Source organism: Vibrio sp. KUL70 (assembly GCF_059725515.1).
Genome location: NZ_AP045835.1, coordinates 576,037 through 691,379, shown reverse-complemented (window position 1 = coordinate 691,379; position 115,343 = coordinate 576,037). Strand labels below are relative to the sequence as shown.

At 44.5% G+C, this 115,343-nt stretch carries 106 protein-coding genes and 1 pseudogene (2 of these 107 only partly in view); 58 read left to right on the top strand and 49 right to left on the bottom strand.

Features of this window, described 5'->3' with window-relative positions; translation table 11 throughout:
• From AC6I7V_RS17165 to rlmJ, 11 genes and pseudogenes are all read left to right on the top strand, one after another.
• On the top strand, positions 1-626 hold the 3' portion of the coding sequence (locus AC6I7V_RS17165) for an ABC transporter ATP-binding protein (protein WP_498011691.1). Its footprint begins 73 nt before the window's first position; 626 of the gene's 699 nt are visible here — the last part of the coding sequence; its start codon lies off the left edge, out of view; it ends in the stop codon at positions 624-626.
• Complete coding sequence (locus AC6I7V_RS17160) at positions 614-1,894, top strand: ABC transporter permease (protein ID WP_498011690.1); 1,281 nt, start codon at positions 614-616, stop codon at positions 1,892-1,894. Before AC6I7V_RS17165 ends, AC6I7V_RS17160 begins: the two co-directional genes overlap by 13 nt.
• Before the next feature lie 58 nt (positions 1,895-1,952).
• Entirely contained in the window at positions 1,953-2,708 is a 756-nt protein-coding gene (locus AC6I7V_RS17155; protein ID WP_498012361.1) for an outer membrane lipoprotein-sorting protein, read from the top strand.
• 79 nt (positions 2,709-2,787) lie between these two features.
• Positions 2,788-4,086: a hypothetical protein gene (locus AC6I7V_RS17150; RefSeq protein ID WP_498011689.1), complete on the top strand. Its 1,299-nt coding sequence runs from the start codon at positions 2,788-2,790 to the stop codon at positions 4,084-4,086.
• Positions 4,086-5,114 (top strand): sensor histidine kinase, encoded by a 1,029-nt coding sequence (locus tag AC6I7V_RS17145; RefSeq protein ID WP_498011688.1) that lies wholly within the window; start codon positions 4,086-4,088, stop codon positions 5,112-5,114. Before AC6I7V_RS17150 ends, AC6I7V_RS17145 begins: the two co-directional genes overlap by 1 nt.
• A gap of 37 nt (positions 5,115-5,151) precedes the next feature.
• On the top strand, positions 5,152-5,961 hold the full coding sequence (locus AC6I7V_RS17140) for a LytR/AlgR family response regulator transcription factor (RefSeq protein WP_261883282.1): 810 nt from the start codon (positions 5,152-5,154) through the stop codon (positions 5,959-5,961).
• 143 nt (positions 5,962-6,104) lie between these two features.
• Positions 6,105-8,894, top strand: a complete 2,790-nt coding sequence (locus tag AC6I7V_RS17135; RefSeq protein ID WP_498011687.1) for a M16 family metallopeptidase — start codon at positions 6,105-6,107, stop codon at positions 8,892-8,894.
• A 403-nt stretch (positions 8,895-9,297) separates the two neighbouring features.
• Positions 9,298-9,594 (top strand): annotated as a pseudogene (locus tag AC6I7V_RS17130) (hypothetical protein); the annotation flags it as partial.
• A gap of 161 nt (positions 9,595-9,755) precedes the next feature.
• Positions 9,756-11,555: a protein translocase subunit SecD gene (gene secD, locus AC6I7V_RS17125; RefSeq protein WP_498011686.1), complete on the top strand. Its 1,800-nt coding sequence runs from the start codon at positions 9,756-9,758 to the stop codon at positions 11,553-11,555.
• Between the two features lie 2 nt (positions 11,556-11,557).
• Positions 11,558-12,496, top strand: coding sequence for a protein translocase subunit SecF (secF, locus tag AC6I7V_RS17120; protein ID WP_261883279.1), 939 nt, complete (start codon positions 11,558-11,560; stop codon positions 12,494-12,496).
• Positions 12,497-12,707: 211 nt separating this feature from the next.
• Complete coding sequence (gene rlmJ / locus AC6I7V_RS17115; protein WP_498011685.1) at positions 12,708-13,577, top strand: 23S rRNA (adenine(2030)-N(6))-methyltransferase RlmJ; 870 nt, start codon at positions 12,708-12,710, stop codon at positions 13,575-13,577.
• Between the two features lie 246 nt (positions 13,578-13,823).
• Here rlmJ and AC6I7V_RS17110 read toward each other — a convergent pair whose 3' ends face one another.
• The gene (locus AC6I7V_RS17110; protein ID WP_498012356.1) at positions 13,824-14,930 is read right to left on the bottom strand and encodes an alkene reductase; all 1,107 of its coding nucleotides are present in this window, start codon (positions 14,928-14,930) and stop codon (positions 13,824-13,826) included.
• 122 nt (positions 14,931-15,052) lie between these two features.
• Between AC6I7V_RS17110 and AC6I7V_RS17105 the strand changes: the two genes are divergently transcribed.
• The 4 genes from AC6I7V_RS17105 (at position 15,053) to AC6I7V_RS17090 (ending at position 17,307) form a co-directional block, all read left to right on the top strand.
• Positions 15,053-15,985 carry a LysR family transcriptional regulator gene (locus AC6I7V_RS17105; RefSeq protein WP_498012355.1) on the top strand — a complete coding sequence of 311 codons (933 nt, stop codon included), beginning with the start codon at positions 15,053-15,055 and terminating at the stop codon, positions 15,983-15,985.
• Between the two features lie 99 nt (positions 15,986-16,084).
• Positions 16,085-16,477: a GFA family protein gene (locus AC6I7V_RS17100; protein WP_255232305.1), complete on the top strand. Its 393-nt coding sequence runs from the start codon at positions 16,085-16,087 to the stop codon at positions 16,475-16,477.
• Positions 16,478-16,486: 9 nt separating this feature from the next.
• Positions 16,487-16,954: an OsmC family protein gene (locus AC6I7V_RS17095; RefSeq protein ID WP_498012354.1), complete on the top strand. Its 468-nt coding sequence runs from the start codon at positions 16,487-16,489 to the stop codon at positions 16,952-16,954.
• Positions 16,955-16,962: 8 nt separating this feature from the next.
• Entirely contained in the window at positions 16,963-17,307 is a 345-nt protein-coding gene (locus AC6I7V_RS17090; RefSeq protein WP_498012353.1) for a ribosome recycling factor family protein, read from the top strand.
• A 65-nt stretch (positions 17,308-17,372) separates the two neighbouring features.
• Here the strand turns inward: AC6I7V_RS17090 and ahpF are convergent, their stop codons facing one another.
• The 16 genes from ahpF to AC6I7V_RS17010 all read right to left on the bottom strand — a co-directional run bounded on the left by ahpF (position 17,373) and on the right by AC6I7V_RS17010 (position 31,680).
• Positions 17,373-18,971 carry an alkyl hydroperoxide reductase subunit F gene (ahpF, locus tag AC6I7V_RS17085; protein WP_498012352.1) on the bottom strand — a complete coding sequence of 533 codons (1,599 nt, stop codon included), beginning with the start codon at positions 18,969-18,971 and terminating at the stop codon, positions 17,373-17,375.
• Between the two features lie 284 nt (positions 18,972-19,255).
• Positions 19,256-19,813, bottom strand: coding sequence for an alkyl hydroperoxide reductase subunit C (ahpC, locus tag AC6I7V_RS17080; RefSeq protein WP_004413034.1), 558 nt, complete (start codon positions 19,811-19,813; stop codon positions 19,256-19,258).
• A gap of 267 nt (positions 19,814-20,080) precedes the next feature.
• Positions 20,081-20,602, bottom strand: coding sequence for a DUF3833 domain-containing protein (locus AC6I7V_RS17075; RefSeq protein WP_498012351.1), 522 nt, complete (start codon positions 20,600-20,602; stop codon positions 20,081-20,083).
• 10 nt (positions 20,603-20,612) lie between these two features.
• Positions 20,613-21,173, bottom strand: a complete 561-nt coding sequence (locus AC6I7V_RS17070) for a chalcone isomerase family protein (protein WP_498012350.1) — start codon at positions 21,171-21,173, stop codon at positions 20,613-20,615.
• A gap of 3 nt (positions 21,174-21,176) precedes the next feature.
• Positions 21,177-21,701 carry a DUF2878 domain-containing protein gene (locus AC6I7V_RS17065; RefSeq protein ID WP_498012349.1) on the bottom strand — a complete coding sequence of 175 codons (525 nt, stop codon included), beginning with the start codon at positions 21,699-21,701 and terminating at the stop codon, positions 21,177-21,179.
• The gene (locus tag AC6I7V_RS17060; protein ID WP_498012348.1) at positions 21,679-22,959 is read right to left on the bottom strand and encodes a class I SAM-dependent methyltransferase; all 1,281 of its coding nucleotides are present in this window, start codon (positions 22,957-22,959) and stop codon (positions 21,679-21,681) included. Before AC6I7V_RS17060 ends, AC6I7V_RS17065 begins: the two co-directional genes overlap by 23 nt.
• A 43-nt stretch (positions 22,960-23,002) precedes the next feature.
• Positions 23,003-23,884 carry a DUF1365 domain-containing protein gene (locus tag AC6I7V_RS17055; RefSeq protein WP_498012347.1) on the bottom strand — a complete coding sequence of 294 codons (882 nt, stop codon included), beginning with the start codon at positions 23,882-23,884 and terminating at the stop codon, positions 23,003-23,005.
• On the bottom strand, positions 23,881-25,134 hold the full coding sequence (locus tag AC6I7V_RS17050; protein ID WP_255232313.1) for an NAD(P)/FAD-dependent oxidoreductase: 1,254 nt from the start codon (positions 25,132-25,134) through the stop codon (positions 23,881-23,883). Before AC6I7V_RS17050 ends, AC6I7V_RS17055 begins: the two co-directional genes overlap by 4 nt.
• Before the next feature lie 2 nt (positions 25,135-25,136).
• Positions 25,137-25,850 (bottom strand): SDR family NAD(P)-dependent oxidoreductase, encoded by a 714-nt coding sequence (locus tag AC6I7V_RS17045; RefSeq protein WP_498012346.1) that lies wholly within the window; start codon positions 25,848-25,850, stop codon positions 25,137-25,139.
• Between the two features lies 1 nt (position 25,851).
• Positions 25,852-26,283, bottom strand: a complete 432-nt coding sequence (locus AC6I7V_RS17040; protein WP_255232315.1) for a nuclear transport factor 2 family protein — start codon at positions 26,281-26,283, stop codon at positions 25,852-25,854.
• A 28-nt stretch (positions 26,284-26,311) separates the two neighbouring features.
• Positions 26,312-27,709 carry a deoxyribodipyrimidine photo-lyase gene (phrB, locus tag AC6I7V_RS17035; protein ID WP_498012345.1) on the bottom strand — a complete coding sequence of 466 codons (1,398 nt, stop codon included), beginning with the start codon at positions 27,707-27,709 and terminating at the stop codon, positions 26,312-26,314.
• A complete protein-coding gene (locus tag AC6I7V_RS17030) occupies positions 27,706-28,653 on the bottom strand; it encodes a YbgA family protein (RefSeq protein ID WP_255232317.1) in 948 nt (315 codons plus the stop codon). Before AC6I7V_RS17030 ends, phrB begins: the two co-directional genes overlap by 4 nt.
• Positions 28,654-28,725: 72 nt before the next feature.
• A complete protein-coding gene (locus tag AC6I7V_RS17025) occupies positions 28,726-29,442 on the bottom strand; it encodes a ChrR family anti-sigma-E factor (RefSeq protein ID WP_255232318.1) in 717 nt (238 codons plus the stop codon).
• Positions 29,435-30,064 (bottom strand): sigma-70 family RNA polymerase sigma factor, encoded by a 630-nt coding sequence (locus AC6I7V_RS17020; protein ID WP_255232319.1) that lies wholly within the window; start codon positions 30,062-30,064, stop codon positions 29,435-29,437. Before AC6I7V_RS17020 ends, AC6I7V_RS17025 begins: the two co-directional genes overlap by 8 nt.
• 83 nt (positions 30,065-30,147) lie before the next feature.
• Positions 30,148-30,717: an LON peptidase substrate-binding domain-containing protein gene (locus tag AC6I7V_RS17015; protein ID WP_498012344.1), complete on the bottom strand. Its 570-nt coding sequence runs from the start codon at positions 30,715-30,717 to the stop codon at positions 30,148-30,150.
• Positions 30,718-30,882: 165 nt separating this feature from the next.
• Complete coding sequence (locus AC6I7V_RS17010; protein WP_498012343.1) at positions 30,883-31,680, bottom strand: DUF4344 domain-containing metallopeptidase; 798 nt, start codon at positions 31,678-31,680, stop codon at positions 30,883-30,885.
• A gap of 183 nt (positions 31,681-31,863) precedes the next feature.
• Between AC6I7V_RS17010 and AC6I7V_RS17005 the strand changes: the two genes are divergently transcribed.
• A complete protein-coding gene (locus tag AC6I7V_RS17005) occupies positions 31,864-32,220 on the top strand; it encodes a YibL family ribosome-associated protein (RefSeq protein WP_032553629.1) in 357 nt (118 codons plus the stop codon).
• A 314-nt stretch (positions 32,221-32,534) separates the two neighbouring features.
• Entirely contained in the window at positions 32,535-33,761 is a 1,227-nt protein-coding gene (gene gltS / locus AC6I7V_RS17000; protein WP_498012342.1) for a sodium/glutamate symporter, read from the top strand.
• Between the two features lie 441 nt (positions 33,762-34,202).
• Here the strand turns inward: gltS and AC6I7V_RS16995 are convergent, their stop codons facing one another.
• Together AC6I7V_RS16995 and AC6I7V_RS16990 are read right to left on the bottom strand one after the other, a co-directional pair.
• Positions 34,203-34,859, bottom strand: a complete 657-nt coding sequence (locus tag AC6I7V_RS16995; protein ID WP_498012341.1) for a nitroreductase family protein — start codon at positions 34,857-34,859, stop codon at positions 34,203-34,205.
• A 257-nt stretch (positions 34,860-35,116) separates the two neighbouring features.
• On the bottom strand, positions 35,117-35,986 hold the full coding sequence (locus AC6I7V_RS16990; protein ID WP_498012340.1) for a glycerol kinase: 870 nt from the start codon (positions 35,984-35,986) through the stop codon (positions 35,117-35,119).
• 541 nt (positions 35,987-36,527) lie between these two features.
• Between AC6I7V_RS16990 and AC6I7V_RS16985 the strand changes: the two genes are divergently transcribed.
• The 3 genes from AC6I7V_RS16985 (at position 36,528) to AC6I7V_RS16975 (ending at position 40,296) form a co-directional block, all read left to right on the top strand.
• Positions 36,528-38,417 (top strand): PTS mannitol transporter subunit IICBA, encoded by a 1,890-nt coding sequence (locus AC6I7V_RS16985; RefSeq protein WP_498012339.1) that lies wholly within the window; start codon positions 36,528-36,530, stop codon positions 38,415-38,417.
• 143 nt (positions 38,418-38,560) lie between these two features.
• Positions 38,561-39,709 (top strand): mannitol-1-phosphate 5-dehydrogenase, encoded by a 1,149-nt coding sequence (locus AC6I7V_RS16980; protein ID WP_261883255.1) that lies wholly within the window; start codon positions 38,561-38,563, stop codon positions 39,707-39,709.
• 50 nt (positions 39,710-39,759) lie between these two features.
• Complete coding sequence (locus tag AC6I7V_RS16975) at positions 39,760-40,296, top strand: MltR family transcriptional regulator (RefSeq protein WP_255232327.1); 537 nt, start codon at positions 39,760-39,762, stop codon at positions 40,294-40,296.
• Between the two features lie 317 nt (positions 40,297-40,613).
• Here the strand turns inward: AC6I7V_RS16975 and nagB are convergent, their stop codons facing one another.
• Positions 40,614-41,414, bottom strand: a complete 801-nt coding sequence (gene nagB / locus AC6I7V_RS16970) for a glucosamine-6-phosphate deaminase (RefSeq protein WP_255232328.1) — start codon at positions 41,412-41,414, stop codon at positions 40,614-40,616.
• A 469-nt stretch (positions 41,415-41,883) separates the two neighbouring features.
• Positions 41,884-42,237 carry a MaoP family protein gene (locus AC6I7V_RS16965; protein ID WP_255232329.1) on the bottom strand — a complete coding sequence of 118 codons (354 nt, stop codon included), beginning with the start codon at positions 42,235-42,237 and terminating at the stop codon, positions 41,884-41,886.
• Positions 42,238-42,392: 155 nt separating this feature from the next.
• Here AC6I7V_RS16965 and AC6I7V_RS16960 point away from each other — a divergent pair, with 155 nt between their 5' ends.
• Positions 42,393-43,283 carry a LysR family transcriptional regulator gene (locus AC6I7V_RS16960; RefSeq protein WP_255232330.1) on the top strand — a complete coding sequence of 297 codons (891 nt, stop codon included), beginning with the start codon at positions 42,393-42,395 and terminating at the stop codon, positions 43,281-43,283.
• A 127-nt stretch (positions 43,284-43,410) separates the two neighbouring features.
• Here the strand turns inward: AC6I7V_RS16960 and AC6I7V_RS16955 are convergent, their stop codons facing one another.
• Entirely contained in the window at positions 43,411-43,614 is a 204-nt protein-coding gene (locus AC6I7V_RS16955; RefSeq protein WP_255232331.1) for a hypothetical protein, read from the bottom strand.
• Between the two features lie 229 nt (positions 43,615-43,843).
• On the opposite strand from AC6I7V_RS16955, the gene AC6I7V_RS16950 reads away from it, so the two are divergent.
• The 3 genes from AC6I7V_RS16950 (at position 43,844) to AC6I7V_RS16940 (ending at position 46,219) form a co-directional block, all read left to right on the top strand.
• Positions 43,844-45,235: a DNA-3-methyladenine glycosylase 2 family protein gene (locus tag AC6I7V_RS16950; protein ID WP_498012338.1), complete on the top strand. Its 1,392-nt coding sequence runs from the start codon at positions 43,844-43,846 to the stop codon at positions 45,233-45,235.
• A gap of 37 nt (positions 45,236-45,272) precedes the next feature.
• Positions 45,273-45,758, top strand: coding sequence for a methylated-DNA--[protein]-cysteine S-methyltransferase (locus AC6I7V_RS16945; RefSeq protein WP_255232333.1), 486 nt, complete (start codon positions 45,273-45,275; stop codon positions 45,756-45,758).
• Between the two features lie 89 nt (positions 45,759-45,847).
• Positions 45,848-46,219: a hypothetical protein gene (locus AC6I7V_RS16940; RefSeq protein ID WP_261883252.1), complete on the top strand. Its 372-nt coding sequence runs from the start codon at positions 45,848-45,850 to the stop codon at positions 46,217-46,219.
• 93 nt (positions 46,220-46,312) lie between these two features.
• Here AC6I7V_RS16940 and nhaD read toward each other — a convergent pair whose 3' ends face one another.
• Positions 46,313-47,749 carry a sodium:proton antiporter NhaD gene (gene nhaD / locus AC6I7V_RS16935; RefSeq protein WP_498012337.1) on the bottom strand — a complete coding sequence of 479 codons (1,437 nt, stop codon included), beginning with the start codon at positions 47,747-47,749 and terminating at the stop codon, positions 46,313-46,315.
• 680 nt (positions 47,750-48,429) lie between these two features.
• Here nhaD and AC6I7V_RS16930 point away from each other — a divergent pair.
• On the top strand, positions 48,430-48,816 hold the full coding sequence (locus AC6I7V_RS16930) for an MAPEG family protein (protein WP_255232336.1): 387 nt from the start codon (positions 48,430-48,432) through the stop codon (positions 48,814-48,816).
• Between the two features lie 136 nt (positions 48,817-48,952).
• Here the strand turns inward: AC6I7V_RS16930 and AC6I7V_RS16925 are convergent, their stop codons facing one another.
• Positions 48,953-49,579, bottom strand: a complete 627-nt coding sequence (locus tag AC6I7V_RS16925; RefSeq protein ID WP_498012336.1) for an START domain-containing protein — start codon at positions 49,577-49,579, stop codon at positions 48,953-48,955.
• A 49-nt stretch (positions 49,580-49,628) separates the two neighbouring features.
• Here AC6I7V_RS16925 and AC6I7V_RS16920 point away from each other — a divergent pair, with 49 nt between their 5' ends.
• A complete protein-coding gene (locus AC6I7V_RS16920) occupies positions 49,629-49,751 on the top strand; it encodes a hypothetical protein (protein ID WP_255232339.1) in 123 nt (40 codons plus the stop codon).
• Here the strand turns inward: AC6I7V_RS16920 and AC6I7V_RS16915 are convergent.
• Positions 49,740-50,780 carry an acyltransferase gene (locus AC6I7V_RS16915; protein ID WP_498012335.1) on the bottom strand — a complete coding sequence of 347 codons (1,041 nt, stop codon included), beginning with the start codon at positions 50,778-50,780 and terminating at the stop codon, positions 49,740-49,742. The genes AC6I7V_RS16920 and AC6I7V_RS16915 overlap by 12 nt on opposite strands.
• Before the next feature lie 124 nt (positions 50,781-50,904).
• Complete coding sequence (locus AC6I7V_RS16910) at positions 50,905-51,861, bottom strand: AEC family transporter (protein WP_255232341.1); 957 nt, start codon at positions 51,859-51,861, stop codon at positions 50,905-50,907.
• A gap of 195 nt (positions 51,862-52,056) precedes the next feature.
• Here AC6I7V_RS16910 and AC6I7V_RS16905 point away from each other — a divergent pair, with 195 nt between their 5' ends.
• Together AC6I7V_RS16905 and AC6I7V_RS16900 are read left to right on the top strand one after the other, a co-directional pair.
• Positions 52,057-52,647 carry a TetR/AcrR family transcriptional regulator gene (locus AC6I7V_RS16905; protein WP_255232817.1) on the top strand — a complete coding sequence of 197 codons (591 nt, stop codon included), beginning with the start codon at positions 52,057-52,059 and terminating at the stop codon, positions 52,645-52,647.
• A gap of 148 nt (positions 52,648-52,795) precedes the next feature.
• Positions 52,796-53,641, top strand: coding sequence for an alpha/beta hydrolase (locus tag AC6I7V_RS16900; RefSeq protein ID WP_498012334.1), 846 nt, complete (start codon positions 52,796-52,798; stop codon positions 53,639-53,641).
• A gap of 121 nt (positions 53,642-53,762) precedes the next feature.
• Here the strand turns inward: AC6I7V_RS16900 and AC6I7V_RS16895 are convergent, their stop codons facing one another.
• Positions 53,763-56,303, bottom strand: coding sequence for a glycosyl hydrolase family 18 protein (locus AC6I7V_RS16895; RefSeq protein WP_498012333.1), 2,541 nt, complete (start codon positions 56,301-56,303; stop codon positions 53,763-53,765).
• Between the two features lie 372 nt (positions 56,304-56,675).
• A complete protein-coding gene (locus tag AC6I7V_RS16890) occupies positions 56,676-57,140 on the bottom strand; it encodes a DUF2850 domain-containing protein (protein ID WP_498012360.1) in 465 nt (154 codons plus the stop codon).
• Positions 57,141-57,445: 305 nt separating this feature from the next.
• Here AC6I7V_RS16890 and ppnP point away from each other — a divergent pair, with 305 nt between their 5' ends.
• On the top strand, positions 57,446-57,727 hold the full coding sequence (gene ppnP / locus AC6I7V_RS16885) for a pyrimidine/purine nucleoside phosphorylase (RefSeq protein WP_255232345.1): 282 nt from the start codon (positions 57,446-57,448) through the stop codon (positions 57,725-57,727).
• Between the two features lie 142 nt (positions 57,728-57,869).
• Here the strand turns inward: ppnP and AC6I7V_RS16880 are convergent, their stop codons facing one another.
• Positions 57,870-58,715 carry a pirin family protein gene (locus AC6I7V_RS16880; RefSeq protein ID WP_498012332.1) on the bottom strand — a complete coding sequence of 282 codons (846 nt, stop codon included), beginning with the start codon at positions 58,713-58,715 and terminating at the stop codon, positions 57,870-57,872.
• Between the two features lie 313 nt (positions 58,716-59,028).
• On the opposite strand from AC6I7V_RS16880, the gene AC6I7V_RS16875 reads away from it, so the two are divergent.
• Complete coding sequence (locus AC6I7V_RS16875; RefSeq protein ID WP_498012331.1) at positions 59,029-59,310, top strand: hypothetical protein; 282 nt, start codon at positions 59,029-59,031, stop codon at positions 59,308-59,310.
• On the opposite strand, the gene AC6I7V_RS16870 is transcribed toward AC6I7V_RS16875, so the two are convergent.
• Positions 59,307-60,464: a GGDEF domain-containing protein gene (locus AC6I7V_RS16870; protein WP_338062736.1), complete on the bottom strand. Its 1,158-nt coding sequence runs from the start codon at positions 60,462-60,464 to the stop codon at positions 59,307-59,309. The two genes, AC6I7V_RS16875 and AC6I7V_RS16870, sit on opposite strands and share 4 nt — an antisense overlap.
• 281 nt (positions 60,465-60,745) lie before the next feature.
• Here AC6I7V_RS16870 and AC6I7V_RS16865 point away from each other — a divergent pair, with 281 nt between their 5' ends.
• Entirely contained in the window at positions 60,746-63,673 is a 2,928-nt protein-coding gene (locus AC6I7V_RS16865; RefSeq protein WP_498012330.1) for an alkaline phosphatase family protein, read from the top strand.
• A 40-nt stretch (positions 63,674-63,713) separates the two neighbouring features.
• Here AC6I7V_RS16865 and AC6I7V_RS16860 read toward each other — a convergent pair whose 3' ends face one another.
• The 4 genes from AC6I7V_RS16860 to AC6I7V_RS16845 all read right to left on the bottom strand — a co-directional run bounded on the left by AC6I7V_RS16860 (position 63,714) and on the right by AC6I7V_RS16845 (position 66,174).
• On the bottom strand, positions 63,714-64,184 hold the full coding sequence (locus tag AC6I7V_RS16860; RefSeq protein WP_498012329.1) for a GNAT family N-acetyltransferase: 471 nt from the start codon (positions 64,182-64,184) through the stop codon (positions 63,714-63,716).
• A 64-nt stretch (positions 64,185-64,248) separates the two neighbouring features.
• On the bottom strand, positions 64,249-64,512 hold the full coding sequence (locus AC6I7V_RS16855) for an HP1242/YdcH family protein (RefSeq protein ID WP_372063496.1): 264 nt from the start codon (positions 64,510-64,512) through the stop codon (positions 64,249-64,251).
• A 133-nt stretch (positions 64,513-64,645) separates the two neighbouring features.
• Positions 64,646-65,629 (bottom strand): oxygen-dependent tRNA uridine(34) hydroxylase TrhO, encoded by a 984-nt coding sequence (gene trhO / locus AC6I7V_RS16850; protein ID WP_498012328.1) that lies wholly within the window; start codon positions 65,627-65,629, stop codon positions 64,646-64,648.
• A gap of 287 nt (positions 65,630-65,916) precedes the next feature.
• Positions 65,917-66,174: a DUF2999 family protein gene (locus AC6I7V_RS16845; RefSeq protein WP_032553574.1), complete on the bottom strand. Its 258-nt coding sequence runs from the start codon at positions 66,172-66,174 to the stop codon at positions 65,917-65,919.
• A 275-nt stretch (positions 66,175-66,449) separates the two neighbouring features.
• Here AC6I7V_RS16845 and AC6I7V_RS16840 point away from each other — a divergent pair, with 275 nt between their 5' ends.
• A complete protein-coding gene (locus tag AC6I7V_RS16840) occupies positions 66,450-67,043 on the top strand; it encodes a peptide deformylase (RefSeq protein ID WP_498012327.1) in 594 nt (197 codons plus the stop codon).
• 66 nt (positions 67,044-67,109) lie between these two features.
• On the opposite strand, the gene AC6I7V_RS16835 is transcribed toward AC6I7V_RS16840, so the two are convergent.
• The 6 genes from AC6I7V_RS16835 to AC6I7V_RS16810 all read right to left on the bottom strand — a co-directional run bounded on the left by AC6I7V_RS16835 (position 67,110) and on the right by AC6I7V_RS16810 (position 71,685).
• Positions 67,110-67,673 carry an outer membrane beta-barrel protein gene (locus tag AC6I7V_RS16835; protein WP_498012326.1) on the bottom strand — a complete coding sequence of 188 codons (564 nt, stop codon included), beginning with the start codon at positions 67,671-67,673 and terminating at the stop codon, positions 67,110-67,112.
• A 16-nt stretch (positions 67,674-67,689) separates the two neighbouring features.
• Positions 67,690-68,223 (bottom strand): cytochrome b, encoded by a 534-nt coding sequence (locus tag AC6I7V_RS16830; protein ID WP_498012325.1) that lies wholly within the window; start codon positions 68,221-68,223, stop codon positions 67,690-67,692.
• A 45-nt stretch (positions 68,224-68,268) separates the two neighbouring features.
• Positions 68,269-68,937, bottom strand: a complete 669-nt coding sequence (locus AC6I7V_RS16825) for a hypothetical protein (protein ID WP_498012324.1) — start codon at positions 68,935-68,937, stop codon at positions 68,269-68,271.
• Between the two features lie 76 nt (positions 68,938-69,013).
• The gene (def, locus tag AC6I7V_RS16820) at positions 69,014-69,463 is read right to left on the bottom strand and encodes a peptide deformylase (RefSeq protein ID WP_498012323.1); all 450 of its coding nucleotides are present in this window, start codon (positions 69,461-69,463) and stop codon (positions 69,014-69,016) included.
• Between the two features lie 12 nt (positions 69,464-69,475).
• Positions 69,476-70,159: an EAL domain-containing protein gene (locus tag AC6I7V_RS16815; RefSeq protein ID WP_498012322.1), complete on the bottom strand. Its 684-nt coding sequence runs from the start codon at positions 70,157-70,159 to the stop codon at positions 69,476-69,478.
• Between the two features lie 929 nt (positions 70,160-71,088).
• Positions 71,089-71,685, bottom strand: coding sequence for a winged helix-turn-helix domain-containing protein (locus AC6I7V_RS16810; protein WP_498012321.1), 597 nt, complete (start codon positions 71,683-71,685; stop codon positions 71,089-71,091).
• 1,018 nt (positions 71,686-72,703) lie between these two features.
• On the opposite strand from AC6I7V_RS16810, the gene AC6I7V_RS16805 reads away from it, so the two are divergent.
• The 13 genes from AC6I7V_RS16805 to AC6I7V_RS16745 all read left to right on the top strand — a co-directional run bounded on the left by AC6I7V_RS16805 (position 72,704) and on the right by AC6I7V_RS16745 (position 89,211).
• On the top strand, positions 72,704-73,237 hold the full coding sequence (locus AC6I7V_RS16805; RefSeq protein ID WP_498012320.1) for a hypothetical protein: 534 nt from the start codon (positions 72,704-72,706) through the stop codon (positions 73,235-73,237).
• 83 nt (positions 73,238-73,320) lie between these two features.
• The gene (locus AC6I7V_RS16800; protein WP_498012319.1) at positions 73,321-73,890 is read left to right on the top strand and encodes a hypothetical protein; all 570 of its coding nucleotides are present in this window, start codon (positions 73,321-73,323) and stop codon (positions 73,888-73,890) included.
• Positions 73,890-76,673 (top strand): CS1-pili formation C-terminal domain-containing protein, encoded by a 2,784-nt coding sequence (locus AC6I7V_RS16795; RefSeq protein ID WP_498012318.1) that lies wholly within the window; start codon positions 73,890-73,892, stop codon positions 76,671-76,673. Before AC6I7V_RS16800 ends, AC6I7V_RS16795 begins: the two co-directional genes overlap by 1 nt.
• The gene (locus AC6I7V_RS16790) at positions 76,670-77,401 is read left to right on the top strand and encodes a hypothetical protein (RefSeq protein WP_498012317.1); all 732 of its coding nucleotides are present in this window, start codon (positions 76,670-76,672) and stop codon (positions 77,399-77,401) included. The genes AC6I7V_RS16795 and AC6I7V_RS16790 overlap by 4 nt, the downstream gene beginning before the upstream one ends.
• Positions 77,388-78,416 (top strand): hypothetical protein, encoded by a 1,029-nt coding sequence (locus AC6I7V_RS16785; protein WP_498012316.1) that lies wholly within the window; start codon positions 77,388-77,390, stop codon positions 78,414-78,416. Before AC6I7V_RS16790 ends, AC6I7V_RS16785 begins: the two co-directional genes overlap by 14 nt.
• 2 nt (positions 78,417-78,418) lie before the next feature.
• Complete coding sequence (locus AC6I7V_RS16780) at positions 78,419-79,234, top strand: outer membrane beta-barrel protein (protein ID WP_498012315.1); 816 nt, start codon at positions 78,419-78,421, stop codon at positions 79,232-79,234.
• A 113-nt stretch (positions 79,235-79,347) separates the two neighbouring features.
• Entirely contained in the window at positions 79,348-82,059 is a 2,712-nt protein-coding gene (locus AC6I7V_RS16775; RefSeq protein WP_498012314.1) for a hypothetical protein, read from the top strand.
• A 103-nt stretch (positions 82,060-82,162) separates the two neighbouring features.
• Entirely contained in the window at positions 82,163-82,846 is a 684-nt protein-coding gene (locus AC6I7V_RS16770) for a hypothetical protein (protein WP_498012313.1), read from the top strand.
• A 273-nt stretch (positions 82,847-83,119) separates the two neighbouring features.
• Complete coding sequence (locus AC6I7V_RS16765) at positions 83,120-84,055, top strand: autoinducer 2 ABC transporter substrate-binding protein (RefSeq protein ID WP_498012359.1); 936 nt, start codon at positions 83,120-83,122, stop codon at positions 84,053-84,055.
• A 62-nt stretch (positions 84,056-84,117) separates the two neighbouring features.
• Positions 84,118-85,611, top strand: coding sequence for a sugar ABC transporter ATP-binding protein (locus tag AC6I7V_RS16760; protein WP_498012312.1), 1,494 nt, complete (start codon positions 84,118-84,120; stop codon positions 85,609-85,611).
• Complete coding sequence (locus tag AC6I7V_RS16755; RefSeq protein WP_498012311.1) at positions 85,604-86,602, top strand: ABC transporter permease; 999 nt, start codon at positions 85,604-85,606, stop codon at positions 86,600-86,602. Before AC6I7V_RS16760 ends, AC6I7V_RS16755 begins: the two co-directional genes overlap by 8 nt.
• A gap of 3 nt (positions 86,603-86,605) precedes the next feature.
• On the top strand, positions 86,606-87,565 hold the full coding sequence (locus tag AC6I7V_RS16750; protein WP_498012310.1) for an ABC transporter permease: 960 nt from the start codon (positions 86,606-86,608) through the stop codon (positions 87,563-87,565).
• Positions 87,566-87,576: 11 nt separating this feature from the next.
• The gene (locus AC6I7V_RS16745) at positions 87,577-89,211 is read left to right on the top strand and encodes an FGGY-family carbohydrate kinase (protein WP_498012309.1); all 1,635 of its coding nucleotides are present in this window, start codon (positions 87,577-87,579) and stop codon (positions 89,209-89,211) included.
• A 93-nt stretch (positions 89,212-89,304) separates the two neighbouring features.
• Here the strand turns inward: AC6I7V_RS16745 and AC6I7V_RS16740 are convergent, their stop codons facing one another.
• The gene (locus AC6I7V_RS16740; protein WP_498012308.1) at positions 89,305-90,456 is read right to left on the bottom strand and encodes an aminotransferase-like domain-containing protein; all 1,152 of its coding nucleotides are present in this window, start codon (positions 90,454-90,456) and stop codon (positions 89,305-89,307) included.
• A gap of 115 nt (positions 90,457-90,571) precedes the next feature.
• Here AC6I7V_RS16740 and AC6I7V_RS16735 point away from each other — a divergent pair, with 115 nt between their 5' ends.
• Together AC6I7V_RS16735 and AC6I7V_RS16730 are read left to right on the top strand one after the other, a co-directional pair.
• Positions 90,572-91,441 (top strand): AraC family transcriptional regulator, encoded by an 870-nt coding sequence (locus AC6I7V_RS16735; RefSeq protein WP_255232353.1) that lies wholly within the window; start codon positions 90,572-90,574, stop codon positions 91,439-91,441.
• Positions 91,442-91,464: 23 nt separating this feature from the next.
• Positions 91,465-91,713 (top strand): hypothetical protein, encoded by a 249-nt coding sequence (locus AC6I7V_RS16730; protein WP_498012307.1) that lies wholly within the window; start codon positions 91,465-91,467, stop codon positions 91,711-91,713.
• Between the two features lie 90 nt (positions 91,714-91,803).
• On the opposite strand, the gene lldD is transcribed toward AC6I7V_RS16730, so the two are convergent.
• On the bottom strand, positions 91,804-92,946 hold the full coding sequence (lldD, locus tag AC6I7V_RS16725; protein ID WP_150868387.1) for an FMN-dependent L-lactate dehydrogenase LldD: 1,143 nt from the start codon (positions 92,944-92,946) through the stop codon (positions 91,804-91,806).
• Between the two features lie 238 nt (positions 92,947-93,184).
• Complete coding sequence (locus AC6I7V_RS16720) at positions 93,185-94,879, bottom strand: L-lactate permease (RefSeq protein ID WP_498012306.1); 1,695 nt, start codon at positions 94,877-94,879, stop codon at positions 93,185-93,187.
• Between the two features lie 183 nt (positions 94,880-95,062).
• Between AC6I7V_RS16720 and AC6I7V_RS16715 the strand changes: the two genes are divergently transcribed.
• Together AC6I7V_RS16715 and AC6I7V_RS16710 are read left to right on the top strand one after the other, a co-directional pair.
• A complete protein-coding gene (locus tag AC6I7V_RS16715) occupies positions 95,063-95,971 on the top strand; it encodes a LysR family transcriptional regulator (RefSeq protein ID WP_255232356.1) in 909 nt (302 codons plus the stop codon).
• A gap of 117 nt (positions 95,972-96,088) precedes the next feature.
• Positions 96,089-98,137, top strand: a complete 2,049-nt coding sequence (locus tag AC6I7V_RS16710) for a prolyl oligopeptidase family serine peptidase (protein ID WP_498012305.1) — start codon at positions 96,089-96,091, stop codon at positions 98,135-98,137.
• A gap of 171 nt (positions 98,138-98,308) precedes the next feature.
• Here the strand turns inward: AC6I7V_RS16710 and AC6I7V_RS16705 are convergent, their stop codons facing one another.
• Together AC6I7V_RS16705 and AC6I7V_RS16700 are read right to left on the bottom strand one after the other, a co-directional pair.
• On the bottom strand, positions 98,309-99,937 hold the full coding sequence (locus tag AC6I7V_RS16705) for an ABC transporter ATP-binding protein (protein ID WP_498012304.1): 1,629 nt from the start codon (positions 99,935-99,937) through the stop codon (positions 98,309-98,311).
• A 13-nt stretch (positions 99,938-99,950) separates the two neighbouring features.
• A complete protein-coding gene (locus AC6I7V_RS16700; protein WP_255232359.1) occupies positions 99,951-100,445 on the bottom strand; it encodes a hypothetical protein in 495 nt (164 codons plus the stop codon).
• A 255-nt stretch (positions 100,446-100,700) separates the two neighbouring features.
• On the opposite strand from AC6I7V_RS16700, the gene AC6I7V_RS16695 reads away from it, so the two are divergent.
• Positions 100,701-103,061 carry a Lon protease family protein gene (locus AC6I7V_RS16695; protein ID WP_255232360.1) on the top strand — a complete coding sequence of 787 codons (2,361 nt, stop codon included), beginning with the start codon at positions 100,701-100,703 and terminating at the stop codon, positions 103,059-103,061.
• Positions 103,062-103,192: 131 nt separating this feature from the next.
• Here the strand turns inward: AC6I7V_RS16695 and AC6I7V_RS16690 are convergent, their stop codons facing one another.
• Positions 103,193-103,939, bottom strand: a complete 747-nt coding sequence (locus AC6I7V_RS16690) for a PilZ domain-containing protein (RefSeq protein ID WP_255232361.1) — start codon at positions 103,937-103,939, stop codon at positions 103,193-103,195.
• Positions 103,940-104,174: 235 nt separating this feature from the next.
• Here AC6I7V_RS16690 and AC6I7V_RS16685 point away from each other — a divergent pair, with 235 nt between their 5' ends.
• From AC6I7V_RS16685 to AC6I7V_RS16675, 3 genes are read left to right on the top strand one after another with little or no spacing between them, the layout of a single operon-like run.
• On the top strand, positions 104,175-104,459 hold the full coding sequence (locus AC6I7V_RS16685; RefSeq protein ID WP_255232362.1) for a GNAT family N-acetyltransferase: 285 nt from the start codon (positions 104,175-104,177) through the stop codon (positions 104,457-104,459).
• Positions 104,449-105,537, top strand: coding sequence for an aminoglycoside phosphotransferase family protein (locus AC6I7V_RS16680; RefSeq protein WP_420856616.1), 1,089 nt, complete (start codon positions 104,449-104,451; stop codon positions 105,535-105,537). Before AC6I7V_RS16685 ends, AC6I7V_RS16680 begins: the two co-directional genes overlap by 11 nt.
• Positions 105,527-106,708 carry an MFS transporter gene (locus AC6I7V_RS16675; RefSeq protein WP_255232364.1) on the top strand — a complete coding sequence of 394 codons (1,182 nt, stop codon included), beginning with the start codon at positions 105,527-105,529 and terminating at the stop codon, positions 106,706-106,708. Before AC6I7V_RS16680 ends, AC6I7V_RS16675 begins: the two co-directional genes overlap by 11 nt.
• A 278-nt stretch (positions 106,709-106,986) precedes the next feature.
• On the opposite strand, the gene AC6I7V_RS16670 is transcribed toward AC6I7V_RS16675, so the two are convergent.
• On the bottom strand, positions 106,987-107,895 hold the full coding sequence (locus AC6I7V_RS16670) for a DMT family transporter (RefSeq protein ID WP_255232365.1): 909 nt from the start codon (positions 107,893-107,895) through the stop codon (positions 106,987-106,989).
• A 125-nt stretch (positions 107,896-108,020) separates the two neighbouring features.
• On the opposite strand from AC6I7V_RS16670, the gene AC6I7V_RS16665 reads away from it, so the two are divergent.
• Positions 108,021-108,503, top strand: a complete 483-nt coding sequence (locus AC6I7V_RS16665; protein WP_255232366.1) for a MarR family winged helix-turn-helix transcriptional regulator — start codon at positions 108,021-108,023, stop codon at positions 108,501-108,503.
• A 168-nt stretch (positions 108,504-108,671) separates the two neighbouring features.
• Here AC6I7V_RS16665 and AC6I7V_RS16660 read toward each other — a convergent pair whose 3' ends face one another.
• Both AC6I7V_RS16660 and aceB read right to left on the bottom strand, forming a co-directional pair.
• The gene (locus tag AC6I7V_RS16660) at positions 108,672-109,112 is read right to left on the bottom strand and encodes a GlcG/HbpS family heme-binding protein (RefSeq protein ID WP_255232367.1); all 441 of its coding nucleotides are present in this window, start codon (positions 109,110-109,112) and stop codon (positions 108,672-108,674) included.
• Between the two features lie 92 nt (positions 109,113-109,204).
• The gene (gene aceB / locus AC6I7V_RS16655; RefSeq protein WP_255232368.1) at positions 109,205-110,827 is read right to left on the bottom strand and encodes a malate synthase A; all 1,623 of its coding nucleotides are present in this window, start codon (positions 110,825-110,827) and stop codon (positions 109,205-109,207) included.
• A 314-nt stretch (positions 110,828-111,141) separates the two neighbouring features.
• On the opposite strand from aceB, the gene gcl reads away from it, so the two are divergent.
• The 4 genes from gcl to AC6I7V_RS16635 form a co-directional block, all read left to right on the top strand.
• Positions 111,142-112,914, top strand: coding sequence for a glyoxylate carboligase (gcl, locus tag AC6I7V_RS16650; RefSeq protein WP_032553539.1), 1,773 nt, complete (start codon positions 111,142-111,144; stop codon positions 112,912-112,914).
• An 89-nt stretch (positions 112,915-113,003) separates the two neighbouring features.
• Positions 113,004-113,780 carry a hydroxypyruvate isomerase gene (gene hyi, locus AC6I7V_RS16645; RefSeq protein WP_255232370.1) on the top strand — a complete coding sequence of 259 codons (777 nt, stop codon included), beginning with the start codon at positions 113,004-113,006 and terminating at the stop codon, positions 113,778-113,780.
• Between the two features lie 37 nt (positions 113,781-113,817).
• Positions 113,818-114,714, top strand: a complete 897-nt coding sequence (locus tag AC6I7V_RS16640; protein WP_498012303.1) for a 2-hydroxy-3-oxopropionate reductase — start codon at positions 113,818-113,820, stop codon at positions 114,712-114,714.
• A 276-nt stretch (positions 114,715-114,990) separates the two neighbouring features.
• Positions 114,991-115,343, top strand: partial view of a glycerate kinase type-2 family protein gene (locus AC6I7V_RS16635; protein ID WP_498012302.1) — the start only. It continues 958 nt past the right edge of the window; the window shows 353 of its 1,311 coding nt (coding positions 1-353); the start codon lies at positions 114,991-114,993; its stop codon lies off the right edge, out of view.

Here is a 115,343-nt window from a genome sequence, read left to right as displayed (position 1 = left end):
CAGGATCGATTGAGCAAGGCGAGATGGTGGCGTTATGCGGCCCGTCAGGTTCAGGTAAAAGTACCTTGCTCAATATCTTAGGAATGTTGGACCGAGATTACCAAGGGATGATTTCGATAGAAGGGCAGCCCTACCCTGAACAAGCTATTCCCGCTGCGCGTTTTCGTCGTCACGCTTTAGGTTTTGTATTTCAAAAATTCAATCTGGTACCTGTCATGACTGCGCTAGAAAACGTCGCTTACCCTCTGATGCTTAAAGGTTTAAGCCTTGAAGAGCAGCATAAGCAAGCAAAGCAGATGCTGATGCGTGTTGGTTTAGAGCAGTACGTTCACCATCGACCAGATAACCTTTCTGGTGGTCAGCAACAGCGTGTGGCGATTGCTCGTGCTTTGGTTCACAAGCCTAAGTTAGTGATTGCCGATGAACCGACAGCAAGCTTGGATAGCCACACTGCCAATAAAGTGATCGACATTATGCGTGAGCTTGGCCACGAGTTTGGCACCACATTTATTGTCGCGACCCATGATCCAAGAATGGCTAGCCGTTGCGATCGAGTGATTGAGCTGGTGGACGGCAAGATCGTGACCTCAACAATGAAGCAGGAGGTCGTCTCATGGGCAAGTTAATGCAGTTTGGGTTTTTACATTCGCTGCGCCTCGCGTGGCTCAATCTCCTGCGTAATGGGCGTCGTAGTTTGTTGTCGGTTTTGATCGTGGCGATTGCCGTGTTTGCACTCACTTCCGCAGGTGGGTATGGACTCTATACCTATGAATCTTTGCGAGAGTCGACCGCGCGCGATACTGGGCACTTAACACTCAGCACACCGGGTTACTTTGAGCAGGACGAAGATACGCCACTGAGCAATGGTTTAGACAACGCAGATGAACTGACAAAGATGATCATTGGCGACAGCGATGTGCGCGGTGTTCAGCCACGTGTTTACTTCAGTGGCCTTGTCTCTAACGGCTCGAAGTCAACCATCTTTATGGGAACGGGCGTTAACGAACGTGAATTCGACATGAAGGGCCCGTTTTTAGATGTTCGACAAGGGCAAACTCTAACCAGTATTGATTCTCCAAGATACGACGATTCCGAGCCGCAAGTGATGCTAGGAAAAGACTTAGCGCGCAACTTGAAGGTGAGCATTGGCGATTGGGTTGCGCTGCTCGCGACCACCAGTGATGGAGCCCTCAACGCCTTCGATTTTAAGGTGCAAGGAATCTACTCGACTGGCGTTCCTGAGCTAGATAAACGCCAGCTGTACGTTCATATCAGCCAAGCACAAGAGCTGCTGGCTACAGATCGAGTGAGCACGCTGTCGGTCTTCTTGTTTGAGACTCAATTGACAAGTCAGGTTGATCAACGCTTGCAACAAAAGCTGGCACAGCGTAACGGCGATATAGACAGCTCGCAGATCGAGATCACTCCGTGGCAAGATCGCGCGTTCTTCTACGTCAAAGTGAAAGATCTCTACGATCGGATCTTCGGCATTATGGGTGCGGTGATGGCGTTGGTAGTTTTCGTTTCTCTGTTTAACACCATGACCATGTCGGTCACAGAGCGCACTCGAGAGATGGGGACGCTGTCAGCATTGGGTAGTTATCCATCTGAAATCATTGCTGGATTCTTGAAAGAGGCGGGTTTGTTGGCACTGCTTGGTGGTTTGCTCGGCGCCTTCGCTAGCGCAGCTGTGACGGTTCTATTACTGGTTGTGGATGTGCAAATGCCACCGCCTCCAGGTCGGACTGATGGTTATCCGTTAAATATCTACTTCTCTTTTGAACTGGTGGCTTACGCCATGGCTGGTGTGACTGCGATCTGTCTTATTGCTGCTTATTTCGCTGCTCGCAAAGGTGTAAACAAACCTATCACGGAGGCGCTGACTTATGTTTAATGACCTAAATGCCATTTCGAATAGACGCGCAAGCCAAACGGTTTGGCATCACACAGTAATGACGTGTTTATTGATGTTGTCGTTTGTGTTTAGCGGTTCGAGTTGGGCGGTTGATTCTGACCAAGTGACAGAGATGATTGCGAAAGCCGATCGCTACCGACTCAACAGTGAGCAAGCGTCGAAGGTGGTGTCTGTGGTGCATCTCTTTGACAATGATAAGTTGGATAAAACCCGCCAGTACAACGTCTACACGCGTCCAAATCGTGAATCACTGGTGATATTCAAATCGGCAGTGGAAGCTGGGCAAAAGATGCTGATGATTGAAGACAACTACTGGCTACTCATGCCGAAATCGCGCCGACCTATTCGTATTACCCCGATGCAGAAACTTTTGGGTGAAGCCTCGGTTGGTGACATCTCAACACTGACTTGGAGTGAAGATTATCAAGGTGAGTGGGTGCAGCAAGAGAGCATTGAGTTAGATAGTGGTGAGCAAGTCACGACACATAAATTAAAACTGACCGCTAAAACCAAAGGCGCGAGTTATCAGTCGATCGACTTGTGGTTAACCACTGATCGCGCGTTCCCAATCAAGGCTGATCTGTACTTGAGATCAGGAAAGTTGGCGAAACAGGCATGGTTTGATGAGGGAGAGCGTAATGGGCTGCCCAGTGTTGTGGCGATGAGTCTGCTTGACAAGATTCAGCCGAACAAGCGCACCTTGATTGAGTATCAAGAGATCAGCGAACAGTCACTGGCGGATAAGTACTACAACCCTGCATATCTGTCTCGTAATAGCGTGTATGGACTGTAGGTTGGTGGCGATGAACACTTTGGCTTGTTTGAAAACGAGAGATGGGAGTGCCAAACGCGGGTGTGCGCGAGCTGTCGCAATGAGCACCGTTGCAACTGCTCTATTGAGCGCGAGCGTATTGGCAGATGATAACCAATGGAGCCTAGCTTGGGACTGGCAGGTCAGCGCTGAAGCGGTGCAATCACGGGACACGCCATGGTTGAATGAGCTTGAATATCATCGTCAGTCTGTGAATGCATTACTCGATCTTGAAGTGAATTACGCTCAATGGCTTGGCCTGTTCTCGATTAAGGGCGATGACCTTTACCACAAACAGAGCCGACAAGAGATCCCCGATGGTCACAGTGATACACAGCTGATTGTGCGGGAACTGTTTTGGCAGCACAGTGTTAGCTTGTCTAATTCGCTGTTCGGAGACCAGTATATTGACTTCACGCTAGGCAAAATGCGTCTCGACTGGGGCGTCGGTTACGGCTACCGCCCATTGGATGTGATAAAGCCCTACCGACAAAATCCGGTAGGTATTGTTGCGGAGGAGGGCGCGGGCGTCGCATCACTCTCTGTGTTTGACGATAGCGGTGAGTGGACTCTGCTCTACAGTGACTCTTCTTGGGGCTCTCAAGAGGTTAATCAACTTGAAAGAGCCAGTGAACAACAAGGTGTGGGGGTTAAGCGCTACAACTTAATTGGTGACCATGAGTATCAATGGCTCGCCTATTATGACGATGTCAGACATGGGTTGCTTGGGGCGAGCTTAGTGTCGGTACTTAACCTAGCGTGGGAGTTTCATGGGTCGATGGTCTACCAACGCCACAGCCTAGGGTACAGTTTGCCTGATGAACAATATCAGCCAGTTCAACTGGAGGAGCAGGGTGATGCCTTTCAAGCTCTTGTCGGGCTGACATGGGCTAACGATACCGGGCACAACATCGTACTCGAATATTGGTATGACAGTCGCGCTTGGAGTGATTCTGAGTGGCAAACCGCAATCCATAGAGCACAAAGCTTATCGCAGTTGCTTTCCACCCAGCCTTTGGCGAGTACTTACGCACAGGGATATCAGCACGCCAATATTGTTGAGCACAATCTGATGGCGCACTGGTCATTAGACTCAAGTGGATGGCGACACTGGTTCGCTGATGATGCTTCTGTATGGGCGTGGCTAGATGATGTTACCCCAACTCTAGACCTGATGTTCGCACCTCAAGATGGCGGCATCATTGCAACACAATGGATTAACTATCAAGCAATAGACAATGGCAATGCATCAGTAGAACTGGAACTTGCCGCACGCTTTTTAGGCGGAAACAAGGATTCTGCTTACGCTAATTTGCCCGATAGCCATATGATTTTGTTAAATATTAAAGGACGATTTTAATGAGTGAATCTGGATGTAAACAGTACTCTTGGTTTAAGAGTTGGTTAGTAACCACCCTGTTTTGTATTGCGATTAGCGTGACAACTCAAAGTATCTGGGGAGGATCGCTGTTCACCAGTACCATGATAAGTTTTGGCTTTGGTTATAGCGCGGTGTTCTCTTCTTTTGTTCTGATTAAGTTGTTTCCTGATACGTCACGCTTATTGGAGATCGCCATCTCAATGGTGTTTGCTCTAACGGTCGGAACACTCAACGCGCACTACTGGTTGAATGGCTTTTTTGGGGAAGACATATCAGAGCTTAAGTCGGTGATCTTCCTCGGTGTCATTTTCTGCTCGGTCAGCTACTACTATTTCTACACCAGAGAACAAAAGCTCCGTGCAGACAATGAATTAGAAGTGGCTAAACGTCGCCAAGCCGACCAAGAGAAAGTGGTTGTACTCAGCCAGTTAAAGCAGCTACAAAGCCAAATTGAACCGCATTTCTTGTTCAACACACTGGCAACGGTCAGTGCTTTGATTGAGACTGATAGTGACAAGGCAAAGCAGATGTTGGATAAGCTCACAGAGCTTTTGCGAGTCACACTGCGTAATAGTCGAAGTGAACAATCAACCATTGCTCAAGAGAGTGACCTGCTGGATGCGTATCTGAATATTCAGAAAATTCGTTTGGGTGAGCGCTTGACCTTCAATATTGACAAGAGCCAAGTCGATTCAACACAAGTGCTCCCGCCATTTTTGATTCAGCCCTTGGTTGAGAATGCCCTCACTCATGGGATAGAGCCCAAGGCTGCGGGCGGTGAGATTTCGATTCGATTCAGTACTGAGCAAGAGTGTCTAATGATCGATGTGGTTGATAATGGCTTAGGGTTTTCGAGCTCCTCCAATAGCGGCGGTCATGGTGTAGGGTTGAGTAATATCCGCCAACGTATCGCGATGTTATTTGATGAACAGGCAAGCTTATCAATCAAAGAGCAAGCTGCTGGTGGTGTGGTGGCTCAGTTAAGACTGCCGCTCTTAGGCCAATAGAAATGGCGATTTACAGTGTGAATTTTAAGGAAGAATAATGGCGAATATGGCAAACAACACCGGCTTTACTGCCATCATTGCAGACGATGAGCCCTTGCTTCGCCATCACCTAGATAAGAGCTTAGCTGATGTTTGGCCAGAGCTCGACATCCTTGGTCGGGCACAAAATGGTACCGAGGCGAAACAGATGATTGAAGCACACCAACCGGATGTGGTGTTTCTGGATATTCGAATGCCAGAGCTTGACGGTATGGCTCTCGCAAAGCAGCTGCAAAAACTGGCGAACCCACCACTGGTAGTCTTCATTACCGCGTATGATGAATATGCGTTGCAAGCGTTTGAGCGTAATGCTGCAGATTACCTACTCAAGCCGATCAACGAGGAAAGACTATTTTCATGCTGTCAAAAACTCAAACAGCGATTGGAAGTGCGCAAATCTAACTCCTCTTCCGTTGATATGGGATCGTTAATGGAGCATATCCAACAGCTTTCTCAAACGGTCGCCACACCGCAATATCTCACCTGGCTCAAAGCCCATTCGGGTGATGATATCCATCTTATCTCAGTGGAAGACGTGCTCTATTTCAAGGCTGAAGATAAATATGTGTCAGTATTTAAGATTGGAAAAGCTGGCGCTGCTGAGGAGTTCATTCTGCGCACGTCGCTCAAAGAGTTGCTTGGTCAGTTAGAGCCGGATGTTTTTTGGCAGATACATCGATCGGTAGTGGTGCGAGTTGCCGCTATTGATAAGGTCAGCAAGAGTTTGTCAGGGCAGATGTCTGCTTATGTATCAGGGATTAAATTACCGGTAAGCCGTTCATCACAAGCGCTTTTTAAAGGGATGTAACTAGGCGACTGGTATAGCAGATAGGACGTCGAGCTTTGTAGAACGACGATCTTGATCACAAAGGTATTCATGTAATTTAGTATTAAACGATAATTATTTATCCGACCTGTATATTGTCACGCAATGGCATGTAAGAGGTTGTTATGAAAAATTATTGTTTATTAGCCGGATTGAGCGTGACCTTGATCGGTTGTAGCTCTATCTCTACAGAGTACCCAATCCAATCCGATCCTGCATGGGCTTCTGGTCAGCTGGAAAATGGACTGACTTATCACGTTTACCGCGATCACGAACAGCCTGTATCGGTTCGACTTGTGGTACACGCGGGTTCGTTCCAAGAAACTGAACAACAGAAGGGTTATGCCCACTTTATTGAACATATGGCGTTTAATGGTAGTGAAAACTTCTCGCAAAACGATGTCATCAGCCTATTCGAAGATGCAGGCGTTAGCTTTGGTGCCGATTTAAACGCTTACACCTCTTACCAAGAGACTGTCTACCAGCTCGATCTGCCAGATAACACTCAATTAACTCAAGCGTTGACTTGGATGCGCGACATAGGCGATGGTCTGGATATTGCTGACGTTGAAGTGGAAAAAGAGAAGGGTGTGATCCTGGGCGAGTTTCGCTACGCACGACTTGAAGACAAGCAACTAGCCGATAAATTCTACGACTACTTCGTTGAAGGTGGTCAATACCAATCTAAGGATGCCCTGGGTACTAAAGCCTCAGTGTTGGCGGCAGATCAGCAAGAGTTAAGAAGCTTCTATCAAACCTGGTATCAGCCTCAGCTCGTTGAAGTTGTGGTTGCTGGTGACATCAACAAAGAAGATGCCATTGCACTGATTAAAGAGAAGTTTTCTAACTGGCAGCGTGGGCGAACACCTCGGCCAGAGAAGCAGAAAATCACCTCGTTTAATGAACATGACTTTGTCGAGTATGTGAAAAGTGGGGAATCGCCAAGCCTCAGTCTAATGTTCAATCGAGGCTCAGAAGTGGTCTACACTCATGAGCAGCAGCATCAACGCTGGTTAGATGATCTCTCGCAGCGTCTTATTCAGCAGCGCTTGGGGGCGGTGTTTAATGATGCAGCTCTGCCTACTCAGTGGCTCTTATCAGAACGCTACTCAATGGAGTATCAACGTTACTCATTGGTCAGTGTTGCTTTCCCTGTCGGATCTCGTGAGGCTTCTCAGCAACAATTTATCTCTGTGCTGGCCTCACTACGAGACCATGGTGTCTCAGAAGATGACATAGTTAGTGAGAAACAGTACTACAAAGATTGGCTAAAAAATGTAGAACGTGAATGGGATGCCATGAATGGGCTGGATTTCGCTAACTACAAAGTGGGTAGTTTAGTGGTTGAAGGGCCACTGCAATCGGCGAAAGATGAAAAGGCCAGCTTAGGATCTTTTGTCGAGAATCTTAATGTAAACACCATCAATGCCAATATTCGCAGTCTACTGTCGAGCGACTACTTCTTAGTTATTGGGGTCGATAGTAGTGAAGATAAGGGTGCTATCACGCAAACGACAGCAAGCCTTAAAGCCGCTTATGCTGCATCTGGAGCTAAAGTGACGCAAGCTACGAATGATCACGGCTTTGCTGTTCCAAGCATCTCCGGAGAAGTGGTGCTTGTCGAGCAGGAATACGCTGATCCCAACATCCAAAAGTGGACCCTCAGTAATGGTGTGGATATGTGGTATCTGCGTGACACTTATGCCAACGACGAGGTCGGGATGTATTACACCAGTCTTGGCGGAAAAATGGCGCTCGATCCGAGCCTATACCCAGCGACAGAGCTTGCAATTGCCACCATTGCTCGAAGTGGTTTAGGTAGCTTTACGGGTTCCGAGCTTGAAGCGCATCTTGATCGAGAAACGATCGATCTGTACTCCTTTATCGATGCAACCCGTCATGGCATTGAATTTAAACTCTACCAAGATGGTTTGGAGCAAGCTTTTGCCGCGCTTTATTCGATCGCCACCTCACCGAATATCTCACCAAAACAGTTGGATGCGGCAAAACAAGAGTTTATACAGGGTCGAACAGCTTATTTAGAGAGCCCAATAGGGCAATTTGAACAGGCGATGAACCACAATACCTACCAACTCAATAGCAGCCACTATTTGATTGATGGCAGCGCGGTAGATAATGTCTCGGTTGAACAAGTTCGCCAACTTCATAGCACCTTGTTTAGCAAAGACCGCCGCAATCAGTTAGTGGTTGTCGGTGATATTGATCCAAGTATCTTGAAGCCACTCGTCAGCCAATATGTCGCTTCTATCCCTTTGCAAGAGGCGTCGATTCCTGATTTTTCAGTGCCTTATAAACTACCGAATAGAGAGCGTATCGACTTATCAGTCAACACCGAAACTAGCTCTGAATACATTCTGAGAGTGATCTCCGATATTCCTGCTGCAGAGACTTCAAACTCTCAGGCGCAGGTTGGGGTAACCGCTAAAGAGGTGTTTATGACGGATTTGATGCAACGTATTTTAACCACACGTCTAGATGCGTATGTCCGTGAAGAGCTGAGTTTGGATTATTCTCCTTATAACTACTCGATCTCACAAGATGGTGAGCGCAGTTACGACTGGTTTATTGGTGCGTTAATTGCTCCGGACAGTGCGGATAAAATTGAGACTGCGATTGATAAAGTCATGGCCGATTTGCTGAAAGGCATTTCTGATGATGAACTAAAGGCGGCGGGCAAACAACTGGTGAATGACTTCGCACCATTAGAAGCGGCTCCTGTGGACCAAGCCTGGTTTGTATCCCGCTATGTAATTTATGACTTCGGTGTTGAGGCGTTGTTTGATATCGAAAGCACGGTAGATTCTATCTCTCGTCAAGATATGGATGCGCTCGCTGAACGATTGTTTGGTGAGAATAGCCGCCACTACAAGAATATTCTGCGTCCTAAAAAATAGCCGAGCACTGACTACGTAGCGTGAAAATTGCAGAGTAAAGGCCAAGCGTATGAACTAACCCCCGATAGTTGAACACCAATTATTGGGGGTTTTTATGGGTTCAAGATTGTCAACTTTGTGTCAAATATGATTAACGCGGCTTTTAAATCAATTGTATCTTTCATTGCTGTTATATATTGTCGTCGTTTCTACCATTTAGGGTTGTTTTGAATTGTTGAAGTTGGGCACGCGTTTACTGTTGATGCTGTTAGTACTGAGTTTTGGCTTAGTGAACAGTCACGGCTATTCGTTTCCAGCAAAACCTTTTCAAATCGCGACTTCAAGCAGTCACTTGTGTCAGCAACCGACACGAACTTCTCAAAAAGACGTCTTTAAAGTACGACACGCCTGTGAGCAGACCAAGTTTACGCCTCCGGTAGAGGACAGCTCGCACTATCATGACTCTGAGTCGAGTCTACAAGCAAGCACGTTTCGTCGAATACTCAGCAATGAACAAGATGGTTCGAGTGATATCGAGCCTGTCTATCACCTGCTGATTGACTTTTCTCCTCCTTCTCTACTGGCTTCGTTGTTAGAGACAACCCCGATGTTGGATCTCAAACAACACTGGACCAGTATGGTCGGCTCTCCGCCTTCCCGTTTGTCGGGGTGGAAAGAGGGCAACATCCAATATTCACATTTCCGAGAACTTCTTAGCTAATCGTTTGCCCCTGATTGGTCGCATCGACGATCCCTTGTATCCGTCGTTCTAGCCAATCCCCAAAACAATTCGCGAATGTGCTCTGCTGCCGCTCAATCAGTTTGGTCTGGTTGCGGTTAGCCATCGTTCGCGTTCGCAAAACTTAGTTAAAATAAGAGATCTTGACTGTGAAAAAACGCATTCCAAGAAAACAAATCAACCACTACTCGAAGTGGAAATATATGGTGCTTATCACCACCATTATCATCATGATTCTGAGCGCTTTACCGTCTTGGTATGGCGAAGATGCTTCGGTACAAATTAACAACCGCTCTGAGCAGACAATTGATGCAACACAGGTGACTCAATACCTGGCGAGCGAAGGCATCCAAGCTAAATCGGCTTATCAGAAAGACAAGCGTTTAGTGGTGATCTTAGAAGATGCCGAGCAGCAAGCGAAAGCCAAAGAAGTGCTGAATGAGCGTCTGCTAGACAACGCAACCGTCGCGCTAGCTATGGAGCCTGCAGCACCACAATGGTTGACTGATATGGGCTTTGCTCCGATTCAGCTAGGCCTTGATTTGCGTGGTGGTGTGCAGTTCTTATTGGAAGTGGATATGGCACCTGTTTATCACGCGCAAGCTCAGGCTATGGTCGATGAGATTACTAGCCAAGTGCGTTATGCCCGTGGCGAAGTGGTCAACAACCAAGTGGAATTCAACTTCCGTACCGAGGCGGACTTCGAAAAGGCGCAAAAGCTGATTCGTGAAGAGTTCCCACAATGGCTACGTGACAGTTCAGACAAAAAGCTGACCCTGACGCAATCTGAAGATGAACAACGCACGCTGCGTAACCTTACGGTGCAACAAAACCTGCAAATCATGCGCAGCCGTATTGAAGAGTTAGGGATCACCGAAGCTTCAATTCAGCGCCAAGGTGAGAGTCGCATCCGTATTGAATTGCCAGGTGTACAAGATCCAGCCGCAGCGAAAGACGTGATTGGCGCGACGGCTTCACTGGCGTTCTACTCGGTTTACGATAACCCGACGCGCAATACTCAGACGCTAACAGATACCGATGGTAACCGTGTCGTTGTCGCTCGCAAAGCGGTATTGAGTGGCGAGCACATCATTGATGCACGTAGCGGCATTGGTGAAATGGGCAGCGCAGAAGTCAACATCACCCTAGATTCTGCGGGTGGTAAGAAAATGTCTGAGTTCTCTCGTCACAACATCGGTAAACCTATGGCGACTGTGTACAGTGAGTACAGCCGCGATAGAGCCGGTAATAGCGAGAAAACCAGTGAAGTGATCAGTGTTGCAAACATCCAATCTCAATTGGGTAGCCGCTTTAGAATCACAGGTGCAGGCACTATGGCAGAAGCGCGAGAGCTGGCTCTACTGCTTCGCGCGGGTTCATTAACTGCGCCAGTTACTATTATTGAAGAGCGCACTATAGGTCCATCTTTAGGGGCGGAAAACGTGACTAATGGCTTCGCTGCTCTGGCTCTTGGTCTTGGTCTTACTCTGACATTTATGGCGCTATGGTATCGCCGCCTTGGTTGGGTCGCGAATGGCGCGCTAATCCTGAACATGGTAACGCTATTTGGTTTGATTGCTCTGCTACCGGGTGCGGTATTAACGTTGCCGGGTATCGCTGGTTTGGTGTTAACCGTTGGTATGGCGGTGGATACTAACGTACTTATCTTCGAACGTATTCGAGACAAAATGCAAGAAGGGCGCAGCTTTGCGAGTTCCATTGATCGCGGTTTCGATAGCGCGTTCTCGTCTATCTTCGATGCTAACTTCACCACCATGATTGTCGCTGTCGCTCTTTACACCATTGGTAACGGACCCATTCAAGGCTTTGCTTTGACACTGGGCTTAGGTCTTCTAACGAGTATGTTTACGGGCATTTTTGCTTCACGAGCGATCATTAATTTGGTTTGGGGTCGTGACCAACGCCACGATGTAAGGATTTAAGTATGAGTACTTCAAAAATGACTATGTCAAACCGCTATTTTTCAGACAGTAATATGACTCTTCTTCGTAAGGTGATGTCGGTAATCTCTATTGTGCTGTTCATGAGCTCAGTAATGTTGGTAGCAGTGAAAGGGTTTAACTGGGGGTTGGACTTCACAGGTGGCGTGGTTGCTGAGGTTCAACTTTCTGATCAAGTGACCAAAGACGCATTGAAAACGCAGCTTGATGCCGCGTTCCAACAAGACGTTCAAGTGGTCGGTATGGCAGAACAAGACCGCTGGACCATTCGCTACAGCCAACTGACAGACGCACCGCAGATCAATCTAGTTGATGCTTTGGCATCGGTGAGTGACCAAGTGAAAGTGCTTAACAGCAGTGTGGTTGGCCCTCAAGTGGGTCAAGACATGGTTGACCAAGGTGGTTTAGCGGTATTGGTGTGTTTCTTAATGATCATGCTTTACCTAAGTGTACGATTTGAATGGCGTTTAGCTCTAGGTGCTCTGGCTGCGATCATTTACGACGTGACGATTATCTTCGGCTTATTCGCCTTGACTCAGTTTGAGTTCAACCTAACGGTGCTGGCGGCGGTATTAGCGATTCTGGGTTACTCACTGAATGACTCAATCATCATTGCTGACCGTGTCCGTGAGATGCTGCGTGGAAACCCTAACGGCGATACCGACAACTTGCTTAACGAGTCAGTCAAAGCAACCTTCTCTCGTACGATGGTGACTTCCGGTACGACACTACTGACGGTGTCAGCCCTTTGGTTGCTTGGTGGCGCGGCGCTACAAGGCTTTGCGATTGCACTGGTTGTGGGTATCGCAAGTGGTACTTGGTCTTCAATCTCAGTGGGTATCACCCTACCTAAATTGCTTGGCTTACAGCCCTGCCATTACCAAGTGCAGCCGGTTGATGAGTTGGAAGATAGCCGCCCTTAATCCAATATAATACGAGCTAAGCTAGCGCATCGCATTGAGAGTTCAACATAATACATGGCCTCAAGACTGGTTTCAGTTTTGGGGCCTTATTTTTAGTGCGGTCAATAGGTTAGATAAAGCGACTCTATTTCAAAAATTCGCAAATTGGCGCAGCACCTCTATCCAATATGACTTATGTTTATAAGATGTTAGTTGGAAATGAGGCGAAGCAATGGAATATCGACATCAATGTCATGTAGGTGATCACGGTGATGCGCTTAAGCACCCAGTATTGAGCGAGTTCGTTAAAATGCTCATGCAGCAGCACTCAAGTTTAACCGTGATTGATACGCACTCAGGGACTGCGCGATACGACCTAACCACAGCGCCGAGTAATCATGCGGGCGAGTTTGCCGAAGGCGTCGGGTATCTATGGCGCAACAAGGGATATCTACCAAATGCCTTCTCATCATTTATCTCGATCTTGGAGTACTACAACCCTAATCAACTGATTACTGATTACCCCGGTTCGGCAGCGATTGCTTATCAACATGGGCGCAGCCAAGACAACTTCTACTTCTCCGATATTCAGCAATCTGAAGCCGATTTGTTGCGTTCAAATATCGAAGAGATTCAGCAGCAACGTGGCGTCTCAAGTGCGTTGCATGTCAGTGCTGGAGATGGGTTGAAAACACTTCCTGATATCGTCGCCAAGAGTGACAGGCATCAGTTGGTAGTGATTGATCCGCCTTATGAGAGTGACGATGAGTACCTTGCGGTTATCGATGCGCTGGCTAAGGCGTATCAGAAGTCAGATAAGGTGTCGGCGTTAATTTGGTACCCGTTGTACACCGAAGATAAGAGTTCGTTGATCCTCAGTCACTGCTTTGATGCCATGCAAGCGGAAGAGTTGCCAAACCCCATTAAGGCTGAACTGAGACTGCGAGACCCGAAAGGGGATGATCGACTCATTGGTAGCGGACTGCTGCTGTTTAATCCACCACAAGGACTTGCAGGTAAGGTTGCCGATATCCTAGAGTTTTTGCATCGTGATCTGGCAACCCATGGTGAAGGGTATTGGCAAATGAGAGGCTTAGCTTAGTTAACTTAATAAGTCATTGTAAAAAATAAGGTTTTTAAATTTACCTAAACCTAACTTATAAAAGTTGATTAATTCTCGTTAATCATTTAAAACTGAGACTTACAAGCGGAGAGTCGCCCAAATTTAGGTTTGAACTGCGACACACTTAAACAAATAATCTCCATTTTAATCTATGCAGTTTACCCCCTAAACAGCATTAGGCTCGCACTAGTCACGCGAGCCTTTCTTTTGCCTGTCATTCAGCGTCTACACAGGTTGAGACTCTTTTAACGCAGGATAATCGATATATCCTTTTTCATTGCCACCGAAAAGAGTGGCTCCGTCGAGTTGTGCCAACTCACTGCCGTTTTGTAGGCGTGATACGAGGTCTGGGTTAGCCACGAATGGGCGACCAAATGCGACGAGATCGGCGTAGCCTTTGCTTAACACTTCTTCGGCGCGCTGTGGTGTGTAGCTGCCTGCGACGATGATGGTGTTGGAGAATAGCTCCCTTAGTTCTACTCGGAAGCTTTCAGGGACAACCGGTGCATCATCCCAGTCGGCTTCTGACAAGTGTAGATAAGCAATATCACGAGCTTGCAGCGCTCTCGAAGCCTCTAAAATTGTTGGCACTATGTCTGGGCAGTTCATGTCTTTGAAAGTAATGAAAGGCGCCAAACGCACGCCGACTTTATCGGCACCTATCTCTGCAATAACAGCATCAACCACTTCAATCAAAAAGCGAAGTCGGTTCTCACGGCTTCCACCATAGTTGTCGTTGCGCTTGTTTGAGTTGGTTCTTAGGAATTGATCAATGAGGTAGCCATTGCCGCCGTGGATCTCGACACCATTAAAGCCTGCTTCGATGGCTTTCTTGGCTGAGTTAGCAAAATCTTGCACTACACGATCGATGTCTGCTTGGGTCATCTCTCTTGGCTGAATGCAATCGACCATGTTGCCGTTGCCATTCTCATCAGCAATCCACACCTGAGTTTCTATTGGAGCCAAAGCTGACGGTGCTATCGGCAGTTCGCCTTTTTGAAAGGTAGGGTGAGACACGCGACCGACATGCCAGAGCTGACAGAATATCGCTGCGCCTTGTTCTTTGGCTGCTGTGGTTACTGATTTCCAACCTTCAATTTGTGCATCGGTGTAAACGCCGGGAGTGAATGAGTAACCTTGAGAGTCATCAGAGATCTGCGTCGCTTCAGTGATGATAAGCCCAGCGCTAGCACGTTGTTGGTAATAGGTCGCCATCATGTCGTTTGGCACGTTTCCAGGTTGGCTAGTACGAGCGCGTGTCATGGGTGCCATCACGACACTATTTTGTAGCGTTAGACCTTTTAATTGTGTCTTATGGAATAATTTTGTCATGCTCAGGATTCCTGTGTTCTGTTGATGGTTGCCATTATATTTATTCGATTAATTTTAATAATTAGCTAAAATATGAATTCATTATTCGGTTTAAGTGAACAGTGTGGTGAGGAAGAAGTAGCATGGATAAGTTTTCTGACATGACGATGTTCGTTAGCATCGTGAAGCATCAAGGTTTAGCGGCGGCAGGGCGAGAGCTAGGCTTATCACCTGCGACCATGACGGCTAGGCTGCAGGCACTGGAAGAGCGATATGGCGTGAAGTTGTTGAATCGAAGTACTCGACATGTGTCTTTGACTGACTCTGGCGAGCTGTATCACAAGGCGTGCTTGGAGATATTGGATAACGTTAGCGAAGCCGAAAACTTGATTCAAAATGGTGTCAAAGAGGTTAAAGGCCCTTTAAAAATCGCCGCTCCCAAAGACATCGGCAAGCAGTATATTCTTCCTATTCTCTCTGAGTTCTGTCAGCAATATCCCGACGTGATCCCTTACCTATATTTGAACGATAACCTGTCAAATATTGCAGAGTCGGGCATGGATGTGGTAATTCGCTACGGAGAGTTAGTCGACAGCAGTTTGATATCAAGACGTTTATCCCCGAGCCGACGTGTGTTGTGTGCTTCTCCTGAATATCTTGCCAAGCATGGAACGCCATTAACGCCTCAAGATTTAGCAGACCATGATTGCTTAGCAATGCTACGCAGTAATGAAGAGCTGAAAACATGGCATTTCCAAGATCATGACATGAAGAAGTCGATTACCGTTGTACCAAAGCGATTCTCAGACGACGGCGAAGTGATTCGCTACTGGGCATTAAAAGGTGAGGGTATTGCGCTCAAATCAGTGTTAGATGTGCAAGATGACATCAATAACCAACGCCTTGTTACTTTGCTCCATGGTTATATGAAAAACTTTAATACCTCGACCTCTGTATCGAGCGCCGACTTGAATGTGGTGTACATCAGCAAGAAGTATCAACCTAAGCGAATTCGACTGTTCTTGGATTTCCTGATCGAAAACTTTGGTCGTTTGACTAATAAATCAATTAATTAACGCGATATGACAAAACTCTCGAACTGAAAACGGGACTGCGGACAGAATTGACTAGACTGGTTATGATGTGAGCAATACATGGATGTACTGGAGAGAACAATGAAAAAAGTTGGCAACACGGTGATCAAACCATTTCATAAAGCGACCTGTCACTGCGGTGCGGTGGAGTTGGAGCTCAGCCTACCTAACGGCATCGAAAAGCCGCGTCGCTGCGATTGCTCTATTTGTCGTCGTAAAGGGGCGATTGTTGGCTCTGTTGCGCTGGATGGTATCAAGATCCTCAAAGGTGCAGAGCATCTCAAGTTATATCAATTCAATACTAACACCGCGAAGCACTACTTCTGTTCGAACTGCGGTATCTATACCCATCATCAACGACGCTCTAGCCCAAATGAATACGGGTTCAATATTGGTTGTTTGGAAGGGGTGAACCCTTTTGATATTGGTGATGTGGTGACTAACGATGGTGTGAACCACCCTGCGGATCGCTAAGGAGAAAACATGTCTGATTATGGTGCCCTGATTCGCTGGCAGAAAGGTGACGATGAGGTATTTAGCGATAATCAATACAGTCGCGGGCATGCGTGGGAATTTGATGGTGGTGTTATTGTACCTGCGTCGTCATCGCCTCATGTTGTGCCATTACCGCTCTCTGTTGAAGAAAATGTTGATCCCGAAGAAGCTTTTATTGCGGCGATTGCCAGTTGTCATATGCTGACGTTTCTGGGCATTGCAGCTAAGCGTAAATACGTGATCGAGTCTTACATTGATGACGCGATTGGTGTTCTTGAAGAGGATAAAGCAGGGCGTGCTTGGGTGAGTCATGTTACGCTTAGACCCCAAATTCAATTTGTTGGTGATAAGCGCCCGACGGATAAACAGCTCGAAAAGTTGCATCATCTGGCGCACAGTAACTGCTTCATTGCCAATTCTGTAAAAACCGAGATCACGGTAGAGATAGACTCGTAACCCACACTATGTTTTCAGTTGTACTCAATAGCTTTGTCCACCGCGTGCCAGATAAGGAGCAGGTGATCGCCCTAGCAGCCGCGAATGGTTGTCAGTTAAAACGCATTCGACGCTCTCGGAATTGGATGTTAGTAGGTGAAGAGGCGCAGCTACATAAATTAAGGGAGCAACTTAGCGATGCTCCCTTACTTTGGATGGTGACTGCGATTGATAAAGTATTACCTAAACCAACCGTTTGTTTACAACAGTTGCTTCAAAACACGCCTTCGATGACCGTCGCTCAATTGGTCAGTGAATCTGGCTGTTCACTGGCAGAAGCGCGCATTGCAATTGATGAGTTTGAAGGGCTGTAACAACAAAAAGCCACCACTGAGTTCAGTGGTGGCTTTCTCTTTTTTAGGCTTGCTGCGTTATTTGATTACGCTACTTCTGTCACTTTTTTAGCGACTGGCGCTGGGTTGCGAATTAGGTGGTCAAATGCACCTAGGCTCGCTTTGGCACCTTCACCCATCGCGATGATGATCTGCTTGTAAGGTACGGTTGTTACGTCACCTGCTGCAAATACACCTTTCATTGATGTTGCACCGTGTGCGTCAATCTCGATTTCACCACGTGGTGATAGTTCAACCTTAGTGCCTTTCAACCATTCGCTGTTTGGCATTAGGCCGATTTGAACAAAGATACCCGCTAGGTCGATGCGCTTAAGCTCATCAGTGTTACGGTCTTTGTACTCAAGACCCGTTACTCGGTTACCATCGCCAAGCACTTGTGTTGTTTGTGCCATCTTGATGATTTCGATGTTAGGCGTTGAATTCGCTTTGTCGATAAGTACTTGGTCAGCACGCAGTGTGTCTGCAAATTCAAGAACTGTTACATGCTCAACGATACCTGCTAGGTCAATTGCAGCCTCGATACCTGAGTTACCACCACCGATAACGGCTGTTTTCTTGCCTTTGAATAGTGGACCGTCACAGTGTGGGCAGTACGCTACGCCTTTGTTGCGGTACTCTTGCTCACCCGGAACATTCATTTCACGCCAGCGTGCACCGGTACTTGTGATTACTGAGCGAGCTCGCAGTGTTGCACCGCTCTCTAGCTCAACATGGATGTAACCGTCTTCTGTGTCTTCAGCGTCGATGATGTTAGCCGCGCGTTGCTCGGTCATCACCTCTACGCCGTACTCTTTTACGTGTTCTTCTAGGCTAGCTACTAGTTTAGGACCTGTGGTCGCTTTCACTGAGATGAAGTTTTCAATCGCCATTGTGTCCATTACTTGACCACCGAAACGGTCTGCAACTACACCCGTGCGAATGCCTTTACGTGCTGCGTAGATTGCGGCAGAAGAACCTGCTGGACCACCACCTACAACAAGAACGTCAAACGGTGCTTGCTTGCTTAGGCTCGCTGCTTTTTTCTCAGCTGCGCTAGAGTCGACTTTGTTTAGGATCTCAGCCAGAGACATGCGGCCTTGGCCGAACAGTTCACCGTTGATGAAGACACTTGGTACTGCCATGATGTCGCGAGATTTCACTTCGTCTTGGAAAGCTGCGCCATCAATCATAGTTGTTTTGATCAGCGGGTTGATTGCCGACATCATGTTGAACGCTTGTACAACCTCAGGACAGTTTTGGCAAGAAAGCGAAATGAAGATTTCAACATTCAGTGGCTGACCAAGGTTCTCAATTTGTTCGATAACGTCTTGTTCAAGTTTGATTGGGTGACCGCCACTGTGCAGTAGTGCTAACACTAATGATGTGAACTCATGACCCATAGGTAGGCCTGCAAAACCGATGCTCGTGCCTTTTTCTGTGTTTAGCACTTGCATGATTGGTGTACGATCACTCGCGCTATCGTCACGGATAACCACAACTTTGTCAGAGAGTTCTGAGATGTCGTTCGCCAGCTTCTCTAGTTTGCTTGCTGTTTCGCTTTCATCCAGGCTAAGAACGAGCTTAACGTCATTTTTTAGGAATTCTAAGTATGTTTGCAGTTGCTGCTTCATTGCTTGGTCTAACATGATATGCCTACTTCTCTTTTCTGTTCGGGGGCGCTCTTTTGCGCTGATGGAGCTATATTGCCTTGACCATCACAATTGGTAAATTCGGACGTTTCTATTAGTTTGGTAGGCAAAACCTATCAATCATTGGAAACACTTATTAAAGCTGGCCTTGGTTTTTAAGTGATTGAATGAAAACAAAAAAAAACCACATCGCATGGATGTGGTTTTGAGTATTAAAGCGGCGCGCCAAAGCCCTTTAGGAGGCAGGCTAAGGCACGCCTGTAGAACGGGTTTGCAGATGCTTAGATCTTACCTACTAGGTCTAGAGATGGTGCTAGTGTCTCTTCGCCTTCTTTCCATTTCGCTGGGCAAACTTCACCTGGGTTGTTTGCAACGTACTGAGCCGCTTTAACTTTGCGTAGTAGATCTTCAGCGTCACGACCGATGCCTTCAGCAGTGATTTCCATTGCTTGGATAACACCTTGTGGGTCGATTAGGAATGTAGCGCGGTCTGCTAGGCCTTGACCTTCACGCATTACGTTGAAGTTGTTTGTGATAGTGCCAGTTTGGTCGCCTACCATGAAGTACTCGATAGTACCGATCTTGTCAGAAGTGTCGTGCCACGCTTTGTGAGAGAAGTGTGTGTCAGTTGATACTGAGTAAACTTCCACGCCGCGAGACTGAAGCTCTGCGTATTTCTCTTGTAGGTCTACAAGTTCAGTAGGACATACGAAAGTAAAATCTGCTGGGTAGAAGAAGAATACTGCCCATTTACCTTTCACGTCTTGCTCTGTGATTTCTACGAACTCGCCGTTTTTGAATGCCGTTGCGTTGAATGGTTTGATTTCTGTGTTGATCATGATTTTACTCTCTTTAATTTGTTGTTTTGACGCTGCCTTGCGTCGATGTGGATATATTGCCTCGACAGGCTCAGAGGGTAAATTCGGACGTTTCTATTGTTCTAATAGGAGATAGCTATCAAGTGTGAAAGGCAATAGCTATTGAAAAGTAAATTTAGTGATAGGAAAGCTCTATCAGCGCTGTGAAGGTTGATTTGAGATGATGGAAACAGAAAGCCTCGACTCAAAGAGTGAGTCGAGGCTTGTGTAATCTGTTGCTATGGACGGCTAGCGTTTTTCGATAAACAGTATGACTTCGCCGACCTTGAAACCAAACTTAGACATTTCGGTTTTGTTGAACAGGCGCTTGTCGTCCATTAAAAACATCCAGTCATCTAGAGTGACTTCATACATTGAACCGTCGACTTCGATTTCTAGCGTGTATTTCCAGTAAAGGGCAGAGCCTTGCGTTTCACCATACGCTTCGCCTATTACGTCACCCGCTGTGCCTGTGTAGGTGTTGTCACCCGTTTTAATCAGCTTCCAGACTCGAGTGGAGCGTTCACCATCAGCGAAGCGAAACCACTCTTTGATTTCACCCTGTTCGCCTTGCCACTCTGCCACTAAATCCGCTTCAAAACGTCGCAGTAGATTACCAGAGCGATCGAGCACCATGCCATAAGCGATGAGGTCGCCGTCAAAGAACTGTTCGAGCTTGAGTTCAGGTGTGGTGCCCGTATGTTCGGATAAGTTGGCAGAGCCACACCCTATTAGAAGAGAGCAAAGTAAAAGTAGCCATCCTGTTTTCATTCATTGTGTCCTATTTATTGAGCCCTAACAACTGTTGGCGGAGTTTTGGTTCTGACGTGTTTTCTGACAGCCAGATAGAGAGAAAGGCTTGTCCAAATTGGGTATCGGTAATGGTGCCGATTGGTTGTTCGTCGAAATAGAATTGGCTTTGCTGGTTTTCTGAAACGCGAATGGTCAGGGTGCTGCCCTGTTTTACGTTCGGCCACATTTCGTAGAGTGGAGCGATCCAGCTCTTGATTTTGCTGTCCGAGTAGCCCAGTTTTTCCCACTGATCTTGCGTTGCATCGACTAGATCTTTGCTATCAATGTCACGGTAGTATTCGATTTTCAGTGCTTGCTCAGAGCGAGTAGGTGTGGTGTATAGCTCGGCGTTGTAGAGGGTCCAAAAGAGATAAGTCATCTCTCCTTCGCCCTGCTTATTTAAATCACCGACGGGGGAGGCGTTAGCGGTGTTGTGGAAGATAAGTGCGCTGCACGCAAACAGGGTAGCAAGCGCTGACAGTAAGTAACGCTTCCATTGCGAATAAGGGTGGCGCTGAGCTTTAGCACGACCCTGTGATGAATAAGCCATAAGTCACCTCGTTGTCTCCGCCATATCAGGCTTGTTTAGATGCGAGTAGCCGACCACTAACAAGGGAATGACTAATCCCCAACTGACCGCAAGCGTGGATAACACCCACACATCTGGCCATGTGGACTGAAGCGCACCTGCCTTGATGCCGCCCCAGTAACTACTAGTACCTCCTACGAAACCGAGGAGAATGAGGATCACTTTCGGACATTTCATTAGCCAATTGAGGCTATGGTTAAAACTGATTAAGAACATCACCCACAAGCAGGCGAGCCACACCGGGAACCAAGTTTGGTTAGCGATACTTGGGTGTGCTGAAAAGGCGCCAAGGCCAATCATTAAGCTATCGAGAAGCAGACCTATTGGCAGCAAGAGTAAGACTCTGAAGTCGTCACGACGAGTGGGTGAGAGAAGAAAATGCAGCGCCACCAATAGTGGCGCTATAAAGACGGCTTGCTCGGTAAAGAAAGCACTGCTTACCCAAGTGGCTTGAAACAGAACAAGGTTAATAATCCAGAACCGTTTCATCTTTTGCTCCATAGTAGCGAGGCTTACGCGCCACAATGTGATGAGTGCTGATCACGCGTTCAAGGAACGCGCCTTCGCAGTAGCAGAAATAGAAGGTCCACAGTCGCTTGAACTGTTCTGAATACCCTAGGTTTTGTAACTCATCCCAGCTCTGCTCAAACGCGACATTCCAATCGTTCAGCGTGCGCGCGTAGTGCAGACCGATGTCGTCAATTTCTTGGACGACAAGATCGGTGCTCTGTGCAAGGTGACCCGTCATGACAGCAACAGAGGGTAGGCAACCACCAGGGAAGATGTATTTCTGAATGAAATCGACCCCTTTACGGTATTTCTCATAGCGTCCATCTGCGATGGTGATTGCCTGTATCAACATCTTGCCTGTTGGCTTGAGTAGCTGAGAACAAGTAGTAAAGAAAGTTTGCAGGTATTCATGGCCAACCGCCTCAATCATCTCGATAGAGACCAGCTTGTCGTATTGACCTGACAGATTGCGGTAGTCCTCTTTGAGCAGGGTAATTTTGTCGCTTAGTCCGAGTGCCTCAATGCGCTGCTTGGCAAGCTCGTGCTGAGCATCAGAGATCGTTGTGGTGGTGACGTGGCAGCCGTAGTTTTGCGCCATGAATATCGCCAGTCCACCCCACCCAGTGCCTATCTCAACCACACTGTCTTGTTCTGTTAACTCTAAGCGTTCACAAATGGTACGCATCTTATTTTGCTGAGCGTCTGTAAGCTGGGTAGCTTGTTCACTGTAGATGGCTGAGGAGTATTGCATTGATGGGTCTAGGAAGCGTTCGTAAAGCTCATTGCCAATATCGTAGTGGGCCAAGATATTACGCTTCGAGCCTTGCTCTGTGTTGGCGTTCTGCTTTCTCAAAAACAAGTTTTTAATCTTGGATAGCCACTGAGTCTTGTCATCTAGCTCGTCGAGTTGCTGTTGGTTGCGAGCCATGATCTGAATAACTCGGGTTAGATGTGGGCTCGTCCATTTACCGTCAATATAAGCTTCTGAAGCGCCGATACTGCCGTTAAGGACGACATCTTTAAAGAAACTAGAATCGTGAATGACAATCTCGGCGTGAAGGCTGGCTTCTCGGTCACCAAATATTGAATGTTCATCACCTTCGATGACTTCGAGTTGAGCTCCCTGTAAGCGTTCCAGAATAGTGAAAACAAGGCTTCGGTACTTACAGTTTTTATTCAGCACTGCGGTTTGAGGCTGCTGCTTGATGTTGTGATTTTGTTTGGCAAGCTGTTCCATGTAGACCTCGCTGAGAAAATTCTCGTGTTAGTTAATTCTTGTATTATGACGGCTTAGAGACTGAGTCTGGGTGCGGGATAAAGGGCACCTTTTTGAGAAACAGTTTCAAAGCCTGATAATAAATGCCTAGCACAACCTTAGTGGTCATGGCCGGAATTCGAATCAGTGTTTGTCGTATATCACCGGCAGTCATCGGTTGTTTTTCGAGTGCCAATGTAGCGTCAAATACCTTTTTGTCTCCGGGATATTGCTCGTCCCTATGATTTTCAATATGGACTAAAGTGCGGCGTGATGGAGGCTTAATCTTCCAGTGGTAAGTCATGTCTAAATCCATAAATGGTGACACATGGAAGTCTTTCTTCGCCTTCATTTCTTGCTGCATGTCTATCAAATAATAGTGTCGTTCGCGCCAAGGAGTGTTGCTTACCTCTGCCAGCATGTAACGGCACTCCAAGTTTTCGTCATAGCAAAAGAAGCAATTGATCGGGCTAAAATAAATCCCGAAACAACGGCACTGTGCGAGCATGGTAACTCGGTTGGAGTCGCTCCATTGACCACCCAGTGCTTTCACTTTGAGTGCTATACGCTGCTTTAGAGTTTTTAGTTCATTACTGTTTTGCGTTTTATTGCTGCTTGACGTTTTATCATTAATTTTAGAATCATGATTGCCCAACGACTCGTCTCCGTCGAAGGTCTTATCCGGCACATAATCTGTCTCAACAAAGCGGATAGGGTTGAACCAACGGGTACCGAATATCCAGCTACGGGCTGTTGTCTGCTCGATCTCATCCAGATCGAGCCCCATCATGTACAACTGATAGCTAAACTCGTGGGTAATGGCACCGAAACGGCGGTGCCTTACGCTGCCCCAGTAAATGCCACTGCGCTCGGTGTTGTCATCGAAGTGGCGAGTTACCGTACTCATAGCTCTAATCCAAAACGCTTAGTCACATCGAGCGCACTGCGCACACCATCTTCATGGAAGCCGTTGTACCAGTAAGCGCCCGCAAAATGAGTGCGATTGTGCCCACACATGGTTTCACGCTGCTGTTGCGCTTGAACAGTGTTGGAGTTGAGTACCGGATGATGGTAGACAAACTGACGAATGATCTTATCTGGGTTAATGGCCTCGCTCTGGTTGAGGGTGACACAGAAGGTGGTATCGTCTTCAATCCCTTGCAAAATGTTCATGTTGTAGGTGACACAGGCTGGTCGTTTACTGTTGCCATCTAGCATGTAGTTCCAACTCGCCCACGCTAGCTTGCGATCAGGTAGCAGCTTAGTGTCGGTGTGAAGAACCACTTCATTGCGGCTGTATGGAATTTCTCCCAACACCGCCTTCTCTTGTTCAGTCGCGTCGCCGAGCAGCGCCAGTGCTTGGTCAGAGTGACAAGCGAAGATCACTTCATCAAAAATTTGTGTTTCGCCAGATTCAAATTCGATGGCGACTTCACTTTCATAGCGGGTCACCTGCTTGATGTGGCTGTTGAGCTGAACGGGTTTAGATAGGCGAGATAGAATAACATCGACGTAGGAGCGTGAACCTTTAGGAATCACGTACCACTGCGGTCTATTGGTGATATCGAGTAACCCGTGATTGAAGAAGAATTGGATAAAGAACTTCAGCTCGAACTGTTCCATCTCTTCTAGGCTTGTGGACCATATAGCCGCACCCATAGGCAGTATGTAGTGTTGGCTGAAAAAGTCTGAAAAACGGTAGTGGTTTAGGAAGTCGCCTAGCGTTTCTTCTTCGACGAATTGATGGTTTTGAAAGCGCTCCTTGCACAGTTTGTTGAACTTAATGATCTCGAGAATCAGGGTCCAAAATTGTGGCTTGAAGATATTACTGCGCTGAGCGAACAGGGAATTGATGCTGTGACCGTTGTACTCAAACTGAGTCCCCGTGTTATGAACACTGAAACTCATTTCTGTTTCTTGACGATCGACACCAAGCTGTTTGAGTAGCTTGTTGAAGTTAGGGTAGGTGCGATCATTGAAAACAATGAAACCTGTATCGATAGAAAATGCCTTGCCTTGGTGTTCAATATCGACCGTGGCTGTGTGTCCACCGACATAATCGTTTTTCTCAAAAACTGTGACGTCGTGGTGTTTATCTAATACGTGTGCGCAAGTGAGTCCGGAGATACCGGAGCCAATAATGGCAATCTTTTTCATTGTTATACCATCCTTGAGGCAAGCTTATGCCAAACCGACTTGGGTAAAAATCGCAGGCACTTCATGATGAAGATAAACCTGCGAGGAAAATCTACTTCGCTCTTTCCTTGTTCGAGTCCACTGATGATTCTTTGAACGGCTTGTTCGCTACTTATAATCATAGGCATAGCGAACGTGTTTCGCTCGGTCAGTGGGGTATCTACAAAACCAGGATGAACGATAGAAACATGAATATTATGTGCTGCGAGGTCGACAGCGAGCGTACGACCTAGATAGGTCAATGCAGCCTTTGAAGCTCCATAAGCTTCAGCTCGTGGCAATGGTAAAAAGCCTGCACTGGAGCTGACTAGAACGACTCTGCCTGCTGGCTTTATGCATTTAAGCCAAGCTTCTAAGGCGTAGCCAATAGAGATCAGGTTGATGTTGATGACGCGCTCGAAGAGTTTGGCATCAAAGTTGACGGGATCGTCAATGTACTCGCAATCTCCGGCGTTTAAGATAACCATATCCAAAGCTTCACCTGAGGTGAGATCTGGGTAGTTGTCGTAATCGAGAAGGTCAAAGCAGAGTGATTCAATGTTGATTTGTTCGCTGGTCAATGAATCGAGCTTGTCTTGACTACGACCGCAAGCGACAACGGAATGACCGAGTTGAGCGTACTTGATTGCTAGCTCTCGACCGATGCCTGAAGTAGCGCCTGTAATAAGGATTCTCATGTTATTGGCTCGCTCTTCGCTTAATGGATTTGATTGCACAACCAAGAATGGGAACGTGCTCGTACAGCATCGCACCCACATCGAGATAATCACGATGAGATATCACAAGACCATCTTTCATTGTTAGGTGAGAGTGTCCTTCTACGATTATCGGCTTGCGTCCATTAAGCTGTTTGTGGGTAAATTCCATGGACCAGTAAACGGCTGCTTGTTCGCCAGACTCGAACGCGCTGATGATCGTAAATTTACAGGTGGCAACATTGGTGTAGATGTTCTCGAAATAACGGGTTAGCGCGTCCAACCCGTTCACTTGATGAAGTGGATCTGTGAATTCAACCTGCTGGTGGTATACATCCTGTAATGCACCAAAGTCGTCAGTGCCTAGCTGTCTATACATATCAAGAAAATTATCTAGCCATCGTGAATTTTCCATGAGTTCACTCTCACTTTCGTCTGTCGTGCTATTTGTAAAATTCTAAGGCCCTTAGCCGTGCTTGTTTGTGTTCAACAATAGGTCCCCAGTAACGACTGCCTTGTCCACTCTTCGCGATAAACGTATGCGGGAAATGCACGTCTCGATCAGGAATGTTTTGCAGTTCTGGTAGATATTTACGGATAAAAATTCCTTTAGGATCAAACTTTTCACTCTGAGTTATCGGGTTGAAAATCCTAAAGTACGGTTGTGCATCACAGCCAGTGCTCGCAGCCCACTGCCATCCACCATTGTTGGCACTGAAATCACCATCAATCAGGTGTTCCATAAAGAAGCGCTCGCCCCACCGCCAATCTACCAATAAGTGCTTAGTTAAAAAGCTAGCTACGACCATTCTGAGACGGTTGTGCATCCACCCTGTTTCGAGCAGTTGGCGCATGGCAGCATCAACCAGAGGGTAGCCGGTTTTACCTTCACACCAGCGCTGGAAATCTTCCGGGTTGTTGTGCCAGGTCAGCCCATCGTACTTTTCTTGGAAGTTCTCACCTTTAACCAATCTCGGGTGGTGGAAGATCAGATGTTTATAGAAATCACGCCAGATAAGCTCATTGAGCCAAGAGAACTCAGCGCACTGGGTATCGACCAGCAGTTCTGGGTGTTCTTGAATCAGTTGAATCGCCAACCAACGAGGACTAATCGCACCAATGGCAAGGTAAGGCGATAGGCCAGAGGTGCCCTTTATTGATGGAAAATCTCGATTTTCCGCGTACTGATAGAGCTTTTCTGCAAGAAATTGAGGCACCACTTGCCCTAACACATCGTCAGCTAGCGGCCAGCGAGAAGAGTCTTCTCTTGGGAAATCAAAGTCGTACTCCCTTGAAAAGGTTTCTCGATTCGATTGTGCGCTTTCCGAGTTAACGTGCGGATAGGGAGCGCAATCGATGCCAGAGGCTTGAACATACTTGAGCCAAGCCTTTTTGAAAGGAGTAAATACCTTGAACATCTCTCCTTGCTGATTGAGAACTCGTCCTACGGGAACAATCACGTCGCAATCAAAGGTGGTCAGTGTGATGTCGAGGGCACGTACCGCTTGATCTCTTTGCTGTTCGTCCACTTCTGGTTCAGAGTTGGCGACCACTTGGGTGATGTTATGCTCGTGGCAGTAGTTAACAAGCGTAGTTGCTTGATCGTCAAAGTCGGAAGCTTTCAGATGAACAAGCTCAATACCAAATGTCGCGAGCTGTTCTGACAGCAGGGTTAAGTGGCGGTATATAAAGTCGGCTTTAATCGGTGCTAAATGGTGCTGTTGCCACTGTTTAGGTGTAGAAATAAAAACGGCGTGAGTAGCGCCGTTTTCAATTGCAGAGATCAAAGCCGGATTGTCATGAACGCGAAGATCGCGTCGTATCCAGAGTAGAGTGCTCAATATCCGTATCTCAACTTAAGTTCTTGTGGATGTGGGTTTAGGTAAACCTGTGATTGTAAGTACTCGTTTGGGTACTCCATCAAATAGTGATTAATCAGCGTCAGTGGCACCAGCAATGGGATAGTACCTTCACGGAAATCGTTGATTTGTCGTGACAGCTCTTGCTTATGAGTGCTGCTTAATTGCTTCTTAAAGTAGCCTTGTAAGTGCTGAAGTGTGTTAGCGTGCGTACCACGGTTAGCATGGTGTTGCAGTGCCGTCATCAAGCCTTCTATATAACGATCCGCCAACTCGTTGATTTCTAGGTCACTTTCGCCCAACAACTTGCCGAGCTCTTTGTAGCCTTCAACGTGATGACACATAACTAGATACTTATGGGCACTGTGGAACTGAATGAGCTTGTGCTTGGTGATACCTTCATCAACTAAGTCGAGCCATTTCTGATACGTAAACACTCGTGTCATGAAGTTCTCGCGAAGAATCGGGTCGTTCAAGCGACCATTTTCTTCTATAGGCAGCAGTGGATTGTGATCCATTAGCTGCTTGGTGAACATGCCTATGCCTGTTGATTCAGAACCGCGACCGTGATGGTGATAAACCTTTACCCGCTCCATGCCGCAAGTTGGGCTTTTTTGGCACACAATGAAGCCCGCAATGTGTTCGTTGTTTTTTGCGTAGTTCTGCCCGTATTCGATCAACTCGTTAGTGACGTCACCAGTGCCATCTGGACGAGATACGTGAATAACGTCATCTAACATTCTGGTTTGACGAATTGTTGGGCGAGGCGTTGGAAGCCCCACTCCCATCTCCGGACACACTGGCTCTAAGTCAACATAGTCGGCCAGATCTTCCGTGCAGAAACGAGAGCGTTTATGACCTGTATCGAATCTAACCTTGTGCCCTGCAACACAAGCGCTGATACCGATTTTTATTTTTTTGTCCATAGGTCAAATCCTTTTAAACATTACTCAAGACGTTGTATATAAGATGGTATATTTATTAATGTTTTTCAATCACTAGTAAATAAACTTGCCAATAGGGTTGAATAACTGGCTCACACCTTTTGTAAAGTATAGAGCATCGCTTGAAACGGTTAGACATACACAACCCTCTTTTGTGAAAGGTTGGTGGGTATGTTCACCATTAAGCCAGATGAAATCACCTTTGTGATACTCACCCATCTCGTCTTCAAAACTGCCTTCTAAAAGTAAGGTAATCTCAAACCCTTTGTGCGTGTGACAAGGAACGGTTCCCTCTTTGCCGATATGCAAAAGACTGGTGTGGTGTTCACCGTCCTCAAAATCGAGGCGAGCGCGCGAGATCTTGCCCAAATGGAGCCAGTCTTTCCTCGCGACTTGGTTGAGTGCTCGTGGCAGCTCAAACTCCGTATCAGCGACCTTAATCTTCTGCGGTGAGTGGTTTTGAGTAGCCTCGACGTCTTCCAATTGTTCATTAGCAGTAATCGAGTTGATTAAACTCATGTCTAGACCTGAGTTATGGTCGTCTGTAGCACTGTGTAGTACCGCGTTAACTTGATTTTCGATCAGCTCTTCGGCAATGCTTTCATCAGAACCGAAGCTGTCGATTGCAGCGATTTCAGTTAGGCGTAACACTTCTGCTTGGCACTGTTCACACATCTCGACGTGGCTTGATACAACCAAAGAGAGAGAATCAGGAAGTTCGCCAGTCGCGAAGTCTTTGAGTATTTGTACTGTTGGGTGATGTTTAATCATGGTTCTGTTCTCCCATATGAAGCTTCAACTTGGCGAGTGCGAGTCTCAGTCTTGATTTCACTGTGCCGAGTGGCACTCCGAGTTGCTGCGCCAATTGTTCTTGAGACAGCTCTTGATAATAAACCCCTTCAACAATGGTTCGCTGCGCTGGAGGCAGCTTGTCTATTTGATTGCGTACATGACGACTCATCAAGTGGTCGCTGTATTCGCTTTCATCATCGCTCGCTTCAGATAGCGCTGCATCAATAGGCCAAATGTCATCTGCAATATTCTGCTCTGCTTTGGCTTTCACTTTACGCAACATGTCAAACGCAGCGTTGCGCATCACTGTGTACACCCACGTGGTTGCGGCGCCTTTATCGCTATTATAAAGATGAGCCTTTTTCCACACGTTAGTCATGGTGTCTTGCACTAACTCGTTGGCAGATGCTTCGCTGCCTAACTTGTTGATACCGAAACGTTTGATTTTGGGAGCGAAAAATTCAAACAGGCGAGTGAAAGCCTGCTTGTCTCTATGGGATGCAACTAAAACTAGCCAGCTTGATAATTCTGGCGGCACTTTACTGTCGGAAGCGATGACAGACTCCTTGGCTTTTTCGTTTTTTATCTTACCTAATTGCATAATAGACTAACCTTCATCCGGGTTTTGCAATATCTACGGAGGAAAGTGATGTTTAGATCAAACAAAAAGAAAAAAAGTTTGAGTTAGTCGTTACCAGTAATTATCTGATTTAAAAAAGGAACCACTGCAGGGAAACTGGACGGTGAAGTGAAGCGGACTTTCTTCTCGATTGGTAATGGCATCACCTCTAATAAGCGCGCACAAATCCATTGTGGATCGTCGAAATTAGTGTGAGGGTAAAGCTCCCTTATTGCATCATGTTCTCTAAACAGTTGAACGAGAAAGTTACTGAATATAGGTGGAAGTTGACAATCCAGGTTTGGCCAATGAGGAAGTGTCTCAAAGTCTGCTTTCAAAAGGCCAGTATCATCTCTTCGAGTATTGAAGAGTCTAACCAATGACTCACCTTCCACATCAATTTCGAGTAACTTGTCGTCTGAGAGGTTGAAGTCGACGATTTTTACTTTAGTACCCCAATCTTTAAGTGGGCTGTTATTGCGGTTATCGTGGCTAGCTATAACAAAACCGTCTCCTTGAGCGGCGTGCGCCACCATAGTCAGATATTTTGGCTCAAAAATTCTCAGGCGTTGTCGGCCGCCGGGGAGAATAAAGAGCGGCAATGGGAAGATTGCGTAGTCGGTTTTTGTTTCCATAGAGAGTTTGCCCCAAAAAGTAAAAGAGTATCAAACACCAAACTTGCTGTGATTTGTGAAGATTGGTTTTGATAGCTATACGCTACGTCATTTACTTTCGATCAAACGGCCACGAAACTGCGTTCATGAAGCGTGGAGGCAAACGTGCTCTCATTATTAATGAACTTAATTGTCTTTTGGGGCTGTTAAATAGTGGTGCCAATTGGTTCTCAGGGTATCGTAGTTTTCGATACAAAACTCTTTGCGATCTTTTAAGTAGTCGTTTTCAACTTCATCCAATAGATTACGGTGAGTATCCGGATCGCTGCCGTAAACGAGGCAGAGTGTCGAAAAGTAGCGCTGTAGATCGAAACTGTGCTCATCGATGTAATCACCCATATCGTAGTACTCAGGTCGATCATCTGACTCATAAGCGAATAAGTCTGCCGCACTTATTGCTGCGTCAGCTCCATGTTCAATGTAATCAATCAGCATTAGAGTCGCAAAGTTGTCGGCGGCGTCTTCCTCTTTCCCGAGAACCGGTATTTTGTGATCGTAGATGTAAGCATGCGCAGCTTCGTGTAGAAGTGTGTGCAGTAAAGTATCAACGGCCCCTGCTTCCGGTGATTTATCATACTTCTCTTGGTACTGGTTTTTACGGTAGTAGTTCACTGACTCCGCATAGAAGGTGTATGGCATGTGTACGATATGCGTACTGGGGTCGTACATCGGACCTTCGCTCCCACCATACCGAATGACTAATGGTGTTTTGAATGGAAACAGTTGCTCTGACAACGTGATAAGTGTGTCGTTAATTTCACTCTCTTGAATAGCTCTTTTAATAGTCGAATCTTGTTGATTAGTAGGCTTCAGATATTCGATAGTAATGTTATCAGGGAGTCGTGTTTCTGATGACGCATAAGCAGTGACAAGTAGCGTACATGTTGCAACACCGAGTGTCATAGTCTTCCTGATGGCTTGCATATTCCCTTCCTATTGTTCTGTTTTTGACCACTAGTGTCGGAATTTAGAGTCTAACGATCGTTTGTGAGTGTAGGCTATATTTAGCTTGGTGTGTATTTAGCAGATAAATTTCGGTTCGCGTCAACCCTTGTGCTATACTCCGCGCCCCAATCCGCATTGGCTTGCTTAATTTAGGAAATTATTATGAGTGCTAAAAACGAACTTCAACAAATTAACAACCGTCTAGACAAGTGTCGCCACAAGTTAGCGGCTGCTAAGGCTCGTAATGATCGTCCTGTTGTTCGTCAATTTGAAGACGAAATCAAAAAGCTAACCAAGAAAATCGCACAGCTGAAACACAAGCAAAGCTACGATGTAAACAAAGAGCGTAAAGCACTGCTAGATATGCCTTTTAGCCGTGAAATTACCAAGGCTGAGCAAGCGGACATGGGTAAACTGAAAAAGTCTGTAAAGGGACTTGTCGTTGTTCATCCAATGACGAAGATCGGTAAAGAGCTTCGTTTAGAGGTTATGACTGGTTACGCACCGAAAAAATTCTAATTACCCATGCTGGTAATGCAAAAGGAGCTATCAATAGCTCCTTTTTGCTTTTTTAGGTTTCCAGAATGATAGTTAATGTAAAAATTTTTCAGATGTCGGGGTGAATTTTCGAAGTGATCAAGGTCAAAAAACACCCTGATCCTCGCTAAAATTGACCTAGGACTAACATCCTGGTCGTCTTTCACACTATTGTGGAGCGTTTTCTAAACTCACTAATTCATCATTTTCATAAACACAGGTAGAGCAGCACTAAAAGCTACAGACAAGACTAGACTCATTAGGGAAGATGAGGAACGTAAAAATATAGAGGTGATATGAATCATTTAATTTCAATAGGCCCACTAGAATCTTTCCTAATCGCAATTAGCGTTTTGTTTCTAGGCCATTTTGTAAACGCAAAGCTTCCGGTCCTCAAAAAGTACAATATCCCAGAACCTATTGTCGGCGGCTTAATCGTTGCGCTTGCAATTACAGGTCTTCATTTCAACGGTATTGATCTTGAGTTCTCTTTACCGTTGCAAAACACATTCATGTTGATGTTCTTTGCAACCGTTGGTCTAGCGGCGAACTATACCCAGTTGATGAAAGGGGGCGCAAAGGTGTTCCTATTCCTAGCTGTGGCGTCGGTGTACATCATTATTCAGAATGGAGTTGGCGTAACCTTGGCAACGGGGTTGGGGTTAGATCCACTCATGGGGCTTATCGCGGGCTCAATTACTCTGTCTGGTGGACACGGTACGGGTGCGGCTTGGTCTCAAACTTTCGCTGATACTTATGGTATTGCTAATACGCTAGAAATTGCAATGGCTTCGGCAACCTTTGGTTTGATCATTGGCGGCATCATTGGTAGCCCGGTGGCACAAAAGCTGATCGACAAAAACAACCTTGAATCTGAGTATGGCACGGGTACACAAACGCACGAGCGTTTCCCTGAGCTGGTGACGTACAATGAATATGAAGAAGACAAAGTAACAGCCAAGAAGGTAATTGAAGTTCTGTTTATCCTTCTTATCTGTATCACTGGTGCTAAGTATTTAGAGCAGTGGGTATCGACCTTTGAAATCAAGTGGCTAATGATTCCTGACTTTGTTTATGCGTTGTTTATGGGGGTGTTCATCACCAACATATTTGAAGTCACTAAGCTGCACAAAACAGACAGTGAAACGGTTGATATTCTGGGTACAGTGTCTCTTTCTCTGTTCTTAGCGATGGCGTTGATGAGCCTAAAACTGTGGAATATCTTTGACCTTGCGATCCCGTTCTTGGTGATCTTGAGTGTGCAAGCGGTCGTTCTGGGTTTGTTCTCGTATTTCGTGACGTTCAAAGTGATGGGTTCAAATTACGATGCTGCGGTAATGTCAGGTGGTCACTGTGGTTTCGGCTTAGGTGCAACACCAACCGCTGTGATGAATATGGGCTCGCTGGTAAACCGATTTGGTCCATCGCCACAAGCCTTCATGGTGGTGCCGATTGTCGGTGCATTCTTCATCGACATTGTTAACCTGATCATCCTACAAGGCTACATCTCGTTTATTGGTTAATGCAGTAAATGTATCAACCGCCTTAACCTGGCCGTTTAAAAGAAAAGCTCTACGTGAATTGTAGAGCTTTTTTATATTTAAAATTCAATGTGTTAACAAAGTAAGGAAATGTTGAGCGAAGCGGCTTACAGTCACTTACACCACTGCCTCGCAACCCGTGCTACCTTTTATCTTTATTAATTTTGTAACTCAGCATCGCTCTTCTTGAGTTAATCATCAGGCTGTTCAGTGTGTTTGAACAGCCTATTTTTTTGCTCTCAAGTTTCTGTCGTTAACGGCTCGTTTAATGAGGTCTGTTGGCTTCATTTTAACTTAACGTCTCAGTACCTGAGGTGTTCTTTTTCGATTTTCTTTCGCTGCAAACGTAAAAAAGCCAGACGTGTGTCTGGCCAAATAAAGCAGTGTAGTGTGCGATTTTTAATCGCGAGTCTTAAAGAAGGATTATAGCGTCTCTACCACTTGTTCTAGTGCTAGGCGTGCTTTTGGTAGGCCGTGGTTATAGTCTTCGCCATCTTTGTGGTAGCCGATAGCCAATGCAACGTCTACCACGTGACCTTCAAGCTCTTCAGAGAACTTCTTACCGATAAGTGTTGAATCCACACCTTCCATCGGAGTTGAAGCGATGCCTAGACGCGCTAGTGTGTGCAGAATGTTACCCAGAGCAATGTAAACCTGAGCTTTAGTCCAGTTGCCGTTGAAGCCTTCTTCGTCTGTATTCATGTCTGCGAATGCGTAAGCACCCATGAACGTGTCGTACATGTCTGCCGGAAGGTGACCAGAGCTGACTTCAGCGTCAACACGCGTAGCAAACTTCTCTTTTGTAAACTTAGGATCGTGAGCAAAAAGAATGGTGTGAGACGCTTCTTTCGCATGCGGTTGGTTGAACTGGTGCATGTTCTCGAATGTATCGTGGAAGCGTTGTTTTGCTTCGTCACTCTCAATGATGATGAATTTCCAAGGCTGAGAGTTGATAGAAGACGCAGATAGACGCAGTGCTTCTTTGATGATTTCCATATCTTCCGCAGAGATGCGTTTGTCAGCATCGTATTTTTTAGCGGTGTAGCGTGTGTTCAAATCTTTGATGATTGGATGAGTCATGTTGGCTCCTAGTATCTATATGAATAAATGTTTTAGGGTTTAATGTTCAGTAACGTCAACAATAAATGGACAACCTAACTGGTCATCGAACATGCCCCAATGATCGAGAATCTGCGGTAGCTCAACTCGATGGGTGTAAGATAAAGGAACTCGCGAGGGAGAAAAATAGCGAAGATCTCAAATGACTATGGACTTAAATGTCCATAATCATGTGAGGTATGTTGGGTTATTCGCAGTAAAAAGGGCTGAAAGCGTTTTTAATACGCCTTAATGCCGAATTGTCTCAAAAGAGGAGGAAGCACACTGTCGAGGTTAGGAATATCTTCTGGGTAGATTTCTATCAGAGCGAAGCCGTGCTCTTTATATACTCTCTGTTTTGTTTCTTTTTGCTTGGTGTCGATGGCACCCTTGTCACTGCCCCAAAACTGGATATACACCTTACCTGAGGGTAAATAGAAGTCGCTGACCACTTCAGTGGTAATCGGAAGAGGTCGCTCATAAGCATGGACGACACCCGCCATATAAAGCCAGTTATCAATGATAAGTTCACCTTTTGAACGAACATAGTGCCCATCTAAGGTGCGATGTTTGGCTTCGAATTTTTGTCTAAAGTTAGAGAAAGAAACATCGGTTGAATGGCTTTCGGCACCTTTACCGAGAAACTCAACCACAGACTGTTTCAAGCGTTTGTTTTTCGCCACAGTATCGTGCCAAACCACAAAGACGTTATTAGTGGCTTTGTCTTCTCTCTGTTCTCCGCCGACCTTCAGCCCGGTATCGGTAATGTGCCATCCATCTTCTTCACGGCGAATCCAGCCCAACTCATTGAGGAGTAGATTGATCTTTTTGGCACTTAACTGGAGGGATTGGCCCAGCTGCGTCGCTGTTAGAGTGGTTCCTGCAGTAGAAGCGGTATCGATCAATAGGTTTTCTGGCCAAACGATAAATTGCCCAAACTTTGTGTGATCGACATATTCCCCTCCAAACGCTTCACCACGTTCGGTTAATACCCATTTATCTCTACCACGCACAATATAGCCGGCGCTCTTTAATTGACTAAACAGAGTTTTAGGTTCTAGGTCTTTCAGCTTAGCAAGCGCTGATGTTGATAGCTTATCTGATGTCATAAAGGGCACTCTTTTGAACCGTCGGTATCTGAAGTGTTTAGCAATTCTCTTTATATCATTAATTGTAAAGAAGGAGAGTAGGAGTTCTAGTGAACGGAGGAACTCAACTTCAATTAGTATTCAAAGTTACCAATATACCAATTTTGTAATTAAATTACATAAGTTGAACTTTGATTCACTGGTGTGCATATAAAATGAACTCAATGTGATTGATTTTTAGCCTTCTAGGTGTGGGGAATTGAAGGTTGTTATTTAAATTGTGATTTATATCACTATTTATTTTTGGTTTCCAAATATAAAAACGTGATCTTGATCGCGTGTTATTGATATTTGTTCTCATTAATTTGGCGGTGTAATTTAGATTCAGCCTGTTTTTGTGATCTAAATCATTACTACTAACTCCTTGTTGTATTTTGTGTGTGATGTGCGTCACTAAAATCACGCCGGCGTGCGTTTTTTTAATCTTGTGTTAGATTTTACTCAACTTTTGAGCACACACTTTCGGTCATTTGACCAACCAATACACTACGGGGTTCTACCTATGTTATCACCAGAAGCGAAGATCAAGGTCCAAAACTTTGGTCGATTCTTATCCAATATGGTAATGCCAAACATCGGCGCATTCATTGCGTGGGGTTTCATTACCGCACTATTTATTCCAACTGGCTGGCTTCCTAACGAAACGTTAGCGTCTATGGTTGGTCCTATGATCACTTACTTGCTCCCACTACTTATCGGTTATACCGGTGGTAAAATGGTGGGCGGCGACCGTGGTGCGGTTGTAGGTGCTATCACAACTATGGGTGTTATCGTAGGTACGGACATTCCAATGTTCATGGGTGCGATGATTGTTGGCCCTCTAGGTGGTATCGCAATTAAGAAATTCGATGAAGCAGTTCACGGTAAAGTGAAGAGCGGCTTCGAAATGCTAGTGAACAACTTCTCTGCCGGTATTATCGGTATGATCTGTGCGATCATTGCTTTCCTAGCAATTGGTCCTGCAGTAAAAGTGCTTTCTGGCGGTTTAGCTACTGGTGTTAACGCAATGGTTGAAGCCGGCGCACTTCCGCTAGCATCTATCTTCGTTGAGCCTGCGAAAATCCTATTCCTAAACAACGCAATCAACCACGGTATTTTCTCTCCTCTAGGTATTCAGCAGTCTGAAGAGGTTGGTCGTTCAATCTTCTTCCTAATCGAAGCAAACCCGGGTCCAGGTCTAGGTCTACTGCTTGCTTACATGGTCTTTGGTAAAGGTAGCGCGAAGCAGTCTGCGGCGGGTGCATCTATCATCCACTTCCTAGGTGGTATCCACGAGATTTACTTCCCTTATGTACTAATGAACCCACGTCTAATCCTAGCGGTAATTGCTGGTGGTATGGCGGGCGTATTCACTAACGTAATGTTCAGCTCGGGCCTAATCTCTCCTGCGTCTCCTGGTTCTATTTTCGCAATCCTACTGATGACACCAAAAGGTTCTTACATCGGTGTGATTCTATCGGTTATCGCAGCAACAGCGGTATCGTTCCTTGTCGCGTCAATTCTTCTAAAAACATCAGCGCAAGGTGACGACGAAGATTCACTAGAGAAAGCATCAGCACAGATGAAAGACATGAAAGCGTCTTCTAAAGGTGCAACAACAGGTGCAGACATCAACCTAGCAGACGTGAAAGCAGTATACGTCGCATGTGATGCAGGTATGGGTTCAAGCGCAATGGGTGCGGGTTTACTTCGTAAGAAGGTAGAAGCGGCAGGTCTAGACATCACAGTAACCAACTATGCGATTAACAACCTGCCAGCAGATTCACAGATTGTTATTACACATAAAGACTTAACGGACCGTGCTCGCAACACCATTCCAGGTGCAATGCACATGTCACTAAGCAACTTCCTAGACGGTGCGGTATACGACAACCTAGTAGCAGAGCTTGTTGAAGCACAAAGCGGTGGAGCAAAAGCAGCACCTGCAGCAGCGCCAGCGCAAGAGGCGTCAAAAGAACAAGGCCTAGCGCTAACGAGTGATGCAGTATTCCTTGGTCTTAAAGCGACAGACAAACACCAAGCGATTAAGTTTGCTGGTGAGCAACTAGTAAAACTTGGCAACGTAGCACCTGAATATGTCGATGGCATGTTCGCTCGTGAGGAACTGGTTTCTACCTACCTAGGTGAGTCTATCGCAGTACCACACGGCACGATTGAAGCGAAACAGTACGTACAAAAGACCGGCATTGTATTCTGTCAATACCCTGAAGGTATTCAGTGGGGTGAAGACGAAGACGATATCGCGAAGATGGTAATCGGTATCGCTGCTCAAGGTGACGAGCACAACATGGTATTGATGGCTATCACGAATTCACTTGATGACGAAGAAGCAGTGGAACGCTTGCAGAACACCACCAACCCAGAGGATGTTCTGAAGATTCTAAATGGATAGTAAGAAGCTTTAAGTCAAGCTCCTGAGTGAACCGAGGCCAGTCCCCCCTGGCCTCATTTTCCCAGTCTAGATAGCTCACGGTTTAGAAGTATGTTGTTGAACCGTCACCTATATAGATTACATAGTTAAAAGGTCTAAAAATTATGAAAGCGTTACATTTCGGTGCTGGTAATATCGGTCGTGGTTTCATTGGTAAATTGCTTGCTGACGCAGGTCTTGAAGTCACGTTTGCAGACGTTAATGAGACTGTGGTTAATGCGCTAATCGAGCGTAAAGAGTACCCAGTTAAGATTGTTGGCGAAGAGTGTGTTGTTGAAGTGGTTAAGAACGTTACAGCAGTAAACTCGGCGACAGACGCAGTGGTTGACTGCATCGCTGAATCAGACCTAATCACAACAGCTGTTGGCCCTACTGTATTAAAAATCATCTCTAAGTCGATCGCACAGGGTATCGAGAAGCGCGCAGCAGCAGGCAACACGGCACCAATGAACATCATCGCGGCAGAGAACATGGTTCGTGGTACCAGTCAACTTAAGGCTGCAGTCCTTGAGCACCTATCTGATGAGATGAAGGCGTTCACTGAAGAGAACATCGGTTTTGTTGATTCAGCGGTAGACCGTATCGTACCGCCAGCAGAAGCGGGTGAGACAGATCCTCTCGCAGTAACGGTTGAAACCTTTAGCGAATGGATAGTAGACGAAACTCAGTTTAAAGGTGAAATTCCAAGTATCCCTGGTATGGAGTGCACGGATAACCTAATGGCGTTTGTTGAGCGTAAGCTATTCACGCTGAACACCGGTCACCTTGTTACCGCTTACCTTGGTGTGCTTGCTGGTCTTGAGACAATCAAAGACTCTATCGAAAACGACGAAATCCGCGCGCAAGTAACCGCGACGATGGAAGAGAGTGGTGCGGTTCTGATCAAACGCTACGGTTTCGACCCAGAAGCTCACGCAGCTTACATCCAGAAAATTCTAGGTCGTTTTGCAAACCCATACCTTCGTGATGAAGTGGACCGTGTTGGTCGTCAACCAATTCGCAAACTTAGCCCACAAGATCGTCTAGTCAAACCATTGAACGGTACGCTAGAATACGGCTTACCCAATGAGAACCTGATTAAAGCGATTGCTGCGGCATTCCACTACAAGAATGAAGATGACCCTCAAGCGGTTGAACTTCAAGCAATGTTCGCAGAAAAAGGTTTTGCTGAGACATTAGCGCATTATTCTGAGCTGAATATCGACTCAGAAGTTGTTAAACTAGCGGAACAAGCTTACCAAGCATTGAAATGATAAATCATCAAAGTGCCACTCCTGTGGCACTTTCTTATTACAGAGCCATTATGCCGATACATCCTAGCCATGAAACAGAACTCCTAGAAGCACTAGCAGAGGCGACAACTGCTAATGCTTGTTTTATGGCGGCTTATGATGCACTGGATGATACGGTAGATGCGGTTCTAAAAGGCATTTTCCAGAAAGATGACACAGCAGTAAAATTTGTTGTCGAGCCTCTCCTCAATAGCGGAGGTCCGCTAGGCGAGATCATGGTTCGTGCTAAATTACTGCTTGGGTTGGGCGTGATCAGCAAAGATGTCTATGATGACCTAGAGATTTTTGTCACTTTGAAAGAGTGGGCGAAAATCCAAGGTGAAGAGGTTTCTTTCACTGACCCGAATGTTCTATTTGAACTGAATAAAACACACGCTATTCAAAAGATAATGCCGATTGAGTACGATGCTGAATTGGTCGAGTCGATGTCAGGTCCAATGCTCGATATGTTTATGGGGCGCCATAATCAAAAAGTTCAGTCGACCATCGTTTTGGCGATTACGGATCTTATCAACACTCTTTGCCGTGATAACGCATTGATTGTTTAGTTATTTTCTGCATTTCAGCTGTCTATTTTCTCTGTTTTAATTAACAGTTTCTTTAATTTCAACTACCTAATTGCACCGCTTTCCCTTTCTTTAAGTATTAGCCTTTGAGTGTAGTCAGCTCGGCTTAGTCCAACCTTCCCCTATGGGTTGCCAACTTGAGTTAGGGAAAGCTCGCTTTCTTCATGACCTCCCTGCTTTCAAAGTCTCTTGTCGCTTTGGCTAGCACTTTCCATGCGCTCAAATTTGCGCCTCGCTGTTAAAATGACCGGCACAAAAAAAGCCACCGAAGTGGCTTTTTGTTTCAACAAAACCTTAGGTTATAGGTCTTGGATGTTCTCAGCTTCTAGCTCTTGGAAGTAACGTAGAGTCTTCACTTTTAGCTCCTGTTGAGCTGGCTCATCAGCAACGATGATAGCTTTACGGTGCATTTGTAGCGCTGTAACCGTCCACATGTGGTTTACAGAACCTTCGATAGCAACCTGTAGAGCTTGTGCCTTGTTGTGACCCATAGTCAGGATCATGACTTCTTCAGCGTCTAGTAGAGTCGCAACACCGATAGTTAGTGCGTATTTTGGCACTTGGTTGATGTCGTTGTCGAAGAAGCGAGAGTTCGCGATGCGCGTCTCTTCAGTTAGCGTCTTGATACGAGTACGAGAAGCTAGAGAAGAACCAGGTTCGTTGAATGCGATGTGACCGTCGATGCCGATACCGCCCATGAACAGGTTGATTTTGCCGTATGAACGGATTTTTTCTTCGTATGCAGCACAGTGAGCATCGATGTCTTCTGCTTGGCCGTCTAGTAGGTTGATGTTCTCTTCTTGAATATCAACGTGGTTGAAGAAGTTTGTGTACATGAAAGTACGGTAAGACTCAGGGTGGTTAGGATCGATGCCTACGTACTCATCCATGTTGAACGTAACAACGTTTTTAAAGCTAACTTCACCTGCTTTGTATAGTGCAATTAACTCTTTGTAAGTCGTTAGTGGTGTGCCACCGGTAGGTAGACCAAGAACGAATGGACGATCAGCTGTTGGGTTGAATGCTTTGATGGCATCAACGATGTGACGAGCTGCCCATTTACCTACTTGTGCCGCGTTGTTTAAAGGAATAAGTCTCATTTTTTTAGCCCCTAAGATAAATAATTTATAGTGTGCTGAAACATTAATTCGCATTATAAAATAAGTGATCTATTTCTGCCATTGTTTTAGGTCAAATTTTTAGATTTTTAATGATATATGTGACACTAAGTGTCAAACTTGCATAGTATTCATGGGGATAATTATTATCGTTAAACAAGCTTCATCTGCTTGTCATAAAAGGCTTTTTTGAGAATGTTATGAGCGGGAATTAGCGGATAATTCACAGGTTAGAAAAATGGATGATTTTTTGAATGGAAGGTTAAATAAAATTAATCGGTATTCAAACTCGAAGAAAAATCGTAGGTGTGAACAACCCTGACAGCAAATTATTTAACGCTATCATTATGAAACTTATAAAAATATTGTTAAGGTGTCTTGATTCGCTAAATTTTTAGATGTTGTGTTAACAAGTAAGCTCAAGGCGTAGATACACCTTGAGCTCTGAAGATTAATCTTCCAACACCAACTCGTTGTCGTACTCTTCTCTTGGCACTTCACCACGTTTGCAGCCATTAAGAGTGTGGAAGCGACGACGTCCACGAGCAAGTTGGATGTATTTTAACCAAACACGCTCTAACTTAGACTTCGCCTTGTGAGGGTGCGATAACACTTTTACAAAGTGTTTTTCTTCAGCGTTGATCGGTGCAAGTTCACCGGACTCAAGTGCTAACATGGTATCACCAAACAAGGTTAGGATTTCTTCTTCGACAAGAGTAAAATCACCTGACTTAGCAAACCCTCTTGGGAATTTGGTGGTGTCATAAAAACGTTTTTTTCCGTGTCGGAATTCGGTCTCAGACATAACAGCCTCAGTAATGTGGTTGGATTGAAATTAGTGTTTTGTTGCTCATGCGAACATATTGTTAAAAGGTAAAAATGGAAAACAAAACATTTTTTCCCTCACGATAAACAATCCTAGATCCGCTAGTTAGCAGATTTATTACAGAGATGTATTTGATGGATGTGAAAGTATTTAGAACCTTTCTAGAGGTCGCAAGGGTGCGCCACTTTGGTCGTGCCGCTGAAAACTTGTATTTAACTCAAGCAGCTGTGAGTGCCCGTATCAAGCAACTTGAAGGCTATTTTGATACTCAGCTTTTTATTCGTGATCGCAACAATATAAAGTTGACGTCCTCTGGCGAGCGTTTAATTGGCTACGCAGAAGTTATGGTCTCTACACTTCAACAGGCTAAGTTTGAGCTCTCATTGGAAAGTGGTAAGGCGCTGCAATTGACCTTGGGCGGTACCCCTAATATTTGGGATGCGTACTTGCAAAACTGTTTGAGTGTGGTTACTGACTCTTTCGGTGGCTACGGCTTCATGGCTGAAGTCATGGGTCGTGAGCAGCTCAACCGTAATCTGCTGGAGCGTACGCTAGATATGGCTTTTGCGTTTGATCAGATTAAAGCTGAAGAGCTGAATTGTAAAAAGGTTGCGGATTTAGTCTTAGTATTGGTATCGACAGAGCCTGACGATCTTGAAAGCGTGTTTCAAGGCAAATATGTGTATGTCGATTGGGGGACTCGCTTTGGTTCTGAACATGCGGATCGCCACCCTAAAGTTTCTGCACCATACTTGCGTACATCGACAGCGCGTATTGCTTTGGATTTTATTTTGGAAAAAGGCGGCAGTGCTTATCTACCGGTATCTTTGGTTGAGCCTTTCATTGAATCAGGGCAGCTACATAAGGTTAAAGGCGTAGAAGATTGGTATCGCCCGATTTACCTCAGCTACCGTAAATCGAGTACCTCGGTGGATGCGATTGTGCAGGTAGAAGAACTGGTGAAAGAGATCGACCCGTCTACCGCTTACACTCTGCAGCAAGCTGCGGAGACCACGTCTGAGTAACCGTTGTCTGAGTAACCATTGTTGATTGGTGGAAACGAACAGCAAGATTAAATGCATAAAATAATGGCTCTCGGTTGAGAGCCATTATAGTTTTAAGCCTTTGAAGGCGAGTGACACATGCGAGATGTCATAAATTCATTAGGTTCTCAATGGACTCTTCCAGCGAGTGAGACAGGAAAGAGTGGATTTGATGACCGTCAGTCGCATCAATCTCAATCATTGAAATGCCGTTTTCGGAAGTGCCTTCTAGAAAACCGAGAGATTGTTCAACAGACTGACAGGTGAGAACTTGCTTGTTCTTAAGAACAATGCGACAGGTGTGCAGATCCATAGCCAATTATCCTTGTTGGTTCAGCCATCCTTGGCATCTTAGGCGCCCAAGTGAGAGCTGTGACGTTGCGAGAGAAACCTTTTCTTACTTCTAAGATTAGTCCAACTTTGTCAAAAGCAAATTAAAAAATTAAATTTAATACATATTCACTTCCGAAAGTGGCTAGCGTTAATTCGGCTTGTGGATACACTTTCTTTATTCACTTGACGTTATGGATTTTAAAAGGCACATGGAAGGCAACATTCATCGATACAGCGGCCTCAGCCGCGAGCAGTGTCAACAAGCCCGTCTTGCTAGAGACGCGCGCTTTGATGGCCTGTTTTTCATTGCTGTGAAGACGACAGGCATATTTTGTCGTCCAATCTGTCCGGCGTCGCCACCTAAAGAGCAAAATGTTGAGTATTTCTCAAACCAAGCGCAAGCGCTGCGAGCGGGTTATCGTCCCTGTTTGCGCTGCCGCCCAGATAGCGCTCCTTTTTCGCCGGCATGGAAAGGCGTAGAAACCACTTTTTTGCGGGCACTTAAGCTTATTGAAGATGGCGAATTGGCTGAAGGGAGCAGTGTTGCTTTGTGCCAACGTTTGGGTATCTCTGATCGTTACCTCCGCAGCTTGTTTAGCAAATATATGGGGGTCTCGCCAAAACAGTACGCCATCTATAACCAGCTTATGTTCGCGAAGCAGCTGTTACATAACAGTCAGATGAGTATTACCGACATCGGTTTTGCATGTGGGTTTAAGAGTACGCGCCGTTTCAATGATGCTTTTGTGAAGGTGATGAAGCTTTCGCCATCGCAGATTCGAAAATCTGGTGCTGAAAAAAGCTCAACTAACACGGTGCGTTTGCCTGTTAAAGGCACTGTGAATTGGCCTCATATGCTTAACTTTTATCGCAAACGTATGATTGAGGGTGTCGAAGAGGTGGGAGATGATTATTACCAACGCACGGTTATCATCAATGACGCTACCGCTAAGTTTTGTATTCGTTGCGTTAAAAACAACAAGCAAGCTGGCAGTTATCTGGAAGTCGAGTTTGAACTTAGCCAGATGAATCAGCTGCGCAATCTGATCCGCCAGATTCGTCGCATGTTTGATCTCGATGTCGACATCAATCGAGTTGAAGCGCACCTAGGTAAGGTAGATTCTACTCTGATTAAAGAATCCGGCATTCGCATTCCAGGAGTATGGTCGCCTTGGGAAGCGGGTGTGCGTGCGATTTTAGGGCAGCAAGTGTCGGTCAAAGCCGCTATCGGTCAATTGAATTTACTGGCCAAACAGTTGTCACCGAAAGAAGGAACTCTCTATTTTCCAACTCCTGAACAAGTGTTGCAGGCAGACATCAGCTTTTTAAGAATGCCACAGAGTCGCAAAGACACTTTGCACCGATTTGCTGTGTATATGGTTGAAAACCCACATCAACACCCAAGCAAATGGCTGGCTCTGAAAGGAATAGGACCATGGACAGTGCAATATGCCTTGTTGAGAGGTTTGAGTGAACCGGATCACCTACTCTCTGGCGATTTGATCGTAAAGAAATTTATCGATCAACATGTCAGTATCACAGCAAACAAGGTATCACCGTGGGGCAGCTATGCGACCTTCCATTGTTGGAGCCATTTCTAAACTTGTCAGTCATTCCCGATACTAGGATAAAAAAACAATGATTAAACGATTTACTTACTACTCGAGTCCGCTAGGTGTTGTGACGATACAAGGCTGTGAGGAGGGATTATTGGGTGTTTGGTTTGAAACCTATACCACGAAGCCAGAAGACCTTGGTCAACAAGATGATACCTTTGCGCTGTTTGCAGAAACTAAGCGTCAGCTCGATGATTACTTTTCTGGGAAACTGAACCATTTCTCACTACCTATCGCGGCAGAGGGAACGCCATTTCAGCAGTCAGTTTGGCAAGCCTTGACGCGTATTCCTTTTGGTGAAACATGGAGTTACCAACAACTTGCGGATGAGATTGGTAACCCAAAAGCGGTAAGAGCGGTTGGGTTGGCGAACGGAAAAAATCCAATTTCTATTATAGTGCCTTGTCATCGCGTGATTGGTAAAAACGGTAAACTGACAGGCTATGCTGGAGGCATAGAGAGAAAATCAGCATTGCTCCGATTAGAAGGTATTTTATCAATAAGTTGAATAAATACTCTTATTGTTTTCTGGTGTTTCAATAGTTCACTGCTTATCATTTATAAATTAGGAAAAATATATAAAAGTAGAAAGCCTCTATGAACCGACAAATGATTACGGCGATTGGGTGTAGCAGTGTTTTATTGACTGGATGTTTGAGCGAAACGACCAAGCCATTTGAGGTCCCTCAACTGATCCTTTTCAGCGGTATATATGAAAACCCAGATAACGAAAGTTATTTGATCTTTGAATCAGGGAAAGTACGTTATCAAACAGTGGATACCAGCATCACGCGTGACTACAGCGTTGATGATGACTTGATCAGTATTGAGCTGAACTCCGCGAGTAGCAAAATGGGGCCTGGGTTAGTCATGCGTATCCATAATGACGGAAAAAAATTGACCTGCAACGGCTGTCCAGGCCTACAGTTGAGTAACGTTTGGACACGCGTCCCCGAGCCGCGACAGTAATTCGCCGAGTGATCTTGAATCACTTCGGCGATGATTTCCGTTTCAAGCCCCTCAAGGTGCCTGTACATTGCCAATAATCGACTAAATTTGGTATCAAAACAGACTCGAGTTCATCATGAGATGCACGACAATGCTCAATGCATAACCAATCGCGATAACAGGCATCCACTTAAGGTGACCAAAGAAGGTATATTTTCCGTGAGCTGCTCCCATCAAGGCTACACCTGCGGCGCTACCAATTGAGAGCAAGCTCCCTCCAACGCCCGCTGTTAATGTGATAAGAAGCCAGTTACCGATCGACATAGTTGGCTCCATAGAGAGCACCGCAAACATCACCGGAATGTTATCTACGATTGCAGATAGTACTCCCACCATGATGTTGGCCCAAACTGGGTTCCATTGGCTGTACATGACGCCAGAAGCTAATTCTAAGTATCCAAGTAGACTCAAGCCGCCGACACACATTACAACACCATAGAAGAACAGCAGAGTATCCCACTCTGCGTGTGAAACACGTCGGAATACATCAAAGGGAACCACTGAGCCCAAGCGCTTCAGTGCCGCTTCGTCGTGGTTGGCGATTGCCATCGCTTTTTTCTTGGCCAACGATTTAGGAAGGGTTTTACGGAGGAAGAAGCCAAAGAACTGCAGATAAGCCAGTCCCATCATCATGCCAATGACTGGAGGGAAATGAATGACGGCGTGGAAGGCAACCGCAGTAGCGATTGTCATGATGAATAGAAATACAATTCTCTTGGCACCGCGTTTGAGCTCCACGTGCTGGTGGACTGTGTCTGGCTGTGTGGTCGGAACAAAATAAGACATGATCAACGCGGGCGCGAGATAGTTGACCGCTGATGGAATAAACAGCGGCATAAATTCGGAGAAGTTCACGTAGCCCGCTTGCCAGACCATGAGAGTCGTTATGTCACCGAATGGACTAAATGCGCCTCCTGCATTGGCAGCAATGACGATGTTAACGCAGGCGAGGTTAACAAACTTCGGATTCGAACCTGCGACTTTGAGCACCACGGCACACATGAGCAAAGCCGTGGTGAGGTTGTCGGCAATTGGAGAGATGAAGAACGACAGAATACCCGTGAGCCAAAACAGTGAACGGTAGTTAAAGCCTTTACCTACCATCCAAGCTTGCAGTGCATCAAACAGGCGTCGCTCCTCCATCGCACTGATGTAGGTCATAGCCACTAATAAGAACAGTAACAGTTCTGCGTACTCCAACAGGTTATGCTCTAATGCTTGTTGAGCGACCTCGATTTGTTGGTAATTCTGGTAGGTTAAGCCAATCGCAATCCAAATAAGGCCAGCCGCGAGCAGAACAGGTTTGGATTTTCTCAGCTGAAGGTATTCCTCCATCATTACAAACACATAAGCGATGACAAAAATGGCAAGACAGAGATAGCCGATGGAAGATTGCGTGAGGTCGAGCGAATGAACCGCACCTACCTCACTGGCAAAAGATAATGAAGGAAGAATCGCGAATAGAAAGGCGAAAACCTTTGTGTTTGCCATAATTTACGCTCCATGTGGTTGGCCGAATCAGTACGCGTAAAAGCGTAGACCCAATTATTGGAGCGTAGTGTGATAGAACTCTAATTAATTCAAATGGTTAATGTTTGAAGTCATAAAAAGAAAACCCCGTTTGGCGTACACCAAACGGGGTCTGTTCTTTTACGTAGCCATCCTGCTACCAACGTTGTATCTTATTTGTTATTAAATAAGGTAACGTATGCTCCCTGCATCGTTCCTTGACTTGGTTAACTCCATTAACCTATCCAATTCATCGCCTTCCTAGCGGTGTCCTTGATCTTATCATCCTGATAAGTAACTCATCCTAGAGTGCGACTTCCTTGCTGATAACGCTTCCTGTGTTATCAAATCTTCTTCCTGAAGATACCTAATCCGTTAGGTTTTTCCTGTTCCTGCCAACTCCCTGTCGACAATTCAATTAAACACGTTAGTGATGTTACTCGCAATGGAGAAAATTGATAATTTAGCTCAATAAATAGGAAGAATTGTGCGCGGAACATTAGAAAACAATAAGTTGAGTTTGTGTTTTGAGTATATTCTGCGAAGCTTATTTGAGATCTCTTACAGTGGCTGTAAGAGATCTCTTACAAACCGACGAGCAAACTTGATACTCCTTTAAGTTACTCATTATCGATTGTTATCGCTTAGGAAAAGGAAACACCATGGTTACAGCGTTATATGCCTCTTTACTCGCCCTTATTATGCTTTGGTTAGCCATTGAAGTGATCAAGCAGAGAAGGAAGAATCAGGTCGCCCATGCAGATGGTGGTGTTGAATCGCTGCAAATCGCTCGCTCTGCGCAGAGTAATGCGATGGACTATATCCCGATAACTGTGATTCTAATGGCATTGTTAGAGTTCAATGGTGTCAATGTGTGGTTGATTCATATTATCGGTATCGCTTTTATCGTCGGTCGTATTATTCACGGTAAAAGTATTCTGGCGCGTAGTCTAAAAGGCAGAAAGCGAGGTATGTATTTAACCTTTGGCAGCATGGTGTCTCTGGTTGTCCTAAACTTGATTTATCTTCCATTTGATAAACTCATGTAAGGATTGCCATGGCGTTACGCCTACCTCCACCATGGATGATTGTCTTAACTGGCTTGGCTTTGATTCTTGCTCGCGACTTGGCGAGGCGTAATTAAAGCAGTGGCTGGTAAATTCTCTGACGACTGAAAATAACACGCTATTGGCTTAAGTTGGGGTGCTGTTTCCCTTGATACTTTGGCAACTGACGTTTGAGTTTTTGAAAGGTGCTAAAGGCGTTGTTCGCCGACAAGCGATTCATTAGCCAATCAGGTAATATGCCCCCGGCGTTTGCATAAGCTATGTAGTTGATGTGTGTGAAGCCGTTAGTGAGAGGTTGCAGCGTCCATATAGCGTCCACATCGCGAATGCGGATATAGCCAGACTCTTTTGCAAGGTAGTTCGACGCGTCTTTAATAGTCAGAGTAAATTGACCCTCTTCCACTTCATATTTGGAGTAGGTCAGCATGTCTCTGTCACGGGCTGGCCATGGGGCTTTGAATTGGGTATAGACAATGTTTTCGTTGGCAGAGATCTGCATCAGCACTTCAGTGTGGGACACATTATCGATCCAGTTGGGCACGTTATCGCTGTCTTCAAGTAATAGCAGGAAACCGGAGTAGCTGGTCTCGACTTGCATTTGAGCTCGAATTTCTACCAAGCCATTGCCGTGGTCGCGTTTATGGATTGTTATCCCATCGTCACTTTTTACAAAAGTCCAAGGAGTGGCAAAAACAAGTGTTGAATAGGTGAAAAAACCAAGCGTAATGAGCCGCAATAGTGTCATTCTTCTTCCTGAAAAATAAAGACTTATTAAGAATGAGTATAGGATAAAATTGGATGGGAATCGCGAGGCTTTGGTCGTAGCAGTTAAAGAAAAAGGTCGTGGTTCTCTGCAAGCCACGACCTTGGTCTATCTCCATGAGTTGGCTAAGCTAGACAATGAATTAGCGAAGTAGCACACTGCGCAAAGGGCTTTTCTCAAGCGCGACGACTAAGCCGAAGCTGAGAATTATCGTCATGCTGTAAGTGAGAACATCCTTAAACAAGCCTGTAATACCGAGCATTCCGCAGATATTAAACATCACGATGATCAGCAGTAGATGGCTAACATAAATACCAAGCATACGGCTGGAAATAGCCTGAATCCAACGCTTGTCACCGACGGTTGGGTTTGCAAGCAACCACATAAACACGCCGATGCCCCACAATGCAGTGCCCGCTAAGAAGTCATTGATATTGAATGCGACATCATATCCCATCAACCAAGACGCTTCGCCAAAGTGGAATGCCATTCCTAATGCGGCCATCGCGATGGATTGCATCGAAGTGAGTCTCCAACTGTTTTGGCGAATCATAAAGCCAACGGCGACTAACAGTGTGCTAAAGAAAGGACCATTGCGTGTGAAAATCGGCGCTTCCAATTCAGTCAAAGGTGCATAGCTACCCGCCAAGACGCCGTAAAGGTATAACACCAGCGCCACAGGCAATATCGCTTTAGTTAGCTTCATTTCGAGGAGCAGTGCGAGAATCGCAACCGCACAGATGAGGGCGGGGATAAACCATAAGTGCACTAAACCGCCTTCGAATAAGCTATTCAGTGGTGTCGACATCAGAAAGCCCCAGTATCCTTCTCGCTCTGCCAGGTAACCCACCTCCATCACTTTACCGAGATTGAACGGCATCAGTAAGCTAATAATGCTCCAAGCTAACCAAACCTTAAGCAGTGGTTTGGAATAATTTATCAAAGTTTCCCATGGCGAGCACGTAAGCTTAGGCTGAATAAGGTAACCGGAAATGAGGAAGAACAACGGTACGGCAAAACGAGCCGTTTGGTTGAGGGTATAACCTACCCATGGAACCTCATCGATTAATGCATAAGAGAGGGCCATTTGGCAGTGTAAGCCGATGATCGCCAAAATAGCGACCACACGACCTAACTCTAGGCTGGCAATATATGTAGACGATTTTGAACTAGTTGTAGACATAACAAGACTCTTAGAAAAGTTTTCCAAGAAGTTAGCAGTGTTCTTGGGTCTTGCTCTAGCGTTAAATCAAAAGAAAGTCTGGTTTCTACCCAATCAAAGCCCGTTTGTTTGAAGCGACTCGCAGCTATATCAATCCAGTTGCTTTCAAAGTGAATATACCCAGCGTGCAGGTGATTAGTGACATCACTGTTGTCAGCGCAATGATATTGGCAGCTAAGGTTGAGTTTCCCCCCATTGCGCGTGCCATCACATAGCTTGCGGCGGCGGTTGGGGCTGCACTCATAAGGAAGATCAGTCCCAGCTCTTGCTCTTTAAAGCCAAAAAGTAGTGCCGCGAGAGTAATAGCGAGTGGAGCCAGTACCAATTTATAGCTAGTGGCAAACCAAGTGGAGGTTTGGTCTTTCTTTAGAGAGCTAATATCTAACGACCCACCAGTACATAAAAGGGCGAGTGGCAGCGTCATATTGGCAAAGTACTGACCCGCATCAGACACCATTTTGGGAACGGGAATCGCCAATGCATAGAACACGACTCCAAGTAGGATGGCGATGATCAAAGGGTTCTTGGTCAGGGTTTTTACGATAACTTGTACTGCTTGTTGGCCGGACTCTTGGCCTTTTGGTGTCAGAGCGACTACAGCTTGAATGTTATAGAGCACAGTTAAAGAAGCGACATAAATTGCAGCCAGTGCAACGCCGTCGTTCCCGTAGATATTCGCAACGTAGGCTAAACCTATGATGGCGGTGTTCGCTCTAAAGCCCCCTTGCACGATGACACCTTGATCTTTTGGTTCGGCAAAAGCTAGGCGAGTGGACAGCGTAGTAAATAGGAAGAACAGAAAGTTTGCGACGACTCCGAACACCACGAGCTTACCGCTGGCAGCGAAATCGTGATCAGATTGAACGATACTCAAGAATAACATCGCTGGAAGCGTGACTTGGAAAACTACTTTTGAGGCGACGTCGATAAAGTTCTCATTGATCAATCCAATGCGTTTGAGCATGACACCGAGTACCAACATCAGACAAATGGGCCCTGTGATCGAGGCTGAAAACGCGAATTGTTGCCAAAGTGAAGTCATGTGCAGTCCTTGCAAGAGGTTGTAAAAAGAGCAAACGCAGCAGTAAGCGACGATGAAATAAACGCATTGATAAATTTGCATTTTTCCACAAACATCGGCAACAAAGAAATCAAATTTTGAGCAGAAGCAAAATAATAATTGCAAAAAAGAACGAACGTGCTAAAAATGACAGGTCTCAATTTGATGTGATGAATGATGAGTAAAGGAAAGATTACGAAAGAGCATATATTAAGTCATGCATTTGCTTTGGCGAGCGAGAATGGTTTGGAAAGTCTGACCATCGGCGAGCTGGCGAAGCAATGCGGCATGTCGAAAAGTGGTCTTTTTGCTCATTTCAATTCTAAAGAGAACATGCAGTTAGCGGTACTTGAATACTCGAATCAAGTGTTCACAGAACGCGTCATCATGCCCGCTCGTGAGTTAGGTGATGGTGATATTGAGGTGAAACTCAAACAGTTACTCGACAACTGGCTTGGTTGGAATCACTCCTTTCAAGGCAGTTGTATGTTTATTGATGCATGGAAAGATGTAGGTAGTGATAAGTCGGTTATCCAGCAAGCATTGCAGAAATCGATAGCGGTTTGGATTGACTACTTGACGATTCAGATAACCAAAGCTATCGATAATCAGCAATTTCGAGCCGACTTGAAACCTAAACAGGCCATCTTTGAGTTGTATGGCTTGTATTTAAGCGCGAATTTATTTTACTCGCTGCACGGCCAACAGGCGAGCCACAGCCATTTTTGGAGTGGGGTAGAGCGCTTAATCTCGAGTTGGAAGCGCTAAATCGTGACGGTAAGTCGTTAAAAAAGAATACAGACAAACTGGCACCTAGTGTACGGGTGCCATTTTTTAAAACAACAAAAAGCACGGTCGTTCTTTTTCGGCTGAGCTTACAGGCCAACTCATTTTAGAGTGGACAAAAGGAACGGTCATGAGTGACAAAATTTATTTCAACACCTCGACAAAATTCAGCATTAAACGCAGCCTGATTGGTGCGACAACTAACTTGCACTACATTATTGCCCCAGGCCACGCCAAGAAAACCGCGCGTAAGCTGCTACTGACGCCTGTGCGTTCAGAGCCGAAAAACAGCGAGCCACAAGGTTTGATTAAAGGTGAAGTTGCAACCCGCGACGGTGTGCTAAAAACCTATACACTTGGTAGTGGTCCTGTTTGGGTTCTGACGCATGGTTGGTCGGGTACGGCAAGTCAGTTTTACCCTCTAATGGAACACATTGCGGCCAAAGGCTTTACCGCGCTTGCTTACGATCACCCAGCTCATGGTGGTAGTGATGGTGTTTATGGTCACATTCCTGCATTTGTGAACGGTTTGGAAGCCATTCTAGATACCATAGAAGACGTTGCTGGTTTAGTCGGACACAGTATGGGTACCGCTTCGGCTCTGGAGTGCAAACACGCGAAGCTTGAGAACAAACCACTGCTTCTGATAGCACCAGTACTGGATTACCTAGACAACTTGTTCGGCAGCGTGGCTCGTTCTGGTTACTCAATGAAACTGTTTGAAGCGGTGGTGGGTGAAGTTGAAGAGCAGTTTAACTACCCAATCCAATCGGTTGACCCTTACGGCAAACTGGCGCTTCGTCAATCGAATACGATCATCGTGCACGATGAAAAAGATAAGTTCACCAAGTACTCAGTCTCTGAGCGCGCTGCAAACGAGATGGAGCGAGTGACTTTGGTGACCACGCAAGGTCAAGGACATGGCCGAGTGATGAAGTGCCCACAAGTCTTTGAAAGCTTCGACTCATTGATTTGATCGCGTCGCTCTAGATAAATGTTAGAAGAAGGCCAATCTGCAATGAGATTGGCCTTTGGTTTTAATTAGGCTTGGTTTTAATTGAGCCTAGGTTTTAGCTGAACTTGGGTTTTAAATGATCTTAGTTAGCGCAGCTTGCTGGGCCAATCTCTTTCCAAACACCCCATTGGCCAGATTGTGAAGGATCGTCTCCTTTGGTCCACCATTTCGCTTCCCAAAGCGTATTGCCTTGAGTCACTTGGTCGCCACCATTGTAGATAGTGTCCGCATCCCAAGCATTGCTACATGTGCCACCGCCCGTCGTTTTCTTAAGAATCTTCACCGAAGCTGAAGCCACAGAGGTTTCGGTTCCATCGCTGACAGTAACAGAGAAGTTCAGCAGTGTGTCTTGAGTGTACTCAGCGGCAACGAAACTTACAGAGGCACCTTGTACCGTTGCATTAAGCTCTGATGGTACATCCCAAGTGAAGCTTAATGCGTCGTTGCCTGCATCGGTTGAGCCCGAAGCATCCACGACCACAACATCGCCAGCATTGACTTCAGCCGGTGCGGAGATAGCAGCGACCGGAGCTGTGTTAACTGGCACAGTATTCTTCGGTGTTAGTGTTACAACCACAGTGTCTGTCGAGGTTGCGCCTTCATTGTCCGTTACCGTTAGGCTGAACGTCAGTGTTTCTTGCTGAGCGACTTCAACAACATCGAAGCTTGCAACAGCGGCATTAACGTTAGTCAGTGTTACTGCTGTGCCGCTCACTTGAGACCAAGCGTAACTCGCAATGGTGCCATCGCGGTCTTTTGAAGCGCTGCCATCTAGAGAAACAAAAGCTGGGCCTTCAACTGATTGGTCTGCACCTGCCGATGCGGTTGGTTTGCGGTTAACTGGGTTTGTCGTACCGCCGGCTAAGCCTTCGTGCATCGCATTTAAGATATCTCCATTGTCTGCATCAATCTCCCAAGAGAATAGACCAGCTAAGCCAAGGCTACGCACATAAGCCCCTTTCGCTTTCACAGAGCGGTCGTCATCAAAGGTGATCAGCTGGCCTGAGGTACGGTTCCAGACGTAAGGTGCTTCCGCTTGTTCGTCGTAACCGTACTCAAAGCCATTAATGCCTTGATTGTTTGCCCCGAGCATATTGGCTTTAATGCCTTTGTAGTCGATGACGCCATCTTCCCACACACCTTGTGCAGTGCTGCCCTTAAGCTTACCGTTACCCACGCCTGTCATTGGATCTGTCGGATCGCTCAGAGTCGATGGAAGTACACCTTCCCAACCTCGACCATACATTGCTGTACCAACCACCAACTTGTTTGCAGGCACGCCCTGAGCCAGTAGTAACTGAATACCATTGTCTGTGGTGTAGGCTGGTCCTTTGTACGGTTCGCCATTTTCATCAATGCCACTGCCATCACATTGGCCAGGACGCATGAAGTTACCGCAGTTGAGTGCCGTTTGATGACCTAGCACGTTGTTCCAGCCGCCGTAGAAGTCATAGGTCATTGCGAAGATGTAATCCATGTACTGAATCGCTTCGCCGTAGTTCACGTCTTCGATTTTGTCATAACCAACCCCAATCGCAGATGTGAGCTCATAGGTACGGCCAGTTTCAGCTTCGAGCTCGTCTAGCATTGCACGCAGCTCAGCCATTAAAGCGATGTAAGCAGGACCGTCGTTAACTGGATCACCCAGATCCGCAGCAGCACCGCCACCACCTGGAAATTCCCAATCGATATCAACACCGTCGTAGAACTTCCAAGTATTTAGGAATTTTTTAACAGAAGCGACGAACGTGTCTCGGTTGGCTTTGGTCGTAAAATCAAAGAAAGGATCAGATAGAGTCCAACCACCGATCGAAGGGATGATTTTCAAGTCTGGATTGCGCTGTTTCAAAGCCATCATCATCGCGTAGTTGCCTTTGATAGGCGTGCTGTATTCATGGCCCGCTTGGTTAAAGCTTTTTTGGAAGGCAGCCCAAGGGTCGTGAATTACAACCTCATAATCATTGACGCCGTTACACGCTGTCATGAGCGCATTGAAGCTGTTGCCACCGACGGATTTCACTGACTCATTCGGACCACAGATTGGGATAAAGCCGTAAAGGATGTGGGTCAGATTATCCGCAGGTATGTTGTCGACGGTATAGTTTCGACCATAGATACCCCACTCGACAAAGTAAGTACCCACTACCGTATTAGGGTCTGTGTTGTAGGTTTTGTTGTTTGGGTCGATGTTCATAATGAGTGGAGCAAGGTGAGAACCATCGGTATCGGCAATGGTGATTTGTGCTGGTGCACTTTTGCTACATCCTGTCGCGTCACAAGCCTCAATTTCCATTTGATATAAGCCACCTTGGCCGTATTCAAATGACGCGGTGGTTTGACTGCCGGTGATCGCGCCCGTCGCCACTTTTACGCCATCAAAATAGATGTTGTACGTGTCGCCAGAGGTGCCACTCCATTGGTTAAACTTAACCGCTATCTTGGCTTTGTCGTGGTATTTAACCATGTCGTTGTAGCCAGAGGTGGTCTCCATCGCAAGTTCAATCTTAGAGAACTGCAGGTTATTGGAACCATACATATCAATGCTTGGTGCGGTAGGTGCGGCCAGTGCGGTGCCTGATAGCGCTAGTGCTATGGCGGTCGCACACGTGTTTAAACGAATCATATTTTTTCTCACTCCTTGAATGTGGTTGAAGTACACGCTGATCGGTTAAATCGGTTGCTACTTCATGTCAGCCTTTAAGGTGGGGCGTCGAGTTCAGTATTCGAGAGAGTTTTAATTTCATAAGTGAAAATAAATCCGTTTTCGATGGACAACGAAAAAATCACAACTTGTTACAAAGTTGTTGCGCAGTGGGTGAGAGGTTGAGTCCATGTTTTATAAAATCACCACTGCTAGTGGAAAAGTCTTATCGGCGGGTTTTTACGACATGACGTAGTGCAATTTTTTGATATTGCATATTTTTATGTTGATAAGTGGAAGCGGTGTAGTATTTTTTTAAAGCCACTCTTTTTAGAGGAGTAGGTAAAAAATGGCTTATTTTCTGAATTGTTCGGCCAATGAAGCACGTCTTTGCTGCACTGCGCTGCTATTTAGAGGGATAGCCGTGTGTTCATAGCCCTCCTTTACAAACTGCTGTGTAGGAATATTTGGGACCACGCGTTTAAGCTGAGGCGAATCGTAAGTGCCACTTATCGCATACACGGTTTCTCCAGAGCCGGTGTTGATGGTGATGGTTTTGCCATTGAACTTGAAGTTGGTACTGATCAGGCGGTGGTTCATTACCACCCCTTGCTCTGATAGCGAGAGGATATCGGTGTCATAAGGAGGAGCACCTACCTCAATCCATGTGCCGTAGACATTGCTTGGATCGATGAATTTCTGATGCGTTTGATAAGCGGTATAACTGGCAAAGACGGCTATGATAAGGCCAGTCAATAAAAGCAGGTAAAACAGCGCCTGTGTTAATAAATCCCTACTTTTAAAATCCTTTTTTCCCATTTTTACCGCTGTTTTCTTCATATTACAAAAGACAATTTTATTTATTGGATATGCAGTTTGCAATGAGAGTTGTCAAAGTTAGAAGCAGGATCCACATTGCGAAGTAAACTCGTATTTCGAGTTAACATCGGCTTGGTATTTAACACAATGTTATTGTGAGTTGATTGAACACTCAAAAGCACTAACTTATGACGATTAATTGCTTGTAGGAAACGGATGAATTCGTTAAAACAATCAAGCACGTAATTTTGGTGATGAGGCATTTTATAAGCTCACACCGTTCTGAATAAAGACAAGGAAGTACAATGATTAAAGAAAATACCTATTTCGATGGTGGCGTTAAGTCTCTTGGTTTTTCACAAGAGGGTGAAGATGTTAGTGTAGGTGTGATGCAAGCGGGTGAGTTTACGTTTGGTACTGCTGCCCCAGAAAGAATGACAGTAGTAAAAGGTGCACTAACGATTAAGCGTGTAGGCGAAGATGATTGGTCGACGTTTAAATCGGGTGATTCGTTTGAAGTGGCAGGTGACTCTTCTTTCGACGTTAAGGTTGAAGAAGCAACAGCTTACCTTTGTGAGTACCTGTAATACCTGTAATATCATGGGTTGCTAAACACTTTTAGCGACTAAAAAAAGCCACGCTCTGAATGAGCGTGGCGAACTAGTGAACGATATTCTTGGCAGTGGATAACGTCACTTTAAGCTGTCTTCTAACGATAAGACAAAACTTTTAATAGGTTTCAAAGACGCCATTATTAAAGTCATGGATAGTTTGTTCGATCTCTTCCATGCTATTCATTACAAACGGTCCGTAGTGAACAACGGGCTCATTAATGGGCTCTCCTGAAAAAATCAGCACACCAGACTCTTTTTTCGCTTTTATCTCCAGAGTGTCAGCCTTGCTCAATAACGCCAATTGTCCTGCAACTAAAGTTTGTGAGCCTAACTCAACCAAACCTTTATAAACATAAACGAATGCATTGTGGTGGCGTTCTGTGGTCAGTCTTGCTGCTTGGCCCAATTGTGCGCGCCAGTCACTAATAGTAAGTGGTACGCCTGTGGTTTGTAACGGCCCGCTTAACTGAGTGCCTTCAATTAATGTATTGCCGGCAATAAGACGCAACAGTCCAACTTGTTCGCTGCGGAACTCCGTTACCGTGTCACTTTGAAAATCATGATACTGAGCGGGTTTCATCTTGTTGCGAGCGGGTTGGTTTATCCAAATTTGGAACCCATGCAGCGAACCCTCTTCCATCATCGGCATTTCACTGTGAATCACCCCGCGACCAGCTGCCATCCATTGAGCTCCGCCACTACGAAGCTCACCAACATTACCCATATGGTCTTTGTGCTGGAAGTGACCTTGAAGCATGTAAGTCAGTGTTTCAATACCTCGGTGAGGGTGAGGAGGAAAGCCACCTACGTAATCTTTACTCTCGTCGGATTTGAGTTCATCAACCATCAAGAAGGGAGAAAAGTTGGCGTTGTTAAAACCTGCTACTCGTTGGATCTTCACACCATCGCCGTCAGACGTTGCTTGTGCATCTATGATTTGGGTAATGCGTCGATTTTCCATGGTTGTTGTCTCCAAACGTTTCAATACTCATAGTTTAAGCAGGAAGCATTACTTCAAACAGAGTGCAAAATTGAAGGGCTTGTTTGAAAAATTTGAACAAGTGAACACTGAATTGTTATTCGCAGTGAGTTAGCGATTTTAACCTGTAATTGGCACTATTACTTATAGGCAGCACTGAGGTGATAAGGAGCTAAAAGGCAGTTTTAAACGTCACTTGCACTGCATAAATGTGATAATCGCACACTTGAATATCAGAAAATTCGTGATTACTGACTATACTTACAATAGGGATGGTCTAGTCAAGGAGGCGACGATGGCTGTGCGATCTAAACACAACGATAGAAGTGGCCGAGTTGGTTTTGAGAACGATTTCACCACAGATCAACGTCAGCGTTTTACTGAAGTAGCAAACGCGGCGTGCCGACGCAGAAAAAAGAAAGAAGAACTCGATAGACCTTTCTTTCTATCTGCGAAAAACGTGGCTCTGAACTCTGTTTTAAAGCCCAAGAAAATGAGCCCGAGTAAACAGCGCCAAGTTATTTGGATAGTCATTATTGGCCTTATCAGTTTATGGGCTATGTATATGGCAGGCTAGTTGGATTGTTGGTGCAAAGCAGTGACATTACTTGGTATTGACTCGATAGGTTTAGGTGGTTCAAAACGGTTCACATCTTCAATTAAAGGCGTCGTCAGATTGTCTTGGTAATAAGCGAAACGGTTTTTTCCAGAGTGTTTGGCAAAGTACATCGCCTTGTCAGCACATCGCGTCAGTTCGGCAAGATCTTTAGCATCGGTTGGGTACATCGCCACTCCAATACTCAAGGTGAGTTTACCTATTTGGTTATTAGTAAGGTTCTCGTTATCAAACAAGCCACTGATTCTATGTAAAATACCATCCAAGTCCTGCTTGCTTTTTACATCATAAAGCATCAACACAAACTCGTCGCCAGCGAAACGGGCAATCGAGTAATCATGCTTATGAGTCGATCTGTCTTTGGTGCGAACATTATTCTTTAGACGCTGAGCGAAATGTTGTAACACACTGTCACCAACATCATGCCCGAAGCTGTCATTGATGGTCTTAAAGTTATCAATATCTAGAAACACTAAAGCCGTGACGCTGTTGTTGGTATTGACGGTGTTCAGCTTTTCAATCGCCCATCGTTCAAAACTCCAACGGTTAGCGAGCCCTGTGAGCTGGTCTCTATAGGCGAGGTCTTCAATCCCCTCTTGGTATAGACGCTGAATGTAGCCAACAGCCTTAGTGAAGTAGTATGAAGAGACATGACACACGGCACTCATGGTCACCAGGCTCAGAGAAAAGCGATGAGTGCTGTTAAACGGCAGAACGAATTTATGGGGCATCAATGCCGCCAAACCACCAAGAAATAGTAAAAAGGAGACACTGAGAATTAAACCCATGCGAAATTCGTTAATGAAAATCACTGCGGCCAGAATCGGATAGAGCCAAAGCATTCGCTCTGGAATGGTTCCGCTGTAGAGAAACAGCACCACGCCTTGAATCAGCAACACACAGCTCAACAAAATCTCACAATAGTGGGGTTCTCGAACTTTCTTGATGTAGATGGCATTAATGACGGCAATAACGGCGAACATCATTTCAAAGACGGAAAGGGTGTAATAGCCATCTTGGAAATAAGCCCAAGTGTAGAAAAGGAATAACGCTGCCGAGATAAGTGAAAAGGAGTAAACGATTTTCTGCTTTCGAGTCGAACGAATATCAGCCATCTCTTCTAAGTGTCTTCCGACCAACTTGTTCATTTTATGTGCCGTAGTGGAAATCAATGCTCTAATCTTAGGTTAAATTGCTCCAATAAATGATACAAATAACTGCAAATAGTGTGATTGGTCTCTAAGTTTCATATAAATAAATCAATAAGTAAGAATTAATCCACTGGCTAATCGGGGCATTGTCATTTTTTCTCGCTGCAAACTAAGGTTGACTAATAAACATGGAATGGAACAATACGTCAGTCTTATAAATCGATTGCTTAGCCAAAGGATACCTAATGAAACAGCTTTTTCGTTTTCCTTGTTCAACGGCATTGCTAAGTGTATTACCGCTTAGTTTTGTGGCGGGAAGTGTGCATGCGCAACTTTCAGAAACGCCTGTGATTGGTGGTGTATTCAGTTCAAGTGAAGTCTTGAAAAATCAGGTTGTTTCTAGTTTGAGTTACTCAGCGACTCTGACCCGTGATGCGACGCTGTTTACGATCGCTGGTGTGACGTTAGATGTTTACATATTGGCGCTTCCTTTGGATGCGAAAACCAAAGCGCGCGTGATTGCTCAACTATCAAATCCTGCTTATTCAATTCCGCTGGGGTACTTTCTATATAGCTATTACGATCGCTACGCGGGCATTGGCAATGAAGATGTGTTCAAAGAGTATCTGGCGACGATTTACGACGAAACGACGTTAAAGGGGTTTGAGCATAGCTTGTACCGTTTCGGGGATGCGCCTGCAGAGAAAGAAACGCATTCTGAGAATCACCAACATCCTGATACTTCAACAGAAGCGACGGGGCACCACGAGGGGATTCGAGTTGATGATAAGTTTATTGCCAATATGGTAGTGATCTACGATGCATTATTCGATATCGGTGTGTGGCGAGACATGGACACCCTACCAGATAGCTATACCTATTTGACGGATAGTGAAGAAGATCTGGCGATCATCAATAAAATCCAACCGATTGTCGTGGGTTTGATTGAAAAGGCTGCGCAAGGCATGGAGCCAAGCGACATTCGTTCAGCATTGATGACCATCGTTGAAGATGGCAAGCAGGAAAATGCGAATAAGCCGAATAACAAGGCGCAAGCGCTGACAGTTACCTTGATCGATTTTGTCCGTCTTAACTTGCTTAAGGCTTATCGACAGTTTGTTTTCAAAGAAGAGAGAACCGAAGCGCTCGATGATTGGATGCAGCAAGCCTTCGACGACAATCCACAAGATTTGATTGAGTTCCTCTCTTCGCAGCAAAACCGTCGCTTTGCGGTCCAAGTGACCGTTGATGGCTTGCAGCAAGGTTTGATTGAGGGGTTGGTTGACCCTAGTATACCGTTTATCTCGGTTGCGAATCAGCATCATCAAAATCGTGAGCAGTATAAACCTAAGCTCGAACCTGTGATTGAACCGCCGCATGTGCAGCAGGTGAGCTTTATGGCGCAACTGGCTGAACAGGCGTATCAAGACCAACACTACCTGCCTTTCTTTAAGAAGCTGTATAGCGAACATAAAACCAATATTAGTCGAGTGGGTGTGTCATCGACGCCGACCATCAGTGTTCGCAATCTACCGATCATTAAAACTGGCGCACGCGTCTCCGGTGAAGGTGGTACAGGGGTGCCGAACTTTCATTTTGTTGATCGAGACATCGACCGTGCTTACTACTTCTTCGGCAATGATGCGCTGCAGTTAGATGTGTTGATGGCGGACAATAAGGTGCAAACCATGTTTGATCGCCTTAACTACCTAAAAACATTAAATTGCAACGCTCAATACGATTGGAATGCACATACCACATACGATGGCCTAGTGAATCTTGGTTTTGGTGAATCTCTGCGTGACTACGGTGAGAAGCGCTGCTTGAAAGAGTTAGAACAGCGAGCGGATGTAGAGCTAACTTTAACGGAAATGCGCCAAGCGTTAATCGAAGATATCCAAACTTACGAAAGGATTTCAGGCTTTGATCTTTTTACTAAGCTTGCCAAAAAAGCACAGGTTGAACAGGCGATATCTCAATACGCTGAGTTAGATGGACAAGGTATGCCGGATTACACCTTGATCTATAACCCTTGGCCGGATCATTTTGCGCACTTCACGGGCCCATTCAGTAATGAGATCTTAATGCCGACCGGTGAACTCAACCGCTTGGATTACTGGCTGACACAAGTTGAGAATACCTATAAAGCAGCAGGCGTGTATTCGCAAACCCTGTGGGGTATGGCCGGAGACCACGGTTTAACACCTGTGTTCTACGCGCTGAACCCAGAGAAACAGGTACTCGAAGCTTTACAGCAAGAGCTTGATTACCCAATCGTGGTTGAGAAGATTTCGTCTGATGAAGGGGAAGGGCCGAAGATCACTAACGCTCTTGATTACCCAAGCCTTAAGGCGGTGGATGTAGTCGTCGCTTCTACTGCTGGTGGTAATTTTATGATGGACTTCTTCAATTCACAGCAGGGTTGGAAGGTTCAACCTGTTTATCAAGAGCTGACCGATTGGGCTCCACTGGCTGCGCCTACAGGGACCAGTATCGATATCATAGATCAGATAGCGAAGCGTCTACCTGAATCGCTAGACTATATGGTTGTGCGCGAGGACACTTGTAATGCGGATAGTTGCTCGGTACGAGTCATTGGTAATCGTGATAAACAGCGTTTGGATGAGATTATCACCCGTAAAGGGGGCAAGCTGTTCTATGAGTCGCTAGAAGCTGGCCAGCGTCCGAAGCTTCTGAATACTCAGCAACTTAACCCTTACCTTCCTCAACCTACGGACTCTGAGTTTGCGGTTTATTCTCGCCTAGTGGATAAGTGTTTGAATCGCGCCGTTAAGTCTCAACCTGCGACTTGGTGCAGCGCTAACGAATGGACACAATTAACACGCTTTACGCCAAGACCTGACTCAGTAAACCAGTTAGCCAATATCTATTTGGAAGACAGAGCCGGTAGTGTGAACCTGTTCCCGAAAGAGGGAATTGGTTACAACACTAAGGTGCCGGGGAGACACGCTGGTGAAGATTATCTGGAAAAAGACGCCTTCATTGGTTTCTGGGGAGACCCAATTGGCGAAAACTCAACTCCACTGACTATTGAAGCGAATGGCTCACTGGCACCGACCTTGTTTCAATACCTAACCGGTGAGCAAGTTGTGGCTGGAGAAGATGGTTGGGGCTTTCCATCTCTAATCGATAAGCTTGATATTCGAAAGTAATCGACTGAAAAACGATCTGAGGTGGCTTTCAGGACTGTCTCTACTTGGTGACACGAAGCGCTAGACTGACAAAGTCCGCTTCGCTGTCATCGGTTATCTGAAAGCCTAACCTTTTATAAAAAGCGATCGCTTTCTGATTGCGCCTAAAACTCGAAAGGGTGATGGCTTCACGCTCTTCTTTGATGGTGAGATCTTGGATATCTCTCATTACTCGATACCCTAGTTTTCGATTTTGGTACTGCGGGAACACGATCAACAAATGCACGTGATAGGCTTGCTGATAAGGTTTGTAGCAGACTAAACCGACTCGCTCACCTTGGTCGTGTATCCAATAAAACCAGTCTGGTTGATAGTCATTGTTTATCCGTTGCCTCTGAAATTCATCATCCCATCCAAAGACGGCTTCAACATGGGAATAAAGCGCCTCTTTTATCACCGAAAACTGCGTTTCGGCTTCGGAAGGAAGAATGGGGGAGTAGCGTAATGGAAGTGATTCGACACCTTGTCTCATTGTTGAAAGAACGTCCCTGTATCTGCATATTTATGTGTTGCTGTGACTTGAATTCGAGTTCTTGTTATTTGGATTCTTCAGCAAGCTGATGGTGGCGAGATAGCTGCTTGTAAAGTGTGTCTTTCAGTTCCATGCGTTCCACTTTTAGGTTGTGCATGTTGTCGTCATCGATTGGGCTACCAGAAACTTCAAGTTCGCGGATGGTGTAGTCGAGTTCGTGGTATTTCTGCATGTTATTTTTGAACTTAAGGTCGTCGTGGTTAAGCTGCACGATATCGAGTTTAAACTCTGGGAAGTCTAGGATAAAAGCGTGGTTGTCATTGAGCATTCTAGTGTCCTCATTAATTTATTTGCTTACCAGTATAGAAGCATAACCATTAAAGAAATGTGTCACTGAACGCAAAGCTCGAAAGCAATAAAAAAGGGCACTAAAAGTGCCCTATCTATCTCAAAAATAACAATTATTTATTGTTTGCTCGCTGTTGAGCTTTCTTTTCAAGTTTTTGCTGTTTTCTCTGTTCGATCAACTGCGCAGCGTCGCCACCGATGTGAGTTTCGCCGCGAGCAGCAGAAAGCTGTACCTGCTTTTCACGCTCTCTAAAGCGTTGTTTCTGCTCTTCAGTGTGTTTGTCGATACACTTAGGACAGCTTACGCCTTTTTCATAATGAGCAGACTGCTTGTCTTCTTCAGTGATTGGTAAACGACACGCATTACACACGTCGTAGCCACTCTTTTCTAGCTGGTGGTTAACCGCAACACGGCCATCAAACACGTAGCAGTCACCTTCCCACATGCTCTCTTCTTCAGGCACTTCCTCAAGGTATTTTAGGATGCCGCCTTCAAGATGGTACACCTCTTCAAAGCCTTGCTCTTTCATGTAAGCCGTCGACTTTTCACAACGAATACCACCGGTACAGAACATCGCTACCTTTTTGTGTTTAGCCGGATCTAGGTTGTCCTCAACGTATTGTGGGAACTCACGGAAAGTTTCTGTGTTTGGGTTCACTGCGTTTTTGAAGGTGCCGATATCGACTTCGTAATCGTTACGAGTATCGACCAGTACTACATCAGGATCTGAGATCAGTTCATTCCAGTCTTTTGGTTTCACATATGTACCCACTACGTGGCGAGGATCAATGCCCTCAACACCCATGGTCACGATCTCTTTCTTGAGCTTAACTTTAGTGCGGTTAAACGGTTGTTGTTCGTTAAATGACTCTTTATAGACAACATCGGCTAGACGTTCATCAAGCTTGAACCAAGCAAGCAGTGCATCGATTGATTCGCGTGAGCCCGCAACTGTACCGTTAATGCCTTCTTGGGCAAGCAGCAAGGTGCCACGGATTTGATTGTCGAGAAGCAGTTGAGTAAGTGGTTGGCGGATATCTTGATAATCATCCAGTGCGACAAACTTGTAGAGTGCGCATACAACATATTGAGACATGATTTTTCCTTTCGCGAGCTGGAGCGTAATTCCAGAGCAATCTCACTTGTCAGTGAGGGATTTATAAATAGTTTTCGGCGTGAGTATAGCTAAGCTTGTCGAGCACAAAAACCAACCAAAGTTAGGGCTATTTAGCACTGCTATTTGTGTGGTTTTATTGTTTTTTCCGCTTGGTGAAAGATTCACCCATAAGTTGCGTTATATCGTTTTCATCAGTGACAAAAAAACGCGCCCAATAAGTTATGTCATAACCTGTTGGGCGCGTTTTGTATTGGGTGAAAGCCGTATTAGCCTTGCTTGTTTAGCTGCTCTTTTGCTGCTTCTACTTTTGAGAAGTCTAGGCCAAGCTCTTCTACTGCTTCTTTGATAAGTGCAGGGTTTTGCATTACTTGGCCCATAAGAAGTTGTAGCTTCTCTTGAGGCAAGCCAAGCTGGCTGATGGTTGCCATTGCAGCTAACGGGTTTTCAGTCAACGTTTTGAAAATGCTGTTGATCTGCTCATCACCGATGTTGTTCTCTTTTAATAGCGCAATAATTGGGTTCATTACCTTACCTTTAAACTAGCGACTGTTAAATTTGGGGCATTTTAGCATTAGTAAGCACATCATTGGAATAAGAAACTTGATACTGAGGTAGAATGAATTAAATGGAAGTCACTTTATTAACTTAAATAGATCCGTAAACTGCACTGGAATTTATATTATGGTGCAATAAAAAATCTTATATTATCTATATTTTGCACCAAGGTTGAAATTTTTAAATAACATTATTTTAAATTTTAAATTGGGTTTTATAGTTGATTACTTCAAGGAGGAGTATTATGAATCTAACTAAAGCTACATATATATTGTTAGTGTTAGTCTGTATCTCATCATATGGATGTACGAGTGTGAATAGTGATGTTGATGAAAAACTATCAATTGACGATTTGGTATATACAGGTCCTGTCTTAAAGGAAAAGGCTGATAACGTAGTACCTCATTCTGTTGAAACGAAGAATTTAATTAATAGATTAATTGAAAGAGCGAACACAGGCAAGAATGCCGTAGGGTTAGCAGCACCTCAGTTGGGTATAAAAAAATCAGTGTTTGTTTATCGCGTGCCTAGTGTTGTTGATGGCATCGCAACTTTTCCTGAGTCATGGGAAGTCGCGCTTAATCCAAGTTACTCGCCGATAAACAAAGAGGTCACTTTGATGGCCGAAGGATGCTTTTCTGTTCCTCATTTCTACAGTAAATCTGTTCCGAGATATAAGAAAATAAGGTTTCGATACCAAAGTATAAACGGTGATTGGCATCAAGTTATTGTAGATGGCTATAAATCACAAATCATTCAACATGAAACAGATCATCTTAATGGAATTCTGTATATAAATAAAATCGAACCGAGAGATCTTAGGCTTATAGAAAAATGATTGTTTTACTGATAAAAAAGTCCCACCAATGTGGGACAAAAGTAACAACACGGGGAAATCTATGCATCAAAAGCTATAGCCAGCACCGAGGAAGAAATGATTGTTAATATCAAGCCCTGAGAAGTCACCGGATGTACGTATACTTTTATAACTAGCATCTATAAAGATAGGAGTCTTTGGTACGCTTATTTGAGCACCTATTGAATAGCTAAACCACAAGTCGTCGTCTGTCGAAGACAATTGTGTTTGGTTTTCTTTGACTTTAGCGTCAAAGTATGTGCCACCGATATCGGCATAGAGCTTTAACCAATTGAGAATGCTTGGACGATAAATAGGTCCTATAGATAAACTTGTAATTTTGTACTCGACGTCGATATTGCCATCGTTCAAGTCAAAATATTCGCTATCGGATGTTGAATTTTGTAGAGAAATAATAAATCCCAAATTGCTGTTATTATTTATTCTCGCGTAGTTTACACCAAATCCTTTTAACGATTGATCGATTACGTTATACCCTTTGAAAGCGCCAAATACAGCACCTACTGATACATAGTTTTCGGTGGTTCCCGAATCTGCAAAAGATAAAAAAGGTAAAAAACACATAGGAATTGCTTTAATAAATTTGTTCATCATCCATCCTTTATATTTATTTTTTACCGAACATACGGTAGAGAGTATTATTATTAATGTACTGATTTTTAAGAGCACCTAATACATGTAGTGTTACAAACAGAACAATCCAATTTACAGAAGCATGGTGGATTGTAGACGCCAACGTGAATAACCATTCGTTTTTCTCGCCCAGTACAAAAACTTGTTGACCGAAGAAACTGAACCCTCGACCGCTTGATATGCTTATCATCAGCCCTGAAACTGGCATGAGTACTGTAAAAAGTAGCAAAAGGAACTGCGTGAGTTTAGCTAAGAGTACTTGCCAGTCTGAGTGATCTGTATTAGATATAGGACCGTTTGTTAGCCGCCATACGATACGAATTGAAGCTATCAATAGCAGTATTGTTCCTAAAGATTGGTGGCGCGAAATCAATAGCCCTTTAGCCTCTCCTCTTGGTAAATCAACCATATAGAAACCGATAACGAAGGTCGCTAGAAATATAATTGCTGTTAGCCAATGTAGGGTAATTGTTTGCCAAGTAAGGCTTTTATCTATGTTGTTCATCATGTTTTTCCAGTTCTTCTATTATAATTTATCGTTATATTTATAAGTTTAAAATTCGAATTTTCTCCCCATGTGAACAATTGTTACATCTGCATATCCGAGCCTGACAGATTCAAATCTTTGGCTTATCATATTGGCTTGCTGTTCGTCTTTGGCCAAAATAGAAATAAGGTAGGTTGGTCTTCTGGACCTTTTACTTTCAAATTCTTGAATATTGATAAATGAAGAACTGACTGTACCAACCTGATTTAATGCGATAATTTCTTGAAGGTCGATTCCAAGAACGCGATCAATTTCCATGAGTTCGATTCCATCTTTCCAAGTAAATGTAAGTCCATAATTGTTATTCAACGGTGTATTATCTAACCACTTTTCGCCTACAATGACGATATTATCTAATTTCATTTCGCCACTTTTCACCATAGGTAGAGCAGAAATCATCTCCTTTGCCTTTTCAACATTGTCGCTTTGAAGCACCAATCTTAATGTTCTAACTTTATATTGACCAATGTCGTCTGAATTGATATACATATCTTTAATAGTGCCATTTTTGTACATTTCTCGTAATAAATCCCTTTGCTCGGAGGCTAAATGACTAATGCGATCAGCGTCACTTTCTTTGATTTTTAAAGAAATACCGAAACCTTCGGCATGGGCGTAACTCAGCCCAAGAAACACGCAAAGAATAACTGATAAAATTTGTGAAGATAATTTCATTTTGGGTCTCGCTATAATGTGATAAAATTTAAGTTCTTTTTTTGCTTATACAGCCAATGATCTTAATTTGTTTCTCCTAGTTTAAGTAGTCTATAAATAAAACTCCTTCTAAGTGGTCGCATTCGTGTTGAATATACGCCGACAACATCCCTTTGGCATCCATAACTATTTTTTTTCCAAAAATATCTGTATATCTAACGCGGATTCGATCAAGTCTTGTTAATCTCGCACCTATTTCCCCTACTGACAAGCAACCCTCAGAACTCAACTGTATTGACCCGTCGATAGACTCATAACTTGGATTAATAAATACGGTCGGCTTATGTTTCTCAGACTCCAAGTCAATTACGAATAAACATATATTTTCTCCAACCTGGGGAGCGGCCAAACCTACCGATGAATTAACGTTCATTGTTTCAATGAGGTCTTTAACCAAATTGATAACTTGGTTGTCAATATCTTCGACTGGTTTAGAAATGGTTCTTAGCCTAGGGTCTTCCATTGAGACGATATCTAGAATAGCCATAATGTTTCTTCTTTAGTTAAATAAAAAACCTTGTAGTAACGGAGTTTCGACCTCATAATCGAGCATTGTTTGAAGTTCTTTTCTTGTCTCAACTTTTTCGAAGATTATTATTGGCTGAGATACTAATCCTGATAAAAACTGAAGAAACAGGTCTTTATCTAGTTGACTCGTTATATCTATCTTTAGATAATCGACACAGTTTATGCACTTTACTAATAGGGTTCGCCAAGTTGTGTCATTAAAAATATAATCATCAAGAGCGATTTCTATCCCTCTGTCCTTTAGATAGAATAAGTGTTTTAATATAATATGGAACCTAAGTTCTTCGAAGTTTCTTTCAGTTAGTTCTATGCATATTTTAATACCACTTTGGTTAAGATATTGGTGAACGAGAGCAATATCTTTACATATATTGAAATCCTCTAACTGCCAAGGCTCTACATTTATAAAAAGAACCTGACCTGATTTGAATCCTGTAGTTTCATTTTCCCATTGAAATCTGGCCAATGTTTTCAACTGATTTCTTAGTAATAGGTTAATATTTGTTCGAGATTCAGGTGTGAATGAAAAAAAATCTAATCCCATATCTTTAAAGTTAGCTGTTAGTATTTCAAAACCAAAAGTCGACCCTTGTTTTGTTACTATTTTCTCTAATTTAATTCTCGCTAATGGTATGATTTTTTGTTTAATGTTCATTTTTACTCCAAAGCTCGGTTGTTCAAATAGAGCGTAACCCAAAAATAAGAAAAGTAGCTGTAGGTCTAGTACCTAGTTGACCGATACGAGACAAGTGCACTATTTGCCAATTGCCAATTTGTTGATCAATTTACACTGATATTGATCATGCGGTGAGGTTTAATGTTCGTCAATTAATTAACATAAAAATAATATTAATTATTATTAATCTGTACTCATCACTGCTCGTCACGAGCAACCAGGTTGGTATATGTAAATTTACCCTTTCCCTTATTAATATCTAGGTTGGCAATTAATGTTAATATTATTGTTTTCGGTAATAGTTTAGCTATGAATTTTCTAAACATATCCGAAGTAGGAGTTGACGAGAATTGGTAGGGGGAGTTTTTATTTCTTTAAATTACCATTATCCACGACATAATGGTTAGATTTTGACAAATCAGACTTATTGGTTATCAAAATAAAGATGATGAAGGAAAATTATAGGTATAGGTAAGTAAGGCGATTTGGCAGGCTATGAAGATAAGCTTCATCTTAAGATGAAGCTTCTTGTAAGTGTTAGCCTTGAGGTGATAAGTATACGCAACCGGTGCCTTTTGAAACTATATGGGGAGAGTGTTCAGTTATTTCTACTCGAATGAACATTGGGGTACAGTTCAGTCGGCCAATAAGCAAAATAGTGTCAAAGTATTTCAAGTACACACCATAAAATGTTACTTTTTGTTCTAGATTCTCGCGATTTAGGGAGCTAGAAAAAAAAAGTCGGTTGAAAGTTATATTATTTTCAATTTTGTTTTCTACGCATGGAGCCTCGATGGTAAACTGTAGTTCATGTTTGTAAAGGATCGCTTGAAAAACCCCAAAAGCAATAATAATTTCAGCGAAAAGCAAGAAATAAATATTTAATTTGTATATTAAACTTTTGGCGTTCATTCTGGCCACCATAGAAATATAAATCCAACAAATGAAGTTTGCCAAAGAACTAAACTTATTAAGTTAATAATAAATTTTTTTTGATTAGTAATGAAGTCTAATAGAGTTACCCAGTAGTTTTCTTTATTAGTGACTTGGTCGAAATTTGATCCATTTTCATTTGTAGTATTGGGAGACATATCAACGTTGAAGTCTACTGTGGAGCTATCTGAAATGCTCTGTGTACAATCGTTCTTAGTGAACATATAACCTCTTTTAGGTAATGTCACAATTTTCCCTTCTAGAGGTGTATTCTTCGACGCATCTCTAATTTTTTTTATGGCAACGTTTAACGAACTTCCTGTAACAACTCTTCCACCCCAGCTATTTTCAATTAATTCTGAACGAGTTACAACATTACCACTATTTCTGATAAGAATTGATAAAAGCTTGATCTCTACATCATTAAGACTATCGCTCACTTCTTTATTTATCGTAGCGTTTTTATCAATTGGATTATTGTCATTTTTACTTATATTAATTTTTTCAAATGCATGACTTTCAGTATCTTTGTTTGATGCGCTACTTAACATAGAATTCGTTGTCAAATTCATAGCTTTGTCCTTTTGGATTTGGGCTTAATACCCAATTTTTATTGGTATATAATTGTTGCACTAACTAATAGAGTAATAGGTCTAGATTGGTAACTTTATTAATTTTATTAACTTTATTGTGTTACCTACGACCACATCCTGATATTGAACATAAGCTCAAAAATTAAGCCCAAGGTTTAGTTCATCGTTATGTTATAACACTCTATAAGCTATACATTCAAGTTTATAAATAAATTTATTATCTAGTAAGACCAGTAAATCACTCGTTTACTACCTCCCTTTTCTATAGATAAGGAATTAATGCAATTAAAACATCGAGATAATAATTAGTTATATACTATTTTGTTTTTTAATTTATCTTCTATCATTACGTCACTTATTAATTAAAGTCAATAGCCATTTAGAGGTAAGAATGGCTATTAATTTGTTCTTCCAGATTATTGCCTTAATTTAATAATGATCTAGGTATTCATTGATACCTGTCTATTTGGAATTAATATTATTAAATAGTGAAAAACTATTCGGTTTGTTGACCTTGTTTTTTTTTGCCACTAGGTTTGAGTGTATTGGATATTTACATAGATTTACGAAGCACTCAAAACAGAGTCAATTAATTGATCCCTACTTTGTTTCATTTTGATGACGATTTGGTTTTTCTTTTATGATAATTGCGTGTGCAGACTATATAGGCAGTTAGATGCTTATAAATTTACTATGTCGAACATCAAGAGAAGTAACGCTTTGGATAAGATTTAGAGATATTTAATATATATAAGAACGAAGGAACGATTTAAGTACACTCTGGATCTAAGTAGTAAATCTATTTGGTGAGGCAATATCTATTTTCGGTTGTATGTTATGTATCGCTAAATTGATATGAAGTTGAACTAATTACATGTCCCATAAGTTTAGGCTGCTAACACTAACAAAGGAGGGGGGATCAAATTATTATTGAATGTACAAATTTGAAAACAATCTAAAAATTTAAAAATAATCAAGTTAAATAAGGAACAAAAACATGAATGTTTTAAAAATAGGAAAAAAATGCGCGCTGACTAGTTTGGTGGCCGTTTCCGCGGTCATGCTCGCGAGTAACGTCTATGCGACGTCAACTGTTTCAACTGTTACTGTCACTTGGTTAGGAACGGTACCTGGAAGCTCTAGTGATGGCAGCATGATAGTAACTGGCTTGAACGGCGATGTGGGAGATATGAGTGGTGTCGTCAATGCAAATGAGGACGGAACATTTAGTTCCACTGTAGTTAGATTAGAGGCTCATGCCGTTGATACTAATGACCCGACACAAGCAGCCCCGGATCTGTTGTCGGCAAACTGGGAGGTGGACACAGCTACGCTTGTCTATGGTAATCAACAAATCGCAGGTTCAGATTTACAAGTCATGATCGATGGTACCGCAATGGAAGTTGGAGATAAAGTAAATCAAAAGGAGTCACTGACGATCAGTGTGGAGCAAAATGAACCTTTGCAAGAAGCAATGGTTGCAGAGCAGGTTGTGACGGCAGCGGTCACCTTATTAGTTGATCCTGCATAGTTCTTAGTTTTTGTTAATTAGGTTCTATTACAGTGAGCTCTACGTAGAGCTCACTGATGTTATTACATAATGAGGGATGAATTATGTCAGAACTTTTCGTTAGGGTACTTTCGAGTATGTCAGCATTTTTGATTACTATTTCCGCTTGCACTATAGCTAAGATTGAATATGTGTGCGCAAGCGATATTGAAACGTTGTACCTTTCCACGAACATTGATATCACTCGACTGTTCCCCGAACCTGTAATTGGTGCCGTATTTTATCCAAATTCTTTGACGCTGAATATTAAATCGGATGGGTCTGGTTTTGAAGATGCATCATCTACTCTTCAATTGATCACAAATATTCCAAGTAAAGTGCTGACTAACATACCTTATACTATTACTTTGGCCGAGAGTGTAACTCAATGTTTTGATATGTCAAATACTGGCCCGGTAGAGCAATTGGACTTTGTTGAAACCTTTTTAGAAGGTCAATCAATTCAAATAGGCCAATCAATCCATATTCCAGACTTTACAAACAGTAGTGATACAAATAAAAGTTCTAGCCATTTGCTCTCTTTTAATTTCAAAGACTTTGATGAAATAGTGACTAGGCACCAACCTGATTATTGTTCTGGGAAAATTAGTTTGGATATTGGAGTTGACATCTAATGAATAAGATTATTATTGGTGTACTACTTATGGTTATGAGTAGTGTCGCGTTATCTTCTAATAGAAAGTATCCTTCTGGGTTCGAAAGTTTATTTGAACTTGAAAAATCAAACTTAAAGGTTAGGAATTTAGACGGAACTTTAACAAATCCGATTTCTTTTATGACTAAGTTTGATACTGTTCAATTGAACTCGAGTAATGAACAAGCGATAAGGGAGGTTTATGAATTTTTGGAGTCAAATTCTATATCCATTAGACATAGAGATGAAATGGTTGATAGTTTAGTTATTGGAGTTAAAGATTCGGGTTTATGTATAGGAAAACTGAGTGAGTGTGAATTAATTACGGATACGTTCCATTGGGTGATGAACTATAATGATAAACAACTTTATCTGTTTGTTCACCCAACTTTACTTGACTACAACACTCATCATGAAGAGCAAGTTTACAATAATCCTAAAAGTGAGAGTAATGGTGTCATTAATTCTTTCGATCTTTATGTCAACCAATATAGTGAACAAGATTCAAGTATTGCATTTAATGATGTAGTAACAGTGGGCTTACCTTATGGATATATTAAATCTGACTTTAGCTTGAATAATATTGATGATAACACTCTCTATGAAGCAGCGTATCACCTAGACTTAGATAATTACGCTATAAATGTTGGTTATTTTGAATATAATCAGAATATAAACTCCACAAGATTTCTTGATAGTGCAACTCATATGCCTCAGAAATCGATAACATTGGCATCCTCTGAAAGGCTTGTTATCGGCGGGAAAAATAGTGATCAATTAATTAGTTTTTATGCACCTGTCAGTGGTTATGTGAAAATTTATCGAGACGAAAGAGTTATCTATCAAAAAAATATTCACGAAGGTCAAAACAAGGTTTTTTACAATGAATTACCGATGGGACGATATGAAGTTAAACTTGATGTTATTAGCTCGGGGAATGTTCTTCAATCCTATATATATCAGGTGTACAACAGCGCTCAAGACACTTTGGCCTTAGGGAAGGTCGATTATCTTATTTCAGCCGGAGTCCTATCAGACAGTTATCACGAGTCAATGTCTAATTCAAATAGTATTGAAGATGATATTTTTGGTAAAGTTTTAATAACTCATCGGTCAACACCATCATTGTTGTTGGGCGTTGGTAGTACGTTTACCGATGATAACCAATCAATTTCAACTGGTATTACCTATCACTGGATGAAAACGGATATAACACTTGATACTGTCTATACCTTGTTCAATGATGCTGACCATTTTAACATTGACCTAGGACTAAAGCGATTTAACATATCCTATGAAATATTGAATGATGGTTATGATGACGCTTTGGCTAAATATATGTATGGACCGTCAGATTATTCACGCCTATCTGTTAGTTCTTCTTATAGTTTTGGAAGTGGTCGCTCCGTGTACGCTGTATATAATAAAACTCGACAAGAGAACGAGTTTGAAAGAAATGTTTTAGGTTATGAAAGTGACAGGATGAGTTATCAAACAATGTCACTCGGTTATTCATCACCTTTTTATTTAGATTCTAGGTTGGATATTAATCTAGATTACTCTGATGTTGATGACGAGGTATCACTTAATCTACTCTGGAATATACCTCTTTCAAAGACTATAGATCTAATTTCTGGCGTGACATCTTCAGAATCTGACATTACACAAATCTCCACATCAATTAGAAAAGATCACTTAATTAAGAATAGTTTGTTTGATAGCTCATTGGAGCTGCGGAATGTTTACCGCAGTGAAATAGGAAACGCTGGTAGTAATATGTATCAGCAGGCCTTATTTAACGTAGCTGGGAGCAGTCGCTACGGGAGAGCTGATGCAAGCATATATGCTTCTTCAGACGCGCAGCGTGGGATAACCATGGGTGTGTCAAGTACTCAGATATTAACGGGTGAGGATATCTACTTTTCAGACGTAAAATCTTCATCATATCTTTTGATCGATTCAAACAGAGTTAATAAACTTGAAGATAACATAGAGAGAGGGAGTTTTTCTTTAAAGAAAGACAATAAGCAAGATAAAAAGTTTATGATTTATAAAGATAACATATTGGTTCCTATACAGGAGTACTATCAATATCAGGCCTATTTTGATGCGGAAAGCGTAGAGCTGTTCAATTCTGGCGATAGTTACTCCAGCTTTTTCTCTCACCCAGGAACGGTTGAAAAACTTAAAATAAAAATCAGCAGGGTGGTCTCTTTCGTTTCTTCATTTAAAGATATAGATGATGAACCAATAAAAGATATTTCGTGTGATGGTGTTGGTTGTTTACGTATTAACGAAATAGTTGATGGTGTCTTTCGAGTTACTGTCTTAGAGGGGGCGATTTTTGAGTTGTCTTCAATGTCAGGGAACCTAAAACAACGTTGTCTATTACCATACGAGTTTTCTTCTACAGGGCTAATGAACTTTGGATCTAATTACTGCCTTCCTATGGATAGCTCTAATGAAAATATACTTGTCAATGTTTCCGGTGAAATGCTGAACGTTCGATTTATAGGTGTTTATGAAGACCACCCTGATGTAAACAGAAATTTAAAGAACTTCGAAGAGTTAGGTTATGTAATTATCTCAAAGAATATTGGCAGGATGAAAGCAATATATGTTGCACATAAAAAAGAAAAATTTGACGCTATGTATGTAAAGCACAAAAAATTATTCGATGAACTTAGAGTTCTTGCTAAACGAAACTACGCGACTGATGTTATTAATTATTCAATAGCAAAATCTGATAAGGTAATGAAATGAAAAAGATAGGAATCAAGATTGCTTATTTTTCTTTGTTGTTTTTAATCAAGTCTAGTTATGCATTTAATGTTGATAAAATGTTTGTCATAGCAGATAAAAAAGGCAATGGGATAATAACCCTAAATAATGATGAGTCACGACCTATTTTTATCACTGCTTCAATTCAAGAGTTGAAGATAGAAGAAGGGGTGAATATTTTAAGGAAAGATTATAATCGAGATAATATTGATGACTGGAAGATATCAATTACCCATCCTAAATTGGTACTTAAATCAGGTGAATCTAGAGACATAGGAATTCGTAGTCTTTGCCACAATGTTAGTTGTGACGATAGTGCTGATCTTATGTTCCGTTTACCTTTTTCTCCTCAGTATTATAGTGAAGAGAAATCCAATAGTAATAGCTTGGAAGTAAACTATGGATTCGCTCCTATATATGTAATACCAACTTCTAAGCCATCGTATTCATATAATATAGTTAATTATGGAGATAAGTTACTGGTTGACAACAAAAGCAATACCATACTTAGGTTTTTTGTCAACTCATGTTCAGATAATAATAAGATTAAATGTCGTCAAAGATATACGTTGTTGGCAGGGCGTAAAAAGACCTTTAATTTACCCATAGAGATACAATCCGAACATCTTTACGTTGTTGTCACATCTCATGATCGTAGCTATTACCGAGAGGAGACGGTCAAAAGGAGTAATCAAGATGATAGCAATTAACAGATTTTCCTTTATGATCTTTGTTGTAACCACTTTTAATGTTCAAGCCGCTTTTAATATTTGGGGCGAACTTGATGGAAATGGAATGAAGTGGAGAAATGTTTCGATGTCTGGATCAGACATGGTGCCGAGTATGTGGCAAACTCCGCCAGTACTTCGCTCCACTTTTGAATGGACCCCTGGTACTTTTTCTTCACCACCAGTTTCTCACGTTGTATTTAGTGGGGCAGGGGGCAGCAGTGCGTCTGTACCCATTGCTATTTTGGGTACTGAGTATAATACCGTAGGGCTTTCATATACGACTTCATCTTCCTCTATTGGTCGTGGCTGTTATAAAGATACGGTTTCTCCTCCTTTAATCACTTTGAAAGGGTCATCTTGTATATCTTCCACTAAGTTAGTAAGTAGCATACCAGTTAATCCGTTTATATTTCTTAGACCTATTTTCAATTTGGAACAGTCAGATATTACAAGGGCATTTGATGGTTTACCTGAGGGTACTTATAGTGGGATGGTACCATTAAATTTTCAATATTATTATAACGATAATGACATATTGACGTTCCGAAATATCAATGATTTTATGATTGTTAGTATTCATTATCGCCCCTCGATAATTCAAACGATTGATGTCATTGGTGATGGGGACATGGAGCCGGTTTATGATACTGGTCTGTTGCGTATATCAGGACAGACAACATATACCATAAATGTACATGGGTCTTTTTCTGAAGGTGTTGAATTAACACTGCCCTCGAAAACTTATGCGCTTAATAGTGAAATGGATGCATCAGTTTCTATCCCCTATCAAGTTACTTGTTCAGGTTGTGATTCAACAAACCTTGTTGATTCAGGTGGAGTATTGCGAGAGCAGACTAGCCGGATTGGTGAAGGCGCCGGCGAACAAACCACGCTGAGTTTCGATTTACGCTTTGAATATGATGTTGAAGGGGTTGAACTGCTTTCGGGAAGTTACACCGACACCGTCGTTATTATGTTATCTCTGGGGGTTTAGCGATGAAAATATCACCATCATTGTTATTAGTTATTATTTTTATACCTTTGTTAAGTCGAGCTAATTTTCAGTTATCACCATTTTATGTTGGAACAGGTATAAATCTAGACGTTTTAGGTGATGATAAAGAGGAATCGATAGGGTATGAAGCTATGCTTGGCTTCCATATATTAGAAAACTTAGCTCTCGAGGCTGGTTATGCCGACTTTAGAGCAGATTCTATCAATAAAGAAAAAATAGACCCAATTTTTGGTCGCGTAAAAGCCATATTGCCGGTTAGTGACTATGCTTCTCTAAATTTTGGTGTCGGCATTGCACATGATGATAACGATTACGCTGCATTAATCGGTGTCGGTGCAGGATACCAGTTAATGAATAACTGGAGTTTTAATATCAACTATCAAAGGCTATCTGGCTTTGATGAAGAGGTTCGAAACTTAGAATCACTCAATATATCGATTATATATCGATTTGGTGATGCAGTATCTTCCCAGTACTCTGATTCTTCAGAGATTATCAACGATAAATATGACGAGGAAGAGCAGATAAGTAACCTTATTTACTCCGATGGTAATGAGAAAGTAACTACGCCTCTTCCCTCAGAAAAATCGAAAGAAGCTATATGTCATGATATTTATAAAACGCACCTTATCAATAAGGGTGAGAGTTTGATTTATATTTCAAATGCTATTGGAGTTTCCTTTAACAAGCTAAAAAAATTGAACAAGAAGTTTTTTGAAAAAGGGCGAAATCCCAATTTAATTTATCCTGGAGAGTTGGTTGTTTACCCATTTTTAGATTGCGATAGTATGCCATAAAATAATAGGATTTATACTATTCGGTTAATTACAGGTGTTTGCGTTATTTAGATTGCATTAATCTGCATTTGGGTGAGCGCGAATAAGCCTATAGATATAGATAAGAGTGAATTATGAATATTCAATATGTATTAAAAAATATGCGGATCGTGTTTCTTCTCGTATTTCTTTTAGGGTTATTTGGGTGTGGGGGAGATGATTCGTCAGAGAGTAATGGTTTTATTAGCCAAAGTTTCGCTTTAGGACCAGCGACGTTAACGGCTCAAGATGCCTCATTCTCAGGTGAATTATCTACTTTGTATGAGATCCAGCTCGCCGAACATGTCAAAGTATCTGATGGGAGTGGTTTTGAGCTTACTGAGGTTGTTCCGTTATCAGAGGGTGCAGATTGTCAAGTTGAAAGCATGACTGACTCTAGCTTTTCAATCTCTGCAACGACACCTAGAGTGTGTAATTATCGCTACCGAGTCGTGAGCGCAGGTGCCACAGGTAGCGATAGTCAAGAAGGTATTTTAGTACGAGCTAGCAGCTGGTCTTCTCAAGACCAACCATCAAGTGCAACCGCAGTTGCCCGTGTAGCTGTTAGTGCAAATCCTAGTAGCACGTTTTTGATGCCTATAAGTGCCGTTACACTCGAAAATCAAACTATAACTGTAAACCTTATCACCGAGTTTGCTAAGTATGGTGTTGATTTAAACGGTTATACATTGCATTCAGATATTACTCTACCTTACAACCCTAACTCTGTTGCTGTTGCAAACTCCGCGACTAACGTTATTGACTATACGCCAGCAAGTGGTTTCCAAGGCGTAGATCGTATTTTGTTCAGCTATGTTTCGTCAACTGGCGATAGAGTTTTAATGGGGGTACTCGATGTTGCTGTTGCTCAGGTTGGAAATCAAGGGTTAACTGTTTCGAAGCATATCTCATACCCGACGATCGTTAATCAAAATGAAGTATTTGAGATTGATATTTCTCCTTATGTCACATCTCATGACGATGATGACTACCAACTCGTTAATGTCGATGCGTTTAACGCGCTGGTTGCTTCTAAATTGCCTCTAGATACAACCAATAAGGTGTTTACTTTCCAATCTTCATCTATTGGTACCCATACAGTGAGCTTTGCCGTTAGCGATCATAATGGTGCTTACGAAATGGGGCTAATTCAAATAACGACAAGAGATCTAAACTCAGCTGGGGATTGGGATGATCTAGAGCTAAATGGCAAAATATTCAGTGCGCCATTGACGATACAGGACGCCAATGATGCTAGCGTAACATACGATACTATGCTAGTCGATCAAGGTTATTCGCCAAGGGAATTTCTGGCTGGATTTAGATATTCGTCCGCCGATGATTATTGTGCTTCAAGGGACAATGGTTCGAATAATTCAAGGTTGCCTACTTATAGTGAAATAATGGCGTTATCGAATCAATTTATTTCTACACCTACTAATTGGCCATCCATGAGCCAATATCTAGTATTGCACAATAACGCCCCATTAGGATTTAATATTGTCAATCGTTCACAGCATAGTTATGACGCAAACACGGTTTATTATGTTACGTGCGTTGAAGACAAAGAAGATAGCTTAATAGTTAGCGGCCCTCAAACTAGGAACGACGTTTTGGTCGGGCAGGAATCTAACGTAAGGGTTCATATTCGTAATCAACATGGTGCTCCTGTTTCGGGAGAGGTTGTTGTTGCTTATGATTCATCTCCATCCATAGATTTTGTAAGTAATGAAGTATTCACAGACAGCTCTGGCTACGGGACCATTAGATTTTCTGTGTTATCTAAAGGAACCTATAGTTTTAAGGTTAGAGCTGGAGAGAGCGTATTTACTGTAAACGTAAATGCTGTAGAACAGTCTGACACAGCATTTGTGCTAACACCATTTTCCACTGTATCCAATATCTACATCAACCCAAAAATTGTAGAGGAAAAGCGGATAAGATCAGAGCTAACGGCTTTAGGCCAAGAACTTTATCATTATAATGATTATACTTTTAGGTTAGAACCAGAAAACCCGAATATTGATATCTCTTATACAGAGATAGATGGTGAACGGTATGTCATTCTTCGCTATGAAAGACACGCTTTCGAATCAGAAGTAAATTTAGGCGGGCTTGTAAGTCATCGCCTTATTGGGGAAGCCGCGGGTCACTCTACTTCCATCAACATTAATTGGTTGCGAGGAAATGGTTGTATACCTGGTCAGTCGTCGTATATTTTCCCGCCCGAACTAGCATCACTGTCCAATGGGAGTTGTTTGAATAGTGTTGAGTTTATCCCATTATATGGAAGCTATTATTTGCCTAATAAAATAATGGTAGGGGTAGTAAACGAAAGTTTTTGGCGTGAGTATTATGATTACATAGCCGATAGTGGTTTGATTGATGTAGATAATTATTTTAGCGGTAGTATTTATAGAAAAAGTGCTATTAGTGTTACTAGTGTTTATGGATTACATAATGGTAGTTACCGTAAATTTAGCGATTTCAAAATTTACTCTTTAATAGATAGAAACTTGAACACCGATATTTATGTAGATTATGCTAGAGGTTTTTGCCATTTTCTAAATACTATTAACTTTAAAAATCGACACAATTGGTACCTTCCGAGCAGATCTGATTTCCCAAGTGTTATTGATGCTAATTTTGTTAAGGAATTTGGGTGGCCTGAAGGTGTTTACGGAGTTATCGAGGACCAAGTTATATATACTGGAAGTCTTACAGAGTCCATGACATTTCTCCCACTTACCTCTCCACTACCAAGTAGTAGTGTAGCGTTAGGTTTTTGCGTGGCGGTTTCTTTGTAGTGGCATTATTTATATTTCTTTTTTGAGAGGAGGGGTAATATACTCAATTGGTAAGTATGTCATTGGATTTTTTTGTTTGATGGTTTTATATAGGAATAAGATTATGAAAAACGATAAATTTGAAAGTAGATATTATTCGGGTGCTATATTAAATAACGATGATATTATCGCCATGGATTTAGAGAGATCTCATAAAGCATTAAAGTTTATAAAAGCGAAATTTCATCACTATATAAAAGAATTCTTAAAGGACGAAATCGCTATTACAACAAAACAATCTGAGAAGTATGTTGAAGACTCTGAAAGGAAATGGAAGTCCGGTTATACGAAGATAACCATGCCGTTCCTTACATACCAGGAATACCATAGTTGGTTTATGAATAAATTGGCGAATAAAGACGAGATTGCTTTGCAAGATGGACACCCAGACCATTATCTTAACGTCGTTTCTGAAAGTAACCCTAACTTGGTAGAAATTATAGAAAACCTCGGAGAAGATGAGCTTCCTTGGTTTTTAATTGGTGAATTTGTTGATTCTGATATTGTTCCATTTGAAAGAGATGAGACTTATCCAACCGATTTTTGCTTAAGGATTAAGAGTTTAAATAACATTGTTTTAGGTTATGCCACTCATGAGTTTAAGAACGATAAATACGGAAATTGCAACACCAAACTAACAGTTATTTTACCAGAAAAGGCGCCTGATTATTTAATCAAAGGACACTTGAATCATTTTACAATTGAGTTTAGAAACTGGTATTTGGAAGCACTGAATGGAAACTTTTAGTCATCGAATGATGGATTGGATAATATTCTCACTCTAGGTAGGAGTTTGTGCTTTATTCTTGGAGTGAGGTTAAAATTAGTTTCAATTATAATTGATTTTGGTTATTTGGATTTGGGATCTTATTTATTTTTTATTAAGTATACTTGAGTAACACTTAACCATTATATCTGTTTATTCGTGATTGATAAGGTTGGAACGTAAAAAATTAAGGATGTTGAAAATATGGATAACAACTTTCTAACGCAGAAAATTGTGGGAGTTGCGTTACTTTCTATGGTCTCCACAAGTGCAACAATGGCAAAAAGCTATGAAATTGTAAACGTAGTCAAGGTGTCTGGTATTCCTTGGTTTAATCAAATGAACAAAGGAATTGAGAAAGCCGCTATAGATTTCGGCGTGACAGCTCGCCAGCTTGGTCCTTCCACTCCAGATCCAGCGCAACAAGTGAAAATTATTGAAGACTTAATTGCCAAAGGCGTTGATGCAATTACTGTGGTACCGAATGATGTAACTGTATTGGAGCCAGTATTTAAAAAAGCTCGTGAGAAAGGGATTATCGTATTAACCCATGAGTCACCAGATGGACATGGCGCAGATTGGGATATCGAAACGATTGATAATCAAGCCTACGCCAAAGCAACCATGGATGAGCTTGCAAAAAATATGGACAAGCAAGGTGGTTACGCGGTTTATGTTGGCTCATTAACGGTGCCACTGCATAACAACTGGGCAAATCTAGCGATCGATTACCAAAAGAAAACCTACCCTGATATGTATGAAGTCACTAGCCGTATGCCAGTTGCTGAAAGCATCGATCAATCTTATGCCGCAACGAACGACCTGATGAAAGCACACCCAGATATGGCAGGCATCGTTTCTTACGGTTCATTAGGTGGCATCGGTGCAGGTGAAGCAATTAAGAAAAAACGCGCAAAAGACAAAATCAGCGTCGTGGGTATTATGATGCCAAGCCAAGCTGCTCCGTACTTAGCTCGTGGCGAGATTGATAAAGGCTTCTTGTGGAACCCAGCAGATGCAGGCTACGCCATGGTTGCCGTTGCTAAGCAAATGCTCGAAGGCAAAGACGTATCACAAGGGGTCAATGTTCAAGGCCTAGGTGATGCAGAAATTGATACGCAAAACCGCGTGATCAAGTTTAACAAGATTCTAGAAGTGGATAAAACCAACGCACGTCAACTTGGTTTCTAAATTAAACAAACTCTGTTCTAAATTGGGCGGTGCAACGCCGCCCTACCATATTGGAAGTGATCATGTCTGGAACTCCTTTTATTATCCTCAAGCAAGTATCCAAGCACTTTGGTTCCGTAAAGGCATTGGATGGGATAGACCTAACATTCAATCAGGGTGAGGTGCACTGCTTAGCCGGCAAAAATGGCTGTGGGAAAAGCACATTATTTAAAGTGATATCTGGCGTTCACGCTCCAGAGAAAGGCGCTGAAATCACATTAGCGGGCAAACGCTACTCTCGACTCACTCCACAGCAATCAATAGAACACGGCATTCAAGTTATCTATCAAGACTTATCTCTATTCCCAAACTTGACTGTCGCAGAGAATATTGCCATTCAGGATCATGTTGAATGGACAAAAGGGCTGGTGCAACAAGAACGTATCCAGAGCATTGCAACTCAAGCAATGGCAAAAGTAGGTGTCAAATTACCACTGGATAAACGCGTTGAGCAGCTTTCAATTGCCGAATGTCAGCTCGTCGCCATTTGCCGAGCCATGGCATCTGATGCCAAATTAATGATCATGGATGAGCCAACGGCCTCACTCACTCGCACCGAAGTGAATCACCTCATCGAAGTGGTCGCAGACCTTAAATCCAAAGGCGTCACAGTGGTATTTGTGAGCCACAAGCTTGATGAAGTAATGGAGATCTCCGACCGAATCACTGTCATTCGTGATGGCCGCACCATCGGTACCTATCAAGCTGATGAAGTAGACAGTGACGAATTGGCTTTTCTAATGACCGGACAACGATTCAAATTCACTCCTCTTGCCGATTACCACCAGCAAGGTGCCGTCAAACTTGAAGTCGAAAAGTTGTCAAAACGTGGCCAGTTTGACGATATTTCATTTCAGGTTCGCGCGGGAGAGATCATCTCCATCATCGGCTTACTTGGCGCAGGCCGAACCGAATTGAGCATGGCACTGTTCGGCATGACTCAACCAGACAACGGCACTATCCGCATAAACGGCCAACCAACTACGTTCAAATCTAATCGCGACGCGATTTCTCAAGGCATCGGTTATGTCTCTGAAGACCGCATGTCGACTGGGTTGGTGATGGAACAAGCGATTCAAGACAACATTACTGCCTCAGTCATGCACAGACTGAAGAAGCCCTCAGGTTTTCTTGACCATCTAAAGGCAAACAAGCTCGTCGATAGATTGATTTCTTCATTGTCCATCAAAGTCGCGGCCCCAAAACTCCCGGTAACCAGTTTATCCGGTGGTAATGCGCAGCGTATCTCTATCGCAAAATGGATAGCCGCAGAACCAGAAGTGCTCATCCTTGACTCTCCGACCGTGGGTGTCGACGTTGCCAACAAAGAAGCAATCTACACCATCGCAAAAGACCTTGCCGCAAAAGGAATGGCAATCATCATGGTCAGCGATGAAATCCCAGAAGTGTTCTACAACAGTCACCGCGTGATTGTGATGAAAGAAGGACGTTTTACTCATGATTTCCAACCCGCTCACTCTACCGAGCAACAAATCATGGAGGCAGTCAATGCTTAACCAGTTTCGTTGTTCCTTATCTTCATTCACCAAGCGTCATGAGTTCTACCTCTCATTGATGATTGTGTTGATTGTCGCAGTGCTTACTTTTACCTCTGAAGATTTCCTCACTCTTGGAAACATCTTTGATATGTCAGTCAGCTCTGCATTGCTAGGCATCATGGCTTGTGGTTTGTTTGTCGTGCTTATCGCTGGCGGCATCGACATCTCCTTCCCAGCGACCGCAGCGATTGCGCAGTACATCACCGCGACGTACATTTTGACGATTGATGGTAATTTCATGATTGCGTTTGCTATTGCAACCGTTGTGGGTGTGTTACTTGGCATGATCAACGCCACACTGGTATACAAACTCAAGGTGCCAGCGATCATCATTACCATTTCAACATTGAACGTGTTCTTTGGCTTACTGATTTACTTTAGTAACGGCGAATGGTTGTACGGTTTTCCTGACTGGTTTATGGATGGTATTGAGCTATTCACGTTTACCGGTAGCGACGGCTATGACTACGGCTTATCACTGCCAATTTTAACCTTAGTCGCAATGATTGCCCTCACCTCTTTCCTGATGTCTAAGACACGCTTAGGGCGTCAGATATACGCGGTAGGCGGCAATGCAGACGCGGCGAGTCGTATTGGTATTAACCTCTTTGGTATTAATCTGTTCGTTTATGGCTACATGGGAGCACTTGCAGGCATTGCTTCAGTGGTTCAAACCCAAATAACCCAATCAGTCGCTCCAAACTCTCTTATGGGGTTTGAGCTTACGGTACTGGCTGCCGTTGTACTTGGTGGCACGAGTATGACAGGAGGCAAAGGTACGCTGTTTGGCGTGGTCCTTGGGGTTATCTTGCTCGCCGTTGCTAAGAACGGCCTGACGTTGCTCGGTGTACCTTCATATTGGCACACGGTCGTAACTGGCTTAATCATTGTTTGCAGCATCAGCATGACGGCAATCAATGAGAAAAAACAAGCCCTACAAGAGGCATAAACCATGGAACAAGTGCTAAATAGTTTAAAGCTACCGACAGACAAGAACATTCGTTACTTACTGGTTATTTTAGTTGGCATTCTCGCCGTTATGGCGTTCTCAAGTGGGCAAGCGTTCTTCTCCATTGATAACTTACAATCGATGTCATCGCAAATGCCACTGCTCGGTCTACTCGCACTGGCAATGGCCGTGTGCATGCTGACTGGGGGGATCAACCTGTCGATCATTGCAACAACCAACGCGTGTGGTTTGGTAATGGCGAGCATCATTACTCAAGCTCCTGATAGCTCAACAATGCTTGTCTTGGCACTTTTCGGAGGCCTCATTACCGCTACGGTTATCGGCTTGCTTAATGGTGCGTTGATCGCGTACGTTGGCGTTTCACCAATACTCGCAACCTTAGGGACAATGACCCTGATTAACGGTCTGAACGTGTTGATCTCTGGCGGTAGTGTTATCTCTGGTTTCCCAGAAACCCTTTTGGTACTGGGCAACGGCTCTATCTTTGGCGTACCTATGCCGCTGATCTTGTTCGTTGGTTTTGCAATCGGCTTATGGGCACTATTGGAACACACCAGTTTAGGTCGAACCATCTACCTGATGGGGTCCAATGAAAAAGCCACTCGTTTCTCTGGTATCAACACACAAAAAGCGACCTTGTACGTTTATGTCATCTCTTCCGTACTTTGTTGGGTCGCAGCCATTGTGATGATGGCAAAATTCAACTCCGCGAAGGCTGGCTACGGAGAATCCTATCTTTTGACGGCCATTCTCGCTTCAGTACTGGGGGGAATTAACCCAGACGGTGGTTTTGGACGCATTATCGGAATTGGTCTTGCGATTATCGTATTACAAACATTAGAAAGTGGCTTTAATTTGCTGGGAGTGAGCAGCTATCTCACTATGGCGCTATGGGGCGGCATCTTGATCTTATTTATCTTCTTACAAAAAAATAAGGCTTAACGGAACAGTATATGAGTATTTATTTTATCGGCGTTGATGTAGGCAGTGGCAGCGCGCGTGCGGGTGTCTTTAACGCAGAAGGTCGTAAAGTGGGCGAAGCCAAACGCGACACCATGATGTTCAAACCTCAAGCTAACTTCGTTGAGCAATCTTCCGATGACATCTGGCAATGTGTATGTCTTGCGGTTAAAGATGCGGTTTCTCAAGCCAACATCGACCCTATCCAAGTCAAAGGCATCGGTTTCGATGCAACTTGTTCATTAGTCGTGTTGGATAAAAGTGGCCAGCCGCTAACGGTGAGCCCTACTGGGCGCAGCGAACAAAACGTCGTAATGTGGATGGACCATCGCGCTATTGCTCAAGCCGATCGGATCAACAAAACTCAGCATCCTGTATTGGCTTATGTGGGCAACCGTATCTCACCAGAGATGCAAACACCTAAGCTGCTTTGGCTCAAGCAAAACATGCCCAATACATGGGCAAAAGCGGGTTACTTCTTCGACCTACCCGACTTTTTAACTTGGAAAGCAACATTCGATGCCAGTCGCTCCCTTTGCTCAACCGTATGTAAATGGACATACCTTGGCCATGAAAACAGATGGGATCGAGGCTTTTTCGAACTGATTGGTTTGGAAGACCTACTGGAAGACAATGCGAAAACCATTGGTGATAGAATTCTACCTATGGGCCAGCCTGTCGGTGATGGTCTAACCGTACACGCAGCCGATGACTTAGGTTTAACCCCAGGAACCGCCGTGGGCACATCCATCATCGACGCTCATGCCGGTGGTATTGGTGTTCTTGGAGCCTCAGGGATGACGGGTGAGAAAGCCGACTTTAACAAACGTCTTGCTCTGATTGGCGGAACCTCGTCTTGTCATATGGCAGCATCAAAGACGGCTCGATTCATTGATGGTGTTTGGGGAGCGTACTACAGTGCAATGATCCCAGGCTACTGGCTCAATGAAGGTGGGCAATCAGCTACCGGTGCTTTGATTGACCACATCATCACCTCTCATCCACTGTATGAAAACGCGAAGGAGCTAGCCAATAAACAAGGCAAAACCGTTTATCAACTATTAAACGATCGCTTATTGGAACTTGCTGGCAACAAAGAAGACATCGCATTTTTGGCAAAAGATATCCATGTTCTGCCTTACTTCCATGGCAACCGCTCACCGAGAGCGAATGCTCATTTAACTGGCACAATCACCGGACTAAAAATGTCGAAAACGTTGGATGATATGGCATTGCAGTACCTTGCGACCATTCAAGGCATCGCACTCGGCACACGCCATATTATCGAAGTGATGAACGACTCAGGCTATGACATCGATACCATTATGGCCTGTGGCGGTGGTACGAAAAACAGTGTCTTTCTACAAGAACACGCCAACGCGACTGGCTGTATGATCCTACTACCAGAAGAGAGTGAAGCCGTACTTCTTGGCTCTGCAATGCTGGGCTCCGTGGCTGCAGGGTTCTACAGTGATATTCCAGATGCGATGAATGCGATGAGTCGGATAAGCAAAAGCGTTATTCCTCAGAAAGAGAAAATCAAACTTTTTTATGGCGCAAAATATAAGATTTTTCATGAAATGTACGAACACGACTTTAAATACAAAACCTTAATGGCTAAATTTTAAATGTTGTTATGCATTCGTTAAAGCTCTTCTCCACATAAGAAAAAAGGTCTAGCCTTCGTAGGGATAGACCTTTCGTTTTTAAGTAAGGATGCATTAGCCAATCTCAGCTAAGCCTTCTGCCAAGCGAGACACTGCTTCGCGCTGTTCATCTGGATTCGCATTGGTAAAGTTAAGGCGCAATGCCGCTCTAGCATCGTTTGCATCTGGGTAGAACACAGGGCTTGGTACAACCGCTACTCCGTTACCAAGCAGGCTCTTAGCCAGTTCAAAAGTATCGCACTCTGGAATCTCAACCCAAATGAACATGCCACCATCAACAGGTTTCAATACACAACCTTGAGGCAGCTTCTGCTCTAATTCAGAGAACAGCACTTCGTAGCGAGATTTGTATAGGTTGCGGATGTTCTCCATATGTAGGCCAAAATCTTGGTGCTTAAGAAGACCAAGCAGAAGCGCTTGCATTGGAACGCTTGAGTGTAGGTCAGCGCCTTGTTTTACTTTGATGAGTGGCTCAAGGTAGCTGCGTTTGCCGGTTACTGCGCCGATACGTAGACCCGGAGAAGCAATCTTAGAGAATGAACGCAGTACGATAGAGTGATCCGGGCAGAACGACGACACAAGTGGCAGCTCTGAACCGGTAAAACGCAGTTCACGATAAGGTGCGTCTTCAATGAAAGCGACGTTGTATTGTTCACAAAGCGCAGCGACTTGCTGGCGGCTCTCTAGTGTCCAACATACGCCCGTTGGGTTGTGGAAATCGGGTACCGCGTAGAACATTTTCGGTGCTTGCTGTTTGAAGCAGGCTTCGAGCTCGTCTAGATTTGGTCCGAACTCAGTTTGAGAAACAGTCACAATGTTCGCTTGTACTAAACCGAATACTTGCATCGCACCTAAGTAGCTTGGTGCTTCCATCACAACCGTATCACCCGGATCAACATAAGCACGAGCGATTAAATCTAAACCTTGTTGTGAGCCTGTACAGATCATCGCAGTGTGTGATTCTGGCAATTGGTAAGTATCGCTAAGGTGATCGATCAGCGGGCCGTAACCTGCGGTTGAACCGTATTGAAACACTTCTGGCATGTTCGCCAAGTTTTCTAGGGTCGGCTTCATCAGCTCAATCGGAAATGTTTGTTCATCTGGCAGACCGCCGGCCAAGGAGATGACGTTTTTGTCGCTCGCAGCGGCGAGAATTTCGCGAATGTAGGAAGATTGGATTTGTTGTAATGATTTTGCGATTTCCATATGTAGTTATCTCGTTGTGTCTGCTTTTTTGTTTATCCAGTGATATTACATGGCATTGAAAAAATCGATATGTCCATTTATGCTCTTAGATATGTCCATTTATGCTATTTAGAAAATGTCACACCAACACATATCCAGAATCAATGATGTGCTCTTCTATATTCATCAAGACATCAGCAAGGATTTGCCCGCTAAAGAGTTGGCGGAAGTTGCAGCCTATTCAGAGCAGCATTTTCACCGAATCTTTAAAAGCGTGGTGGGAGAGTCGATTCATCAATACATCCGTCGGACCCGAATGGAGTATGCGGCGAATCAGTTGATGTTTGATACCGGCTCTTCTGTTGCCGAGATAGCCAACAAGTGTGGTTTTAGCTCGCTCTCGTCGTTCAGTCGCGCATTTAAGGCGACCTTTCATATGGCGCCGGGGGAGTGGAGAAAACACGATCTACAGACAGCAGAAAAGCCGTATCTTAAAGATGCTGAGATCGCGGCGGGTTACCATCGTGTCGCACAGAGAGAACTGCCTGCTCCCAAGATCATGGAGGTGGCACCGCGTTTGGCGGCCTATGTCAGGCACACTGGCTATAATCGTTCGATACGTAATGCTTGGCTTATCTTAAAAGCGTGGGCAAATGCTGAAGAGCGCGATTTTAGTCGCCAATTCGGGCTGCATCACTCCAACCCAGCGTGGGTTGAAATGGATCAGTGCCGTTATGTTGCCTGTATCGCGATTGATGAGCCGATAAAATATCGCAGTGTGGTTAATCAGATGGTGATACCGGGTGGTTTGCACGCGGTATTTCGTCTTACTGGTATTTATGGTGAACTGTTGCCTCAGATCAGTCAGGTTCTAGAGCAGTGGTTGCCAAGCTCGGGCTTTAAGCAGCGTTCGACACCAGCCTATGTTCACTATCATCAAAACCATTTTCTCAACAGTGAAGAAGCCTTTGAGTTGGACTTCTATCTCCCTGTTAGTTTTTACTAATTTCAATTCGTTAAGGAAACGCGATGTATCTTGTTCTCTACTGTCACAACATCGGCAGTACCGACTTTTCATTTTTTGAAACAGATGACTTTGACCCAGATGAGGGATATGTCGTTCGTGGTAAATGGCCGAACGAGAAGGCGTTTCGCGATTACTTGAACAAGGAGTTTGGTGATATGAGTGACTACAAGGTGATTGATTTGATTGCCCAAGGTGCTCAGGCAGAAGCGTTAGATGCGAAGGCGCTTGCAGATCTCGCTGAACAACTGTGATCGTCCAGGTTACAGGTATAAAAAAGGCCACACTCAGGAGGGAGAGGTGGCCCAAATGTTTTCTTAGGCTTCCGTCTTACTTGTTGTCGCTTACTTGGTCAAGTTAACCAGTGAATCGCGGGTAAGATCTTTTATTGTTTTCGCGCCTGTTAGCGTCATCGCTACACGCATCTCTTTGTCGTACAGATCAAGCAGGTTCTCAACTCCCGCTTGGCCTTGTGCTGCTAGTGCGTACACAAATGAACGCCCCAGTAGAGTACAGTCTGCACCCAGTGCCATCATACGAACTACATCAAGGCCCGTACGGATACCAGAGTCGACCAGAATCTTAGTGTCACCTTTTACTGCGTCGGCAATCGCAGGTAGTGCTTTGGCACTTGAAAGTACGCCGTCAAGCTGACGACCACCGTGGTTTGAAACCACGATACCATCGGCACCAAAGCGAACTGCGTCTTTTGCATCTTCTTCGTCAAGGATACCTTTGATCACCATTGGGCCATCCCAGAAGTCACGAATCCATTCGAGATCCTTCCACGAGATAGATGGGTCAAAGTTATCACCTAACCAGCCGATGTAATCTTCCAGTTTGGTTGGTGTGCCACGGTAAGTTGAGATATTTCCAAGGTCGTGTGGTTTACCAAATACACCCACATCGAATGCCCAGCTTGGGTGACGCATTGATTGGAAAATGCGACGTACAGCTGCGTTCGGGCCGCTCATGCCTGAGTGCATGTCACGATAGCGAGCACCTGGTACTGGCATATCTACAGTGAACACAAGAGTCGTTACACCTGCCGCTTTTGCGCGCTCTAGAACGTTCTTCATGAAGCCACGATCTTTAAGTACGTAAAGTTGGAACCACATTGGACGTTCAATCTTAGGTGCCACTTCCTCGATTGGACAAACCGATACTGTCGACATCGTAAATGGGATGCCTTTGTTGTCTGCGGCTTTTGCTGCTTGAACTTCACCGCGACGAGCGTACATACCTGTTAGACCAACTGGAGCAAGTGCGATAGGCATCGCCAGTTTTTCACCGAACAGTTCAGTGTCTAAACTCAGTTCCGACATGTCATTAAGAACACGTTGCTTAAGCGCGATTTCAGCTAGGTCTGCTGTGTTGCGGTGCAGAGTGTGCTCGCCGTAAGAACCACCATCAATGTAGTGGAAAAGGAATGGAGGTAGCTTAGATTTGGCAGCAGCTCGGTAGTCTGTAGATGCGGAGATAATCATAATCTTTATCCTAAGGTTAGGGCTCGCCTCTCTTTGAAGGCTTACTCTGTCGAATGTGGTGCCAGTTGGAACAGGCGTTTGGAAATAAAATGGCGTCAACGTACACAGTAATTGCTAGGTCGCTGGCTTCCAGAAGGTGCGTAGTCAACGAGTAACCAGTACAAACGTTCGCGGTGTCGGGGAATGAACGCTGACGCCAAGTTGGGTGGCGGTGATATGAACACCGCCGAATTTAAGCTTAACGCATTAGAGCGTCAGTAACGTTGAATCCGTAGATAACCACAAGACCAATGATGCCTGTCATTACTAGGTAGTAGAACGTTGGGATAACTGTCTTACGCAGTGTTGCACCTTCGCGGCCTAGTAGACCTACTGTTGCTGATGCTGCAACTACGTTGTGAATCGCGATCATGTTACCTGCTGCTGCGCCTACCGCTTGTAGAGCAACAACTACCGCACTTGAGATAGTCAGCGTTTGAGCGACTTCGAACTGGAATTGGCTAAACATCATGTTTGATACTGTGTTTGAACCCGCGATGAAAGCACCTAGAGCACCCACTGTTGCACTCAATGCAGGGAAAGCAGAGCCTACAAGGTCAGCGGCGAAGTTTGCTGTTGTTACAGGCATACTTGCTAGATCTGCCGCATTCACGCCAGAGTTGATGAAGATACGAACCATAGGGATGGTGAACACCAGTACGAAACCTGCGCCAATCAGTGTTTTACTTGATTCACCAAATGCTTTCGCCAGTGGCGCAGTGCTACGGCCTTGAATCAGAACAGCAACCAGAGCAACGAATACTAGGATACCGCCCGGTAGGTAAAGAGGCTGAATCGCCGTGCTCACGCCAGTTTCACCAAGGATGTTACTGAACGATAGGCTAACGCTCTTGAGGAAGCCTTTGAACTCTGGGCTAACACGGCTAGCAACAAGCGTTACTGCAAGTAGTACGTATGGAGCCCAAGCGCGAGCCATGCTCATCTTGTTATCACCCGTGTTGTCATCAAGGTCGATTTTTAGAGAACCTAGCCATTCAGCTGGCCACTTGTCTTCGCTCTCGAAGTCCCACTGTGATTTTGGTACTAGGAAGCCACGTTTTGCTGCTGTAACAACAATTGCAAGACCAACCAGACCACCAATGAGAGATGGGAACTCAGCGCCTAGGAACACACCAGTTAGTGCGTAAGGGATAGTGAACGCTGCACCCGCAAACAGTGCGAACGGTAGAATATCTAGGCCTTCAGTCCAGCTCTTGTTCTTACCGAAAAAGCGAGTCAGCATCATTGCCATTAGTACAGGAATCATCACACCGACAGTTGCGTGAATCATCGCAACGCTTGATGTGATTTGTTGTAGATAAGCATCCCATGTTGAGCCATGAGCCACTAGGCTTTCACCAATGTTGTGTGTATCTAGACCTTTGTTTACACCAACGATGATAGGCGTACCTACCGCACCGAAAGAAACGGGTGTAGATTGGATCATCATACCCATTAGTACCGCTGCAAGCGCAGGGAAACCGATAGCAACCAGTAGAGGTGCCGCGATAGCTGCTGGAGTACCAAAACCAGATGCGCCCTCAATGAAGGAACCGAAACACCAAGCGATGATGATAGCTTGTACACGGCGGTCTGCTGAAATGTCAGTAAACCCGTTACGAATAGTTGTAATGGCTCCGGTGTGCTTCAAAGTGTTAAGTAAGAAGATAGCGCCGAACACAATCCAGAGAACCGATACAGTAATACCAAAACCTTGGAATACAGATGCCAACACACGAGTGCTCGACATGTCCCAACCAAATAGTGCGATAAGTACGGTTAGGCCAAAGGCCACCGGCATCGCTTTTTTTGCTGGCCAATTTAGGCCAACCAGCAAGATAGCTGCCACAACTATTGGTGAAAATGCCAATAGAGCTAATAGAGTTTCATTCATGGGTACTTCCTCGTCCTTGCCTCAATCCTTGTCGGTTTGAAGTGACTTACACGTTATTGTTTTTTGTTATTACAACGGCAGTGGTTGTAATGGGTTTGTTAATTTGGCGTGAATTTACCCCTTTATTTTTTGTAGATATAGGGAAATAATGAAAATAATTAATTCCAAAATTGACATAATAATATGCGTGCAGACGACTTAATCCTGTTTTCACAGGTAGTAGAAATGGGTTCATTTAGTAAGGTTGCCGAGCAAAATAACCTTACAAATTCGGTAGTTAGTAAAAGAATTGCTCGTTTGGAGGAAGAAATAGGTGTTCAATTATTATATCGTACAACGCGTAAATTAACGCTGACTGAGGCGGGCAAGGCGATCTTGCATGGAGCCAAAAATGTGAAGCAGGCAACCCAAGAGGCTATGGACGCTGTTTCAGGCTTTGGTGAAAATGTCAGCGGTCACATCAAAATGTCTGTCCCGAGTATTTCTGGTGATTTGATATTGGCCGACGCTGTGGCGGAGTTTTGTAACATGCATCCGGGTCTGACTGTCGATATGTCACTCGATAATCGCTTTGTTGATCTGGTGAATGATGGCTTCGACTTGGTGATTCGTACCGGATATCTGGAAGATTCAAGCTTAATTGCGCGCCATATTCTGGACTCGCAATGGGTAGTATGTGCTTCGCCCTCTTATATAGCTCGTAATGGTAAACCACTCATCCCGACTGATTTAATCAAACATAACTGCTTGCAATATGCCTACCAAACAACCGGCGCAAGTGAGTGGCAGTTCATTCGAGAGGGGCAAGGTGATAATAAGTACATAGTGCGTGTTTCGGGTTCGTTCTCTACAGATAACGCAACGGCGTTGAGAAAGGCTGCGCTAGGTGGGCACGGTATCGCCTATGTACCACGCTGTTTGGTGTATCACGATATCCGTAATGGCCAGCTAGTGGATCTGTTCCCAGATATCGTTGGTAAAAAACTGGGCATCTACGCGGTTTACCCGTTTACCCGTCAACCACCGAATAAGATCAAGATGTTGATTGAGCACATTCGTGCCCGCTATTTGGCGATTTCGCACTACTTTTAATAAGTTGATCTCACTCTAAGGTTACGTTTTGGTGCAATTGGTTACTTGATTTAGCCGCTTCAATTCGTCATTTTATTTGCGATCTATTATCATTTGAAATCTAAGGAAGAGGGAAGAATGAACAACAACGCCTACCCACAGACAAAGCGGCAGAATGTCTCTGATGACTACTTTGGCACTCAGGTAAAGGATCCTTATCGCTGGTTAGAAGATGATACCAGTGAAGAAACGGCTACTTGGGTAGAGTCGCAAAACGCTCTCACTTTCGGTTATCTGTCAGATATCCCTTTTCGTGATGCCTTGCGTGAGCGCATTGCTAAGGCACAAGACTACAAAAAGAGTTCGCAACCTTTTGTACGCGGTGAGTATACCTACTTCTATAAAAATGATGGGTTACAAAACCACAGTATTCTTTATCGCCGTAAAGATGGTGGCGACCCAGAAGTTTTCTTAGATCCAAATACCTTCTCAGAAGATGGCACTACTTCATTAGGCTCTGTGTCGTTTTCCAAAGACTACAGCTTGGTGGCTTACAGTATTTCGGAAGGCGGTAGCGATTGGCGTAAGATCTTTGTGATCGATGCAGAAACCAAGCAGCAGCTCGAGCCAGAAATTGTTGATGCAAAGTTCACAGGCGTATCTTGGCTTGGTAATGAAGGTTTTTATTACTCTAGCTACGACAAACCCGATGGTAGCCACCTTTCTGCGCGAACTGAGCAGCATAAGCTCTATTATCACGAGCTAGGAACGCCTCAGAGCAGCGATAAGGCGGTATTTGGTGCCAAACCAGAGCAAGCACATCGTTACGTCCATGGATACACCACAGAAGACGACAACTACCTGATCATTTTAGCTCAAGAGTCGACATCGGGTAATCGTATGTTCTACATCGACCTAAGCAATGAGTCACAACCCATCCACACAGTGGTCGATCACGTCGACAGTGATACCCATTTGATTGATAACCAGGGTAGCCAATTCATTCTGTACACCAACCTTGATGCGCCAAACGGTCGTGTGGTGAGCCTAGATACTGAGACTCAGCAATGGAATGATATTATTCCTGAGCGAGAGCAGCCGCTGGATATCACAACCGGTGGTGGCTATCTATTGGCACACTACATGGTGGATGTGCTGTCAAAGTATGAGCAGTTTGATTACCAAGGTAACAAGGTGCGTGATATTGAATTGCCAGCTCAAGGAGCGGCAAGTGGGCTCGGTGGTGAGCGCGAGCAGACACAGCTTTACTACACCTTTACCAACTACGTGACGCCGCCAACCATCTTCTCGTTTGATGTTGAGACGGGCGAGTCCAAAGTGTTTGAAAAATCACAAGCGCCGTTTGAAAGTGAACAGTACCAGTCAGAGCAAGTGTTCTACAGCTCAAAAGACGGTACACGAGTGCCGATGCTTATCTCTTACAAAAAAGGGACTAAGCTCGATGGCTCTGCGCCAACGATTTTGTATGGCTATGGCGGCTTCAATGTCAGCCTGCCTCCTTCGTTCTCTGGCAATGTCGCGAGCTGGCTAAAGCTTGGTGGTATCTATGCAGTGCCTAACCTGCGTGGTGGTGGCGAATATGGTAAAGCGTGGCATAACGCCGGTACACAGCAGCAGAAGCAGAACGTGTTTGATGACTTCATTGCTGCGGCTGAGTTCTTGATAGAGAACAACTATACGAGCTCCAGCAAATTAGCGATTCGAGGCGGCTCTAACGGTGGCTTGTTAGTTGGAGCTTGTATGACCCAGCGCCCTGAGCTGTTCCAAGTGGCTCTGCCTGCGGTTGGTGTACTGGATATGCTGCGCTACCACACCTTTACCTCTGGTGAGGGTTGGGCTTATGACTACGGCACGTCTACGCAAAGCAAAGAGATGTTCGAGTACCTACTGGGTTATTCACCGGTTCATAATGTTAAAGAGGGTCAATCTTATCCCGCGACATTGGTGACAACGGCGGACCACGATGATCGTGTTGTCCCTGCGCACTCATACAAGTTTATCTCTGAGCTACAGCTTAAACACCAAGGTAAGCAACCCGTGATGATTCGTATTGATGTGAATGCGGGCCACGGAGCAGGTATGCCGCTCAACAAAGCGATTGATCTATCGTCGGATACTTACGCCTTTACTCTTTGGAATATGGGAATTAAGGAGTTGAGCGTTTAGCTATCGCTCATTCTTTAAGTGTAAAAAAGAGGTACAAAAAAGTCGCATCCGTGCGACTTTTTTCACTTTTGGCGGCCAAACCAATTTTTGCTATATCCACTCTGTAGCAATCCATTAATGCAAATTTTCAGAATGTATTTATATGACGTTGTTAATGTGAATTAGTTCCAATTACGCAGCATCTTTTTTTGGTTTTTCATCAAGATCGAATGATGCATCGATGAGTTTCTGCGTGTATTCATGTTGTGGGTTTTGGAAGATATCTTCTGCTGTACCTTGCTCCATTACTTCACCCTTCTGCATCACTAATACGCGATCGGATAGGGCTTTTACTACCGACAAATCATGACTGATGAACAAGAAGCCGATGTTGTGTTTGGCTTGAATGTCTTTCAGAAGGTCAATCACGGTTAGTTGTACTGAACGGTCAAGTGCCGACGTTGGTTCATCAAGTAAGATGAACGATGGCTCAAGGATAAGTGCTCGTGCAATCGCGATACGTTGACGTTGTCCGCCCGAAAACTCATGCGGATAGCGGTTGATTGAATTCGGTTCTAAGCGAACTTCAACCAGTGCTTTACGTGCACGTTCCAAACGCTCTTTCTTAGTCAGATGAGGCTGGTGGACGGTTAACCCCTCAGTGATGATCTCACCGACCGTCATACGTGGTGACAACGAGCCGTATGGGTCTTGAAACACCATCTGCACATCTTTCTTAAGGTTATGGCGCTCTTTATCCGTTAACAGACTCACATCTTGGCCTTTGTAAACAATGCGGCCGGTAGATGGCAGAAGACCGATTAGAGCACGGCCCAAGGTCGACTTGCCTGAACCCGACTCACCAACAATACCCAAGGTTTCACCCTGCTTAAGCTTAAGCGAGATGCCTTTCACTGCCTCAAAGTATTGGCAACGGCTTTTAATAAAGTGTGGCTTAACGAGGAACTTCACGCGAATGTCGTCTGCTTCCAATAGTTGTGGCGCTGACTCTTCAATCGGTGTTTTTGAACCTTTTGGCACTGAGTTGATCAGCATGCGAGTGTATTCGTGTCTTGGTGCTTCAAACAGCGGCACAGTCTCGCCCTCTTCAACCAATTCACCTTTACACATTACCAATACGCGATCAGCGAAGTGTTTAACTACACCTAAATCGTGGGTAATGAATAGGATCGCCATGCCCATTTTGGCTTGGATCTCTTTGATCAGAGACAGCACTTCGGCCTGTACCGTTACATCTAGTGCTGTTGTAGGTTCATCAGCGATAAGAATGTCTGGCTCATTAATCAACGCCATAGCGATCATGATGCGTTGCAGCTGACCGCCAGAAAATTCGTGCGGGTATTTCGTATAAGCTTGGTTTGGATTCGGCAGGTGCACCAGATCAAATAGCTCCAAAACACGCTCTTTGGCTTGCGCTTTTGATACGTTGTGGTGACACATGATGGCTTCAGCTACTTGAATACCGACACGTAGGTAAGGGTTTAGCGACGTCATCGGCTCTTGGAAAATCATGCCGATACGATCACCACGTACCGCTTGCATCTCACGCTCAGATTTATCGAGAATCGATTCGCCTTCAAACTCGATGTACGACTCTGGATGGATGATGGCGTTATCTGGCAACAGACTCATGAGAGCGTTGGAAGATACCGATTTACCAGAACCGGACTCACCCACAATCGCTAGGGTTTCGCTTTGGTTGAGCGTGAAGTTAATGCCCTTTACCGCATCAATGATTCCATCATTGGTTTTAAAACTCACGGAAAGGTTATTGACCTTAAGGATGGCTTTGTCTGACATGATACGTCCTTATTCAGTTTAAGACATTAGGTGATGGGTAGGTGTCGTGTGTCGACTTCAATTGTCCAAAGTAGTGATGCGCTCGTTGAAGCTGCTCTAGCTCTAACATCCAGTGAGCATTGCGTTGTGCGCTACAAAAAGCGATCAAATGTCTGAGAAGTTCTTCACTCTGCTGCTCTAGCAGCGAATGAGTACGCTTGATGAGAGAGTTGTCTTCCAATGAGATGAACTGCATCAAGGCGTAGGTTTGATTCAATGTGTCAAAGGCATCTTGCTGCTGACCCAGTTTATTGAGGATCTCTGCTTGAGAAATACTGGCGTCGCGCAACCCTGTCAGTAAGCAAGCGAACTGACAAGGTTTGATGTCGTTTTGGAAAGCGGCATTTTGAATATGGTGGGGAAGCGAACTCAGAACATCGCCGTACAGACGTTGAGCTTCTGGCCAGTGACCCTGATCCATGAGTTGTTCCGCTTTAAGGTAGTGCATCCAGCATCGTTCTAAATCCATCTTCTCAGCCTCTAAATTATAAGACCAAAGAATGTTAATGATATTTATTATCAAATGCAAACAAAAACCATTTGATATTTTGAGTGTTTGTTCATTTCAGCGTCATTGATTGCTGTTAGTTTCATTGTTTTGCAGTGAAATCGTTCGTTATTTGCTCAGTTGAACTGTGGTGTAGCGTAAGTCACTAAATTTAGAAGAAATTACATCTACACTTGTTTTAACTATACCCATAAATAAAGGATTAAGGAGGCGGCGATGGCGATTCAAAGACTCAATTCAGAGCAACTGTATCAGGTAGCTGAACTTGAAAAGTTGCCCTGCAAGTCGACCAAAGAACTGGCTCCCATTGATGAAATAGTTGGACAAGAACGCGCGCAAAAAGCCGTCGAGTTCGCTATGTCGATCAAGGAAAAGGGTTACAACATTTATGCGATTGGCCGTAATGGTCTTGGTAAGCGAACCATGATTTTGCGTTACCTTAATCGTCACCCACAAGAGCCGGACCAACTGTTTGACTGGTGTTATGTCGCGAACTTCGACGATATTCGTACCCCAAAGGTGCTCAAGTTACCAAGTGGTGTGGGTATTAGCTTAAAACAAGACATCGAAAAGCTGATGCGTAAGCTTCTAAAAGCGATGCCGTTGGCGTTCGACAACGAGATGTATTTTGGCCGCGCAGATACACTAAAGAACCAACTTGCAAGCAAACAGCAGGTGGCACTTGAGGCGATCAGTCAAGAGGCGAAAGAGAAGGGCATTAACCTGACCATCACCTCGAAAGGTGACTATCAGTTTGTGGCGATGAACGGTGAAGAGCTGCACACGGAGGAGACCTTCGACCAACTCTCTGTTGAGGAGCAAGAACAGTTCGACAAGAGCATTGATGCACTCGAAGTCGGGTTGCGAACCATCTCTAGAGAGCTCACTGAACTGGAAGAGACCTATACAGAGAAGATTCAGAAGCTCAATGATGACACCACACGCGATGTAATCACTCACTTCATCAAACAGTTGAAGCAGGATTACAGCAAGTACCCTGAGATCAAAAAGTACCTCACTGCACTGCGAAAAGACATTGTCGAGAATGCCGAAATCTTTCTAGAAGAGAGCAGCGAACAGGCGGAAATCGCTACAGCTTCGTTGGATAAAAAGCTGCCTCGTCGCTACAAAGTCAATGTATTGGTTAGCCAGAAAGAACAGCAGTTGCCAATTGTTGTAGAAGACAATCCGAACTATCACTCACTGTTTGGTTATGTGGAAACGGCGACGTTTAAGGGCACGGTATTTACTGACTTCTCTTTGATTCGTGCGGGTAGCTTACACCGCGCGAATGGTGGTGTGTTGCTGATGGATGCAGTAAAGGTGCTAGAGCAGCCTTATGTTTGGGATGGCCTTAAGCGTGCACTTCGCTCACGTCAGTTAAGTCTAACTTCACTTGAGAAAGAGGTTACCTTAACCGGTGCGGTTTCGCTTGATCCTGAGCCTATTCCACTCGATGTTAAAATCATTCTGTTTGGTGATTATCGTACTTACCAACTGCTTCAACATTACGATGCGGAATTTGGTGAGCTATTCCGCGTGACCGCTGACTTTGAAGATGAGATGAAACGAACTGCGGATTCTGAACTGCATTATGCGCGCTTCATTTCGAGCATCGTTCATGACAACGGTATGCTGCATTGTGACCGCAAGGCGATTGCTCGCATCATTGAGCACAGTTCACGTCAGGCAGGTGATCAGAGCAAGCTGTCTCTACACTCGGCGCATACCGCTAATCTGTTGCGTGAGTCGAACTATGTAGCCAAAAGTTCGAATTCGAATCTGATCCGTGTAGGTCACGTTGAACAAGCACTGGCCAATCAATTACTGCGTGTTGGTCGATTGCAAGATAGCGTAATGGAAACTTTCACTAACGGCACAACTCTGATGCGTGTTGAGGGGGAAGCTATTGGGCAGGTGAATGCGTTGTCAGTGCTGAGCACGACTGACCATATGTTCGGTGCGCCGAACCGTATTACAGCGACTACTGCTTACGGTGATGGTGAGGTGATCGATATTGAGCGAAACGTTGATCTTGGTGGCAGCATCCACTCGAAAGGTGTGATGATCTTGTCCGCTTATCTCTCTTCTGTGTTTGGTAAGACCGCCAAAGTGCCGTTGACCACCAACATCACCTTCGAACAGTCGTATGGTGGAGTCGATGGAGACAGTGCGAGTATGGCGGAGTTCTGTGCCGTTGTGTCTGCTTTCTCAAAACAGCCTAACCGTCAAGACATCGCGATTACGGGTTCTATGAACCAGTTTGGCGAGTCGCAGCCGATCGGTGGTGTGAACGAGAAAATCGAAGGCTTTTTCGATGTGTGCGAAATCAAAGGGCGCAGCAATACTCAAGGTGTCATTATTCCGCGTTCAAACGTTCATAACCTGATGCTACGTAGCGATATCGTGAAGGCGGTAGAGAAAGGTGAGTTTAACATTTGGGCTATTGAGCATGTGACTGAAGCGATCGAGCTATTTACGGGGAAACCTGCGGGTGAACCAAGTGATGAGGGCAGTTATCCGATTGATACCATCTTTGGTATTGCTCAAGCGAAACTCAATGCGTTGAGAAAATAGTCAGATAGACACAAGAAACAGCCTAGCTTGTGTCATCGTTCTTAACGAAAACAGCCATCAAATTCGATGGCTGTTTTTACTAGTTAGTCGTTTGGTAAACAGGTATTTGGTGGATAAACATTTGTTGCCTTTTAACCTTGTCTTAGGCGCAATTTCGTTCCATCAAATTTCAATTTGCTCAGCAGGTTGCGTGCATTCGTTCGTCCAACTTCGTCAAACTCGACGCCATATCTGGCGTAGTGGGTTGATTTTTGAAGATTGCAGATCACACCTCGCAACGGCGGCAATAAAGGGCCATTGTAGTTATCTTGCGAGATCTCAATCGAAACGCGGTCAGCCACCTGAAGGTTTCTTGAGGTCGGTGAAGTGACAAATCGACAACCACTCTTTGAAAGGTCGCGGATTTCGCAATCGGTGCGCTGATCATTGATGTTGATCTTGCCAGCCAAATTAACCTCATAACGAGTCTCTTTACGCAGCTGTGTTACCTGCATGGTGCTAGGTGTTGACAAGATCAACAGTGGGAATGGTTCACCGATATTGTGGTGAATCTGACTTCTAAAGTGGATCAATGCGCCCTCACCTCGAAGGGAGTATGCGCGAACAGTCATCCAAAAGCCTTCTTGGAAGAAAAAGTCGAGATCGTCTGATGAGACTTCAGGAACTTCAATCAAGATACAGTTTTCACTGTGAGTGCCAATAAATTTGGTGGTGGCTAGGAACTTGCTGCCAACTGGGGTGGTAATGTTGAGCGTCAGTTCACTGCCATGCTCAATCATTGCCAATGCGTCCGTGCTATTGATGGTTGATACGGTGCGATTGCGTGGGTCTTGTAGTGACTGATTAGGCTCCACAGATTTCTTTAGTGGTGCGTTCATTGTATTTTCTCCATGTGCCAACATGTGTTATCTGACAATAGATGGTTCTTACGTGCTAGATTTAAGTATATGAAGTGATTGGATACTGAATCTGTTGTGGTCGTGTCCATTTTAGGTCTATTTGTAATTCCCACTGCACCGTTTCATCTATATGTGCGAACATTAGTCTATTAATATCAATCCAATACTTCAAATGTTTATCGTTTAGCATGTCGAATATTTAAAGGAGTTGAGAATGCAGGCAGTAAAATGGGATCAGGAAGTCCAAACAATAACGGTAGAACTAGCTCCCGAACAGTATGCTGTGGTGAAATACCAGCAACAAGGACAGGTGCTTCACATTACTTCAACTCGCGTTCCGGATGAGCTACAAGGGAAGGGCATGGGCAAAGTGATGATGGAAGCGGTACTTCCAGAGATCGAAAAGGCGGGCTTTAAAATTGTCCCTGTCTGTAGCTATGTTGTGCACTACATGGCAAGGCAAAAACAGTGGTCTCATCTACTCGCGGATGAGGCATAACGACAAAAGTATGTCTTGTTCAACCACAGATTCTACAACACGATTGTACAATGCTATTGCCTACTCTATTCATGGTTCTGAGCGCCACCAAGTCGAAGTGATTCAGCGCTTATGGGGAGGGTACGGAGAGCTAGTTCGCTTGCACTTCCCAGAAGCACAGGGCGTGACCAGTGTTATCGTTAAACATGTCGCCCTTCCGGATAAAACCGAACATCCAAAGGGGTGGAATACCCAGCTTTCACACCAGAGAAAAGTAAGGTCCTACCAGGTTGAAACCTCTTGGTATCAAGGATTTACTCAAGAGTATGATCCACATTGTCCTGTTCCCGTTGGCCTGCAATGTCAACAAACGGAAGGTGAGTGGCTGATCGTCATGCAAGACTTGAAGACGATCGGTTTCTCAAACATATCCAACTTTGATGTGCTAGCGAGTGAAGTTGAGGGTTATAGTCTTGAAGAGGTGCAGCAACGTAATGCTTGTTTACGCTGGCTTGCGCATTTCCACGCGAAACATATCAACATAAACCCGAGTGATGTATCGAGTTTGTGGGAAACTGGTACCTATTGGCATTTGGCAACGCGCCCTGATGAACTGAACGTGCTGGATGACCTATATCTGAAGAGAAACGCACAGAAAATTGATAAAAAGTTGAAGGATTGTCCTTATCCGACACTCGTTCACGGTGACGCCAAGCTAGCCAACTTCTGTTTTGATGTTGAAAATAAAAATGCGGCCGCAGTCGACTTTCAATACGTAGGGCTTGGCTGTGCCATGAAGGATGTGGCGCTGTTTATGAGCAGTGCTATTAGGCCAAGAGATTGTGCAGAGCTAGAGAATGAGGTGTTAAATGTCTATTTTGAGCAGCTTACTCACGCCTTGGCACTTTATCAACCACATCTGACGGCAGAACAGGTAGAAGCGGCTTGGCGCCCAATGTTTGCAACTGCATGGGCCGATTTTCAACGCTTTGTTAAGGGTTGGAGCCCAAATCATTGGAAGATTAATCCATACACTGAGCAGCTAACGAAAAAAGCACTCAGTGAGATGAACGAACAGGAGCTTGTTGATGTTCGATAAAACTGCAAGTTGGAAGACGCCGCAGAACTTTTTGTTGCTGATTTCGATCATTGTCCCGATCGCGTTTTCTAGCTGGATGGCACTGTTAAACAACTTTGTTGTTGAGCGAGCTAACTTTGACGGTGCTGATATCGGGTTACTTCAGAGTGTGCGTGAAATCCCAGGCTTTCTGGCATTTACGGTTGTGTTTGTGTTGGCCTTTATTCGCGAGCAGCGATTCATGTTGGTTTCACTAGCAATGCTGACTGTGGGTACGGCTATCACGGGGCTGTTTCCAACATTGACAGGGCTTCTTCTTACAACGATTTTAATGTCGACAGGCTTTCACTACTTTGAAACCCTAAAACAATCTCTGTCGCTGCAATGGTTGAGTAAAGAAGAAGCGCCGGAAATGCTGGGTAAGATGATCTCTGTAGGAGCATTGGCGTCTTTGATCACTTACGGTTCGATTTGGGTGATGTTGGAGCAACTGAAGCTCGACTTTGCATGGGTTTACGGTATTACCGGTGGGATAGGCTTTTTGCTCGTTTTGGTGATGACTTTTGGTTTTCCAGAGTTCAAAACCGAGACCCCGCAGAATAAGAAATTGGTGCTGCGTAAGCGTTACTGGCTCTACTACGCATTGACCTTTATGAGTGGTGCTCGTCGACAGATCTTTACCGTGTTTGCGGGATTCTTAATGGTAGAGAAGTTTGGTTATTCTGCAGCCGATGTGACGCTATTGTTCTTGATTAACTATCTATTCAACTTCTTGTTTGCAAAACGTATCGGTAAGTTCATCGGAGTCGTTGGTGAGCGCAGAGCCTTGATGTTTGAATACGTCGGTCTAATTGGTGTATTCGTTGGCTACGGTTTAGTGCAGAGTGCTGAGTGGGCTGCCGCGCTGTACGTGATTGATCATCTGTTCTTTGCACTAGCATTGGCGATTAAAACCTACTTCCAGAAGATCGCAGATCCCGCAGACATGGCTTCAACGGCAGGGGTTTCTTTCACCATCAACCATATCGCAGCGGTTGTAATCCCTGTGGTGTTTGGTGTTATCTGGTTGGCATCGCCAGCAACGGTATTTTTTATTGGTGCTGCGATGGCGGGTGTCTCTTTGCTACTGTCTCTGAATATTCCCAAGATTCCAGAAGATGGCAACGAAGTTCGCTACTTTAGCTGGCGTTAGCATTATACCAATCACAGTAAATAGGTGATCAAAAATAGCGCAGGAAAAAGGCTTGAGAACAAGGCAGAATTTTTCGATAAGTAGTTATTCTACAATCAAAAATTCTAACGCAGTTATCGAGCATTTTAGCAAGCTAGGGTGAGCAATTATTTACTACGATTGGTATTAGATTGCTTTGATAAAGTTTGAATAAAACAAAAGCTCCAACGTCGCCATTGGAGCTTTTTTGTATCTGAATGGAGTTAGTAATGGCGTAGCTTTATTTCAGCTTGCACCGGTTATCTTGCTTTTAGCGGCTTGTTCGGCGTGGGTACCGTTTTAGGTTGTCGAATCGCAAGGATGACTTGAGGGAGTAGTGACATCACGATCATACCTGTCATTAGCGAGTACTGAGTAGCAGTGAATGATTCACCCATCAACAACATACCCATTACGATACCAGCGACTGGGTTAGCAATACCACCAAAGGTAAAGTCGACCACTGACATACGCTGCAGAAGCCAAACGTACATGCCGTAACCCAGTGCCGTATTCAAACCAATTACCCATAGCAGACCCATAAAGTTACGCGAATCGAAGTGCGTTACCGCGTTGACGTAAGGTTGCGGGTCGATGAAAGCGTGAGTCGCCGAAGCCACCGACAAGATCACACCACCAAGAATCAATTGCCAAGTCAGTACTTTCCACCAATGCATGCGATCGCCGAGCGATTTAGTAATGCTGCTGCCGACAATGATACACATGATAGCGGCAAACATAGCACCTAACCCGACAGGGTTGAGCGAGATCTGACTTGGATTGAACAGCATCCACGCCAGTGAAATTAGACCGACACCCGACATAGCTTGAATCAGGTTAGGGCGCTGCTTTTTAACAACCCAATGGAAAATCATTGCGAATACGGGCACTGAGATCATACCTACGCCTGAAATGGCAGAAGGCAAGGTGAGAGCCATAACAAAAATCAGACCGAAGAAGGTCGCAATATTGATTAAACCTAGTGTGAAAATGATCTGCCACTCGCCTTTTTTAGGTAGAGTAGGTTTCACGGCAAGCAATAATAACCCTGCAGGCAAAGCACGCAGAGCACCAAGTAGTAATGGTGGCCACTCCTGTAGCGTAAACTGCGTCACTGCATAAGTTGTACCCCAGAAGAAGGCGGGGATCATTGCTAATAATATATTCATATAAAATATCTTTACGTTAAGATAACTCTTGGTGTGAAGAGTATACCCATAACTAGTGGTTGTAAAGTATCTTTATGTTAAACTAGTTTGAAGCAACTAAGACTAATAACGGAGCGTGATTGCAAATGGATGCTATTGACCGCGTGGTAGAACAATGGGCAAAGGAAAAGCCCGGCCTAGAGACAGAGCCGATGGCGATTATGGGCCGAGTAATGCGTATCGCCAAATACATGGAGACACAAGTTGCCGATCTTCATAAACAGTATGATATGAAGCTGGGCGAGTTTGATGTATTGGCGACGTTACGACGCTCTGGTAAGCCTTATCGACTCACCCCGTCAGAGCTTATTGGCTCGATGATGTTGACTTCTGGTGCCATGACGAATCGATTAGATAAGCTAGAAGCCAAGGGGCTTATTAGCCGTGAGCACAGCAAAGAAGACCGTCGTAGTGTGAGTGTTAAGCTTACAAGAAATGGCCTGACCCTGATTGATGAGATGATGACGGAACATGTTGAGATGCAGAAGAAGTTGGTGAAAACTCTCTCTGCAAGTCAGAAGAAGAATACCAATCAACTGCTGAAAGCATGGCTAAGTGCTTACGAATAAGTTCTCTGGCACTTCACTGTTGATGGCCGTTTAACTATTTATAACCGTTTAGCTATTGGTGTTTAATAAGTGCCGCCAAGTTAAAACGAAAAACCGAAGCTCAGTGCTTCGGTTTTTTTGTTGATAGTAGATACCCGTTTAAAGGTAACTCAGTAAGTCGGTATTCCATTAGGCTTGCAGCATCTCATCGCTGTAAAGATCTGCACAGCCAATTCCATTAATCGCGCAGCTTTCGTCGATATCCGAGACATCACCACTGACACCAATAGCACCGAGTACGGTTCTATCTTTATCTCTGATGAGTAGCCCCCCAGGTACAGGCACCATATTCCCGTGTGCGAGTACGTTGACTGCGGAGATAAATGCTGGTCTGTTATCAGCATCTTGGGCGAGTTTTCTAGAAGAGCAGCCGAGTGCGAGCGCTCCCCAAGCTTTAGCAATGGCGATGTCTGGTCGCATCATGCTAGAGCCATCCTGACGTTGCAGAGAGATGAGCTTGCCGCCGCTGTCTAAAACCGCAACGGTTAGCGGCTCAGTATGGATCTTTCTGCCTGCTTTAAAGGTTCCATCTATGATGGTTAACGCTTGTTGTAGAGTCAAACTTCCCATGTTATCTCCTGTTTTTCAGGGGCTTAAACCAACTTGTTCCCGATTCGTTTAAGGATTAAAGCGACACAAGTTCAAGTTGGCCAAGCGTCAGGTCAAGACGCTTGTAGTAGCCCATAGCTGGGTAAAGTTAGGAAGGCGGCGAACGCTTCTGCTGTAGACAGTTGATAGAAGAGATCGGCTGTCTCTTCGAATCGACCTGCAGCATAGCGAGCTTCTCCGACTTCTTGTTTAATGGTGTCTAGCTCTTGGTATAGCCAAGAGTGGAAGAGTTCTTTAGTAAAGGTTTGGCCATCGTCTAACGTGACGCCGTGGTGAATCCATTGCCAAATATTGGCTCTAGAGATCTCAGCCGTAGCGGCGTCTTCCATCAGTCCATAAATTGGCACACAACCATGGCCTTGAATCCATGCTTCGATGTAGTAGAGAGCGATACGAATGTTCTTACGCACGCCTGCTTCGTCGCGGGTTCCCTCACAAGGCTTCAGCAGAAGCTCTGCACTGATCTCATGTTGTGGGCTTTGGAAGTCGATTTGGTTGACCTTACCATCTAGATGTTTGTTGAACTCAGACATCGCAAGGTCAACCAGTGCTGGGTGCGCGACCCAAGTCCCGTCATGACCGTTTTTAGATTCTCGCTGCTTGTCTTCAATAACCTTGGCGGTAACGCGCTCCATCTCGGCAGGATCTTTCGCTGGGATAAATGCCGACATGCCGCCCATCGCCAGCGCGCCACGAGCATGACAGGTTCTCACTAGCAGTTGGCTGTAGGCATTAAGAAACTCTTGATCCATACCGATACCGTGACGATCTGGCAGAATACGATCTTGGTGGTTCTTTAATGTTTTGATGTAGCTGAAAATGTAGTCCCAACGGCCGCAGTTCATTGCAACAATGTGGTCACGCATCGCATAAAGAATTTCATCCATCTGGAATACAGCTGGAAGTGTCTCTATCAATACCGTTGCTCGAATCGTGCCTTTTGGTACTTTGAAATATTGCTCGGTGAAGCTGAAGATATCGTCCCACCATTGCGCTTCTTCCATGCTTTCAAGCTTTGGAATGTAGTAATAAACACCTAAGCCTTGCTCTGCACGTGATTGATAGTTATGGAAAAAGTAGAGAGCGAAATCCATTAAACAGCCAGCTATCGGTTGGTTGTTAAACTGGATAGACTGCTCTGGAAGGTGAATACCACGTGGGCGCGCGATCAACAGCGCAGGGTTATTCACCAGTTGGTAGTTCTTCTGTTTCTTTTCATCGTAGTAACTGATGGTGCCAAGGTTGGCATCTCTAAGGTTGATTTGACCGTCGACCATATTCTCCCAAGTCGGAGATGAAGCGTCTTCAAAGCAACACATGAAAACTTTAGCGCCGGAGTTAAGCGCATTGATGACCATCTTACGTTCAATAGGACCGGTGATCTCAACGCGGCGGTCTAATAGTTCTGGTGGCGGTGTCGCGACCTTCCACGTTTTGTCGTCACGAATCGCTGCCGTATCGTCTCTGAAATCAGGCAATGCACCCGCATCGAATTGGGCTTGTTTAGCTTCGCGGTCAGTTAGCAGGTTTTGACGGCGCTCTCCAAACTTTTTCACCAGTGCTTCTAAGAAGATCAAAGCATCTTTAGACAGGATCTTTTTGTACTCAGCGTTGTCCATATTGCCAAGTACCTGCATACACAAAGCCTCTTCTCTCTCTTTTACGTCATTCATCATTGTCTGTCTCCTTTGAACAATATGATGTAATTTTGTATACAAAGTTCTATTTTTAAGTTTATTTATATGGCAAAAACTGTAAACAATCAAAGCCTATTTAACATTTAATTATCATTAGAGATATTTGCAATTTATTTTTATGTGAAGATATTTTATGTAAAGCAATGAATTGTAAGCTTTTCGTGGTTAGTGCTCACTTAAAACGCGCGTTTGATGTAACAAAAATGTTTCAGATCGGACTTGATAAATGCTGAGAATGGCTCATAGTACACAAAAGTTTATTTAATTGTATACAATCTGAACTGGAGGTTCGAATGGCAATTATGAAAGCGATTGAAGCAGCGGTTGAAGTGCTTAAACGTGAAGGAGTAGACATCGCATTTGGTGTTCCGGGCGCAGCAATTAACCCTATGTATGCGGCGATGAAAAAGCTTGGTGGTATTGATCACGTTCTAGCTCGTCATGTAGAAGGCGCTTCGCATATGGCAGAAGGATATACTCGCACCAATCAGGATAATATTGGTGTCTGTATCGGTACTTCTGGCCCTGCGGGAACGGATATGATTACCGGTCTATATTCAGCCTCGGCTGACTCTATTCCTATCTTATGTATTACAGGTCAGGCCCCGCGAGCTAGGTTGCACAAAGAGGACTTTCAAGCGGTAGATATTGAATCGATCGCTCAGCCTGTCACTAAGTGGGCGACGACGGTACTCGAACCAGCACAAGTGCCTCGCGCGTTTCAAAAAGCCTTTCATTTGATGCGCTCCGGCCGACCGGGTCCAGTTCTTATTGATTTGCCGTTAGATGTTCAGTTGGCGGAAATTGAGTTCGATATTGACTCTTATGAACCGCTAGAGCCATACAAGCCAACGGCAACCAGACAACAAGTCGAGAAAGCACTTGCCATGATGGCGGAGGCGGAGAAGCCATTGATTGTTTCTGGTGGCGGTGTGATCAATGCGGGTGCCTCTGAACTTCTTCAGCAGTTTGCAGAGATCACAGGTGTTCCTGTTATTCCAACGCTGATGGGTTGGGGTTCGATTCCAGACGACCATGAATTGATGGCCGGCATGGTAGGGCTACAAACCTCCCACCGTTACGGTAACGAAACCATGCTTAACTCGGATTTTGTATTCGGTGTTGGTAACCGCTGGGCAAACCGTCATACCGGCTCTGTGGATGTGTACACCGAAGGTCGAAAATTCGTGCATGTTGATATTGAACCAACTCAAATTGGTCGAGTGTTCTGCCCAGATCTAGGCATTGTTTCTGACGCTAAGTCCGCCCTAGAGCTGATGGTAGAAGTCGCTCGAGAGTGGCGTGATGCAGGCAAACTGCCAAATCGAAGCGATTGGGCGGGGGAGTGTCAGCAGCGCAAGGCGACCATGCTACGCAAAACCAATTTCGAAGAAGCACCGATGAAGCCAATGCGTGTTTATGAAGAGATGAACAAAGCTTTTGGCCGTGATACCTGTTACGTGAGTACGATAGGTCTGTCGCAGATTGCTGCGGCTCAGTTCCTTCATGTGTACAAACCGCGCCACTGGATCAACTGTGGTCAGGCTGGTCCATTAGGTTGGACAACCCCTGCTGCGTTAGGTGTTCGAGCTGCTGATCCAAATCGTGACATCGTGGCTATCTCCGGTGACTACGATTTCCAATTCATGATTGAAGAGTTGGCGGTAGGTGCACAGTTTAATCTGCCTTATATCCATGTGTTGGTGAACAACTCTTACCTAGGTCTGATTCGTCAAGCTCAACGTCAGTTTGATATCGATTACTGTGTACAGTTGGCATTTGATAACCAGAATGCGCCAGAGCTTGAAGGTTACGGCGTAGACCATGTTGCCGTTGTAGAAGGCTTGGGCTGTAAGGCGATTCGAGTTCGCGAACCAGAGCAAATTGCGCCGGCGTTTGAACAAGCTAAAGCGCTTATGAACAAACATAAAGTGCCAGTCGTTGTGGAATTGATTCTTGAGCGAGTGACCAACATTTCGATGGGTGTTGAGATCAATGCCATCAACGAGTTTGAGCCGCTAGCGGAGACTCGCGAAGACGCGCCGACCGCGCTTGCGCACAAATAATGTGTTTCCGTTAAGCCGATAGTCGCTTAACGGAACGTCAATAGGCACAGGCTTAGTGCCCAAAGAATACAGATAAGAAGGACAGAGTCATGGCGAAATTTGCGGCTAATTTGTCAATGTTATTCACGGAAGTGGATTTTATGGATCGTTTTGAAGCGGCTGCCGACGCAGGGTTTCAAGGCGTCGAATATCTATTCCCATATGCTTTTGACGCGCAAGCGATCAAACAGAAGTTGGTTGAGTACAACCTAGAACAGGTGCTGTTTAACTTGCCGGCTGGTGATTGGGAGGCGGGTGACCGAGGTATTGCGGTTGACCCTGCAAGAGTTGAAGAGTTCCAAGCGGGAGTGCCGAAAGCAATAGAATACGCCAAAGCGCTAGGTTGCAAACAGGTGAACTGCTTAGCGGGAATCGTGCCACAAGGGGTGACTCCGCAAGAGGCGCACTCTGCGTTCGTGATTAACCTTCACTACGCGGCAAACGCACTGGCGGCTGAAGGAATCAGTTTAGTGATTGAAGCGATCAACACGCGCGACATTCCGGGCTTCTTCCTCAACACCACGGAACAGGCGAAAGCGATCATTAAAGAAGTCGGGAGCGACAACCTCTCGATTCAATACGACATCTACCACATGCAGATCATGGAAGGTGATCTTACGCCAACTATGCAGCAGAACATTGGTCAGATAGCTCACGTCCAATTGGCTGACAACCCGGGTCGTCATGAGCCGGGAACGGGGGAGATCAACTACCCATTTGTGCTCAACTATCTAGATGAACTGGGCTATCAAGGTTGGGTTGGCTGTGAGTACAAACCGAAAACGACCACTACAGAAGGCCTTGGTTGGCTACACCAGTACCGTTAATTGCGTCTGGTTATCTTAAAACGTTAAGGAGAACAACATGTCTAAAATTGCATTTATTGGTACAGGTATCATGGGCAAACCAATGGCAAGCAACCTTCAAAAAGCTGGCCACGAAATCCTTCTTTCAGACCACTACAACCCGGCACCTGCTGATCTTGTCGCTGCTGGTGCAACGGTTTACCACTCACCTGCGGAAGTGGCAGAGCAGGCCGATGTGATCATTCTAATGGTGCCAAACACACCTCAAGTTGAAGATGTTCTGTTTGGTGACAACGGCGTAGAGCAAGGCCTTACTGCAGGTGGTGCGGCTGGAAAGCTGGTGATTGATATGAGCTCGATCTCGCCTATCGCCACCAAAGCTATCGCTGCTCGTATTAACGAGGGCGGCGCGTCCTATCTTGATGCTCCAGTATCAGGGGGCGAAGTGGGTGCTATCAATGCAACACTGACCATCATGGTTGGCGGTGAACAGGCTGCTTTTGATAAGGCGCGACCTCTATTTGAAGTGATGGGCAAGAACATTACCTTGGTGGGTGATAATGGCGCAGGCCAAACGTGTAAAGTCGCTAACCAAATTATCGTAGCGTTAAACATTGAAGCTGTCTCTGAGGCATTGGTGTTTGCCTCTAAAGCGGGGGCCGATCCTGCTCGCGTGCGTCAGGCGCTGTTGGGTGGTTTTGCTAACTCTAAGATCTTGGAAGTGCATGGTGAGCGCATGGTAGAGGGAACCTTTGACCCGGGCTTTAGAATCTCGCTGCATCAGAAAGACCTTAACCTTGCACTGACTGGTGCCGAAGAATTAGGTGTCTCACTGCCGAATACGGCGACGGCTCAACAACTGTTTGGTGAGTGTGCTGATATGGGCGGTGAAGGTTGGGATCACTCAGCACTCATTCAAGCCATTGAAAAACGCTCGGATCACTCAATCCGATAGTACCCGATTTAGGGTAAATCTATTCGTTACTCTGGTATTGAATGCATGTTTCATGAAACCAGAGTAACGAACTTAGGCTGCCACTTCTCCAGGGTGGGTGGCCGACCTCACAGGCTCAAGCAGTTTGTTTATAAATCGCGTAGTTTCGTCTCCTTTTATGCGCGTTCCTAATATAAGGCAGAGGTTGAAGTTGTTCCTTTCCAACTTATTTCTTAGCAGGCACCTATGTTCTTGTATTAGGGTTCTTTTTTTATTCCGTCGACTAAGGAGTGGCTGATGGACATCGATGCTAAACAGTTTTTACATACCCTTTTCTCTAGCGCAGTTAATGAAGCGCTACCTCGAAACCACATCGAACCTTTTCTTTCTGAATCTATTTTTTATCGCTCCTCCAATCAGGCTGGACGTACGGTGGTGATCGGTGCGGGTAAAGCGGCTGCGTCGATGGCAGCAGAGTTAGAAGCTGTATGGCGCGATAAGAAAAAGCACGACCTCGCACTTCGAGAACTCGAAGGTCTAGTGGTTACTCGTTACGAACATACCGCACCCTGCGAGCACATTGAAGTCATCGAAGCGGCGCACCCAGTACCCGATGAAATGGGGCTAGAAGTGAGCCAGCGAATGCTGAA

Bases quoted from the DNA above. Each gene is read 5' to 3' on its own strand.
- AC6I7V_RS17160 (WP_498011690.1), top strand. From the start codon at position 614: ATGGGCAAGTTAATGCAGTTTGGGTTTTTACATTCGCTGCGCCTCGCG.
- AC6I7V_RS17155 (WP_498012361.1), top strand. From the start codon at position 1,953: ATGACGTGTTTATTGATGTTGTCGTTTGTGTTTAGCGGTTCGAGTTGG.
- AC6I7V_RS17150 (WP_498011689.1), top strand. From the start codon at position 2,788: ATGAGCACCGTTGCAACTGCTCTATTGAGCGCGAGCGTATTGGCAGAT.
- AC6I7V_RS17145 (WP_498011688.1), top strand. From the start codon at position 4,086: ATGAGTGAATCTGGATGTAAACAGTACTCTTGGTTTAAGAGTTGGTTA.
- AC6I7V_RS17140 (WP_261883282.1), top strand. From the start codon at position 5,152: ATGGCGAATATGGCAAACAACACCGGCTTTACTGCCATCATTGCAGAC.
- AC6I7V_RS17135 (WP_498011687.1), top strand. From the start codon at position 6,105: ATGAAAAATTATTGTTTATTAGCCGGATTGAGCGTGACCTTGATCGGT.
- secF (WP_261883279.1), top strand. From the start codon at position 11,558: ATGAGTACTTCAAAAATGACTATGTCAAACCGCTATTTTTCAGACAGT.
- rlmJ (WP_498011685.1), top strand. From the start codon at position 12,708: ATGGAATATCGACATCAATGTCATGTAGGTGATCACGGTGATGCGCTT.
- AC6I7V_RS17110 (WP_498012356.1), bottom strand. From the start codon at position 14,930: ATGACAAAATTATTCCATAAGACACAATTAAAAGGTCTAACGCTACAA.
- AC6I7V_RS17105 (WP_498012355.1), top strand. From the start codon at position 15,053: ATGGATAAGTTTTCTGACATGACGATGTTCGTTAGCATCGTGAAGCAT.
- AC6I7V_RS17100 (WP_255232305.1), top strand. From the start codon at position 16,085: ATGAAAAAAGTTGGCAACACGGTGATCAAACCATTTCATAAAGCGACC.
- AC6I7V_RS17095 (WP_498012354.1), top strand. From the start codon at position 16,487: ATGTCTGATTATGGTGCCCTGATTCGCTGGCAGAAAGGTGACGATGAG.
- AC6I7V_RS17090 (WP_498012353.1), top strand. From the start codon at position 16,963: ATGTTTTCAGTTGTACTCAATAGCTTTGTCCACCGCGTGCCAGATAAG.
- ahpF (WP_498012352.1), bottom strand. From the start codon at position 18,971: ATGTTAGACCAAGCAATGAAGCAGCAACTGCAAACATACTTAGAATTC.
- ahpC (WP_004413034.1), bottom strand. From the start codon at position 19,813: ATGATCAACACAGAAATCAAACCATTCAACGCAACGGCATTCAAAAAC.
- AC6I7V_RS17075 (WP_498012351.1), bottom strand. From the start codon at position 20,602: ATGAAAACAGGATGGCTACTTTTACTTTGCTCTCTTCTAATAGGGTGT.
- AC6I7V_RS17070 (WP_498012350.1), bottom strand. From the start codon at position 21,173: ATGGCTTATTCATCACAGGGTCGTGCTAAAGCTCAGCGCCACCCTTAT.
- AC6I7V_RS17065 (WP_498012349.1), bottom strand. From the start codon at position 21,701: ATGAAACGGTTCTGGATTATTAACCTTGTTCTGTTTCAAGCCACTTGG.
- AC6I7V_RS17060 (WP_498012348.1), bottom strand. From the start codon at position 22,959: ATGGAACAGCTTGCCAAACAAAATCACAACATCAAGCAGCAGCCTCAA.
- AC6I7V_RS17055 (WP_498012347.1), bottom strand. From the start codon at position 23,884: ATGAGTACGGTAACTCGCCACTTCGATGACAACACCGAGCGCAGTGGC.
- AC6I7V_RS17050 (WP_255232313.1), bottom strand. From the start codon at position 25,134: ATGAAAAAGATTGCCATTATTGGCTCCGGTATCTCCGGACTCACTTGC.
- AC6I7V_RS17045 (WP_498012346.1), bottom strand. From the start codon at position 25,850: ATGAGAATCCTTATTACAGGCGCTACTTCAGGCATCGGTCGAGAGCTA.
- AC6I7V_RS17040 (WP_255232315.1), bottom strand. From the start codon at position 26,283: ATGGAAAATTCACGATGGCTAGATAATTTTCTTGATATGTATAGACAG.
- AC6I7V_RS17030 (WP_255232317.1), bottom strand. From the start codon at position 28,653: ATGGACAAAAAAATAAAAATCGGTATCAGCGCTTGTGTTGCAGGGCAC.
- AC6I7V_RS17025 (WP_255232318.1), bottom strand. From the start codon at position 29,442: ATGATTAAACATCACCCAACAGTACAAATACTCAAAGACTTCGCGACT.
- AC6I7V_RS17020 (WP_255232319.1), bottom strand. From the start codon at position 30,064: ATGCAATTAGGTAAGATAAAAAACGAAAAAGCCAAGGAGTCTGTCATC.
- AC6I7V_RS17015 (WP_498012344.1), bottom strand. From the start codon at position 30,717: ATGGAAACAAAAACCGACTACGCAATCTTCCCATTGCCGCTCTTTATT.
- AC6I7V_RS17010 (WP_498012343.1), bottom strand. From the start codon at position 31,680: ATGCAAGCCATCAGGAAGACTATGACACTCGGTGTTGCAACATGTACG.
- AC6I7V_RS17005 (WP_032553629.1), top strand. From the start codon at position 31,864: ATGAGTGCTAAAAACGAACTTCAACAAATTAACAACCGTCTAGACAAG.
- gltS (WP_498012342.1), top strand. From the start codon at position 32,535: ATGAATCATTTAATTTCAATAGGCCCACTAGAATCTTTCCTAATCGCA.
- AC6I7V_RS16995 (WP_498012341.1), bottom strand. From the start codon at position 34,859: ATGACTCATCCAATCATCAAAGATTTGAACACACGCTACACCGCTAAA.
- AC6I7V_RS16990 (WP_498012340.1), bottom strand. From the start codon at position 35,986: ATGACATCAGATAAGCTATCAACATCAGCGCTTGCTAAGCTGAAAGAC.
- AC6I7V_RS16985 (WP_498012339.1), top strand. From the start codon at position 36,528: ATGTTATCACCAGAAGCGAAGATCAAGGTCCAAAACTTTGGTCGATTC.
- AC6I7V_RS16980 (WP_261883255.1), top strand. From the start codon at position 38,561: ATGAAAGCGTTACATTTCGGTGCTGGTAATATCGGTCGTGGTTTCATT.
- AC6I7V_RS16975 (WP_255232327.1), top strand. From the start codon at position 39,760: ATGCCGATACATCCTAGCCATGAAACAGAACTCCTAGAAGCACTAGCA.
- nagB (WP_255232328.1), bottom strand. From the start codon at position 41,414: ATGAGACTTATTCCTTTAAACAACGCGGCACAAGTAGGTAAATGGGCA.
- AC6I7V_RS16965 (WP_255232329.1), bottom strand. From the start codon at position 42,237: ATGTCTGAGACCGAATTCCGACACGGAAAAAAACGTTTTTATGACACC.
- AC6I7V_RS16960 (WP_255232330.1), top strand. From the start codon at position 42,393: ATGGATGTGAAAGTATTTAGAACCTTTCTAGAGGTCGCAAGGGTGCGC.
- AC6I7V_RS16955 (WP_255232331.1), bottom strand. From the start codon at position 43,614: ATGGATCTGCACACCTGTCGCATTGTTCTTAAGAACAAGCAAGTTCTC.
- AC6I7V_RS16950 (WP_498012338.1), top strand. From the start codon at position 43,844: ATGGAAGGCAACATTCATCGATACAGCGGCCTCAGCCGCGAGCAGTGT.
- AC6I7V_RS16945 (WP_255232333.1), top strand. From the start codon at position 45,273: ATGATTAAACGATTTACTTACTACTCGAGTCCGCTAGGTGTTGTGACG.
- AC6I7V_RS16940 (WP_261883252.1), top strand. From the start codon at position 45,848: ATGAACCGACAAATGATTACGGCGATTGGGTGTAGCAGTGTTTTATTG.
- nhaD (WP_498012337.1), bottom strand. From the start codon at position 47,749: ATGGCAAACACAAAGGTTTTCGCCTTTCTATTCGCGATTCTTCCTTCA.
- AC6I7V_RS16930 (WP_255232336.1), top strand. From the start codon at position 48,430: ATGGTTACAGCGTTATATGCCTCTTTACTCGCCCTTATTATGCTTTGG.
- AC6I7V_RS16925 (WP_498012336.1), bottom strand. From the start codon at position 49,579: ATGACACTATTGCGGCTCATTACGCTTGGTTTTTTCACCTATTCAACA.
- AC6I7V_RS16915 (WP_498012335.1), bottom strand. From the start codon at position 50,780: ATGTCTACAACTAGTTCAAAATCGTCTACATATATTGCCAGCCTAGAG.
- AC6I7V_RS16910 (WP_255232341.1), bottom strand. From the start codon at position 51,861: ATGACTTCACTTTGGCAACAATTCGCGTTTTCAGCCTCGATCACAGGG.
- AC6I7V_RS16905 (WP_255232817.1), top strand. From the start codon at position 52,057: ATGAGTAAAGGAAAGATTACGAAAGAGCATATATTAAGTCATGCATTT.
- AC6I7V_RS16900 (WP_498012334.1), top strand. From the start codon at position 52,796: ATGAGTGACAAAATTTATTTCAACACCTCGACAAAATTCAGCATTAAA.
- AC6I7V_RS16895 (WP_498012333.1), bottom strand. From the start codon at position 56,303: ATGATTCGTTTAAACACGTGTGCGACCGCCATAGCACTAGCGCTATCA.
- AC6I7V_RS16890 (WP_498012360.1), bottom strand. From the start codon at position 57,140: ATGGGAAAAAAGGATTTTAAAAGTAGGGATTTATTAACACAGGCGCTG.
- ppnP (WP_255232345.1), top strand. From the start codon at position 57,446: ATGATTAAAGAAAATACCTATTTCGATGGTGGCGTTAAGTCTCTTGGT.
- AC6I7V_RS16880 (WP_498012332.1), bottom strand. From the start codon at position 58,715: ATGGAAAATCGACGCATTACCCAAATCATAGATGCACAAGCAACGTCT.
- AC6I7V_RS16875 (WP_498012331.1), top strand. From the start codon at position 59,029: ATGGCTGTGCGATCTAAACACAACGATAGAAGTGGCCGAGTTGGTTTT.
- AC6I7V_RS16870 (WP_338062736.1), bottom strand. From the start codon at position 60,464: ATGGCTGATATTCGTTCGACTCGAAAGCAGAAAATCGTTTACTCCTTT.
- AC6I7V_RS16865 (WP_498012330.1), top strand. From the start codon at position 60,746: ATGAAACAGCTTTTTCGTTTTCCTTGTTCAACGGCATTGCTAAGTGTA.
- AC6I7V_RS16860 (WP_498012329.1), bottom strand. From the start codon at position 64,184: ATGAGACAAGGTGTCGAATCACTTCCATTACGCTACTCCCCCATTCTT.
- AC6I7V_RS16855 (WP_372063496.1), bottom strand. From the start codon at position 64,512: ATGCTCAATGACAACCACGCTTTTATCCTAGACTTCCCAGAGTTTAAA.
- trhO (WP_498012328.1), bottom strand. From the start codon at position 65,629: ATGTCTCAATATGTTGTATGCGCACTCTACAAGTTTGTCGCACTGGAT.
- AC6I7V_RS16845 (WP_032553574.1), bottom strand. From the start codon at position 66,174: ATGAACCCAATTATTGCGCTATTAAAAGAGAACAACATCGGTGATGAG.
- AC6I7V_RS16840 (WP_498012327.1), top strand. From the start codon at position 66,450: ATGAATCTAACTAAAGCTACATATATATTGTTAGTGTTAGTCTGTATC.
- AC6I7V_RS16835 (WP_498012326.1), bottom strand. From the start codon at position 67,673: ATGAACAAATTTATTAAAGCAATTCCTATGTGTTTTTTACCTTTTTTA.
- AC6I7V_RS16830 (WP_498012325.1), bottom strand. From the start codon at position 68,223: ATGATGAACAACATAGATAAAAGCCTTACTTGGCAAACAATTACCCTA.
- AC6I7V_RS16825 (WP_498012324.1), bottom strand. From the start codon at position 68,937: ATGAAATTATCTTCACAAATTTTATCAGTTATTCTTTGCGTGTTTCTT.
- def (WP_498012323.1), bottom strand. From the start codon at position 69,463: ATGGCTATTCTAGATATCGTCTCAATGGAAGACCCTAGGCTAAGAACC.
- AC6I7V_RS16815 (WP_498012322.1), bottom strand. From the start codon at position 70,159: ATGAACATTAAACAAAAAATCATACCATTAGCGAGAATTAAATTAGAG.
- AC6I7V_RS16810 (WP_498012321.1), bottom strand. From the start codon at position 71,685: ATGAATTTGACAACGAATTCTATGTTAAGTAGCGCATCAAACAAAGAT.
- AC6I7V_RS16805 (WP_498012320.1), top strand. From the start codon at position 72,704: ATGAATGTTTTAAAAATAGGAAAAAAATGCGCGCTGACTAGTTTGGTG.
- AC6I7V_RS16800 (WP_498012319.1), top strand. From the start codon at position 73,321: ATGTCAGAACTTTTCGTTAGGGTACTTTCGAGTATGTCAGCATTTTTG.
- AC6I7V_RS16795 (WP_498012318.1), top strand. From the start codon at position 73,890: ATGAATAAGATTATTATTGGTGTACTACTTATGGTTATGAGTAGTGTC.
- AC6I7V_RS16790 (WP_498012317.1), top strand. From the start codon at position 76,670: ATGAAAAAGATAGGAATCAAGATTGCTTATTTTTCTTTGTTGTTTTTA.
- AC6I7V_RS16785 (WP_498012316.1), top strand. From the start codon at position 77,388: ATGATAGCAATTAACAGATTTTCCTTTATGATCTTTGTTGTAACCACT.
- AC6I7V_RS16780 (WP_498012315.1), top strand. From the start codon at position 78,419: ATGAAAATATCACCATCATTGTTATTAGTTATTATTTTTATACCTTTG.
- AC6I7V_RS16775 (WP_498012314.1), top strand. From the start codon at position 79,348: ATGAATATTCAATATGTATTAAAAAATATGCGGATCGTGTTTCTTCTC.
- AC6I7V_RS16770 (WP_498012313.1), top strand. From the start codon at position 82,163: ATGAAAAACGATAAATTTGAAAGTAGATATTATTCGGGTGCTATATTA.
- AC6I7V_RS16765 (WP_498012359.1), top strand. From the start codon at position 83,120: ATGGTCTCCACAAGTGCAACAATGGCAAAAAGCTATGAAATTGTAAAC.
- AC6I7V_RS16760 (WP_498012312.1), top strand. From the start codon at position 84,118: ATGTCTGGAACTCCTTTTATTATCCTCAAGCAAGTATCCAAGCACTTT.
- AC6I7V_RS16755 (WP_498012311.1), top strand. From the start codon at position 85,604: ATGCTTAACCAGTTTCGTTGTTCCTTATCTTCATTCACCAAGCGTCAT.
- AC6I7V_RS16750 (WP_498012310.1), top strand. From the start codon at position 86,606: ATGGAACAAGTGCTAAATAGTTTAAAGCTACCGACAGACAAGAACATT.
- AC6I7V_RS16745 (WP_498012309.1), top strand. From the start codon at position 87,577: ATGAGTATTTATTTTATCGGCGTTGATGTAGGCAGTGGCAGCGCGCGT.
- AC6I7V_RS16740 (WP_498012308.1), bottom strand. From the start codon at position 90,456: ATGGAAATCGCAAAATCATTACAACAAATCCAATCTTCCTACATTCGC.
- AC6I7V_RS16735 (WP_255232353.1), top strand. From the start codon at position 90,572: ATGTCACACCAACACATATCCAGAATCAATGATGTGCTCTTCTATATT.
- AC6I7V_RS16730 (WP_498012307.1), top strand. From the start codon at position 91,465: ATGTATCTTGTTCTCTACTGTCACAACATCGGCAGTACCGACTTTTCA.
- lldD (WP_150868387.1), bottom strand. From the start codon at position 92,946: ATGATTATCTCCGCATCTACAGACTACCGAGCTGCTGCCAAATCTAAG.
- AC6I7V_RS16720 (WP_498012306.1), bottom strand. From the start codon at position 94,879: ATGAATGAAACTCTATTAGCTCTATTGGCATTTTCACCAATAGTTGTG.
- AC6I7V_RS16715 (WP_255232356.1), top strand. From the start codon at position 95,063: ATGCGTGCAGACGACTTAATCCTGTTTTCACAGGTAGTAGAAATGGGT.
- AC6I7V_RS16710 (WP_498012305.1), top strand. From the start codon at position 96,089: ATGAACAACAACGCCTACCCACAGACAAAGCGGCAGAATGTCTCTGAT.
- AC6I7V_RS16705 (WP_498012304.1), bottom strand. From the start codon at position 99,937: ATGTCAGACAAAGCCATCCTTAAGGTCAATAACCTTTCCGTGAGTTTT.
- AC6I7V_RS16700 (WP_255232359.1), bottom strand. From the start codon at position 100,445: ATGGATTTAGAACGATGCTGGATGCACTACCTTAAAGCGGAACAACTC.
- AC6I7V_RS16695 (WP_255232360.1), top strand. From the start codon at position 100,701: ATGGCGATTCAAAGACTCAATTCAGAGCAACTGTATCAGGTAGCTGAA.
- AC6I7V_RS16690 (WP_255232361.1), bottom strand. From the start codon at position 103,939: ATGAACGCACCACTAAAGAAATCTGTGGAGCCTAATCAGTCACTACAA.
- AC6I7V_RS16685 (WP_255232362.1), top strand. From the start codon at position 104,175: ATGCAGGCAGTAAAATGGGATCAGGAAGTCCAAACAATAACGGTAGAA.
- AC6I7V_RS16680 (WP_420856616.1), top strand. From the start codon at position 104,449: ATGAGGCATAACGACAAAAGTATGTCTTGTTCAACCACAGATTCTACA.
- AC6I7V_RS16675 (WP_255232364.1), top strand. From the start codon at position 105,527: ATGTTCGATAAAACTGCAAGTTGGAAGACGCCGCAGAACTTTTTGTTG.
- AC6I7V_RS16670 (WP_255232365.1), bottom strand. From the start codon at position 107,895: ATGAATATATTATTAGCAATGATCCCCGCCTTCTTCTGGGGTACAACT.
- AC6I7V_RS16665 (WP_255232366.1), top strand. From the start codon at position 108,021: ATGGATGCTATTGACCGCGTGGTAGAACAATGGGCAAAGGAAAAGCCC.
- AC6I7V_RS16660 (WP_255232367.1), bottom strand. From the start codon at position 109,112: ATGGGAAGTTTGACTCTACAACAAGCGTTAACCATCATAGATGGAACC.
- aceB (WP_255232368.1), bottom strand. From the start codon at position 110,827: ATGATGAATGACGTAAAAGAGAGAGAAGAGGCTTTGTGTATGCAGGTA.
- gcl (WP_032553539.1), top strand. From the start codon at position 111,142: ATGGCAATTATGAAAGCGATTGAAGCAGCGGTTGAAGTGCTTAAACGT.
- hyi (WP_255232370.1), top strand. From the start codon at position 113,004: ATGGCGAAATTTGCGGCTAATTTGTCAATGTTATTCACGGAAGTGGAT.
- AC6I7V_RS16640 (WP_498012303.1), top strand. From the start codon at position 113,818: ATGTCTAAAATTGCATTTATTGGTACAGGTATCATGGGCAAACCAATG.